Genomic DNA, 113,969 nt, shown 5'->3' with positions numbered 1-113,969 from the left:
CGCCCGAAGGCGCCGAAGGGCGCCGCGTTCGACGCGGCCCGGCGCTACTGGGAGAGCCTGCTGACCGACGAGGGCGCCCATTTCGACCGGGAAATCCGGTTGGACGCGGCGAACCTCCCTCCCCTCGTCTCCTGGGGCACCTCGCCTGAGGACGTCGTCTCCATCGCCGGCCTCGTGCCCGACCCCGCGACCATCGCCGACGAGAACAAGCGCCAGTCCAAGGAGAAGGCGCTCGAATACATGGGCCTGACGCCGGGCACCCGCATCACCGACCTGACGCTCGACCGCGTCTTCATCGGCTCCTGCACCAATGGCCGCATTGAGGACCTTCGCGCGGTCGCCAAGGTGGTCGAGGGCCGCAAGGTGCACGAGGGCGTCTCGGCCATGGTGGTACCGGGCTCGGGCCTCGTAAAGGCGCAGGCCGAAGCCGAGGGGATCGACCGCATCCTGAAGGATGCGGGCTTCGACTGGCGCGAGCCGGGCTGCTCGATGTGCCTCGGCATGAATCCGGACAAGCTGCGTCCGGGCGAGCGCTGCGCCTCGACCTCGAACCGCAACTTCGAGGGCCGCCAGGGCCCGCGCGGGCGCACCCACCTCGTCTCCCCGGCCATGGCCGCCGCGGCCGCCGTCGCCGGCCGCTTCGTCGACATCCGCGACTGGCGCGGCTGACGATGGGGCCGGTCCGGCCCCCCGCCGGACCGGCCGAGCTTTTTTCCAAGGCGGCGCGAAACAGCGATTGACGCCCGCGCCGCCGCCCCCTAAACGAACCCCATCGCCGGTCGAAACCGACCCGGCGCCCAGGTGGCGGAATTGGTAGACGCGCTGGTTTCAGGTACCAGTCTCGCAAGAGGTGAAGGTTCGAGTCCTTTCCTGGGCACCATGCGACCGCTAAGCGGTTGATTCGCCGGTAAGTTCAATCAGATCATGTGGTTAGGCTCGCCCGAGTGATGCACACGGGTGATGCACATGGTCCTTGCGATGTCCCGTCCGTCCCGTCACCCGAAGACCGGCATTTTCTGGCTGCGCAAGCGCGTGCCGAGCGACCTCGTCGCCCGAGTGGGTCGCGCCATCGAGTACTTCAGCCTGCAGACCCGCGAGCCCGGAGAGGCCAAGCAGCGTCACGCCGAGGCGGTCGCCCGCCTTGAAGCGCGCTGGGCGGAACTGCGGTGTGGCGAGCCCGCCGCGGGACCGGGCGCGACCACCGACGCCACCCCATCTCCCCGTAGCCTGAGCGAGCGCGAGGCGGGCGAGCGCGCGGGGTGGATGTACGCGCACTGGCTCGGGCTGCACCGGGAGAATCCGAGCCAGCAACGCTTCTGGCCGACCGACCTCTACCGCCACCTGTGGCGTTCGCCGGGGGGCCGTATCGAGCACAAGGAAGACGGACGCACCGCCGTGCGCGCGGTCCTCAGCTTCGCGCAGGCCGAGAAGGTTGCCGAGCTGGAGGCGTGGTGCCGGGATCAGGCCGAGACGGTGCTCGCCCTGCACGACGTCGAAGCGGACGAGGCGAGCGTACTGCGAGTGGCCAAAGCCGTCGCGGCACAGGTGCAGCGCGCCAGCCTCACGTTGGCGGCGCTGGCTCGCGGCGAACCCGGGGTCGGTCCGGCGCCCGTTGCTACCGCCGCCCCGGCGGCCAAACCCGCCAAGGCCGTGGGACTGATCGAGCTCGTAGAGGCATGGTGGCGGGAGGCTGAGCGAACAGGTAAGTCCGAGTCCACCCGGGAGTCCTACACCAACACCTTCAAGCAACTCGTCGCCTTCCTCAAGCATGACGAGGCGTACCGTGTTACTGTCGAGGACGTCCGGCGCTTCAAGGATCACCGGCTGGCGACCCGCAAGCCCAACGGGCAGCTGCTCTCGCCCACGACGGTCAAGAACAGCGATCTGGCCGCTTTGAAGTCAGTGTTCGGTTGGGGCGTCGCTAACGGGCGCCTTGGCGAGAATCCGGCAACCGACGTGACCGTGGCGCGGGTCTCGAAGGTCCGGCTGCGGGAGCGGGAGTTCACCGCCGAGGAGGCACGGAGGCTGCTGGAGGCTGCTTCTACCATGGAGCGGGGAAGGGAGCTGCCCCAGACCCATGCCGCCAAACGATGGATCCCTTGGGTGCTGGCGTTCACCGGGGCGCGGGTTGGCGAGATCGCCCAACTGCGCCGGCAAGACCTCCGGAAGGAGGCAGTGGAGGGGCATCCTAATGGCGTGTGGGTGTTGCGCATCACGCCGGAGGCGGGTCGGGTGAAGACAAAGCATGCGCGCGAGGTGCCGCTGCACGCTCAGCTCGTCGAGATGGGCTTTCCTGAGTTCGTCGCGGGAGCGACCGGGGAGCGTCTGTTTCTCGTCCCTGATGCCAAAGGGGATATCGCCGGTCCCCTCCGGGGACTGAAGAATCGTTTGAGCGAAGCTGCGCGCGAGCACGTCGATGATCCGGGGGTAAGCCCAAACCACAGCTGGCGGCACCGCTTTCGCACGGTGGCCACCGAATCTGGCGTCTCGGGCAACGTCATCGACGCGATCTGTGGCTGGTCGGCGAAGAGCGTGGGGGAACGTTACGGTAGCGTCACGCTCAAAGCTCGGGCAGATGCCATTGCGCGTTTGAACAGGATTGAGGTTTGAGACTCGAAGCCAGCTATCCTGACGTTGAGGCCGTTTTTGACCCGTTGCGGACCTTCCGCCGTGCCTATTCGGATGTCCACTCGGAAGGCGAAGCGCCTCTGAGGGCGGCGGCCATGACATCAGGAGGTTGTGGCCCTGTAGTCGGCCCCGAGGCTGTGAAGCTCGTGACGTTGGCCGGGTCGACCGATAGGCGCCCGACGACGATGCCTCCGGATGACCTCGGGCTAGGCTGGGAAGAAGCCCCTTCGGCCTCCCGAGCCCTCGCTGCCGACGAACGTCGTTACCCTGGCCGCTTCGCCAAGGTCGAAGGGCGGGGCGTCGTTCTCGATCACGACGAACTGGGCCTTATCCGCGTTGTCGAGCAGGAACCGGTAGAAGTGCGCGTTGAGGCCACTCTCGGCGACCTGCTTCTCATCCGCGCCGGGCGCGCCATGCCGCGAAAGGGAATCGCGGTAGCTGAGCAAGGGACTGTCCAGGGCGACGATGCCGGGGTGCGGCAGCTCCTTCGACCGGCAGTAAAGCATTACGCCGATCTTGAAGGCGGCGTTCATGAGAGCTCGCACGCCTTTGCCGTTCGCACGGCGGTTCTTGCCGTTAATGAGGATGTCATGGCTTGCTGGGTCAAACGCCACGGTGGGCAGGCCCGGGAAGCGCCATGCGTGCAGGACCGACTGGATGGTCGTAGCCAACTCGTGCCCCACGACGCCCCCGATGCCGGCGGTGACCGACCCCCTCGGCACCGACGTGGGTCGGAAGGCCGCTAGCCTGGCGCGCCTGGCCCGAAGCCCCTCGACGTACCGAAGGTGGGCGATGCCCCTGCGCACCTCGTGGCGGGTGCGGTCGAGTTCCTCGTAGGCCAGACGGCTGGAGGCCTCCGCGGGCTTCGCCTCGGCGATGTCGGCTTCGAGCGCCTTAACCTCTGAGACGAGGCGCTCGCCGCGACGGTGCAGACCTTCCCGCTCGGCTCCAAGCGAGGCCATGGCCTTGCGCAGGTCCGAGCGTTCGAGACGGATCTTGGCAATCTCGGCGCGGGTGGCAGCCTGCGTGACCTCGATTTCCCCGAACCCGTGCTCGTGCTGCTGGTGGGCCGGATCGGCTCCGCAGACCGGACAGATTCGTCGCGCGCCGGCCAGGAGGGCCGCCCCGCCCTCCTCAAGCGCCTCAAGCCGCGCGACGTCGCTGTCATAGACGGCGTCGAGGAGCGCGAACCTGTCGAGGGTGACCGAGATGTCCGACCGCCGCTCCATCGCCTCGTTGGCGGCTTCGACCTTAGACCGCCGCTCGCGGCGCAGCCCGTCAAGCAGCGTCTGACGCTCGGTCATGGCCTGCTGAAGACCTTCGACCGTCGTCGAGATGCGCTCCAGCTGGCCTTCGAGGTCGCCGCTGTCCGGCCAGCGCCGTTCCAGTTCCTCCTCAGCCGTCGCGATCATGTCGTCGATAAGCTCGATCTTGCCGAGGTTCGCCGTCTTCTGCGCGTCGACGCTCCGTGTCGTCTGCATCGCGCTGTCGTCGATGCCGGTGACGATGAACTTCAGGACGTTCTTGTCGAAGGTCTCGCCGCTCTGCGCCGAGATCCGGATGGGGCTCCACTCACCCATCATATTCGTCTCTTCGGTAAAGACGTAGGGCGCGAAGTGGCGGAAGGTGAAAGGGCTCTTGTCGCCGATCAGGGTGCGGGCGATCTTCCGGTCGACGATGCCGAGCTCGGCCAGGAGGAAGGAAGAGATGTTCTCGCCCTTGCTCCGGTGATCGGCGCCGAGCGTCCGGTTGGGCTCGACGACATCGGCGCCGGGCTCCTTCGTGCCCTCGTAGATGCCGTAGGCCCCGCCGCTCAGCGCCCGGACCAGCGTGACCCGCCCGCTCGCTGGCAGGTCGAGTTCGAGCCATGCCCGTTCGTAACCCTGGATCTCCTCGATGTCGGGAAGGGCTGATCCGGCGCCCGTCATGAAGTCGAGCGCCTTCATGATGAACGTCTTTCCGGCGTTCGACGCGCCCCAAACGACGTTCACGCCCGGGACGAACCCGATGTCGGCGAGGGGAACGCGCGGCCCCGTGAAGGAGAGCCGCCGCAGGACGAAGCGGGCGGGATCGGGCATGTCAGGCGGGGCTCGTGCCATCGCCGACGCCGAACGCCTCGCTCCAGTCGCCGATGTAGTCGCGGACCCGCGCCTTGAAGGCGTCCTTGTCCTGCGCGCGCACCTCGCGGGCGATCCACGACGCGCACGCCTTGAGATGCTCCGAGTACGGGGTCTCCAGCAGCTCGACGTAGGAGGCGGCCTCATCCGAGGCGCGGTAGAAGATCCCGTCCGGCCCGCTTTCCTGGCGCACCAGGTGGCAGCGGAGCATCAGTTCGAGGCTCCTCTCCACGAGGCGACGGCGGACGAGGAGCTCGCCCTTCCGCCCGGGGACGTCCGGATGGAGGCTCGGCGGACCACCGACGTCTGCGGTGTGGACGACCACGTGGTCGAGCAGCACCATCTCGGCGAGGTCGACCCTCTCCGGGCGCAGGTGTTCCAGGACGATGACCGCCCGTATCCCGGCCTCCAAGGGCGAGTTGAAGAGGCGCCCAAACGAATCGACGCTCACGGAATCCACTTCATCAGCCCTTCGTTGGCGAGGTGGTGGCACATGCCTTGGCGGACCGGGATGCGGGCAAGTTTCCCCTTGATGGCGCAGGTCATCGTCGAGGCATGGCGCATGACGGCTCCGACCCGTTCGAGGCGGGTTCCGTACGGCAGCCTGTAGACGTCGACGACACCATGGTGGACCTCGGCCTCAAATTCCACGAGCGCCTCAACCGACGTGTTGTCGCGATGGAAGAGCCTGAACGAGGTCGCGTCGAAGAACCGGTTGCGCTGCTCGCGCAGATGGTCGCCGTGCATCCCGTCGGCGAGCACATCGTCGGCGGTGGCGAACGGGGTTCCCCTCGCCTCGCCGTACACCTGGCGCAGTTGGTCGATGTACTCCATCTCCTCGGCCTGGAGCAGGTCGGGCGCCGCGCCGACAGGCGCATCACCCGGCGGCAGGCCGAGGACCTGGGTCAGCGCCTTCAGGGAGGCCGGATGCTTCGCCAGGCCGGCGGCGCTCAGGTGGCTCACCTTCCCGAACTCGTAGCCTTCGATCAGGGCCTTGAGCTCGGGGGAAAGCGGGATCTTGCGGCGCTGGGTGATGGACCCGGCGCAATAGTCGTCCCAGTTCGCGATCAGCGCAGCCTTCAGGTCCGACGGGTTGAAGATCAGGTCCTGCAGCGGGCCCGTCACGCCGCGCGGCGCGACGAACACGTACTTCTCGGGCATCGTGCGGTAGGCGCCCTGGGAATGGTAATGGAAGACCTTCCCGAGTTCGCCGAGCGCCTCCGGCGCGCCAAGGGCGCTGCCGCGCGTTTTCCGCTTGCACTGGTAGAGGTGCCAGGGGCCCTCGTGCTTGGCCTGGGTGAGGAAGCCGATGACGTCGCGGCCCTTATCGTTGGCCTTCCCGATCCGCTCTACGAACTCGTAGCCGGAGCCGACGCGTTCGCACCAGAGCTCGATGAACTCCTCAAGCTCGTCCTCCTCCAGCTCCTTCAGGCGTATGGCGACGCTGGTCACGCGACCATTCCTCTACGTGCGACGGCTGGAGGGTAGGCCGACGCGCGATGGCCCGGGCCCACCCCGGAGCATAGCCCGTCGGACCTTAACGACCAGCATCGCCGGGCTGGCTGCATCCCTTGGTGTGATGGACCGGAGCTGCCTAACACACACTTCGGAGCCTCGCGCCAATCACTTTTGCCCTCGTTTTGCGTTGGCGCGATCCCATATAAGAACATATCAGGAACAGTCACATCAAGGGCCGTGTCGAAGTCGCGCGGGGTTATCCGGGCTCGTGTCTAAGGTGCGACGCCGCCCCAACCCGCTAGCCGCGGCGCGGTTCGGCCGTCATGATCCCGTGGCACTTCAACGGCATGGGCGGTCGCGACGGCTTCCGGCAGGTGTGTGTGATCGGAACCCCGCAGCCATGCAGCTCAGGATCCTCTTCGCGGCGGCCATCTACCTGGCATCCTACCTGCCCCTTAGCCTGATCCTGCTCGCGCAGGACCTCGACGTCGAGGTCGTGAAGCGCGGCATCTGCCCGGTCGGGTCGATGGTCGCGCTCGGATGCGCGAGCCCGCTCAAGAACCCGTTCTATTCTCTGGTGGCGGTCGCCGTCTGCGCGGTCGGCATGCTGGCCACCTTTCTCGCGCTCCGCGTCTTGCGGACCTCACAGCGCGTGAAGGTGACCGAGAGCAAGCACATACCGGCGGACCTGATCAACTACGTGATCCCGTACGTCGTTTCGTTCATCAGCCTGGACTTCGAGCAGGGCACCAAGCTCATCGGGTTCGCGGTGTTCTTGGGCTGGATCTTCTGGATCACCTACAGGTCCGGCCAGATCGTCCTCAATCCCGTTCTCGCGGCATTCGGCTGGAAGCTGTTCGAGGTGAAGTACGTCCATCACGGCGCGACAGCGATTTTTGTGGGTCGCATGTTGTCCAAGGTCGATATCGAGCCTGACCGTACCTACCTTCAGGGTCACCTCCAGGACGTGATGGTCGTCCGGGATAACGAGGAAGACGCCAGTCGATGACCACGCTTCCAGACCTGAAGGGTTTCGATCTGGCGGGTGCGGACGTCACGGTATGGGTGTTTAGAACCTCGTCCGGACAGGACGGTCGGCCAAGGTTCACGGGGCGGTGGGTTGGCATCACCGAGGACCTCGCCGCCAGGCTCAGGGAGGCGGTCGGCGGCGCGCTCGCCGGCATCACGGAGACCATCGAGTACGACGTGCTGGCCCAGAACAACGAGGGCAGTGCCCTCACCATCGAGACCGACGAGACGTACGTTCACCTGATCGCAGGAGCGGTGGCGGACGACACGCCCGGGCGTAAGGCACGTAACGTCAAGGACCTGGCCAACAGCAAGTTCACCGTCATCAAGTTCGTCCGGGACGGCCTGACCTTGCTGGCCGTGAGCCGAACCGACGCAAGCTGGTCGACGCGGAAGGCCTCAGGCCTCATTCGGGCGGTCTTTTCCGACAACGAGCTGGACGTGGAGGAGGACCCGGTCTTCACCATCCGCCCCGTCTTCGACTTCTTCGTGCTCGGGGACCGGATCTTCATCAAGAGCAAGCTGAATTTCGAGTCGGTGCTGGTGTACAAGGCCGGACATCAACAGGCGTTCACCGCCTTGAAGGAAGAGGCCGAGTTCGTCGCGATCTTCTCTGAGCTCAGTCCGCTGGACGCGTTCGTGGGATCGAACAAGATCCATCTCCGTCGGGCCATCGCGATCCAGTCGAAGGGGCACTACAAGGACACCGGCTTTATGGACCGACTCAGGGCCGAGCATGGCAACATGAGGCTTGTTATTGCCTTCGACGAACAGGGGCGGATCGTACCCACCCCGGAGACCTGCCGCCACATTTTCCAGGCCCTCCTTAATCACAGGCTCGAATCCAGGTTGGACTCACAGTTCTACGACGTGCCAAGCACGGAACCCGTCTCCTGAGCTTCCTGTATCGGTGTAGGCGCGACATGATTTGGCGGCTGACGGAGCCGTTGGGCCCACGCCCGGTGAGTGGTGGACTGCTCCGTCTAGGCAATCACACACGCTCTTCGAGAGATCCTCAACCGCGAAACGCGCGGTCCCGTACTCGTCCGATTGATCCTGGATTGTCGTGCCGCGTGCCGAGCCTCCGCGCTTGCGAGAGGCTACGATAGTTTGATTTCTCTCCAGTTTGACTATCACGTAGGCCACTCTCCAAACGGCCATTCCAATGTCTTAGGTCGAAGGCCCGCTCATGGAGCAGAACAGACAGACGAAGGCGTTTCGAATAACTTGGTTTTAAGGCGCATTCCACCGACTCACGAAACGCTCGCCCTGTTTGTACTGCGCGAGCTGAGGGCCGCTGCCGTCGCACGGCAACCCCACCGCTTCGCGCACCATCCCGAACTCCGCGTCGTTCACGTAGCCGGTCACGACGCACACGTCCCGGTACTCGCCGCGGAACCGGTTGCGCATCTTAATAATCGACGTCGCCAGCGCCGTCTCCAGCGACCGCTCCTTGTACATTGCCGTGCCGTAGTCGAGGATCGTCGTCTGCGCCGACATGAACTCCCAGCGGTCCTCGCGTAAGCCAGCGTAGACCCGCGCCAGCTTCGGATACCGGTCCGAAAACGTCGATGGGCGGCCGTCTGCGAACGCTTTCGCCTCCTCGCCGAGCGCCTGCTCGAAGAAGCGGGCCCGCTCGCCCCATTGCGCCCGCAGCGCGCGCTCGACGGACTCCCGCTTGCGCGCCTCCTCCGCCGCCTTGTCGCGCTCCACCGCGTCCCGGTCCCGTAGCTCCCGCTCGCGCGCGGCCTGATCTTCTACCTTCTGCCGCTTCTCCTGCTCGATGCCGGCCTGCGTGCGCGCGACCTCCTCCGGCGTGATCCAGAGCGGTAGGAAGCGGAAGCCCAGCCCGTCACGTCCCATCGCCTCGACCAGGGGCAGCAGGTCTGCCGCCGCAGCGTAGACCGCCCCGCACTCACCGCGCTTCACACCGATGAACGCACCGTCCGCCGACGTCGGCGAGATGATCGGCTGACTCGGCAATTCATCGCTCAGGCGCTTAGCCAGCCGCGCCAGGATCGCGTCCTGCGCCTCGGCGTTCGCATCGCCGACCCTGCACACGACGCTCGACGGGTTCGCCGCTACGATCACGCCAAACCCGTCGCCCTTCTTGCCGCGCACGGTCGCTTCGACCTCGTTGGCCTTTGCGGCCTCGGCCTGCCTGGCCGCCGCGAGCGCGGACGCGTCGATGACTGTCAGGCGCGCGTACAGCCCGCCGTTGACGGCCTCAGCGAGCGCGATCACCCGCTCGACCGGTTCGCGCAGGAGCCGGTCACGCTCGGCGAAGATCAGGTCTTGCTCGGCCAGCGTGCCGGGCGCGCAGGCGGCCAGCGGAAGGTCGAGCCGGGCGCCCAGCGCCGCGCTTCGGTCGCGGAACTGCCGGTTGAGGAACACGTCGGCCAACGGCGCGTGGTAGAGGCAGGCTACGGCCCGGCCGTCCTCGAACACGAGCTCACCGCGCAGGTTGCGCACCACCGAGGGCGCCTTGCCGCTGTCGTTGTAGAGCACGACGAGGTCGCCCCGCTCGCCCTCGATGAGGAAGCGGCTCTTCGGCGTCAGCGCGCGGGCCAGCCGGGCGGCCTCGTCGATGCGCCCACGCCGCTCCGCGTAGCGGTCGCCGAGTTCCTGCAGCCGGGTGAGCGCCGTGTCCGGTCCCAAGCTCGTGACGTCGGCGATAAACCCGGTGAGGAACGCCTGGAGGTCCGGCGGCACGCCCGCCTTCAGCGCGGCCTCCGCTTCGTCCTTCGACCGGTTCAGCCGCTCGACCACCGCCTGGCGGTCCCGACGCGCCTGCTCCTCGCCCCGCTCCCGGTCACGCTCAGCCTGCGCGCGGCGGCCCTGCTGGTCCCGGTCGGCGAGCTCCTGCCGGGCCTTCTCGACGGCCTCCGGCGCGATCCACACCGGCAGGTAGCGGATTGCGACGCCGTCCCGCGCGAACGCCTTACTCAGCGCCGCCATCTCCCGGGCGCTGGCGTAGATCGCCCCGCACTGCCCGCGCTTGGCCGACAAGAAGGCACCGTCTGCGCTCGACGTCACCGCGGTGACCGGCCCGCGCAACTCGCCCCGCAGCAGCGCCTCGTAGGGCTTCAGGAGGTGCTCGTGCAGCGCGGGCTCACTGGCGGCAACCCGGCACAGCGTGCGCGAGCCGTTCGCCAGCGCGAGCACCGTGAGCCCGTCCGAGGTGCCCCGCGCCACCTCGGTCTCGGCTTCCGCCGCGCGGATACCCTCGGCTTGGCGCACGGCGTCGATGTCGGCCTTCGTCACTGTGCCGGCCAGCGCATAGACACCGGTGTCGACGGCCGAGGCCACCGTGCCGAACAGACCGGCCTGCGCCCGCAGCGCCCCGCGCTCAAACACGACGAGGTCGGCGCTCTGCTGCTGTGCAGCCGTGCAGCGGGCGAGGGCATCCTTGACCGGCGCGCCGACGGCCCGGGCCTTGGCCGCGAGCTGCTCCTGCGCGATACGATCCGTCGGCGGGTCCGTGAGCGCGCAGGCGACCGTGCGCTCGGGGTCGAACACGAGGCCGCCGTCGAGCCCGCGCGCAACCCCGGTCGCCTTGGGCGAGCTATTGTAGAGCAGGACGAGGTCGCCCGCGTCGCTCTCGACCAGGAAGCGGTTCCGGTCGGTCACCGCCCGCTGCACCGCCTCGGCCTCGCGCAAGCGTGGTTCGAGCTGCGCCATGCGAAGCTGGAACCCGTCCGCCACGATGCGCGCGTCCGTGGTGCCCCGTGCCTCAGCCTGCCGCAAGGTCTCGGTGAGCTCCGCCCGCAAATCCTCGGGCACCGGGCCGGCCAGCAGCGCCTGCGCGCGCTGGCGCTGTTCGTCGAGACGAGTCTGCGACTGCGCCCGGGCGGACCGCTCACGCTCTTCGCTCCCGAGGTCGGCGAGGTAACTCTCGTAGCGGTTCGCCACCGCGTCGATGCGGGTGACGAGGCCGGGATCGACGATGACGCCGGCGCTCGGCGCGTCGCCCGACCGTTGGCCCAGCCGATCCGCCAACGCGTTCGAGAGGAACCCGTCGGCAGCCAGCCCCTGGGCGTCGGCGAAGGACGTGATCGCTCGGCGTGTGACGCTTCCGTAGACGCCGTCGGCCGGCGCGTCACCGGCAAGCACCCCCGCAGAGCGCAGCGCCTCCTGTAAGCGCACGTGCTCGGTGATCGGACGCGCAAGTTCCTGTCGGGCTCCGGTCGGCCCCTCGCGGGCGACGCGAGCGGCCCAAGAATCCCTCTGCCGCTGGTAGGTCGCCGCGATGCAGGGAATCGCCCGGGCACGCAGCGCACCGCTGACTTTGCCCGTGTCGGGCACGCGGCAGCTCTCCAGCGTCCGCTTGACGAACTCGTTCGACTCCGCCTTCAGCGCCACCCCGTCGTCCGGGCGGAGGTGGCGCAATGCGTAGAACGGCCGGGCGAGCTCGAGGTCGAGCCGACGCAGGCCGGCGTCCTCGCAGATCATGAGCGGCAGCGGCGTCGCGGCCTTCTCGCAGTCGAAGGACGGCCCAAGTTCGCGATCCGAGATTACGGCGGCCTTCTGAACCGATAACGTGCGGGGCGGTTCGGACACGGCAGCGGTCGCTGTGCGCAGTTCGGCTAGGCGGCGCTTCAGCCCGTCCGGGATGTCGCCCTTCGTGCGCGCCTCGGCCTGGGCGCGCAGGCCGTTCAGTCGGTCGAGCGCCGCAAGGCGCCTAGCCTCCGCGTCCGACAACGCGTCGAGGGCCTGGACCTCACGCTCGATGGCCTCAGCGTCCGGCGCGGTCGGACCGGTCCGGGCGGCGAGTTGCTGCTCGATGCGGCCCTGCAGGCGGGCCACCTCGGCGCGCACCACCGGCGACGGCTGGCGCCCGTAGTTCGCCAGGGTTGAGCGCAGCACCTGCAACTGCTCGGCCCGCCCCTGCGCCTCGACGCGAGCCGCGCGCGCCTGGCGCGCCTCGTCCGTCTCGACCTCGGTCACGAACACGCGGGTGCCGGAGAAATGCAGCTCGACCGCCTCCCGGACGTCGACCGGCCGCACGCCCCCGGCGTTGTCCCGGTAGGCGAACGACTGGTCGCAGGTCGTGACGACCGACCCACTCGCCTCGTCTCGGACATTGCAACTGACGCCGCGGCGCAGTGTGGCCTCGGTGAAGCGCCGGCACTGCGTCACGTAGGGACCGAGGCGACCGTCGTCCGGCCCGATCCCGCTGCGCGCGAGGCTCTCGATGTCCGTGTTGCGGGTGGCCAACGCACGCTGGAGGCAACTCCGGTCGGCGCCCGGCAGGCGAGCCCAAGCCTCCCGCGCGGCCTGTGCCTGGGCCGCGCCCATGAGGCCGCCGAAGATGTCGAGCGGGCTGACCTGCGCGGTCGCCGAACCAACTGCGCCCGCCGCGAAAAGCGTCAGCAGCGTGAAGCGCAAACCCGCGCGGACCATGCCGCGACCTCCCCAAAACGAGCCGTTGCGATGTTGTCCATTGTTCGGCAGCGGCATTCAAGGTTGCATCGGTAACAGAGCTACCGTCGCCCACGCCTGTTGTATAGGATTATATTCTTGACAACTGCCGCCGGTTCGGTCATGGTGACGGTGTTGGTCGGTGAGTTGGCGCGACCGCGCCGCTCGCCCCGCCCGCAATCAGGAGAGCCAGATGATCCGACGACACGAAGCGAGCACCCCGCGACCGGCGGCACCGCCCCCTCACCGGACCCGCTCCAGCCACCTCTTCCGCATCTCGCAAGGCCCCCGCCCGGGGGCCTTCGTCGTTTCAGGGGGCCCTCGATGAGCGCGCGCCGCAAGACCGCACGCATCAGCCTGCCAGCCGGCGTCGCCGAGACCCCGCTCGCCCCCCAGCCGCCCGCGCTCGTGCTGCTCGGCCGGGACGGCGGCGGGCGACCCCGCGCCGCATGGTTCGACGCCGCCGATGCCGAGGCCGCCATCGCCGCGGCCACAATCATGCGACTGCGCGCCCTGCCGATCACAGAGGCCGCCGGCCGCGAACTCGCCGGGCAGCTCGCCCGGGGGCGGGTCTTGCCCAGCGGCCGCGCCCTCGTGCCGTTCGCCAAGCGCGACCTCTACGCTCGGCTGATCGCGCTCGCCGGCGAGGAGGCCGGGCTCGCCGTCGCCGCCGGCGGTCGGGCTGACCCGCCCGAGGCCAGCGACGCTCCGCCCGTGGACCCGCCGGCGGACGCCCATCTCCCCTCGGCGAAGGAAGTCGACCCGGCGGCCCCATCGGGCGAGGAACGCCCATCGGACGACGGCGAGGCCTCGTCGCCCCCCGCCGATGAGCCGGCGGGCGCATCGCCGGCGCCACGCCCGGGCGCGCACCTGTTCGTCGGCCAGCCCCGCCCGGGGGACCGCAGCGAGATCGGGCTCGGCAGCATCGTGCTCGCCCACGAGGGGCCCGACGACGGCTGGTGGGAGGCTGAGGTGATCGGCACCAACGGCCGGACCTTCTCGCTGCGCTGGCGGGATTACGACCCCGCCGCCTTCCCGACCATCCTGCGCACCGCCGACGAGCTCGCCCTCCTGCCCCCCAAGGCACGCTAGCCGCCCGCGAACCGCGCCCGGGCAGCTCGCCGCCGCCCGGGCGCCATCAGCGCAGCGCCCCGCGCGAGCGCCGCCCAGACCACACCCCCCAGCCACACTCCGAGGTTCCCATGACCGCCGTCCTCGACGCGGAGCGCGTGCGCGCGCTCAACGACATCCTCCGCCGCACGCTTAGTGGCGGCACCCTCGTGCTCACCGCCGGCATCGTCGCGCTCGGCCGTGAGCGCCAGCAGGTCATTCTCGACGCGGTCGCCGCCTACGACCGCTTCGAGCCCGACAACGATCCGCACGGGGAGCACGACTTCGGCGCCGTCGAGGCTACGGGCGAACGGGTATTCTGGAAGATCGACTGCTACGACCGCGCCGGACGCTACGCCTCCCCGGACCCGGCCGACGCCAGCGTCACGCGCCGCGTGCTCACCGTCATGCTCGCCGGGGAGTACTGACCGTGGCTGGGCGTAGGATGCCGGCTACGGCCATTCCCACCCCCGGACCGTGGCTGGTGCGCGGCGAGGCGGAGACGGAGGCCCCGCCGGCGCGGGCGATGCTCGGCGTCGAACCGGCGGGTGACGACTGCCCTGGCGGCTGGCCGTACTTCGTGCGCCGAGACATTCCTGTCGAGCCGGGCGGCTGTCCGCTGCACATCGCGACGGGCATCCAGCGGCTGGCCGACGCTCGGCTGATCGCTGCCGCCCCGGACCTCGCTGCGGCACTGCTCGCGCTGCTCGTCGCCCCGGCCATCACCGCCCACGGCCTCGACGCACACACACGCACGGCGGTCGATGCGGCGTGGGCGCTTTTAGTCCGAGTCGCCCCGCACCTGGAGATCGGATCGTGAGGTCGGAGACGCCCGGCCAGGAATCGGGACCGCCCCGGCAGCCGTGGGCTCACCCGGCCTTCGCACGCCGCCCCGCCCGCAGCGGACGGGGCCGCTCCGCCCCGGGTTCGGGCTCGAGGAACAGCTCAGCGACGGGTACGCCGAGCGCGAGGGCCATCGCCTCCAGCGTCGCGATGGTGACGTTCTCCGAGCCGCGTTCGACCCGCCCGACGTAGGCCCGGTCGATGCCGGCCGCGAAGGCCAGCCGTTCCTGCGACAGGCCGCGCTCAACGCGCAGCCTCCGCAGATTCCAGCCGACGATGCCGCGCGCGTCCATCACGCGAGCAAGCCCTGCCGGCGGCTTGACAATCGACGGACTGACAATCCCTCATTCTTCGAGCTACGGCGGCCTTCCAGTCCCGCCCACCATCCCGCAGCACTACCGATGGAGACCGTCATGCACGACACGACGGGCGCTGCCGCGCCTTCACGGCTCGAGATCACACGACCGGGCGCACCGAGGGTGTCCCTCGGCCGCCGCTGCCGTATCCTCCTGGGCCGCAAGAAATTGGGCGGAACCCTGTCCCACGTGGCCGCGCTCGCCGTGGTGGGCGCCATCCTGGATGCTCCCCATTCGGCCACCGCGCAGACGCCCCATATGGTCGCGATGACGCCGCCGAGTTGCGAAACCTACCAGCGCGAGCACCCCCGCGGCGGCCCCTTCGAGCAACTGTCGGACTTGTTCGGCCTGTCAATCTACCGTTGGGAGGAGGCGGACTTCGGTCGCTACCGAGACTTTCTGCTCGCGTGCGGGCGCAGCCTGCCGAGCGTGCGCGGTGATGTCCCCTCCGAGGCATGGGATGCAGCTGTTGCGCAAGGCGTCGCCGGTTTGAAGGAGTACGCTGGCTTCGGGCAGGGCCGGCTTCGCACGAGGCTCGATCCGGACACACCGGACTACACACCGACCTTCCGCAAGATGAACTGCGACCGCTTCACCCGGGCAAGCATTGAGGGATGGGCGGGCAGCGGAGCGCCGGGCAAAATCGAGGGTTCGCCGTTCACCGTGCCGGTAGAGTATTGGAACGACGAAGTCTGGCAGGCGCTGGAGAACCGCCTGCTCGAATGCGAGCAAAAGAGGGGCTCGCCCCAAGCGAATCGAACCATAGTGCGTCTACTGATCGACACGCAGAGGGAGCGGTATCAAGGGGAGATTGATCGCGCCCAGGAGCCTGAGCGCAACAGAAAGATGATCACTTGGGCGCAGGAGCAGCAACGGAAGGAAGCCGAGGAGTTGGTTCAATCCCGGCGAGAGGAACAGGAACGGTTGGTGACCGACCCATGCAACCAGGTCGCGATGCGGCGGCGACTGATGCAGGCAGCCAACGGAATGGACCGGGCGCGCTACGGAGGACGCCGACTGATCGATTTGATGCGAGGCAGCTCCATAGGGGTGCAAGGATCGCCGGGGGTGTCGTGCATATTCCTGGGGCAGTGGTCGTCGGGCGAGCAGGGGCTGGTGACGATCACGGTGCGCAAGAACTCCCTGGGCGACGACCTGATTGAGGTCCGGCCGTGACGGAGCGTGGTTTGAATTGAGCCCGCAGACGTTCGGGCTACGATGCCGCAACGCTATTTCGGGGGAGATCGTATGAAAGCGCCGACGGAAACGCAGATCCGCGCGATGACGCCGGAGGGGCGGATGACGGTGCGCAGCCGCGCCGCCAAGCTCGACACGGATGTCGGCCGCGCAACCGTCGCGCTGATCGACGGGCTTGGATTGCCTCTGAGCAGCGGGGGGATGTCCCTCGACGACCCGGTCTATCGCGAAATGCAGGAGATCGTCTGGTCTGCCAGGGCTCGGCAAGCCGCGCTGGAGGCTGTCGCGAACGGCCAACCCGCCCTCGCTGGTGTCGATCCGATCCTGCAGGAGGTCATGGGCAGTCGATATGGGCGCACGGCGCAGGGGACTATGAACGCGGGATCGCTGGTCGCCGAGGTAATGCGGCACGCCGGCTACGAGAAGGATGGCGAGGGCCCTCTGCCAGCGACCTGCATTGCTCGAACGGCGGCGATGTGGAAGCCGACAAAGGCTCTGCGTTGACCCCAGTAGGTAAGATGTACTGCAAGAACAGCCACATTGCCTATAAAAAGAGATGGAACTTGGATTGGAAACGCAGGCGATAGAAGCCTGTGGGGGGAGGCGACATGGATTGGTTCGAGCAGCTAACTGGGTTTCAGGAGGCTGGCTACAAGGAGACACAAGCCCGGCTGCGCGTAGTGGACGACCGCCTCGTGCACGAGGCCACGGGCGAAACCTTCGCCTTTGGGACGCTGACACTGCCGTCGCTCGCGGAACTGCGCACAGCGGCAGCCGGTGTTCATCGTCCTGGCCGGGTGCGCCTCTCCATCGTCGAGGGCGATGCGCGCGCTCTGCACCGGGCGCCGCAGAATCGCGGTGCGCTGTTCCAGGTCGCCTCGCAGTTCAACATGCTGGAGATGGTTGGGCCGGACGTTACTCCGGAGGACGGCGTGGCCGGCTACGCTCACGACCGCACGCAGGGGCCGGCCTGTGCAATGGCCGCGGGCGCAGCCACCATCTACCGCAACTACCTCGCGCCGGTGGCGGGTGAGACTGGCCAGACGGCGGAGCGCCAACTCGACGGCCTCTTCGACTTCGGAAATGCGCTGGCGCAGCGGCTTAGCACCAACCGCGGCAGTCTCTGGGTGATGCGCAATGGCTATGCGCTGCCGACGCGGGCGGGGCTCGCGGCCATCGCGGAGCACCTGAGCAGAGCCGACGAGGCAGCCCTCGACGATTTACGCGGCCGGCTCCGGCTCGGACTGCACGCGGACGTCGAGGTTACCGACGGGGCAGCGCCGCGCCCGCTCGTCAGCCAGATTTTCTGTTCGGCGCTGCCGGTAGCCTACACGCGCCTGCCGGCATCGGCCTGGGCGCCGTTCGCGCGCCTTGTGCTGGAGGCGGCCTACGAAGGTACGCTGCTGGCTGGGGTGCTGAACGCGGCGCGTGGCGCCTCGAACCGCGTGCTGCTGACGCGGCTTGGCGGCGGCGCCTTCGGCAACGCCGACGATTGGATTGACGCGGCCATGCTACGGGCCCTGCGGCTCGCCAGCGACCGCGACCTTGAGGTAGCGGTTGTGAGCTACGGGCGGCCTTCGCAAGAGTTGCGCGAGCTTGTGCGCAGGTACGACGAGGCAGCTGACCGTTCGAAGACAGCGACGTGATTGTGAATCGCTCATCGCCCAAGGACGGTCGCCGGACGGATTAGTGGGCCGCTTGAGAGTCCTGAACGGCCCGAACCCCCTCGTTAACCAGATCCATCGCTGCCCTCAGTCGAAGCACAGTCGCATCGGGGTCGAACAGACCGTCCAAGCCGAGCTGCATCCAGTCACTTTGGTCAAGCCGCGCCACGGTCATCCAAGTTCCCGGTTTGCGGTGAAGTGGCTGGATCGTCTGCCCGGTGCGCTGCGCCGCGGCGGTCAGGGTCGAGCGCCACGCATCGCGCGGGCCCACCTTGTCTGGCCCGTCCTCGACCGCGATCTTGAAGCACAGCGGCCCTTGCTCGATTTGTAGATACACGTCGTATGTGCGGCCAGTCGCCGGATTAGTCCAGGACCGTCCGTGCCACCAAGCAGCAAGAAAACCTCCGCTTGGATTTGGGGTATATTGCCAGTTGAGGTCCGCGAACACAGTTTGCAGACTGATGTACAGGCCGATCCAAGGCGACGCTCCCTCCCAGGCGGCGGGGGGCACGGACCGAAAGGCTTGTACCGCCGCATCCAGCTCCTCCAAAACAGCGAGGAAATCATGGAGGATGGGGTGGCTGCTCCCAGCACAGGCTTGGCGGAGGAACTTCAGGAGCCTGTCTCGGCCGACCCGTTTGAACCCCGCCGCTTCGACCACGTCGTACCGCGCTTGGTCGCCAGTTTTGAGGAAAACGGGCGCGATGCGCCGTCCTGGAAATGCCTCGGTGATGCGGTCCCGGTATCGCGTGAGCTGATTGCCGTGGATGCCAGCGTGAACCTTGTCCTCGATCAGCAAGATCAGATCGTCGCCGACCTCGACAAGGATATCGACGTACTTGTACTGCCGGTGGACTAGAACGTGAGTTCGGCCATCCATCGCGAGAGTGTGCTCGCAGAGCAGCATGTCCACGAAGCCGCGCCCGATCCCATGCAGTGCGGCGTCCGCGGTAGCGAATGAGCTATCGGCCCACGCAAGGAGCCAGCAGAAGAACGCATCCTGCGACAGCTCCTTGGTGGCAAATTTGAACAAGTTCGGCGCCGCAGACGCAGGCGATTTGGCTGATGCTTGCAACGACCGTCTCCATGAATGCTCGCGGGGAGGACCTCGCGCGGTCGATACCGGCCGCGCAGCCTCAGGTGCGCGTAGGCATACCCGCTTCGGCTCTCTCCCGCTCCTCGGCCGCGTACCGCCGCGTCTCTTCTTCGAGATAGCGCGCTTCTTCCCCCAAGCAGCGTGCGTAGTCCTCCGAGATGCGCTCGAAGGTACCGTCCTCGACGAACGCCTTCAGCACGGCGCGAGCCGACCCCGTCGCGGCGAGCCTTTGCTCCGCACTGGCCGCGATCTCGGGATGATTTTCGACGAGGAAGGATAGGTACGCGACCGCCTCGCCTTGATCGGAGGGGATGTAGATGCACTCGACGATTGGTAAGATCATCAAATCGCCCCAGCAAGACCAACGGACTATGGACGACAAGCCGTTGACGAGCAAAGTTTTTATTTTTCGACCAAGCTACTGAACTATCCCTGCTGAAAGGATTCTGGCGTTTTGCCGATCCTGTTGCAGCTGCCAAGAGGTGAGCAGGCTGGTCACTTTCCACCTATCGGTAATGCGGATCGCCGCGCACGACGACGTCGGCCGCGTCCAACCCGAAGGCCGTGCGCAGGGAAGCGAGCGTCGCAGGCTGCTGCAACCGCCGGTCGGCGTAGAGCACGAACCGGGCGCTCGGCACCTCGTAGACCACCCGCCCGCGCGGCCACTCGTCGTACTCGGTTACACGGATGGCATCGGGGTGACCCTGCTTGCGTAGGCCACGCACGCCGAGCCGCTGCCATGCGTCCCACCGCTCGTAGTGCCCTGGCCCGTGGGTGAGGCAGTCGCCATAGGGTTCCGCGCGCGACAGGGGCGTGCGGTCCACGACAAGCACGCCGGCGACGCGCCAGAAGATGCCTACCGCTGGCTCGGGTCTGGGCCCGGTGTTAGGCGGGGCGAGCGCGCTCACGGGATCGTCCAGGTCTCGCCGTCGGCCAGACGTCGGACCCGCTCAAAGCCGGCCGCCGCGACGTCCCAGTTCTCCCCGTGCACCGGGATTACCGCCTTCGCGTCGACCGCGGCGGCCAGCGCGCGCAGGTCGGCGGGGGCGGCGTGGCCGCTACTGTGCAGGTAGGCGATCTCCGCCCCCGCCGACCGGCACCATTCCAGCGGCTCGGCGTAGTAAGGCGTGCTCAGGTAGCCGCGCCACATCGACAGGTTGAAGGCGTCGCGCGCCGTCGGGACGAGCCCGGCGCGGGTGTAGTCGCCGATCAGCGAGCGCCGGAGCATCACGACCGCGTCGGGCGGCACCGCGCGAGCAGCTACGCCGTCGCGGGCCATCCGCGCGACGAAGTCCTCCCGACCCCGGCTCGCGTACATCCGGCGCAGGCCGCTCGTGACCACCACCTTCAGGTTGGCGAAGCCCGCCCGCGGCAGCCGCGTGCCCTCGGCGATTCGGTCGAGCACGTCGGCGGTGTACAGGTCGATCACCAGCGTCCGCCCGGACTTCTTGGCGGCCCGGTAGAGGGTCACCGTGCGGTCGATGTTCTGGCCCGACCACGCCACGAACACCCGCCCGCCGGTGCGCCCGAACAGTTCGACGAAGGCGTCCTCCAGCGTCGCCTCGGTTTGCACCGGCTTGTCGGTGCCGAGGTTCGTCCCCTCGATCACCAGCGCGTCGAGGTCGGCCGGAGGGCGGGCGAGTAGCCCGTCAACGAGGCCCCCCTTGCGCCCGTGCCGCCGGAAGTCGCCGGTGTATAGCACGCGGCGGCCGGCGCCCGCGACAAGCAGCATGTAGGCGTCGAAGGCGCTGTGGTCGGTCAGCATCGGGGTGACCGCGAAGGGACCGACGGAGAACGGCCCCAAGCGACTGTCCCATGTCTCGAAGGTGCGCTTGGCCGGGCGGCCCGCAATCTCACCGGTGAGCGCGATCAGCCGCGCGGAGGCCGCCCCCGTCCACAGCGGCCAGTCGGCGGGCAGTTCGTCTACGAGGCCGTGATGGTCTTGGTGCGGATGGCTGATGAGCACGGTCGCCGGCCGCGACAGGTCGAGGCTCGCCGGCAGCAACCCGCTCGCCCCCTCCGGCGCGTCGAGGGGGCGACCGGCGTCGAGAACAAGTCGGGCCCCGTCTGGATGAGCGATCTCGATGCAAGTGCCGCCGATCTGTTGCGTGCCGCGGTGGACGGTCAGGCGTAGGCTCACGCTCAGACCCTAATGTCCACGGGCTTGCCCTTCGCCTGGACGTCGCCGATGGCCACGCCAAGCTTCCCCAAGTGCTTCTTCCAGCGCGGCTCGTTCTTCTGAGCGTTGTCGAAGCCGAAGACGAGGAGCCCGACTTTTGGGGTAGCACCCAGCGTTAGGCGCCGATCACCGCGTCCGACCGCTTCAATCACCGGCGACAACGCGCGGGTCCAGCCCATGTCCTTGAATGCCACGAGGTTGGCGGCCACCGCCGTGTAGCTCGCCTCGATATCCGTGCGGTGCTGGACCAGCGCGAGGCGGTAGGTCTCGATCTGCTCGCAGACCGGCGCGGTGCTGTCACCAAATGCGCGCAACTCCCCATTGGCGTAAGCTTTGGCCTCCCAGAACACGAGGCGCGCATTTTCGCCGTCTGCCTCCACGCTAGCCAAGTCGATGCGCGGGGCACTTCTTTCTTCGCCATCTGCGACGGCATAGCGCCCTGGAAAGGCGATCTCGACATCGAGCACGCTCGCGTTGCCCACGGCGATCTCGTGGCAGCCGGTCTTCTCCTCACCCGAGAACAGGGCGGCGGCGCGCTTCATCTTCGACAGCGTGGTCGGCCCCTCGAAGTCCCGAATGAGCGCGCGCTCTAGACTCGCCGCGGTGTCGAAGCGTCCGCCCAGCAGCGGTACCTGCCCGGCCAGTGCGGGATCGACGAGGAACTTTTCGTGGGTCGTGACGACGAGCTGCCCGCGCGGGCAACTGACGTTGAACAGGGCCTGCCCGCGCCAGTACACATTCAGATCCGTGCGGCGCGGCGCGATGAGCAGTTTGGGGTCGGCCAGCACGTCGCGCCACCAGCCGCCCGCGGCAGCCTCCTCGGCGAGGCGTTTCACGAAAGAATCGTTCAAGGCGCGGTCGAAGATCACGGCGGGCTCCTGCAAGGCGGCACTCCCTTATTCCCGTGAGCGGCCGCTGAATTTACACCTGAGGTTACATTTCTTGCCCAATGTCACGATGAAGGCGACGTCGAACATGCTGCGAAGCCACACGGTCGGCGGGCCGATTGGTGAAATTCGCCCGCCGTTCTTCAGCTCGGAAGGCGGAAGGTGATCGAGCGTACCTTTTTGCCGCCCTTCACCCACCGCGGCCACGAGACCGCCCAGTCGTGACCGCCGCCGCCCGGGGTGCTCTCCGCGTTGGCCTTGTGCAGCGCCCCGGTTCGGTCGAGCCACGTCAGGATCGCCGTGAGCTCCCGCTTCTCGAACCACGACGCGAACGAGGTCGCGTGGATCGTGATGTGCTCGCCGGTGCTTCCGGCCCAGCGATAGCCCAGATCCACGCCGGGGCGGACGCCCTCCCGCTCCGGCAAGTCGAGGTCGAGAAGGCGGGCGTGAAGCCGCTCCTTCGCCTTCAGCAGCATCGGATCGCCGAGGCGGGCCGTCCGCTGCGCTTCCCGGAAGCAGCGCGTGATTGCCCGGCGAACGCTAACTGGCCTCCACGGCCGCGGCAGAAGGCCGACGTCCATCGCGATGCGCGCCCCCGCGTAGATCACGCCGAAGCACTTGGCGGCGTGCTCGATCTCGCTCTCGGCATCCTGAAGGTCCAGAGCGTGTACGAACGCATCGGCGTATTGCCGCGCCCGGCTCTCGACCTCGTCGCCCAAGGCGATGAGTTCCTTGAGATAGGCGTCGAATATGAAGCCGTGGTTGGCCTGGCAGCCGTTGCGCATCTTGACCATCTGTCCGAGCGCCCAGCGATGGAACTCCCCCTCGCCGACATCGTCGGGACGGCCATCGAACACCGTCCGGCGCCCGCCCTGCAGCGCCGGCACGTCGAGGCACCGCGCCCTCTCTCCACCGGGACGTTCGCGCCCGATTTGGCGGGCCAGCTCGTCGATGGATCGCTCCGAATTGAAGAAGAAGATCGTCGAAAAGTTCGACTGCTCGATGTCGCTGGCGAAGGTCGAGGCCTTGTGGCGGGTGCGGTCCCGACTCTCGCCCAGCGCGTAGATCGCCGGGCCGAGCTGCTCGTAGGCCTTTGGCCCGAGGAGCGCCATTTCGTTGAGCGGGAGGGCGCAGTCGTTGAAGATCCCGGCGAGCTGCAGAAGGCCAGCCGTGGTCGTGTTTAGGTTGGGCAGGGCGGCCTCGTTCGGCAGGCCGATGATCGAGCCCGCCACGGTGGTGATCGTAGACTTGCCGGACTTGTTCGCCCCGAACAGGTTGAAGCCGAACGACGGGAAGCGGAGGATGCGCAGCAGCGGCGCCGCGAAGGTCGCCGCGATCACGAGGATGGCCCGCGAAGAGAAGCGGGCCGGCATCGCGACCTCGTCGATCCAGCCCTGCACCGTCCCGGCCTTGCGGAAGGTGATCAGGACGGGCTCACCGTCCTTCGGCCGGGGCGGCTGTATGCAGCGCAATCCGCCGACGCGGCCGACGACGCCGGTCTGGCGGACGAAGGCCTGCCGCTGCGGCCCGTACCAGCCGTTGCGGGCGGCGTGGCGAATGTGATGTTCGGGCGGGGAGGCGATGGCTTCCTCGATCTCCGCCAAGTCGGCGGTAGCGAGGGCGGCGCCCTTCTTGCGGCCCTCGGCGAGAACCTGCTTCGCCGACTCGGAGCGTTCGTGGGGCACGTCGAATTCGACGGTCCCGCCCAGCACGGTGGGCGCGCGGAAGCGGTCGTGCGCGTTGCCGGTCGCCTCGTCTTCGACGTGGGCGACCTTGCGCACCGCTGGCGCCGGCTCGGGCTGGGTGCTCCAGTCGATGTCGAGGGGGCGTCGGCGCGGGTCCGACGGCTCGATCTTCATGATGCCGCGTCCTGGCATGGCTCTTCTCCTGGGCGTGCCGTACCGGCCGTGCCGGGCGGCGTCGCGCTGAGCTTACGGGGGGTGGCACGGCCGGCACGGCCGGCACGCTCGGCGAGCGCAATGGGGCCGTGGATTCACGGTGAAACGGACGTGCTGCAGTTCACATCGTTTTCGTGCTGATGCTCCTTCTCGCTGCGGGCGGCACGCTCCTCGAAGAGGTCACCGCCACGGCTCGGGGACGGTTGAGAACCGGCTCGCCAGTGGCCGGCCGATGGTTCCCTTTGATCGGTGTGGCACGGCGCTCGCAGAGCATCGTGCCTGGGCGGTGAGCGATGCGGTCACCGGGTCCGCGTAGGTCCTCCTCGGGGTTAGGGGTGGCGCGCTGCCGTCGAAGTCAGGGTCTAGGATCGGCGGCGGGTGGGGTGTCCCAGGCTGAGTTCTTTCCTCCGGCTGAGTGTCAGCCTCGCAGAGGCGGACCGATGGGGTTGAGTGGTTCGCGGTCTCCGTGACCGCCACGCTTCTCCTTTTCAGGGTGATCGGCACCGAGCCTCGCCGAGATCTCGTGCCGGAGGTTTCAGGCGCTTCCGGATCGGTAATGGGTCTCCTTCATGCAGTGATCAGAACGGAACCCGGGGGTGTCCTCGCCCGGGTTTGCTTGAGTGCCTCCTCTCAGGTTCGCAGGGTTCGCCGAGGCCGCGCGATGGGCACGAGCTCGAAGTGCACGCCGAGCAGCACGATCCGCCCCGTCAGCCCGGCTCGCGCGAGCGCCCGAACAGCCCGGATCTCCTGCTCGACGGTGAGGACGCGATCCCGGGTGGTACGAACCGGGCTCGCTCGCCGAGGATCATCGCGGAGGATCGTCAGGCGCCGGGTGAAGCGGGGCTTGTGGCTATAGGCGAAGGCCGCCGGGTCGCCGTTGAACCGCTTCCGCCGGATCGGACGGCAGACCATGTTGGTCGCGGGCACGAGGCGCCGTAGCTTCGGCAGCGCCGCCTCCACGTGCGCCGCTGGGGCGATGCCGTAGATGTGCACGCACGGGTGGGGGGCGAAGCGATCCGCCTCGGGCAGCGTTCGGCGATCATCCTCGTTGAAGCTCAGGTCGAGCCCGAACGCTCCGAGACGCAGCCCGGCCCGGCGCAGCACGGCGGTGTAGCGCGCCCGCTCGGCCACGAAATCGATTTCCCCTTCCGGATCGAGCGGCGGCAAGATCAGCGACAGCATCACCCAGGGCCCGAGGTGCTCGTGCGCCTCGATGAACCGGTAGAGGGCCCGCACGAACGTGCGCTGCACGGCCCGGCCGCACTGCGGACAAGCCGGATGCAGACAGCGGTGACGGCGGTCACAGCGGCCGAGCGCGTTGGCGATGTCGAGAAGGTGCGGCGAGGCGCTGCCGTGCTTGATCAGGCGCTTCTTCAGCTTACGAGCGGCGGCCTTCACGTCCCGCGGGCGCGCCGCCGGTCGCTGGCGCTTGCCCTCGCGCCAAGTCGGGCCCGCGATGCCGTAGCCGCTGCCCCGGCGCAGCATCTGGCGCAGGAGAAGAGCGGAAGCGTCATGGGACGGCTCGTCAGGGTCGTCGCAGACGAGACCGAGCTGCGACGGCGGGCGAGCAAGAGATGTGTGGCGATAGGAGGATGAGCGCATCACTGGGCAGCCGAAGGAGAAATCGGGTAAGCCCGTGATGCAACGGCTAGGGGTCACGCCAGGGCGTGCACCTGAGGTGTGCCGTTAGCTGCGGCAGAAGCCGTGCTGTCGCACGCCGACCACCATTCACGTATCCAGGCGCCAGCACTAGAGCCGGCGCAAAAGCGGATTGGTGAGAGATATGCCGGCCAAGTCAGGAGAACAAGTGGCCATCGGCATCTGGCCATTGCGCACACCGGGTCGCCTAAAGCCTTCGAGCAACGCGGCAAAAAATCGGCCGCGTGATACCGAGCATGACCTCGGTCGGCCAGAAATCTGCAACTTGATGTTAGTGGTCGAGTTTCCGCCGTCGTCCGGGAGGATGTACGCCCGGTGACGACGCCGGAAACTAAAGCCGGCAGGGGGAGGCCAGGGCTGTCCGACGTCAGCACCTGTGGGACAGATTGAGGGTCTTCACGAACGGAGGATGGCTGGTTCATCGTAGCCCCTGAGGAGCGAAGATGAAGCAGACATCCGGACCGGCCAAGAAGCTGGCAGAAGCGGTGATCAAGGACATCCGTCGGGCCACACGTCGGCAGTTCTCGTCCGAGGAGAAGATTCGCGTGGTGCTGGAAGGCTTGCGTGGCGAGGACAGCCGGCGCGCCTCAGTCATCACCTCCTTGGCCGCGCTGACACGGACGAAGCCAACTTCGGCTTCGAGTTCGGCGCTGGCCGGCCCAACGCCAGCGAGGAGGAAGACAACGGCGACGCGGCATGTGCACGCAGAGCCCAACTGTAGCTTCTTCGCGAAGTCTATCGCGCTAGTGACCAGGCTGCAGCCCGTGACTGGCGCTCGCACCGATATGCGTATCCACCTCAACATCTAGCCTGTCGGTGATCTCGAAAGCAGATCGAAAATCCGTATTGTCAAAGATAAGATCGGAACGGAAATAACGATAGGTGAAGTCCGTATGTGGGCCATGTAATTGCTGGACCAAGTGGTCGAGTCCAGAAATGTTTTTCAAATTTCTTGACGTCGCTTCTTTATACAAATTACCGAGATCGTGCCCATACGGCTTCTTGCGGAGGATATCCTCATGTATGCCCTCCCGGCAGAGCCACGACTTCAGATAGAGCTCGACCGAAAAGCCGAGCAACATGTGAATCGGCAGGTAGGTCATCTCGACCCGACTTTCACGGAGCGGGCTTAGCACGATGATTTTTGCGGCCTCTGCGTAACCCTTGGCCGGGACGTAGAAATCCAACGGCGTTCGGGCCGGCGGTGTTGCTGACGATGACATTGTCTCTCCCGAACACTTGGACGGCCTATCCATTGGTGCTTATTGCTGGCCCGGCCGCGCTCCCTCGAGCCGTTATGAAACGGACCCTTAGATTCCCTCGTAACGCAGACTGGGCTTGTGCGCATCACGGGAGTGATGCACAAAATGAGCAGCGCCGAATTGTAGGGCGACCTAACACATTGTTTTGATTGATATAAAGCTGACGCACGCCCAATCCTTTCCTGGGCACCAATGGATTCTCAGAGTTCTGAAATCCTTGGTTTGACGAGTTTCGATCCCGCACCGGGTGACCGGGGGCGGGATTTTTCTTGTCGGAGCGATCGGCCGTGCGGGGCGACATCCGGAGCCGTTTCGACGGCGGCGCACCGGCTCCTACGATGGGCCGGTGCCTTGCTTTCGGGAGGCCCGGAGCGGGGGATCAGTCGGCCTGTGCGGTCCGCACCGTGTGGCGGCGGGCGGTCCAGCGGCCGGTGCAGAGGCCGCCCGAGACACGCCACGTGCCGGCGCCGCCGCGCACTTGGAGCCGGCCCGAGGCGGTGCCGTTGGCCGCCGCTGTGGCGACGGTGAGGCCGACGCTGCCGTCCGCCCCGACCCGGCCCGAGACCGTGGTGCCGTTCGACGAGGCCGTCGTGATCGGGCGGGCCTGACCGTCCTGAACGCTCAGGGTGTAGCTGTACTGCGCCTCGCACAGCCCGCTCTCGGTCACGAGCTGGACCGACCACGTGCCGTCGAACCCGCCTGCCGAAGAACCACCTGCGACAGCCGGAGAGGCGAGCAGTGCGGCCAGGGCGGTGGTCAGGGCGAGCTTGGACATGCGTGATCCGGTGCAGCGACGAGGGTGAGGTGACCGGATGCGCCGTCGCTCGCACTCCGTACCGTCGATCCGTGAGATGTCCGCACCATACCCGAACAAGAGGCGAGAATATGACGGCAGCCCATGGCAGGGTTGCCGATATAGCGCGACTCGTCGTGGAACTTTTTACGCGCAAGTCGTGCGGAAGTTCCGCGGCGGCGCGCGTGCTGCACGATTTGTGTTGAAGCTCGGGCGTTCTGCGCGAATGCACAGCTGCTTGAACGGCGCGCGGAGGCAGCTCTGGGCCGGGTCCGGGAAGGACAGTTCAGAGGCCGGTGCGGGAGGCCGCGGCGCATCGCGGTTGCTTGCCCCAAGACGAGAGGACGCCGCCGTTAGTCGGCAGCCGGATCAGCTTTGGAGTGAGCAAGAAACGCGCCGGTCGGCCTGCAATGCCGCCGTTGCGATAACCGGGACATTTTGAACTATCGCCGGCTTGGCGTGGAGCAACGGTAGACGCCTGACCTCTTGTTAGGACGCTGCAATTTGAAAAGCGCTGGCGCCCTTTCCATTTGACCCACGCGGCGTCCACCCCGTCATCGCGAGGCGGAACTGACGCGATCCAGGGCGTGCGTTATCCGGATAAGGCAAGACCGCGCCGACAGAAGGGGGGAGGCGTGGACCTCCCCCGGACGTGTCGCGCCCTAGATTGCGTCAGTTTCGCCTCGCAATGACGCACAGCGTCCGAGGCCGCCGAGCGAGAGCCCTGTCAGGCCGAGAGCTCGGCCAGCCGCGCCCTGTGCCGGTCGAGGGCGTCGAGTAGGAGCGGCATGAAGGGCGATGAGGCGTCGAGGTCGGCCACGCCTGCCCCGAGCCGGTCGAGGGCCTGAACCTGCGCGTCGAGGCCGGGGACGGGGGCGAGATAGGCCCAGATCGCCTCGTCCGCCTCGCCGACATTGGCCGGCTGCTCGGAGGCGAGCAGGGCGGAGAAGACGTCGAGGGTGGATTCGAGGCTCGCCACGGTGTGTCGGTCCCCTGATAAGAACGCCCCCGGCCGGAAGCCGAGAGCGGAAAATCACAAAAGATTCAGCGGCGGGTGCCGCCGAGCAGGCTCGCGGCGGCGAAGCCCACGCCGGCCACCACCGCGGCGGTGGTGAGCGGGTGCAGGCTGCCGCGGGTGTAGAGGCTGCGGCGCATGACGTATCCGGGATGCCCGCCCCTCACGTTGCCGCCCTCCCGCGGGGCGTAGAGCGCGCCGTCGCGGTGGGTCGCCGGCTTGTCCTGCAATTGCTGGCCGATCATCGTGCGCCCGACCCGGTCGAACATCCGCGGCGCCATCGCCTGCGCGGCGCTCATGATCCGGCCGGCGCCGCCGACATAGATGTCCCGGCGCGGGTTCTCGGCGGCGTAGAGGATCGCCTCCGCGACCTCTTCCGTTCGGTAGACCGGCGGCGGAAGTTTTGGGGCGCGGTCGGTGTAGTTCTTGGCGTTCTCGGCGAACGGCGTGTCGATGGCCGCGGGCTTGATCAGCGTCACGGCGACCGACGCGCCCTCCTCCTCCAGCTCGATGCGAAGCGCATCGGTGAAGCCTCTGATGGCGTGCTTGCTGGCGCAGTACATCCCCTGGAGCGGGAAGGCGACGTCGGAGGCGACCGAGCCGAGATTGATCAGCGTGCCGCGGCTCGCCTTCAGATGCGGCAGCGCCGCGAGCGAGCCGTGGACGAGGCCCCAAAAGTTGGTCTCGAACAGCCGGCGGTGATCCTCCAGCGACACCTCCTCGATCCGCCCGAAGATCGACAACCCGGCATCGTTCACCCAGGTGTCGATGCGCCCGAACCGGTCGATCGCGGCCCGCGCCAGCGCTTCGACCCCGGCGCGGTCGGTGACGTCGGTCGGCACGGACAGCGCCTCGCCGCCGGAGCCCTCGATCTCCCGGCGGATCTCGGTCAGCGCCCCCTCGTTGCGGGCGGCGAGCACGACCTTCGCGCCGCGCTCGGCGGCCATGCGGGCGCTGGCCAGACCGATGCCGCTCGAAGCGCCGGTGATGACGACGACCTGCCTGTCGAGCGGCTTCTTGTGTTTGCTCGTCATGAGCGGGTTCCTTTCGGGAGGAAATTTCGCCGACACGTCAATGAATGCGTCCGGCCCGATCCCGGTACGGCATCGCGGGCAGAGTGGGACGCGGGGCGGGCTCGACACTTCCTCGACCGCAACCGCAACCAGGGAACCGGGTGGTCCGGTTTCGTCGCGATGGCGCGAGTGCATCGGACATCCGGTGCTCCATCCTCAACGCTTTCATCCGGTGAACCGCGAAGGGGAAGGCCAAGTTTCGGCCGGGTGCTGGCCGTCGAAGGTCCTATCGATCCGGCACATCCCGAGGCGCAACGCGATGGATCGGCAGCGGTGCCTGTGCTTCGTGTCCGTCGCGGCTCTCAGTCGGCCCCTCGGAACGACAGGTCTTCATCAAGCCGGAATGCAAGTCACCAAATTTGCCAGTCATACTATATATTGAATGTCAGACTTGAGTATTTTTGGATTTATTGTATTGATTTTTATAATATAATTAAGCTCTGAATGTTGCAAAATAATCACACAAATCAGATTTGCATGTGCAATTTACGCATCCGACGTCTCGCAAATATTGATAAAATAACGTACCAATCTTCGTTCCGAATGCGGCATGGGCATTGAATTATCAAAATTGATTGTTAAATCTCATTCCTCGTTAGCTGGAGATGATGGGCCTCATGTCGATTTCGTTGCAAGCCGTATGCCAAAAAGCGATGCCGCGCATAGCTCTTGCCGTTGCGCTGGGCACGATGCCGATGGTTCCAGCTCAAGCAGCAAATATCATTGAGAAGGCTATTGCCCAGGCAAATCCCTGTTCTGGAAACTCCGTCAAGGTCTCTGGCGTAACAATCGGAATCGACAGGTTCGATCGCGTTGAAATCAAAGAATTTTCTGTCTCTGGAACAGGAAGTAAGGGGCAGGCTTCCGTAACCGGATTCTTGTCTTGCAAGACGTCCGACGAAGCTCTGTTTCCCGGTGATGCAAATGCAGATTTTACGGTCAAGGCATCGTTTGATCTGAGTACCTGTGCCGTAGATTCCAAGCAGGTCGATATCCCGCGAACCGGAGGGAAGTATGGTCTTGCTGTCAATCTTCTTAAGCCTAAAATCATTCAGGCGATAGAGTCCGCTATCGTCTCTGAGGCTCCTAAGCTCTGCAAATAATCGAAGAGGTAGATTTGTGTCTGACGAGAATAAGGGCTCGAAGGTCGGTCTTGCATTAAGGGGCGAGCCGATATTGTACTTTTCGCTTTTGCTGGCGCTTGGAATGGTGCTTTGCTTCTGGATCGCACGTTCCCCAACAAGTTACACCGGGAAATTGCCGTTCATCGGCGAAAATTTCCCGGTCAAGTTGAATGCCATCTACTTCATCGTTCTCGGACCGCTGGTTGGGATGTTGTCCAGTGCTGCGTTGTGGTTCGAAGCCACACGTGTCGATTTCTCATCGCTGCCCCTGAAGGAGCGTTCTAAGAAGCGTGGATTGTCCGGAGTTTTGGGTTTTCTATTTTTCGTCATATTCGTTTCTTCTTCGCTGCTTTCATTGCAATATTTTGTCATTCTTGCCCCAGCAGATCTTTGTCCGTCTCGGCCTCATTTCGAATTTTTATGGCAAAACTTGAAGGGGCTCGAAAAAATCAACCACTGCATGAGCGGAACCAAGGAAATCAATGCCGAGGCGCCTTACTATCTCGAGCCTCAGGTCATTCAGGCGTGGGGGCATGTTATTGCACCACTGCTGACACTGTTGTTCTTGTCGATGACGTGGAAAACTTTGAGGCGGAAAACCATATAGTGTCGGCCGCCTCCCATCGAGAGGGACGCGCAAAAGCAGACCGTACATCAGTTCGGAGGATAGGTTTGATTTGAGCTTCGGTTGGCAAGCGCACCCTTCGTGGTCGATCGTCTCAGCTACCGTGCTGGCTTCGGCGGCCGCCCGGCCACGCGTCCAAGATTTCGGCGACCGGCGCCGTCTCGATCTGGGTGCCGAAGCGCGAGTGATAGAGGAACATCATCGCGTCGTAGGTCGGGTCGGCCGACGAGCAGACGCCGTCGCAGGCGACGATCACCCGGTAGCCGCGATCGACCGCGCCCATCACGGTGGCGAGCACGCAGACATCGGTCTCGCCGCCGGTGACGATCAGGGTGTCGATGTCGTCCGCCTTGAGGATCGCCTGGAGGTCGGGCTCCATCCAGGGCGAGTAGGCGCGCTTGTCGATCACCCTGGCCGGCGGGGTGAAGCGGGCCAACTCCGGCAAGAGATCGACCATCTCGGGGCCGAGCGCACCCAGCGTCATCCCCTCCCATCGCTCGTAGTAGCGCCGCCACGTGCCCTGCCCCTCCTCGGCGCGGTGGGGCGGAACGAACCGCGTGAACGCGGTGCGTTCGGGATGGGCCGCGCAGAGGCGTTCGAGGTTGGGCAGGATCTTTTCCAGCCAGGGCGTGTGCCAGTCGGTCCCTTCCGAGAACAACCGTTGCGCATCGACGCAGACATGCGCCGCCCGCCCGCCGATCGCGCCGAACTTCAGGCCGTCGTCGCCCGCCATGATCTGCCTCGGTTGCTCGCCGTCTGGGTCTGAATCCGTTCAAGGGGCGCATCCCACCCTCCCCCCTCATCCTGAGGTGGCGGCGCGAAGCGTCGCCCTCGAAGGAGGGCTCCAGGGATCACGCGCTTCGCTGGAGCCCTCCTTCGAGGCTCCGCTTCGCGGAGCACCTCAGGATGAGGGAGAGGATTAGGAAACGAAGTCAGCTCGGGTGGAACACCACCTTCACGCAGCCGTCCTTCTTGTCGCGGAACGTCTTGTAGAGGTCCGGGCCGTCGGCGAGGTCGGTCGAGCGGTGGGTGATCAGGGAGGCGGTGTCGAACTTGCCCTGCTGGATCAGCTTGGTCAGCGGATCGAGGTAGCGCTTCACGTGGGTCTGGCCGCTCTTGAGCGTCAGGCCCTTCTGCACGATCGAGCCCATGTTGACCGGGATCGGCCCGCCATAGACGCCCGGCACCGAGACGATGCCGCAGGGCCGCACCGCCTTGATCGCCTCGGTGAGCGCGTAGGGGCGCTCGGTCGAGGTCAGCTTCTCCTGCAGCGTCGAGATCACGCTGGAGAGGCCGTGGCCGGCGGAGGCCTCCATGCCGACACAGTCGATCACGGCGTCGGCGCCCTCCCCCCGACTGATCTCCTTGATGCGCTCGAACACGTCGTCCTGCGCGTAGTCGATGATGTCGGTCGCGCCGTACTTGCGGGCGAGCGCGAGGCGCTCCGGCACGGTGTCGATGGCGATGATGCGCTCGGCGCCCATGATCTTGGCCGACTGGATCGCGAACAGGCCGACCGGCCCCGCGCCCCACACGGCGATGATCTCGCCGCCCTGGATTTCGCAATGCTCGGCGCCCTGCCAGCCGGTCGGCAGGATGTCGGTGAGGAACAGGACCGACTCGTCGTCCATGCCGTCCGGCACCTTCATCGGCGCCACGTCGGCCATCGGCACGCGGACGTACTCGGCCTGTCCGCCCCAGTAGCCGCCGGTGATGTGCGAGTAGCCGAACAGCCCGGCGGTGGTGAAGCCGAACTGCGCCGCCGCCATCTCGGCGTTGCGGTTCGAGCGCTGGCAGACCGACCAGTTGCCGAGGCGGCACTGGCGGCACTCGCCGCAATTGATGTTGAAGGGCACGACGATGCGATCACCCTTCCTGAATTTCGTGAAGCCCGGCGCGGTCTCGACCACCTCGCCCATGAATTCGTGGCCGAGCACGTCGCCCGACTTCATGGTCGGCATCTGCCCGTCCATCAGATGGAGGTCCGAGCCGCAGATCGCGCAGGAAGTCACCTTGATGATGACGTCGCGCGAATCCTCGATGGTCGGGTCCGGCACCGTGTCGCACCGGATGTCGCCCTTGCCGTGCCAGCACAACGCCTTCATGGACCGTCTCTTCCCGGATCGAGCCGCTGCCTCGCAGGGCAATCGCGGCGGGAACCCGGCGGAGCTACGGCCAAGTTCCTCGACGGACGGTCAGGCCGGCTTTTCGGGCGAGAGGCACCGGTTCACCCGCGTCACGATCCAGACCGTGGTGATCGCCACGCACACGCCCCAGCCGACTTCCACCACCCGCGAGGCGGCCATGCGCTCGACCGGGCCGACATGCGGCACGAGCAGGATGATGGTGGCGGTGATGCCGGCCAGCCGACAGGCGCTCGCGACGTTGACGAGCCAGCAACTGAGCGTGGCGAGCACCACCGCGGCGGCGTAGGCCCAGAGCGAGGGCCCCAGCCCGAGGAAGGCCGAGAGCCCGACGATCCCGCCGATCGCCGCCCCGGTGAACTGGTCGCGCGCCGTCGAGCGGGTCGCGCCGAACTCGGTCTGGGCCACCGCGACCGCGGTGATCGCGGCCCAGAACCCCTCGCGCAGGCCGAACACCTGCGTCGGCACGTAGGCCGCGACCGCGGCGAAGGCCGACATCAGCCCGTGGGCGAGGCCGCGGGAGAGGCGGCGGCGCAAGGGGAGACGCTTGGAGAGCCGCACCACCTGCCCGCGCAGCCAGCCGATGCGGCCGACGTCACTGTCCGCCCGGCGCGTTCGTTCCGCCGCCTGCTCCGCCTCGGCCTCCGCCCTCCCCTCCTTCGCCGCCTGCGCGTCCATCGATCCTCCGCTCGCCCTCGCCAAAACGTCTCACCGAGCCCGAACGCCCCTCGCCCGCCGCGGTTGCGGTGCGAAACCGGGCAGAACTTGGCCGGTCGCGGCGGGGTTGCCCGAGCAAGACCCTGCCCCGAGCCGGAGCCCCGCCCGATGGAATCCTTCCCCAAGCCCCCCTTCCCCGACCAGCCGCAGGCGATGCCCGGCGAGACCCGCGCGATGAACCCGCGGCCGGACCACGGCGAGACGAGCTACAAGGGTTCGGGCCGCCTCGCGGGCAAGAAGGCGATCGTGACCGGGGGCGATTCCGGCATCGGCCGGGCCGTGGCGCTCGCCTTCGCCCGCGAGGGCGCCGACGTGCTGATCTCCTATCTCGACGAGGAGGGGGACGCCGCCGAGACCCGCCGGCTGATCGAGGAGGCCGGGCGCAAGGCGGTGCTGGTGCCGGGCGATATCGGCGAGGCCGCCCATTGCAAACGGATCGTCGAGCGGGCGGTCGAGGCGTTCGGGCGGGTCGATGTCCTCGTCAACAACGCCGCCCATCAGGCGACGTTCTCGGACCCGGAAGAGATCTCGGACGAGGAATGGGAGAAGACGTTCCGGGTGAACATCCACGCGATGTTCTACCTGACGAAGGCCGTGCTGCCGCACATGGGCGAGGGCGCGGCCATCATCAACACCACCTCGGTCAATGCCGACACGCCGAGCCCGCAGTTGCTTGCCTACGCCACCACCAAGGGGGCGATCCAGAACTACACGGGCGGCCTCGCGCAGATGCTCGCCGAGCGCGGCATCCGGGTGAACTGCGTCGCGCCGGGCCCGATCTGGACCCCGCTGATCCCCTCGACCATGCCGGCCGAGAAGGTGACGCAGTTCGGCTCGCAGGTGCCGATGAAGCGCCCCGGCCAGCCGAAGGAGCTGGCGCCGATCTACGTGATGCTGGCCTCCGACGAATCGAGCTACGTCTCGGGCGCCACCGTCGCGGTCACCGGCGGCAAGCCGATCCTGTGACGGAACCGTTCGATCCGGCTCGGAACGGGCCGGATCGACGTGCGGACAATCATCGTGCGGTGTTCTGCGCGCGCGGCGATTCCGGCCTCACGACCTGCACGATGCGGCGATTGCGGAATTCTTCCGATTCCAAATAACTCTTGACGACGTCGGCGAGATCATTGCCGACATGCGCCTTCGTGTGCACCTGAATCTCTTCCAGGGACGGCTCGCGGCCGAGAAGGATTCTGAAGCACGCCGCGATGTCCGATAAGGTCGCCTTCACGTCCGCCCCCTCCGAGCAAGGCGGAATGAGAAAGCAGATTTCGCGCGTCCGGGGAATGACCGGGCGTTCCAAAAACTGCGACGATCGGTATTCGTGCCACGGTATGCTCCGTGCCATGGGCACGCCGGCCAAAGGAAAGCCCCGCGACGGCCGAGCCGTGCGGGGCGCTTCCCGAGATGGTTCGCGGGCTATCCAGTCAGTTGTTGCCGCCGCTGGCACCGCCGCCGCTGCCCTGCGGGACCGAGCGGGCCGGCTGGTTGGCGTTGCCGCCGACGGCCGAGTCGGTCTGGAACGTGTCGGCGCCGGTCGAGCCGAACGGGATCACGAGGTTCGGGTCGCCGCCGGTGTTGTTCTGGCCGCGGGTGATGGTGCCGGTGGTCACCGGCTCGTCGAGGGGCAGCGGGTAGGCCGTCTGCGCCAGGGCGGGCGCGGCGGAGGCGAGCGTTGCCGCGAAGACGCCGGCGAGGGCGAGGTTGAGCTTGGTCATCGTCGATCCTGAGACAGTTCTTGTCCCCATCAACGATGGGCAGCCGGCAAATATCCCCTCCGTAGCGGCACATGATGCCGCAGTGCAGCATGGGGGCGTTCAGCCGAACAGCTGGCGCATCATGCCGTCGTACCACGCGCGGCCTAGCGCCGCCTCCCGCGCCCGCACCTCCGGCGGCGCGTCGTCGGGGCTGAGGCCGTCCGAGCCCGGCACGGTGACGAGCCGATCCCATTCGGCCCCATAGACCCCGGCGATGGAGAAGCCGTAATCCGGCGCGGCGAGGCTGTAGCAGACGTTGATCAGCTTCGGCTCCGGCGGGATGCGCCCGGCGAGCAGGCTCGCGACCGCCCCGGCGCAGACCTGCGCCTGGCTGTAGGCGGCAAAGGCCGATTTTGGCATGGCGCCCGCGATGGCCGCGTCGCCGATGACGTGGATGCCCGGATGCAGGCTTGATTCGAAGCTCACCGGATCGACTGGGCACCAGCGGCTCGCATTCGTCAGCCCGGCGGCGCGGCAGAGCGTCGGCGCGGTCTGCGGCGGGATCACGTTGAGCACCGCCGGGCGGAACAGGCCGGCTCCCGCCCGCACGGTCCGGGCGGCGGCATCGACCGCCTCGACCTGCCCTCCCTGCCCCAGCGGCACCCATTCGAGATGGTCGGGATAGAGCGCCCTCCAGGCGGCCTGGAACAGCGGCTGCTTGGAAAAGCTGTCCTTGGCATCCAGGATGACGACCTTGGAGCGCGGCTTTCGCGTCTTCAGATAGTGCGCGATCAGGCTCGCCCGCTCGTAGGGGCCGGGCGGGCAGCGATAGGGCAGAGCCGGCACCGTGAGGACGACGAGGCCGCCGTTCTCCATGGCCTCGATCTGGCGGGCGAGCAGTGCGGTCTGGGCGCCGGCCTTCCAGGCATGGGGGATCGTGGCGGCCGCCGCCGCGTCGTAGCCGGGGATCGTGTCGAAGCTTAAGCCGATCCCCGCTGCGACCACGAGCCGGTCGTAGGCGAGGCTGTCCCCGCCCGCCAACCTGACCCGGCGCCCCACTGGGTCGATGCCCGCGACGCTGTCGTGGACGAGCGTGACGCCGGCCCGGCGCACGCCGTCGTAGCCGAAGGTGATGGCCGAGAGCGGCATCAGCCCGGCGATCACCGCGTTGCTCGACGGGCAGGTGGCGTATTCGGTTGCGGGCTCGACCAGCGTCACGGCGATCCCGTTGCGGACGAGCGCACGGGCCACAGTGACGCCGCCGAAGCCGCCGCCGACCACGACCACGCGCGGGGCGGCGCGCGCCATAGCAGGAGCGGCGAGGCTCGCGGCGGTGAGGCCCGTCAGCAGCCCGCGGCGGGTGGGGCCGGCGCTCACCGGGCCGCCCCGGTCCGGCCGAGGGATTCGGCGATGGCGCGGGATTCCTCCGCCGAAAACCCTTTGGCGAGGCGCGGCATCACCGTGCCGGCGCGGGTGCCGTCGCGGTAGCCCGCAAGCGCCGCCTCGATCTCGTCCGGCGACAGGGTGGCGAGATCGGGCAGGCCGCCGCCCTCCCCGTGGCAGGCGAGGCAGGAGGCGGCGCCGGGGGCGAGCGGATCGGCCCCGGCCGCGGGGACGAGCGGGACGGCGATGGCTGCCATCGCCGACGCGGCGCGGATCACGCTTCTCAACCGGGCCCCCCTCACCTCCTCGGGCGATACGAGTTTGCTCGCCCGTGCCGCGGCGGGACGCAAGGGGCGGTTCGCCGCGTCGGGGTCGGTCGTGCCGACAAAAAAGCCCCGCCGTCCCGTGACGCACACGGATCGGCGAGGCTGCTCATTGTTTATTAACCGTATCGCCCCCATCTTCGGAGCATGCCGATCGCGACCCAAATCGCCTGATCGGACACGGCCACGATGCCGGGATTTTGGGTGACGCCGGATGTACGCGCACCTCGGGTCCCGGTGTCCGTGGCCGTTCCCTTTTTCAGCTCCTTAGAACGCCGCGGCCTGCTTGACGCGCTCGTCGAGGGCCGGGACCTTCCACTGGACGGCGCCGGGCAGGGCGTAGCCGCCCTGGCGGTGCACCGAGCCGGTATCGGTGGCGAGCCCCTGCGTCTCCAGGGCGAGCGCGCCGACGGTCTTGGTGTTGTGGATCGTCGCCGTCTCCCCCGCGAAGGCGGTGCCGGTCAGAAGGGTGAGCGCGAGGCCGGTGACGGTGCGCGCGATGAACTGCTTGGACATCTTTTCGATCTCTTTCGGGTTTTCGCGGCGGGCCCCCCGTCGCTTCGTGAGACCGAATGTGCTGATGTCGGGTCCATGAATCAAATGGGCTGATTTCATAATGCGCATCGATCACGTGCATCTTGCCCGGCTCGACCTCAACCTGCTCGTCGCCCTCGACGCGCTGCTGACCGAGCGGAGCGTGACGCGGGCGGCGGTCCGCATCGGCCTCAGCCAGTCGGCGATGAGCCACGCCCTGGCACGCCTGCGCACCACCTTCGCGGACGAGCTGCTGACGCGGGGCCCCGACGGCATGCGCCCGACGCCGCGGGCGCTCGCCCTGATCGAGCCGATGCGGGCGGCGCTGGCGCAAATCCAACAGATCACCGCGGCGCCGGCCGCCTTCGATCCGGCCACCGCGGACATCACCTTCACCCTCGGCATCCCGGATTCGACCGAGGTGCTGCTGATGCCGAGCCTCATCGCCCATCTCCAGGCGCAGGCGCCGGGGGTGAAGCTCCTGCTGCACACGGTCGATCGCCACCGCATCCTCGACGACCTCGACAGCGGTCGCGTCGATGTCGGCATCGGCGTGTTCGAGCAGGGGCAGACGCACCACAAGCGGCGCATCCTCAACAAGGAGAGCTATCTCTGCCTGTTCAACGCCGACCTCGTCGGGCTCGAACCGCCGATCTCGCTGGACGATTACCTGCGCTTCCCCCACCTGCTCACCAGCCTCGTGGAGAGCGCCCACGGCGTCGTCGACGACGCGCTCGCCCGGATCGGCCGCAGCCGGGTCATCGCGCTGACCTCGCCGCGCTTCGCGGTGATGCCGTTCGTGGTGCGCCAAGCCCCGGTCATCGCCACGATGCATTCGCGGCTGGCCCGCTTCTTCGCCGACAGCATGGGCCTGACCGTGAGCCCGGCCCCGGTCGATCTGCCGGACGTGTCGATCTCGATGATCTGGCACGCCTCCAACGACGACGTGCCGAGCCAGCGCTGGCTGCGCGAGACCATCGTGGCGCTGCGCCGCGCCGAGCGCCGCCCGCAGGGCTGAGCCCGCCTCGCTCCTCATGGCCGGCCGACCGGTCCTGCCCGGGATCGTCGCTGGCCCTGCCGCAGCCTCGATAGGCCTATCGGGATCGTCCCTTAAACGCGTGCTTTATGGCATTCGTGCATGGGTCCGCACCCCTTTGTCTGAGACGGTGTGGACGATGCAACTGAAAGAAGCCGGAGAAGCCTTCCTTCAACATTGCAGATTGGAGCGATATCTCTCATCGAACACGCTCGCCGCCTACCGCCAGGACATCGGTGAGCTGATCGGTTACTTCGGGGCGGTGGGAGCCCCGAGCGTGAGCGGCTCGGCCCTCGTCGCCTACGCGTCGCACCTGTCGGGCGTCCGCAACCTGGCACCCGCCACCGTGAAGCGGCGGCTGGCCTGCGCACGCAGCCTGTTCCGGTGGTTGCTGCGCACCGGAATCGTCCCGTCCGATCCCTTCGCGGGGACGGAGATTCGCGTTCGCGTGCCCGACCGGTTGCCGCGGTGCCTGACCACCACCGAAATGGCGCGGCTTTCGCGGGCCTGCGAGGATGCGACGCCGCTGACGCGTCTGGCGACGCTGCTCCTGTTCGCCACCGGCATGCGCGTCGGCGAACTCGTCTCGGTGCGCCTCGCCGACCTCGATCTCGACCGCGGCGCCATCCGGATCGTCGGCAAGGGGGATCGCCAACGTCAGGTCGTGATCCCGAGCGAGGGCATGACGCGGCTCGTGCGCGGTTACGTCCGCACGCATCACGCTGGCTCGCTGCCGACGGACCGCCTGCTGCAGGACGCCGACGGCCAAGCCCTCACCACGGCCGGAATCCGAGCGCGTCTCAGGCATCTGGCCCGCGCAGCCGGCCTCTCCCGCCGCGTCACTCCGCACATGCTGCGCCACACGGCGGCGACCGAACTGCTCGAAGCCGGGGTCGACATCCGCTTCGTCCAACGCCTGCTCGGCCATCGCAGCATCCTGACGACGCAGATCTACACCCATGTCAGCGACCACGCGCTGATCGCGGCCATTCGCGGTGCCGACCTGTTCGGGCGTTTGGATCGAGTGGGGCGGGGCTGAGGGGATGCCGATAACTAGGAATTATTTGTCTTGAAAGTGCAATTCGAACTTCTGGATTTGGACGGGCCATTGGCAAAAAAAGGAGATTTCGAGAGCGCTTTGGCGTGTTACGTTCGTATGACCGCAGCCTCTGAGCGCACCGATACGAGAGAAATCACGCATTGGCACGAAATACCTATCGAAAGTCGGCAGGGAATAAAATATTTCGCATTAAAAATCAATAAGCGCATCTCCGATACGCCCAATATAGATACGTTTCTAGTGCTCAGGTTGCCATAATAGACTATCTTTGCATCGAATCTCACCAAGAAAGTAATGCGTCTTACTTTTCTTTCATTGAATTGCTTTGCAGTAATATAGAAAAACTGCATCCTGTTTCATACATAGTTACGGAAATAAACTTTAATCTGGACGGCAACACAAAGGATGAAGCAAATAGGTACTGGATTCGAGTTCTGGAACTGGCAGGCTTCAAGATTGCTCAAACCGCGTACACGATTCCATCGTTGATTATCGACACGCTGACCGAAAATAGAGCAGGCGTGCTACTGATTAGATCAAATGAAAAGAGCTCACAAATGTCAAATAAAACATACATAAATTTGGTACAATGTATTTACTTTGATCATTACGTGGCATGGTACAGGCCATTTGAATCTTATACGAACAAATACCACGCACTTCTCAAGGGCGAGCTTGATCGTATATCTGCGTCTCTAAAGAAGGAAAGCTTCGTCAAGCTAAACGGTTCGCTCAAACACGCCGGGCTTGTATCGCCCGAGCAAGCAGAGCCAAACTTTAAAGATAGAACTATTTATCTTCTTCTATCGTTTGGCTTGATTTTTATCTTAATCGTTTCTGCTGCAATATCAATCTTATCCATTTATGCAGGCCTCAGTCCCTATACTGCAATCGCAATATTATTAATTTTGTTGCTAATCTTTTGTGGCCTGATCTCGGTTTTCATGCCGATTCGTCTGGCTATATTAAAAACACTGATCAAGCCCCTTTCGAAGATTTTTTCTGGGCTATAACGAAGACACTTGACGAAAGTCGCCTGAAGAAAGGCAGCGAGCATGACAGAAAATCAACCTTACATGCTGCAGTCGCCATCTTATTATTTCTTGTCAAGCGCCAAACAAGCGACGAAATCGAATGGATATGTTTAATTTTTATTATATTAAATTCGGAATATGTCAATAGGTTTTTGATATATTCCAGTTTAAATACCCAAATCGTTTCATCATATCCATTGAAATCAGTTTGGAATATATGGGCTTTTTTGCCAAAGATATCATTCCCATAATGCTCAAAAGCCTCAGACTGCTCGAAGTCAAACAGGAAATAATCGTCGTTTCGTAATACCCGAGATATTTCTGAAAAAAACTCAGCAGGCGCACAGTAATTTAATACAGAACCGATTGCAATTGCAGAATCAAAGCAATTATTTTTGAGTGGTATATTCTGCACATCGCCGCAGATCGCCAATTCTCCGATAGGAAGCGATTTCTCTGCGACATCCAGATATATCATTGCTGCGCATTGGATTCCGTAATTTTCGCTTGAACTTCCGACATTTAACACTGTGCTACCAGCAAAAATGCTCTTTGTGTATTTTAGAATCCTTCTGTACGACTGATGAAGGTGAAAATGCCAGTAGTCCTCTTTTGTCCACACATCAGGCGTAGCGTTGAATTTTCTTCTTACGTCGCCCAGGGGTATTTTGTCGCCCATAATTCCTAGTTATCCCCTCGAACGAGCAGAGCCCTCGCGTACCGAGTCGCGTACGTTCAACCAATGCCGGATAATCACACGTTTGGGTAGGGCTTCGGATAGGGCTTGGCTGCGCGCAATCTTCTGCGGCCGTTGAATAAAGCGTCACTCTGGCCGGCCCTGTAAACCTGTTCGTCGAGAGAACACGCCTTCCCCGATAACCGGTCGCAACCCAACGCGCCGCGGCGCCCGTTCGTACGCTGCCTACCCGTTGACGGCGAAGCCCGAAACTGCAACCTCGAATTTAACAAGCGCGTCGCAATGCGACTCGGGACGGCCTGTGCCAGGCTCGGATGCGTCTCCCGCCGCCATCGGGCCGGTCGGGGAAGGCGTCGGGCCGGACCGCCGGGGTGGGCCGTGGCGGGCGCCGCGAGCCGGAACGCCGCCGATCCGAAGGCGGACGACAACGGGGGAGGACGATCGTGAGCGAGCCGAAGGAAAGCCCTTATCCGCCGTGCCTGGATTGCGCCGGACAATCGACCGAGCGTCTCATCGAGATGTTCGTCGAGATGGGTCAGGCCAAGCGCATCCGCCTCGGCCAGCGGCCGGCGGAGCGGCCTGTGTTCCGCAAATTGCACGGCGTCGCCCATGCCCGGCTGGAGCCGCGGGCGGACCTCCCCGCGGACCGGCGCGTCGGCTTTCTGGCGCAGGGCCCGCTCGCCGCCTGGATCCGCTTCTCCAGCGACACCGCGCCGACCTCGCCCGATCTCGAATCGACCACGGGCGTCGGCATCAAGCTGTTCGGCGTGCCCGGCCCCAACGCGCTGGGCGAGGACGGCGCCACCGCCGACCTCATCATGCAGAACTACCCCGTCTTCTTCGTCGACGACGCGAAGGCGATGTGCGAGTTCACCTATGCCGGCACGGTGCTCGGCGACTATCCGGGCTACCTCGCCCAGCATCACCGGACCCGCGACATCCTCGACCGGATGCAGAAGGTCGAGGGCAGCGTCCTCACGGCGACCTACTGGGGCATCCTGCCGTTCCGGCTCGGCGACGAGATCGTCAAGTACCGGCTCGACCCCATGACCAAGGCGCAGAACGTCCCGAACGAGGCGCCCGACTATCTGGCGACCGACCTCGCCAACCGGCTGGCCGCGGGCGAGTACCGCTTCCGGCTGATGATCCAGCGGCGCACGGATCCGGCGACCATGCCGCTCGATCAGGCCACGGTCGAATGGCCCCACGAGAAGGACTCCTTCGTCGAGGTCGCCACGCTGATCGTGCCGCGCCAGGACGTGAACGCCCGCGGCCAGCCCGAATACGGCCAGAGCCTCGCCTTCAACATCTGGCGCGTGCCCGAGGCCAACGCGCCGGTGCCGGAATCCTCGATCGCCACCGTGCGCAAGGCGGTCTACGCGGCGAGCGCCGATCTGCGCCACAGCGCCAACGGCCAGTCGCTGTCCGACCCGTCGCAGCCCCGCCCCGCCGTGCCCCCTCCGGTCGATTCGGACGATTGCATCGTGCGCGCGGTGATCCATCCGGCCATCGGCGTCGCCCGCGTCGGCAACAGCCCGGACGGCTGGTTCGTCGGCCCCGAGGTGCCCGATCCCGAGCCCCTGCCGCCGGGCGCCTATCGCGACGCGAACCACGCCCTGAAGCGGCAGGCGGCGCGCTTTCGCATCTACGGCGTCAACATGAAGGGCCGGGTCATCCGCGAACTCACCGGCGCGCAGGCCGGCGCCGAGATCGAGTGGACGGTGCGGCTCGCCAACACCAAGGCGGCTTGGTACGGCTTCCAGCTCGCCCTCGACATCCCCGAGGCGGCGGCCGCCCCGCCGACGACCCTGCGCAATCCCGGCATCGCCCGGCGAAAGAACCTCGCGATCACGCCGAAGCCGCGCTCGATCTCGGGGCGGGATCAGGGACCGCACGCCTTCGACGACGGCGTCTTCATGGACCGGCAGGTCTATCTCGGCGAGATCCGCACCGACGCGGCCGGCCGCCTGATCGTGCTCGGCGGCCACGGCAAGTCCGCCTCCTACGACAAGAGCTGGGCCGTCACCTTCGCCAACAACGACGGCTGGCACGACGACGTCTCCGACGGGCCGGTGACCGCCACGGTGAAGATCGATGGACGCCCGCTCCCGGTCACCCCGGCCTGGATCGTCGTGGCGCCGCCCAATTACGGCCCGCAGCGCAAATCGGTGCGCACGATGTGGGACCTGATGCGGGACGTGGCGATCACGGCCGGCACGCTGGCGCGCCCGGCGCGGCCCTCCTTCACCCGCGACATCCTGCCGATCTTCCGGCGGTTGAGCGGGCTGCAATGGGTCAATGCCGGCTTCGCGGCGGGCTTCGGCTGGAACGGCATCTACGATTTCGACAGCCGGAAGGGCATCGAACGGCTCGCCGACAACGGGCCGGCGGGGAACGAGTATCGCCGGGTGCTGGCCAACCAGTTCCGCCGCTTCGAGGTGGATTCGTGGTCGCCGGTGCCCTGGCCCTGGGTCTACGGCGACGCCATGAACGTCCCGCCCGCCAAGACGCCGCGCCAGCACGCCGTGCTGAGCGACACGCAGCTCTGGTGCCTCGACGAGTGGGCGGCGGGCCGCTTCGAGGCCGACTACGATCCCGCGTACCGGCCGCCGACATCGATCGACGAGGTGCCGCTCGCCGAGCAGGGCGACGTGCTGACCCGCGCGGCGCTCGAATTCTGCCTCGCCGACGCCTTCCATCCGGGCTGCGAGATGACGTGGCCGGTGCGGGCGGCGAGCCTCTACATGGAGCCGTTCCGCATCGCCCACGCGCATGACGGCTGGGTGCCGCCTTCGTCCGGCGAGGTGCTCACCGCCGATGCGATCTCGATCCCGGACGGACCGCTGGCCGGCCAGTATCCCGGCGGGCTGACGCAGTGGATGGCGGTGCCGTGGCAGACCGACACGGCGAGCTGCCGTTCGGGCTACACCAAGACCTACGATCCCTACGTGCCGACCTTCTGGCCCGCGCGGGTGCCGAACCAAGTGCTGTCGAAGGAGAACTACGACATCGTCGTGGACGAGAAGCAACCGATGAGCGAGCGGCTGGCGGCGTTCGCCAACCGCGCGGCCTGGATCGCGCCGCTGGGCACCACGAGCTACACCGACCAGATCAACAACATGATCGCGCATTTCGACCATCTCGGCGTGGTCGAGGTGCGCGACGGGCCCAACGACGGCGCCTTCCCGGACAAGATCGAGGTCGAGGACCGGCACGCGGCGATCCAAGACGTCATCCCGGAACCGCATCCGGCCGAAGCGCATGCGAGTGGGCAGCGTCTCGCCACCGTCGTCAACGGGGCGCCGTTGCACGCGGCGCGGACGGTCGATCTCTCGACCATCGAGAAGGTGCGCCGCTTCCCCGCCGGCCTCGGCCCCATCAAGGCGTGAGCGGCGGCGCCCCGGGCGCGATCGAGGCCGACGTCGTGGTGCTGGGGGCGGGGCCGGCCGGGTCGGTCGCCGCCCTCAACCTCGCGCCGTTCCGGCGCGTGCTCGTGATCGAGCGCCGGGGTCTGCCCCCGGCGCGCACCGGCGAGAGCCTGCCCGGCGCCGCCCGCCGGCTCTTGGCCGACATGGGCCTGTGGGAGGGCTTCCTCGCCGACGAACCGCTCCCCTGCGGGCTCCGCCGCAGCCGGTGGGGCGGGGCGCAAGCCGTGGAGGCCGACGCGCTGAGCGATCCCGACGGGCCGGGCTGGCATCTCGACCGTGCCCGCTTCGACGCGCGGCTGCGGGCGACCGCGGTCGCGCGGGGTGCCGCGCTGCTCTGCCCGGCCGAGCCGCGGACGATCGCGCGACGCGACGCGCTCTGGTGTCTCGACGTGGCGCATGCCGGCCGGCGCCTGCCGATCCGGGCCGCGTTCCTGATCGACGCCCGCGGGCGCGCGGCCCGGCCGCATCCTGCCCTCGCCGCGCGTCGCCCCGTGGACGACCGGCTGGTCTGCGGCTGGATCGAGGCGCCTGCCGCGGCCGCCGGGGGCGGGTCCGCACCGTCGCTGATCGAAGCCGAGGCGGAGGGCTGGTGGTACGGCGCGCATCTTCCGGGGGGGCGCCGTCTCCTCGCCTTCTACACCGATGCGGACCTGCCGGCCGCCGTCAGCCTCCGATCCGCCGACGCGCTCCTGGAGCGGGCCCGAAGCCGGCCGGCGCTGGCGCCGCTCGCGGCGGAGATGGTCGTCGGCGCGGCCACCGGCATCTGCGCCGCCCACACCGCGCGGTCCGAGCGCTCTTCCGGGCCGGGCTGGATTGCCGCCGGGGATGCCGCCTTCGCCATGGACCCGCTCTCGTCGCAGGGGCTGTTCAACGCCCTGTATTCGGGCCTCGCCGCCGCGGAGGCCGCCGAGCGGACGTTTCAAGGCGACGCTTCCGCCCACGCGACCTACGCGCGGGCGCTGCACGACGTCTGGCAGGCTTACCGCGCGAACCGCTCGGCCTGGTACGGCCTGGAGCGCCGCTGGGCGCAGGCGCCGTTCTGGCAGCGCCGTCATGGATCGGAGAATGCGTGAGGCGGCAATCGGATCGGGATGGATAACGATTCCGGAGGGAGACGATTCCCGCCTTGGCTGGATCGAAGCTCAGGCGACGGCCACGGCGGCGGGCGACCACCACAGGTCGTCGATCGGTTTCGGGAGCGTGACCTGGATGATCGGCGGAACCCACTTCCGGCCGATATACATCTGGCAGTACAGGTTGTTGTACGTCCCCTGCGTGAGAAGATAGATTTTGTCGCCGTATACGCACGCCCCAGGGCCGTTATAGATGATGTAGTTGTCGAGCTGCTGCTCGGTCCAAGTCAAATTTTGGTCGTTGATCGCGCAAAACAGATCGTTTCCGCCGTTGGAGCGGTGGAAAACAAAGATGTCGTTTCCCAACAGGCAGGCCGCCGGCGTGCTGTGAAGGCCGATGGTCTTGCCGTTCGGGAGCGGCACCGGCGGCGAGAGATCGTTGACCGCGTCCGACCCGTCGAGCCAGACGCATTTGAGCCGGTTCGAGCCGCTCTCACAATAGACGACGTTGATTCCGGTGCCGCGCAAGACGGCGGCCGGACCGTAACTGATGCCGGGCGATCCGGACTTGACGTCGCGATGCGTGTTCCAGATGCCGCCGGGGGCTTGACTGACATGCTTCAGCGACCCGTCGCTCCGCTGGCGATAGAAGTAGTGGATGCTGCCGTCCCGGACCACCGTCGCGCACTCGTCCTGCGTGTCGACCCCGGCCAGCCGGCCCATGTATCGGAACGATGCCGAATTCGAGTTCTCGTCCCACGTCATCATGACTTGGTGAATGCCGTTGTCCACGCATGTGCAGTAGATCCACACATGGTTTTCCCACACGACCGCGGATGCGCCGCGATCGAGGTCCGGCAGACCATCCGGGTGGGCCGGCTGGGTCATCGAGAAGCTTCGGCCGTTGCTGTAGAGCCACTGGAGCTTGCGGCTGCTGTTGCCGTAAAACACGTGTATACCTGAGAGCAAAGACATATTTCTCTCTTTGTTCGGATTGATTGGTCGTCTTTGGACTGAGGTGCTTCGGGTGGGTGCGAAAGTCTTGAACGCGTTCAACGCAAGAATGAAGCTTGCACGCAGCCACGCGTTCGTCAATCATCAGTTGTGAGTCGAACCCGGGAGCGTCGTTCGTGGCCCCAGACAGCAAGCCCCTCTTCGCCGACCAGCCGTTGGCGATCAGCGTCTCGCCGCAATTGATCCACGACCACCTCTACACGAAGGAACCGCCGCGACCCGCGCTCGGCGGGGCGGGAACCTTCGTCGCCACCGAGCACGGCGTGATCGCCGTCGATGGCGAGCGGATCGTCTGCTTCGAGCCGGACCCGGCCTCCCAATCGGGCTGGAACGTCTCGACCCACCGGCCGCGCAAGCCGTCGGCGGCCGCGAGCGACGCCTACGCCATCGTCGAGATCCGGGCCTTCACCGTTCACGGCGGAAAGGACGGGGGATCGGCGGGCGCCACCGTCCTCAACGTGCTGTGCCTGTACCGTGCGCGGGGCTGGACCGAGGCCGATGGCGGCGGCTTCGCCGTGGCCTGGATCGCACGCCAGGAGGGCGGCGACTGGTACGACGTCTCGCTGACCGCGGCGGCGGCGAGCCTCACGTCTCAGGTCGGGCAGATCGAGGTGGTCGATGCGGGGGCCGGCAACGGCGTGTTCGTCTACGGGACGACCCCGAACCTGCTCGGGGCCGACAACGCGCAGTTCTTCCTGATCAATCTGGTCGATTGGGAGAACGTGCCGACCAGTGCCTGGGACCAGCTGGTGCAGACCGATGCCGCCACCCTCGGCGTGCCCGCGGGGCAGGTCGCGAACTACGCCTTCATGACGATCGGCAGCCGCAACGCGCCGCGGCGGATGGCCCTGTCGTGGTGGACCGCGGAGGCCGCCGCGATCAGGCTCGCGGCCGACCTCGACACCGCCTCCCTCGACCGGACGGCGGCGAGCATCGCGGGATTGACCGCATCAGACTTCGCCGTGATCGGTTTCCCGGCGGGCATCGATACGGTGACGCCGATCCAGGGCGACCCCATCCGCTTCCACGCCCTCCTCGGCGACATGGCGGGCGGCCTGTGGCGCTTCGGCCTGGAGCCGAACGGCGGGGGCATGATGCTCTACCAGCTCAACGTCGTCCCCGCCGCCTCGAGCGCGGCGGCGGTCGCGTCGGGCGGCGTTCCGGCCTCCGTCTCCGACGTCAGCGTGACGCGCGCGAACGGCCGGACCGCGCTGTTCGCCCGGAGCGGGGAGACGCTGTGGCTGCTGCGGGATATCGACGCCACGGTGTCCGAGCCGTTCGTGCCCTGGCGCAGCCTCGGCAACCGGATCGTGGCCGCGGCGGCGCCGGCCCGGGAGACGCAGACGCTCGAAGTCTTCTACGCCGACGCCAATGCGAGCCTGAAGAATCAGGTCTTCCACCTATCGCGCGACGGCGCCAACTCAGCGTGGAGCACGAAGCGGCTCGCCACGATCAAGCCCTACGACCCCGCGACCGAGACGCACGACCCGCCGCCCGAGGTCTCCTGCATCGCGATCGACGTGTCGGTGACGCACGCGAACCGCGCGGTCGCGGCGGGGTCGATCCTGACGGTCGAGTCCGACCAATGGGTCGCGCTGATCATCGGCGGCCTCAGCTACTGGGTCGGGCCCGGCCGTCCCTCCGCGCCGATTCCGACGGACGAGGGCGGCAGGGCCTGTATCCGTCACGAGGCGACCAGCCTGCAGTTTCCGCGCCTGACGATCACGGCCGTCAAGGACGGGCACGCCCCGGTCCGGTGCGTCTGCCAGGGCGACGTCACCGATACCGGAGACCAGAGCGCGTCCTCCGTCGCCAACCGCCTGTCGGGCAGCGATCCGAAGCACCCGACCGACGCCCACGCCCTCCGGACGGGGGGCGCCAACAAATCGAAGGCGCTCGTTCCCGACGACGCCTCCGGGGGCGAGCACGTCGCGCACATGCTCAACCACACCGGCGCGTGGCTGCGGAAGCATCCGCCGGGCGCGACGCTGGGGGCCACGCCTCTGCCGACGCGCTGCTGGCACATCCGTGTCGAGCCCGACCGGCCGGTCGCGTGCCGGGAGATCGATCCGGCCGAGGCCGATACGACCGGACTCGGATCGGTCCTCGGCGATCTCGGCGACGCGCTGCAATGGGCCAAGCACGCCGCTCTGGAGGTCAAGGACTGGACGGTGACGGTGACGGACGACGTCATCCACGTCGTGCTCAACGACATCCGCTACGTCGCCAGGACGATCCGCGAGGCCGGCGACATCGTCGATACCATCCTGTGCTCGATCCAGAAGGCGGTCGCCGACGTCGAGGCCTTCATCAAGGAGGTCGTCGCCTTCCTCAGGATGCTGTTCGGGTGGGAAGACATCGTCAAGACGCACAAGGCGCTCAAGCATATGTTCCGCTGGGGGATGCAATATCCGCTCGCGCGAATCGACGAGATCAAGGATTTTTCCAGAAACGAGCTCGGCAAACTAGGAAAAGAGGTGGCCGGGCACATCGAGAAGGCGAAATCGCATTTCGGACAGGAGCAGCACCGATCGACGACGCCCAACGGCCACGTCAACGCCCTGGCGTCGAAATCGAAGGTTCCGTTCAAGGGGCAGTACCTCGCCGGGACGGACTATCACCGGCACCTGCAACACCACCGTGCCCGCTGCACCTACACGCGTCACCTGACGAACGGGCATATGGGGCAGACCGGCCTGATGGGCACGGCGGGCTTGGGCCGGATCGATCCGTCGAACCTCGAAAGCGCGGTGCGGACGCATTGGGCGGGCGCCCGCGGGCGGCATCCCTCCTCGACGGAGACCGGCACGTCCGTGCCGCCCCATGTCGAGGCCCTGAAGAAGAGTTTCGAAGAGATCGGCATCGACAACATCTTCGATACGGCGATCGTCAAGCTTCTGGACATCGTCGAAGCGCTGATCGTCGATTCGTTCAAGGGCGCGGTCCATGTCGCCGATGCCCTCCTCGATCTGATCTCCGATGCCATCGAAAGCGTGATGAAGCTGATCGATCCTGGCCCCGGCCAGTTCAATCCGATCCACATTCCCGTCATTTCCTATGTATACAAGAAGTATACCGGCGATGACATGACGATACTCGATGTTCTCTGCCTGATTCTGGCGGTTCCGGTCACGATCCTGTACAAGATCGTGCGCGAGATCAAGGTCGTCGCCGCTGCGCCCGAGGGCGTGGAGAGGCCACAGAATATGACGGAGGTTTGGGATTTATTCCTGAGGATGTTCGCCTTGTTGATGAAGGACGGCATTCCGACCCCGGAGCTGGACTTCGCCGCCTGGAACAAGGAGGAGGCCGCCTTCTTCCTCAACGAGGGCATGCCGATGATCGCCGGCGTTCTCGGTCTGATCGGCGGTGTGATCGGCATCGAGGCCGATACGGGGGCGATCGTCACCAACTTCCTGGCGGCCTATAAGATTCCGACGGTGCAGAGCGCCATGACCGGCTGGCTGACGTGGCTCTTCTCGGGGCTTTCCGGCCTTTATACGATGCCGCTCTCGACCTGGATGGATTTCGACCGGAAGGGAGCCGGCGACATCACGCAGACGATCTACTGGTGCGTCCAGTTCCTGCCGCTCATGAGTGATTTCATTGCCATGTTGCCGGTCGAATGCAAGCTGATGCGGGAGGCTTATTTATGGGGACCGGTTCTCGAGGGGGGCTTTGGTGAGATCATCCTCGGGGCCGCCATCGCTTACGTCGTCACCAATTGCCTGGACGACGAGACCGGCTCGACCGCGTGGGACTACGTCAACGCCATCCTCTCCAGCGTCCCGCGTCCCTTCCGCAGCATGATGCTTCTGGTCCAGAACGGTGATGTGATCGCGCTGGCCGCCGTCACGCCGATCATCCTCGGCGGAGACGCGCTCGCGCTCCTCGGCGGTACGGCGACGCAGATCGGCTCGGCCATCGAGGGGTAGGCCGCGCCGCCTCATCGGTCCCGGACCCGGCCGCACGGCCGGGTCGGGTGCCTCACGCGGCGCGCACGCTCGCGAGGAAGCGGGCCACCTCGCCGGTGAGGTGCTCGGACTGGCGCGACAGTTCGGAAGCCGAGGCCAGCACCTGGGCCGAGGCCGCGCCGGTCTCTTCGGCGGCGCCCGCCACGCCGGTGATGTTGGACGTCACCTCCTCGGTGCCGGCCGCCGCCTGGGCGACGTTGCGCACGATCTCCTGGGTCGCCGCCCCCTGCTCCTCGACCGCCGCGGCGATGGATGCGGCCACATCCGAGATCTCGCGGATGCGCGCGCCGATGCCGTCGATCGCCGCCACCGCCTCGGCCGTCGAGCCCTGGATCTGGCCGATCTGGCGACCGATCTCGTCGGTGGCCCGCGCGGTCTGGTTGGCGAGTTCCTTCACTTCCGCCGCCACGACCGCGAAGCCGCGGCCCGCTTCGCCCGCGCGCGCCGCCTCGATGGTGGCGTTCAGCGCCAGCAGGTTGGTCTGGCCGGCGATCTGCGAGATCAGGGCCACCACGTCGCCGATGCGACTCGCGGCCTGCGCCAGCTCCTGAACCAGCCCGGCCGTCCCCTTCGCCTCGGCGACCGCGGCCTGCGCCAGGGCGGCCGAGCCCGAGACCTGCCGGCCGATCTCATCGACGGAGGAACCGAGTTCCTCGGCCGCGGCAGCGACGGTGGTGACGTTGCTCGCCGCCTCCTCGGCTGCGGCCGCGACGCTGACGGAACGCACGGCGGTCTGGCCGGCGGTGGCGCTCATGCTTTGGGCGGTGGCCTGCAACTCGCTCGCCGCGGACGAGACCATGCCGACGATGCCGCCGACGGCGTGCTCGAAGCCGTCGGCCATCTGCCGCATCCCGGCCTTGCGCTGCGCCTCGGCCGAGGCGCGGGCGAGCGCCGTCTCGGCTTCGAGCTGGCGCGTGCGGATCAGGTTGTCGCGAAACACCTGCACGGTGGCGGACATGGCGCCGACCTCGTCCCGGCGTCCGCCGCCCGGAATCTCGATCCCGGCATCGCCGTCGGCCAGACGTCGCATGGCGCCGGTCATGCGCTCGATCGGGCGGGCGATGCCGAGGAAGCCGAAGGCCATCGCGCCCACCGCGATCAGGGCGGAGATGCACAGCATGACGAGCGTCGCGCGAAGGGCGGAGGTCTGCTCGTCGCGGATCAGGCTGCCGGCCGCCTTGCTCGCCGCAACGTTGAGTTCGACCAGCGCCCGGGTCGCGGCGGAGGCCGCGAGGTAGCTCGCGTTCATCGGCCCGCGGAAGAAGGCCATGGCCTCGTCGTGACGCTCGGCGGGGAAGCCCCGCAGCCGGTCCCATTCGGGGTTCAGCCGCTCCAGCTTGGCCCGGAGGTCGTCGTAGACCCGCTGCTCCTCGGGCGAGGCGACGAGCGCGCGATACGCCTGAAGCTTGGCGTCCCGGTCGCGGCTGAACTCCACCACCTTGGCCGCGCTCTCGGCCTTCGCGGCCTCGCTCTGGTCCGTCATGTAGCGGAACTGCCAGAGCCGGGTGCGGATGACGAGGGTGTTGATGACGTTCGCCTCGTTCATCGAGGGGATGGCGTTGTCGAGCAGGTCGGTCGTCCGCTGTCCCGTGCTGTCGAGCTTCACCAGCGTCAGCGCGCCCTGGCCGAGGCACAGCAGCAGCATGAGCGAGAACAGGCCCGTCAGGATTCGCTTGATCGTCATCCGGCAGTTCTCAGGCTCGCACCGCGCACGACATCGTGTATTTGGGTATGGGATCGGATGCATAACAAACGATTAAGTTTGTCTCCCCATCGCCCTCTCCGGCACCGTGGAAAGATGCTGCCGCAGCGCTGCGGACATCCCGTCCCCACCGCGATATGTCGGCCCGGCACAACTGATCTACTCCCGAATTATGGAAAGATCGCCTCACATCGGTCCAGGAGAACGACGATGAAGATCCTGATGGTGCTCACCTCCCACGACCAGCTCGGCGACACCGGCCGCAAGACCGGCTTCTGGCTGGAGGAACTCGCCGCGCCCTACTACGCGTTCAAGGATGCCGGCGCCGAACTGGTCCTGGCCTCGCCGAAAGGCGGGCAGCCGCCGCTCGATCCGAAGAGCAACGAGCCGGACTTCCAGACCGACCTGACCCGCCGCTTCGAGGCGGATGCCGAGGCCAAGGCGGTCCTGGCGGACACGGTCCGGCTCGACGGCGTGAGCCATGACGGCTTCGACGCGGTGTTCTACCCCGGCGGCCACGGCCCGCTCTGGGATCTCGCCGAGGACCCCGCCTCGATCACGCTCATCGAGACGACGCTGCAGGCCGGCAAGCCCGTCGCCCTCGTCTGCCACGCCCCCGGCGTGCTGCGCCACGCCAAGACGCCCGACGGCAAGCCGCTGGTCGAGGGCAAGGACGTCACCGGCTTCACCAACACCGAGGAGGAGGCGGTGGGCCTGACCGAGGTGGTGCCGTTCCTCGTCGAGGACGAGCTGAAGCGCAACGGCGGCCGGTTCTCCAAGGCGGGCGATTGGGAGCCCTACGTGCTGGCCGACGGCCTGCTGATCACCGGCCAGAACCCGGCCTCGTCCGGACCGACGGCCGAGCGCCTCCTGGCGCATCTCCGCCAGGGCTGACCGCCCGGAGCACGAAACGACCCGAGGCGCGTTCGGCCCACCCGAGGCCGGGCGCGCCTTCCCGTTTCACGCCGGCAGCAGCCCCGAGGTCGTGACGGGGCTGCCGGGGCTGTCGATGCGGTTCGGGACGAGCCGCGAGGGCCTGCCGATCAACGTGCAGTTGGTGGGAAGCTGGCAGGCGGAGACGACCCTCCTGCACGCCGCCGCGGTGCTGGAGGGCATGAGCCCGGTCCGCGGGCTGCACCCGAGCCTGTGACGGGAACCGGCCGGGGACGCGGGCCCCGGCGCGCCGCGCCGAGGGAAGCCGACCACCGCCTGCCGCGCGAGCGCTACGGGTTCCCGGTCACGGCATGCGTCCAGGCGCCCTCGGGCTTGCGGGTGATGACGGGTTGATCGGTTCCGCCCGCGAGCAGGATGGCGACCGTGCGCTCGTAATCGGCCGGGGCGAGCTTGCCCCCCGACCGGTCGAGCAGCTTGGCGATCTCGGTCATCATGCGCTTCTGATGCTTTTCGGTCTGGGCGCCGCTGGCATCGTTCTCCAAGACGATCCCGGCGGCCTCGTCCGGGTGCTCGGCGGCGTAGGCCCAGCCCTTCTCTGAGGCCGCCACGAACTTGGCGAGCCGGGCCACGAACGCCTTGTCCTTGAGCTTCGATTCCAGCGCGTAGAGGCCGTCCTCCAGGGTGGCGACGCCCTGGTCCTCGTAGCGGAACACCACCAGCTGCTCCGGCTTGAAGCCGGCGTCGATCACCTGCCAGTACTCGTTGTAGCTCATGGTCGAGACGCAGTCGGCCTGACGCTGGATCAGCGGATCGACGTTGAAGCCCTGCTTGAGCACGGTGACGCCGCCGGGCGAGCCGTCGGTCTTGAGCCCGAGCTTGGCCATCCAGGCCAGGAAGGGATACTCGTTGCCCGAGTACCAGACGCCCAGCGTCCGGCCCTTCAGGTCGGCCGGCACCTTGATGCCGGTCTCGGCCCGGCAGGTCAGCATCAGGCCCGACTTCTTGAACGGCTGGGCGATGTTGACGAGCGGCACGCCCTTCTCGCGCGAGGCCAGCGCCGAGGGCATCCAATCGACGACGACATCGGCGCCCCCGCCCGCGATGACCTGCGGCGGGGCGACGTCCGGCCCGCCCGGCTTGATCGTCACGTCGAGGCCGGCTTGCTTGTAGAAGCCCTTGGCCTGCGCGACGTAGTAGCCCGCGAACTGCGCCTGCGGCACCCATTTGAGCTGGAGCGTCACCTTTTCCGCCGCACGCGCGCCCCCCGCGGCCAAGCCCAGCAGCGTCGCCCCCGCGCAGACCAGCGCCCGGATCCGCCCGTCGATTCCCGCCATCCCCGTCTCCTCTCGTGTGCCTTTGGTCTCGGCTCAGCGCCCCCGCATCGCCGGATGCCAGCCGGTCGCGGCGCGCTCGATCAGCGCGACGAGCCCGTAGAAGGCCGAGCCCGCCAGCGCGGCGAGCGCGATCTCGGCCCAGACCATGTCGAGCGAGAGCCGGGCCGCCTCGATCGAGATGCGGAAGCCCATGCCGACGATCGGCGTACCGAAGAACTCGGCGACGATCGCCCCGATCAGCGCGAGCGTCGCGTTGATCTTGAGGGCGGTGAAGAGGAAGGGCAGCGCGGTGGGCAGGCGCAGCGCCAGCAGCGTGCGCCCGTAGCCCGCCGCGTAGGTGCGCATCAGGTCGCGCTCGATCCGGCCCGTGGCGGCCAGCCCCGCGCCCGCCTGCACCAGCATCGGGAAGAAGGTCATCACGGCGACCACCGCGGCCTTCGACGGCCAGTCGAAGCCGAACCACATCACCATGATCGGCGCGATGCCGACGATGGGGAGCGCCGAGGCGACGTCGGCCACCGGCAGGAGGCCGCGCCGCAGGAACGCCACCCGGTCGGCGAGGATCGCGACAGTAAGGCCCGCCACGTTGCCGATGACGTAGCCCGGTAGGGCCGATTTCAGGCAGGTCTGGACGAAGTCGGCGGCCAGCGTCGGGCCGGCGGCGGCAAAGCGCATCGCGACGGCGGAGGGCGGCGGCATCAGCACGGCCGGCACGCCGGCGCCCACGACGACCGTCTCCCACGTCACGAGGACGAGGAGGCCGAACAGCAGCGGCAGGGCGAGGCCGACGGCCCGGCGGGCCGCGCGGTCGCGCGGCGTCAGCGCGGCGAGATCGCGCGCGGCGAAGGTGGCGGCGAGCCAGACGAGGGCCAAGCCGAGCCAGATGCCGGCCCCCGCCTGCCCGGCGAGGTCGGGGCCATGGACGCCGAGCGCCAGGGCGAGCCCGCCGACGAGCGCCGCGGGGCCGAGCAGGGCGAGGCGGGCGGCGCGGTGCGTCATCGGCGGCCCCCCGTGGCAAGCGGGCCCCCGCTTGCCCGCAGGGTCGCGGTCTCGGCGAGGCCGACCGCGCGAACGAGCAGCGCCGAGAGCACGGCCGCCGCGACCAGCGCGGCCCAGATCTGGATCGTCTGCCCGTAATAGGAGCCGGCCAGGAGCCGCGCCCCGAGCCCGGCCTGCGCGCCCGTCGGCAGTTCGGCCACGATGGTGCCGACGAGGTTCGCCGCCACGGCGATCTTCAAGCTGGCGAACAGGTAGGGCAGCGACGCGGGCCAGCGCAGGCGGGCGAGGATCTGCGGCTTCGAGGCCGAGTAGGTCCGCATCAGGTCGCGATGGATCGCGTCGGGCGCGCTCAAGCCCTTCACCATGCCGACCGTGACCGGGAAGAAGCAGAGATAGGCGGCGATCACCGCCTTCGGCAGCAGCCCGGTGAAGCCCGCCGCCCCCAAGGCCACGATGACGATCGGGGCGACGGCCAGGATCGGGACCGTCTGCGAGGCGACGATCCAGGGCATCAGGCTCGCCTCGACGCTGCGCAGGTGGACGATCGCGACCGCGAGCGCGATCCCGAGCACGGAGCCGATGGCGAAGCCGAGCATCGTCGCCGAGAGCGTGACCCAGGCGTGGTAGACGAGGCTGCGCTTCGAGGTGATGGGGAAGCCGAACACGCCGCGCCATACTTCCGCGATCACTTGATGCGGGGCCGGGACGACGGGCCGCTCCAGCGCCATCGTCGCCGCGGCGATCCGGCCCGCCTCCGGCGCCTCGCCGGCCCGGACCAGCGCGTCGGCGGCGCCGGACCAGTTCGCGAGGAGCGCGGCCAGCGTCCACGCGACGAGGATCGCCAGCACGACGCTCGCCACCGGCAGCAGCCAGCCGGGCTCCGCGGGCCGCCGCCTCGGCACCGACGGCAGGGGCGCCGCCTCAGGCGTCATAGGCGTGACCGGCGCGCAGACCCTCGCGCACCCGCTGGCACAGGCGCAGGAACTCGGGCGATTCGCGGATCTCCAGCGGGCGCTCCGGCCCGAGGCCGGCGCAATCGACGATGTCCACGATCCGGCCGGGGCGCGGCGACATCACGACGACGCGGGTCGAGAGGTAGACCGCCTCGGGAATCGAGTGGGTGACGAACAGGACCGTCTTGGCGGTCGCGCGCCACAGGGCGAGCAGCTGCGCGTTGAGATGGTCGCGCACGATCTCGTCCAGCGCCCCGAAGGGCTCGTCCATGAGCAGGAGCTTCGGGTCGAAGCAGAGTGCGCGGGCGATGGAGGCGCGGCTCTGCATGCCCCCGGAGAGCTGCCAGGGAAACTTTTTCGCGAAGCCCGAGAGCTGGACCAGATCGAGGTAGCGGGCGACCCGCTCGCGGCGCTCGGCGCGCGGGACGCCGAAGATTTCCAGCGGCAGCGCCACGTTCCGCTCGATCGTCCGCCACGGATAGAGTGCGGGCGCCTGGAACACGAAGCCGTAGTCGCGCCGCAGCCGCGCCGCCTCGGCGCTCACCCCGTTGACGGTCAGTTGCCCGCCGGTCGGCCGTTCGAGGTCGGCGACGCAGCGCAGCAGGGTGGTCTTGCCGCAGCCGGACGGCCCGATGAACGAGACGAACTCCCCCGGCGCCACGGCGAGATCGACGTCGGCGAGCGCGTGGACCGGCGCGTCGGCGGCCTCGTAGGTCAGGCACAGGCCGCGCGCGGAGACGACCGGCCGGGGCGCCACGGCGGGCAGCGCCGGCCGATCCGGTTCGGGCGGCGGCTTCAGGGCGAGGGCGGCGGCACGCGACATGGCAGGTTGGTCGTTTCCCAAGAGGTCGCGGGGTGTGCCGATGCGGCGGCGAGCGAGCATTTTCCGTGCCGCCGGTCGCGGTTCAGGCGCGCGCGAAGGCCGGGGCCTCGGCGGGGCGCGGGATGCGGGCCAGCCTGCGGTAGCGCCGCTCGCCGTAGAGGAGCGCGTCGGCCTCCCCGGCCGTGGCGACGGCCTCGACCGCGCAGTACAGCACGTCGTGCGTGCCGACCGCGTGGCGCGCGACGATGCGGCCGTCGAAGGCGACGAGCGCGTCGGCGAGCGCGGGCGCGCCGGTGCGCAGGGTCCGCCACGTGCCGGCGGCGAACCGCTCGGCCATGTCGGTGCGCCCGCCGAACAGCGTCGCCAGCCCCTCGTGGTCCGCGCCGAGCGTGCTGACGCAGAGGCTGTCGTTGCGGCTGAAGGCGCCGTGCGCCGACGATCCGCGGTTGATGCAGACGAGCAGCGTCGGCGGCGCGTCGCTGACGCTGCACACGGCCGAGGCGGTGAAGCCGGCCCGGCCGCCGGGCCCGTCGGTGGTGATCAGGTGGACCGCTCCGGCGAGCCGGGACATCGCCTCGCGATAGGCGGGGCCGGCAAGCGGCGCGGCGTCACGGGAACGCTCGGCAACGGTCATGGCGGCGACCTTCTCATGCGGGGCGTCCTCAGGGGCGCCCGAGGAAGTCGAGGAGCGCGGCGTTGAACGCCTCGGCGCGGGTGACGCTGTGGGCGTGGCCGCCGTCCTCGGCGAGGACGAGCCGGGCGTTCGGCAGCCCGTCCGCCAGCGCCTGCGAAGCGGTGAAGGGCACGAGCACGTCGTCGCGCGCGGCCATCAGCAGGGTCTCGTGCGGGATGCGGGCCAGCGCCTCGGTCGCGTCGAACGCTTCCAGCGCGGCGATGCGGGTCAGCACCGTCGCCGTGTCGGGGAAATGGGCCAGCGCGTGCGCCTCGTCGGCGGCGACGCGCTCGGCGTTCTGCGAGAGCCACGGAGCCGGGTAGAGGAAGATGCCTTGCGCCCGGACATAGGCCTCCGGGCCGGCCCGCGTCAGCAGCGCCTTGCGCGCGGCAAAGCAGCGGCGCGTCGCCGAATCCATCGCGGCCCAGCCGTTGACGACGACGAGGCGCCCGACCCGCTCCGGATGCGTCAGGGCGAGTTGCAGGCCGATCAGCCCGCCGAGCGCGTGGCCGACGATGTCGACTTGCGCGATGTCGAGACCGTCGATGAGATCGAGCGCATCGCGGGCCATCGCCGCGATGTCGTGGTCCGGCGCGACGGGACCGCCCGAGCGCCCGGTGCCGCGATGATCGTAGGTGACGACGCGCATACGCTCGGCCAGCGCCGGAACCTGGGGCGCGAAATACGCGGCCGAACCGCCGAGTCCGGGTGAGAGCAGCACGGTGCGCCCCCCGGCCCGGCCGTGCACCGTATTATGGACGCGAGCGCCCATGGCTCAGGCGGGCCGGCCGAGATGGGCGATCGAGGCGATCTCGACCAGCGCGTCGGGCTTCACGAGGCCGCACTGGATGCAGTAGCGCGCCGGCTTCTCGCCGGGGAAGTACTCGGCGTAGACGCCGTTGATCGCGCCGTAATCGGCCCAGTCCTTGAGGAAGACGTGATTGAAGACGACATCGTCCATGGTGCCGCCCGCGGCCTCGACCACGCCCTTGATCGTCTCCAGCACGTGGCGGGTTTGGGCCGCGGCGTCGCCCACATGGACGACGTTGTTGTCCCGGTCGAACGCGAGCGTGCCCGAGACGTAGAGCACCCCGTCGGCGAGCGTGCCGGGCACGTAGGGGGCGAGCGGCTTGCCCGTGCCGGGCGGGATCACGACGGATTTGGGCATGTCTTTCCGACTCCGGGCGGCGGTTCGGGTGAGGGCGGGCGTCCTACTCGGCCGCTGTGCGGGCCGCAGGCGCTTGGCGGGCGGCCGGCGCCGCGAGCGCCGCCTCGAAGCTCGCCACGTCCGAGACCCAGCCGAAGAAGGTCTCGATGTTGAGAAGGGCGCCCGCCTGAAGGCTCGGCGGGCCGGCCTGATGGGTCGCGTCGGCGAGCACGATCCCGAAATATTCGAGGAAGAAGCCGTCGCGCAGGGTCGATTCCACGCAGACGTTCGTGGCGATGCCGGTGAAGACCAGCGTGCGGATGCCGCGCGCCCGCAGCATGCTGTCGAGGGGCGTGTTGAAGAAGCCGCTGTAGCGCGGCTTGCCCAGCACGATCTCGCCGGGCTCCGGCGTCAGCGCGTCGATCAGCGCGTAGTCCCAGGTGCCCTTGGCCAGGAGTTGCCCGTTCATCTCGGGGCGGCGGCGCATGGTCTTCAGGGCGTTGGACTTGTGCCAGTTCGGCGAGCCGGGGCCGCCGGCCTCGACGTAGTTTGGGTCCCAGCCGTTCTGGAACCAGACCACGCGGAGACCCGCCGCGCGGGCCGCCGCGACGGCGCGTGCGATCTGCGCGACGACCGGCCCCGTCTGCGAGACGTCGAAGCCGGCGAGATCGAGATAGCCGCCCTTCGTCGTGTAGGCGTTCTGCATGTCGACGACGATGAGCGCGGTGGCGTCGGCATCGAACGCGATCGGCTCGGGGCGCGCCGGCAGCGTCAGCCCGCCGTGGCGGCCGGACGGGTCGCGGTAGCCCGCGGGCGGCTCCATCACGCGACCTCCGCGAGCGCGGCGGCGCTGCCGGTGACGTGCCGGCGGGTGCGCATCAGGGGTTGGATGCGCGTGCCGAAATCGTCCATCCCCTTGAGGAAGTCGTCGAAGGTCAGCAGCACGCCGCCGGTGCCCGGCACCGTCACGACCTCGTCGAGCAGGCTCGCGACGGTGGCGTAGGAGCCGACCAGCGTGCCCATGTTGATGTTCACCGCCGAGGTCGGGTCGGCCATCTGGCGGATGTTGGTGTCGGCGCCCGACTTGGTGTCGGCGGCCCCCTGCAGGCCGAGCCAGGCGATGGCCTCCTCGTCGGCCCCGGCCTTGTAGTGCTCCCACTTGGCGCGGGCCGCCTCGTCGGTCTCGTCGGCGATGATCATGAACAGGACGTAGGAGGACACGTCCCGGCCGGTCCTGGCGCGGGCCTCCTCCAGCCGCGCCACGGTCGGGGCGAAGGCGGTCGGCGTGTTGATCCCCTTGCCGAAGCAGAAATTGTAGTCGGCGTAGGTCGCCGTGAAGGCCATGCCGGCCGCGCTCTGCCCGGCGCAGATGATCTTCATCTCGGCTTGCGGACGCGGGCTGAGACGGCAATCGTCCATCTGGAAGAACTCGCCCTTGAGGTCGCTGCGGCCCGTCTCCCACAGATCGCGCAGGACTTGCGCGTATTCGGACAGGTACTCGTAGCGCCGACCGAAATATTCGTCGCCGGGCCAAAGGCCCATCTGCGAATATTCCGGCCGCTGCCAGCCCGTCACGAGGTTGATGCCGAAGCGCCCGTTCGAGATCGAATCGATGGTCGAGGCCATGCGGGCGACGATGGCGGGCGGCAGGCACAGGGTCGGCGCCGTGGCGTAGAGCTTGATCCGGCTCGTGACGGCGGCCAATCCCGCCATCAGGGTGAAGGATTCGAGGTTGTGGTCCCAGAACTCGGTCTTGCCGCCGAAGCCGCGCAGCTTGATCATCGACAGCGCGAAGTCGAGCCCGTAATGCTCGGCCTTCAGCGTGACCTCGCGATTGAGTTCGAAGCTCGGCTTGTATTGCGGCGCGTTCTCCGACAGCAGCCAGCCGTTGTTGCCGATCGGAATGAAGACGCCGATATTCATGCGCTCGGTCATGCAAATCTCGCCCGCTGCGTCCGATCGCGACGACGAAACCTTGCGATCGACGGTAACGGTACCGGCTCGGACCGTTTGGTCAAACTAAGAGTCGCGAAATTTGACCGTTTGCACAAACTCTCCGCGGCCTGCCCGCGCCTTGCGCCGTCCCTGCCCAAGCGCCGCGCTGTTTTCCGCCTGCAGGCGGCGAATCACGACAGTCCGAGATGGCCCAGGATCAGGCTCTGGGTGCTCGCCACCGTCTCCTCGAAGAACGCCGCGTCGGTGAGGTCGCGCCCGGTGATCGCGGCGACCTGCACGGCGAAGTCGGCGTAGTGCTGCGTGATCGCCCAGATCGCGAAGACGAGATGGTGCGGGTCGTGCGCGCGGACCCGGCCCTCGGTGATCCAGCCGCGCAGGACCGCGGCCTTGGCCTCGACGAGCGCCCGCAACGGGCCTTCGAGTTCGGGGCGCAGGAGATGCGCGCCCTGCACGATCTCCAGGCAGAACAGCCGCGAGGCCTGCGGCGCGTCGCGCGACAGCGCCACCTTCGCGCGGATGTAGCGCTTGAGCGCCTCGGCCGGCTCGCTGCCGGCGTCGAGCGCCTGGAGCGGGTCGAGCCAGACATCGAGCACGCGCCGCAGCACGGCGACGTACAGCTCCTCTTTTGACGGAAAGTAGTAGAGCAGGTTCGTCTTCGAGAGGCCGGCGCGCTCGGCGATCTGGTCGAGGCTCGCGCCGTGCAGGCCGACCGTCGAGAATACCGCGAGCCCCGCGTCGAGCACCGCCGCGCGCCGCAACGCCCCGTCCCGCCGCTGCCGCCGCGCCGGTGCCGTCCCCCCCTTCCCGGTCACGCCGCCCCCTCTCGCTGCTTCGCTGCCGAACTGGCGCAAGCGCCGAATGCATGGGCCGCATCGGCTTTTTCCAAAAGCCGGCCACCACCTTTTGGGCCGATGCTCAAGCAAAAAAATCAAGGCTTGATGCCGTGGGCCTTGATGCGGGAGGCGAGCGTCGTCGGGCGCAGGCCGAGCCGTTCGGCGGCGCCGCCCGGCCCGAACACCTTGCCGCCGCACAGCGCCAGCGCCTCGACGATCTCGGCCCGGTCGCGGGCGCGCCGCTCGGCCTCGGTGCGCGGGCGGTGTGCGGGGGCGGCGCTTGCAGAGATGTCGGCGGCGGTCTCGTTCGGGCCGGCCTCGTCGAGGTCCGGCAGATCGAGGCGCAGGCGCCCGCGCTGGGCCAGGATGACGCCGCGCTCGATCACGTTCTCCAACTCCCGCACGTTGCCCGGCCAGCCGTAGCGGATGAGGCGGCGGACATCGCCCTCGGTCAGGCGCGGCTCGGGCACGCCGAGGCGGAGCGCGGCGCCGCTGAGCATGTGCTGGGCGATGAGGGGGATATCCTCCGGCCGGTCGCGCAGGGGGGTCGCGCCGATAGGGAAGACGTTGAGGCGGAAATAGAGGTCGCCGCGGAAACGGCCGCGGCGCACCTCCTCCTTGAGGTCGCGGTTCGTCGCCGCCACGAGGCGGACATCGACCGCGCGGGTGCGCTCCTCGCCAACGCGCTCGAACGAGCGTTCCTGCAGCACGCGCAGGAGCTTGCCCTGGAGGTCGAGGGGGATTTCGCCGACCTCGTCGAGGAACAGCGTCCCGCCGTCGGCGAGCTCGAAACGCCCGACCCGGTCGCGCAGCGCGCCGGTGAAGGCGCCCCGCGCATGGCCGAAGAACTCGCTCTCGAACAATTCGCGGGGCACGGCGGCGCAGTTCACCCGGATCAGCGGCCGGTCGCGGCGGCGGCTCGCCTCGTGGATCGCGCGGGCGATCAACTCCTTGCCGGTGCCGGACTCGCCCGTGACCAGCACGGTCGCGTCGGTGCCGGCCACGAGATCGATCTGGCGGCGGATCGCCTCGATGGCCGGGCTGCGGCCGATGATGCCCTGATGGTGGCTGCCGGCGCGAATCTCCTCCTTCAGGTAGGCGTTCTCCAGCTCCAAGCGCTCGCGCAGCGAGACGACTTCGGCCAGCGCCTGGCGCAGCCGCTCGTCCGCCTCGCGGCGCTGGCTGATGTCGCGGAACACGATGACGGCGCCGACGAGCGCGCCGCGGTCGCGGATCGGCGTCGAGGTGTACTCGACCGGAAACGACGTGCCGTCGCGGCGCCAGAACACCTCGTCATCGACCTGATGCACCGCCCCGTCGCGGAAGGCCGCGTAGATCGGGCAGTCCCGGTGCGGGTAGTGGCAGCCGTCCGGGTGGGTGTGGTGCACCGAGGCGTGCATGTCGCGGCCGACGAGATCGGCGGCGGACCAGCCCAGCATGCGCTCGGCGGCCGGGTTGACGAAGGTCGTCACCCCCTCCGCGTTGACCCCGTAGATGCCCTCGCCCGCCGCGCGCAGGATCAACTGGTTCTCGCGTTCGATGTCGCGGAAGATCCGCTCCATGCGCTGCCATTCCGAGAGGCCGGCGCGCATGTGGCGGTCGGCCTCGCGATCCACTTGGCGCTGGCGGCGCTCGTCGAGATCGAACAGGGTGAGGAGGACGAGCCCATCGGGCAGCAGCGTGCCCACCGTCTCGACGCTCAGCGCACGACCGGCCCCGTGCCGCGGCGTGAGCGTGTGGGTCCACCAGCGCCCCTTGGCTTGCACCGCTTGCGTGAACACGATCAGCGCCGGGACCTGCCCCGGATGCAGGGCGCTCGCCGCCATGTCCCGCAATGCGGCGCGCTCGTAACCGAGCAGGCGCGCGGCGGCGTCGTTAGCATCGACGATCCGGTCCCGGGCCGGATCGAGCACCAGCATGGCCTCGGCGCCCGCCTCGAAGACGGGCCCGAAACCGGCCCCTGCTCCCGTGTCGCGCGCCGCCTCCAGCATTACGAAATCTCGTCGTTGGGCTACGAAATCTCATGTTACACGAGATTTCGTAGTTTCGCGCGATCATGACAAACTATTGATGTAAAACGGTTTCCGCGAATTTCCGCGCTTGGCACACCCCTTGCCAATTGTCCGGCGTCCCGCACCGACCGAGGCGCCCATGGCTCTGTTCGACAACCCCTTCGACGCCAAACGCCGCCTCGCCCGCGGCGGCTGCTCCTGCGGCGCCCATGCGAGCCAAGCCGAGCACGATGCTGCGCCGACCGGCGAGGCCGCGCTGGAGCGGGCGGTCGAGGGTGCGGTGATGCGCGCCCTGTTCCCGCAAGACGCCGAGCGCCGCGCCTTCCTGCGCAGCGTCGGCGCCGCCACCGCGCTCGCGGCGGTGAGCCAGTTCTTCCCCACCAAGTTCGCGGCGGAAGCCTTCGCGCAAGCCGGCAAGCCCGAGAAGAGCGACCTGAAGGTCGGCTTCATCCCGATCACCTGCGCCACGCCGATCATCATGGCCAAGCCCATGGGCTTCTACGAGAAGCAGGGCCTGAACGTGGAGGTGGTGAAGACCGCGGGCTGGGCGGTGATCCGCGACAAGACCCTGAACAAGGAATACGACGCCGCCCACATGCTGGCGCCGATGCCGATCGCGATCTCGCTCGGCCTCGGCTCGAACCCGCAAGCCTACACGATGCCGGCGGTGGAGAACGTCAACGGCCAGGCCATCACCCTGGCGATGAAGCACAAGGAGCGGCGCGACCCGAAGGACTGGAAGGGCTTCAAGCTCGCGGTGCCGTTCGACTACTCGATGCACAACTACCTGCTGCGCTACTACCTCGCGGAAGCCGGCATCGATCCCGACACCGACGTGCAGATCCGCGCGGTGCCGCCGCCCGAGATGGTCGCGAACCTGCGCGCCGACAACATCGACGGCTTCCTCGCCCCCGATCCGGTGAATCAGCGCGCGGTCTACGACGGCGTCGGCTTCATCCACATCCTGTCGAAGGAGATCTGGGACCGGCATCCGTGCTGCGCCTTCGCGGCCTCGGAAACCTTCATCAAGGAGACGCCGAACACCTACGCGGCGCTGCTGCGCTCGATCATCCAGGCCACGGCCTACGCCTCGAAGGCGGAGAACCGCAAGGAGATCGCCGCCGCCATCGCGCCCGCGAACTACCTCAACCAGCCGCTCACCGTGGTCGAGCAGGTGCTCACCGGCACCTTCGCGGACGGCTTGGGCCAAGTGCGCAAGGTGCCCGACCGCGTCGATTTCGACGCCTTCCCCTGGCAGTCCTTCGCGGTCTGGATCCTGACCCAGATGAAGCGCTGGGGCCAGCTCAAGGGCGAGGTCGACTACGCCGCGGTCGCCCGACAGGTCTATCTCGCGACGGACGCCGCCAAGCTGATGAAGCAGGACGGCTTCACGCCGCCGGATGCCACCAGCAAGACTTTTGCCGTGATGGGCAAGACCTTCGATCCGGCCAAGCCGAAGGAATACCTCGAGTCCTTCAAGATCAAGCGGGCGGGCTGAGCCATGACCCGCTCGATCAACCTCCGCGCCGGCGTGCTGTCGCTGGCGCTGCTCGCCGCAATCCTGCTGATCTGGCAGGTCGCGGTGAGCGGCACCGGCAAGACCGAGGCGATGGACCCGGAATACGCCGCCCTGATGGGGCAGACCGCCACCACCGGCAAATCGGCGATGCCGGGGCCGCTCGATGTTGCCGAGACAATGTGGAAGCATCTCAAGGACCCGTTCTACGACCGGGGCCCCAACGACAAGGGCATCGGCATCCAGCTCGCATACTCGGTCGGCCGCGTCGCGCTCGGCTACGGCCTCGCGGTGATCGTGGCGATCCCGGTCGGCTTCCTCATCGGCATGTCGCCGTTGATGAGCCGCGCGCTCGACCCGTACATCCAGATCCTGAAACCGGTCTCGCCGCTCGCCTGGATGCCGCTCGCGCTCTACACGATCAAGGATTCGAGCCTGTCGGCGATCTTCGTGATCTTCATCTGCTCGGTCTGGCCGATGCTGATCAACACCGTGTTCGGCGTCGCCTCGACCCGCAAGGAATGGCTCAACGTCGCCCGCACGCTGGAGGTCGGGCCGATCCGGCGCGCCTTCACGGTGATCCTGCCGGCGGCCGCCCCCACCATCCTCACCGGCATGCGCATCTCGATCGGCATCGCGTGGCTCGTCATCGTGGCGGCCGAGATGCTCGTGGGCGGTACCGGCATCGGCTACTTCGTCTGGAACGAGTGGAACAACCTCTCGATCACCAACGTGATCACCTCGATCCTCGTGATCGGTCTCGTCGGCATGGTCCTCGACCAGTTGCTCGCCCGCGCCCAGCGCCTCGTCACCTTCCCCGAGTGAGGCGCTGAGATGAGCACGCTCCTCCCCTTCGTGCGGCGCGCCCAGGCCGCCCCCGACCCAGCCGCCGGGACCCACCGCATGTCGAATTCGGAAAAATTCATCTCGATCGAGGGCATCGCCCGGCGCTATCCGGCGCCCGGGGCTAAGACCACCACGATCTTCGAGAACCTGTGGCTGCCGATGCGGCGCGGCGAGTTCGTCTGCATGATCGGCCATTCGGGCTGCGGCAAGACCACGGTCCTCAACATCCTGGCCGGGCTGGAGGCGCCCTCCGAGGGCGCGGTGATCGTCGACGGGCAGGCCATCGCCGGCACCAGCCTCGACCGGGCGGTGATCTTCCAGGGCCACGCCCTGCTGCCGTGGCGCACCGTGCTCGGCAACGTCGCCTACGCGGTCTCGTCGCGCTGGCGCAAGGCGCCGAAGGCCGAGATCGAGGCACGCGCCAAGAAGGCCATCGCCACGGTCGGGCTCGCCGGCTCCGAGCACAAGCGGCCGTCCGAATTGTCGGGCGGCATGAAGCAGCGCGTCGGCATCGCCCGCGCGCTCTCGATCGATCCCAAGATTCTGCTCATGGACGAGCCGTTCTCGGCGCTCGACGCGCTGACCCGCGGGACGCTGCAGGACGAGGTGCGCCGGATCTGCGTCGAGACCGGGCAGACCGTGTTCATGATCACCCACGATGTCGACGAGGCGATCTACCTCGCCGACCGGATCGTGCTGATGACCAACGGACCGGAGGCGAAGGTCGCCGAGATCGTCGAGAACCCGCTGCCGAAGGACCGCGACCGCACGCAGCTCCACCACGCGCCGGGCTACTACGCGTTGCGCAACCACCTGATCGACTTCCTCGTGTCGCGCTCCCGCACGATGCGGGACGCGATGCCGGCCGATTACGACCCGCGCCATCCGCCGGTGGTCCGCCCCTCGCTCAGCGAGGCCGACGCCGAGGCGATCGCGGCCACCACCGAGCCGGCCCCGCGCCGCGCCTGACGGCCGCCCTCCCCCACCCCCTCAACCCACAGGAGCCAAGCATGAAGCGCGAAGACCTCACCGAGAAGCTGCTCGACATCAAGCGCGAGAAGGGCTGGACCTGGAAGTACATCCAGGACGAGATCGGCGGCATCTCGCCGATCCTGATCACCGCCGCCTGCATGGGCCAGATGAAGCTCCCAAAGGCCCAGGCCGCCAAGGCCGCCGAGCTGTTCGGCCTGTCGAAGGCCGAGGAGCGGATGCTCAACGAGGCCCCCTACCGCGGCTCGATCCCGCAGATGCCGCCGACCGACCCGCTGATCTACCGCTTCTACGAGCTGGTGATGGTCTACGGCACGACGTGGAAGGAGTTGATTCAGGAGGAGTTCGGCGACGGCATCATGTCGGCGATCGACTTCAACATGACCATGGAGCGCGAGCCCAACAACAAGGGCGACCGGGTGAAGATGAACCTTTCCGGAAAATTCCTGCCGTACAAGTACTACGGCAACGACGAGGGCGTGCCGGAATACGGCTTCAAGGAAGGCTGAGCGCACCGGCCTGAGCGGCGGGAGCCGGCTTTCGAGAAAGCCGGTGCGCAACAGGAGAAGGCTTCGCACCGGCCGGTGGATCGCAACCGGCCGGTGCCACTCGAGGCTCGGGCAACCGCACCGCCGGCCAAAGCCGTTGCCGTATGCGTTCCGTTACGGAGCATGCCCACGGCCGGCCGATCCTCGGCGCGGACCGAGTCATTGCCGTGGCTCGTTTCTTTCCGCGCATCAGTCTGCCGGGAAACAGGCGGCGGCAGACGGCGTTCCGGTGGGGCGAAACGTCGGAGGCCCACCATGATCGATCTGAACACCGCGACGGCCGAGGAACTGGACGGTGTGCCGGCCCTCGAAGGCCACGGTCACGAGATCGTCCGTTACCGGGAGGAGCGGGGCCGCTTCACCAGCCTGCGGCAGTTGGACGAGGTCCCCGGCCTCAGCGGCAAGACCGACGGAGTCGGCGACCACGTCGAGGTCGCGGCCCCCTGAGCTGGCCGGCCGAGGCGCGGACGCTCGGCCGCCGACCTGAGCCGTGAAGTTCCCGCAATTTTGCAGTTTATCCCGGATTAATTTTCGGACCCCGTTGCCCGACGCTCGGTTTCTTCGCTGCAGGCTGCCGGCGAGATCATCCCTGTAGCCTCACCCGTTCAACAAGCAAGAGATCGATCGCGATGGCTGCCAAGCAGAAGACCTTGCATGACGCCTTCTATGAGACGTTGAAGGATGTCTATTACGCTGAGCGGCAATCGGTCAAAGCTCTGAAGAAGTCCGCCAAATCGGCCGAGAACGAGGAGCTGCGCCAAGCGTTCGAGACCCACGCCGAGGAAAGCGCCGAGCAGGTGGAGCGCCTGCAGCAGGTGTTCGAGATCATCGGCAAGCCGGCCCGCGGCAAGACCTGCGAGGCCATGCAGGGCCTGACCTCCGAGATGGAGGAGGATTTGGAGGATTTCGAGGACAGCCCGGCCGCCGACGCCGTGCTGGCGGCCTGCGCCCAGGCGATCGAGCATTACGAGATCGCCCGCTACGGCACCCTCAAGACCTGGGCGACCCAGCTCGGCTACGCGGACGCCGCCAAGCTCCTCGACGCGACGCTGCAGGAGGAAAAGAAGACCGATCAGCTCCTCACCGAGATCGCCGACCGCATCAACGCGGAGGGCACGGATACGGATACGGACGAAGGGGCCGCCCCGAAGAAGGGCAGCAAGGCCAAGGCCGGTTGAGGGGCATGTCCATGATCGATGCAGGTCTCATCCAGGAGCACATGCCGGTCGTCGGCTCCGACGGCCACCGGGTCGGCACGGTCGATCATCTCGACGGGCAGCGCATCAAGCTGACCAGGACGGACCCGGCGGCACACGGCGTCCACCACTTCATCCATGTCGATTCGATCGACGCCGTCGAGAACGGCGAGGTCCGCCTGAACCGCACGGCGGCCCAAGCTCAGGACGAGTGGGGCACCGCGGAATAGGATTTTCGATTTTCAGAACACCGAGCGAGGGGCTGCCGGAAGGCAGCCCTTCCGCATATCGTCAGTTCGCGCGGGGTCGAACCGCGGCGCGCAGCGTGATGCGCGTCAGCTCGGAGGGCGGGCCGAGCCGCAGGGCGAAGCCCGGCCACAGGGCGGTGCCGTTGTTGACGTAGAGCGTCATGCCCCCGACCGCGTAGGCGCCCGAGACGAAGCCGGCATTCGCCCGCGCGACCAGCCGGTCGAGACCGGCGACCATCCCGCCATGGGTGTGACCGGAGAGTTGCAGGGCCACGCCCTTCGCCGCCGCCCGGGCCGCCGCCCGCGGCTGATGGTCGAGCAGGATGACCGGGGCACCGGCCGGGGCGCCGGCCAAGGCGGCATCGAGGTCGTGGGCCGGCTGGCCCGCATGCGCGGCCGAGAGGTCGTTCACGCCGGCCAGCACCAGGGCGTCGTCGCCGCGCTTCAGAACGGTGTGGCGGTTGGCGAGCACGTTCAGGCCGAGATCGGCATAGTGATCCATCCATGCCGTATATTCGAAGAAGTATTCGTGGTTGCCGGGGATCAGCCAGACCCCGTCGGGGGCGCGCAGATCGCGCAGGGGCTCGACGTCGGCGCGGCGGGCGGCGAGCGACCCGTCGATCAGGTCGCCGGTGATCACGACGAGATCGACGCCGAGGGCGTTGGAGCGGGCCACGACCTCGCGCGCCCAGGGCGCCGGGAACAGCCGGCTGAGATGCAGGTCGCTGAGTTGGAGGAGCCTGTAGCCGTCGAAGGCAGGCGGAAGGTTCGCGATCTCGACCGTGACGTCCTTGAGCGGCGGCACGCGCAGGGCCTGCTGCACGCCGAACGCCGACAGGAGCATGGCGAGGGCGGCGGCAGCGTAGCGCCAGCCCGCGGGGACGATCCAACCGCCTCCGGGCACGAGCCGGCCGGCCAGCGCCACGAGGTCGAGCGCGATCACCATCGTGGCCAGCAGGACGAGGGTGCCGAAGGCCCAGTTGAACAGGACGACCAGCGCGCGCGGAAACTCCGGCGCGAACACCGAGCCGGACGAGAGGCGGCTCCACAGGTGGTACTGGGAGGCGACCAGCACGAGCACCGCGAGACCGGCCTTCACGGCGAACGGCCAGGGCAGCGGCCACACCACCCGGGCGACGACGTAGAGGCCGGGCAGTCCGAAGATCATGTGGAACATGGCAGGTGGAACTTGGACCGTCCGAGCGGGGCGGGGGATGGGGCGACCGCGACGCGCGGGGACGATCTCGCCGACGACGGCCCCTTCGTGGGCCTCGGCGACAGCGAGCCCGTTCGCGGCTACGGCATCGGCAGTCCTACCCGCGGTGACGCCGCGCACATGACGTCGGGCTTGCACTGCGGCGGTCCCGATCCGGGTCGCCCGCGCCGAACGGGGTCATCCGAGGAAGTGCAGCAACGCCGCGGCGACCTCGTCCGGGCGCTCTTCCTGAAGCGTGTGGCCGCATTCCAGCGCATGGCCGCGCACGTCCCGCGCCTTCTCCCGCCACGTCGCCAGCACGTCGTAGGTCCGCCCGACCGTCCCCTTCGCGCCCCAGAGCGCCAGCACCGGAACCTCGATGCGCCGGTCGGCGTCGGCGGCGTCGTGCTCCAGATCGATCGTCGCCGCCGCCCGGTAGTCCTCGCAGATCGCGTGGCGCGTGGCCGGATCGCGGTAGACGCGCAGATACTCCGCCAACAGCTCCGGGCTCGGCGAGCCGGGCGTCTTCGATTGCCCCTCGACATGGGTGCGCAGGAAGAAGTCCGGGTCGGCGCCGATCAGCCGCTCCGGCAGCGGCGCGGGCTGGATCAGGAAGAACCACCAGAAGTACCGGGTGGCGAAATCCTTGTCGGTGCGGGCGTACATCGTCGCGGTCGGGGCGATGTCGAACAGCGCGAGCCGCGTCACGGCGTCCGGATGATCGAGGGCGAGGCGGTGGCCGACCCGTCCGCCGCGGTCGTGGCCGACCACGGCGAAGCGCGCGTGGCCGAGCCGGGCCATCACCGCGACGGCGTCAGCGGCCATGCTGCGCTTGGCGTAGGCGACGTGGCGCGCGCCGCCCTCCGGCTTGTCGGAATCGCCGTAGCCGCGCAGGTCCATCGCCACGACGGTGAAGCGCTCGGCCAGACGCGGCGCGACCTGCCCCCAGGTGGCGTGGGTCTGGGGATGGCCATGCATCAGCAGGACGGGCGGCCCCGACCCGCCGACCGAGGCCCGGATCCGCACGGGGCCGGCCTCGATGTCGTGCAGGGCGAAGCCGGGGAGGAAGGGGTCGGGGCCGAGCATGGCGTCACACTCTCAGAAGGCGGGCATCCGTTACGGCGTGCGCGGCCGGGCCGCCTCGATCATGCGGTCGCCGTCCTCGCGCAGGAGCAACCGGTCGGCGACGAGCGCATCGACCGACTTCGTGACGGCGGCGACGTAGTCCTCCGCATCCGGGTAACGCTCCTCGATCGAGGGCCGGGGATCGCCCTTGGCGATCCGCTCTGCTCGCGTCGGCGCGAAGGGGAGCTGGCTGCCCTCCCGGTCGCACAGGGCGCCGGCTGGGAACGGATCGGCGTAGAGGTTCCAGCCGGTATAGGTCGCGCGTGGCGCGGCCACGGCCGGCAGGCGGATGCCCGCCACGTCGTTGCCGTCGGCATCGACCCGCGGCACCAGCGGGCGGTACTGCGGCCCGGCCTCGGGGCGGGGATCGACGTAGCTGCCGAACCGGGCGATGGCGTTCGGTGCCGTGGGGACGGGCACGCCGACCATGAACGGGAAGCCGATCTCGGCCGCCTCGACCAGGGTCCCGTCCGCGAGGCGCGGCACCCGGCTCTCCGGCGGCGCCTTGCCGTCCCTCACCCACTCTTCGAGCGCGACGAGCAGCGCCCGGATCGCGGGCGCGGGGTTCAGCGTGCTGCGCTCGTTCGCGCAGGGGCCCCTGGTCGATGTCATGCCGGCGCGCCCGTAATGGAAGCCGCTCGACACGAGGTAGGCGCGGGCGGTGTCCGGCAGCACCACGTCGCGGCGGCCGAGCGGATCGGTCGTCAGGAGCGAGGCGCCCTTCTGCCAGTACTCGGTGGCGGTGTTCATCTCGATCAGCAACGGATCGAAGCCGTCGCCGCGCAGGATCGTGCCCGTCCGCCCCGTGACCGGATCGTGCTGCGAAGCGGCCGAGAACGGAAACGCGTTCTCCGGGTAGAGATGGTCCTCGTGCTGCGTGTTCGTCCGTGAGGGCTGGCCGAACCGGGCGTTGAGGAACACCCCGCCCACCCCGGCGATGTGCGACAGGACGCCATCGAACACGCGCCGCCCGGCCTCGTCGCGATTGAAGCCCTGCTGGATGAAGTCGCGCAGGTAGCGCCCGCTCTGCGAGATGCCGAGCGCGAGGGTTTGCCTGATGCCGCTGGCGGCCGGATTGGAGGCCTCGCTTCGCAGATGCGCCACCACGTCCCGCGTGGCCGCGAAACCGATGCCGAGCACCTTCGGCTCGGTGGCCCGATAGGTGAACTCGTAGAGCGAACCGGGGAGCGGCTTGGTCCCCTTGGGCAGAAGCTCGATCTGGCGCGGCGTGGCGTAGTGCCAGGCTTGCGCCGGCACCGGGCGCGGCGGGTCGGATTCCCGGCGTCGCACGGTGAGATGGGCTTGCTCCCTGTCCGGGCTCGCTACCTTGAAGGTGAGGAAGAACGGCGCCTCGGGCGGGCCGCGCGTGGCGCTGACGAGTTGGTCGCGCACGGTCTCGACGATCGGTTGGCCGTAGCGGGTCGCCACCGGCACGTCGATCGCCATGCCGCCCTGCTGGCGCAGCGCGTCCGCCTCCCAGCCCGACCAGACCAACGTGTAGCCGCGGCGCAGGACGAGGCCGGTCCCGGCGTCGGCCGCGGATTTCGGATCGTTGACGGCCTGGACCGCCTGGGCGGGGGCGTCGAGCACCCAGTTGAACAGGAACTTGCGGCCCCGGTTCAGCACCTCGAACAGCAGCGTGCCGTTCCCGCGCGCGGCATCCTTCGGGCGCAGGATGAACAGGTCCGTCCGGTACTCGACCATGCCGCGGGCGTTGCGGGGCGCCAGCGCGATGTCGACGATGCCGGCATTCGCGGGGTCGGCCGGATCGAGTTCGCCGCGGGCCGTGCCGATCACCCGCTCGTAGGCGCCGGCGGCGCCGAACTCGGCACCGTCCGCGAACGGCTCGACCGAGGTGATGTCGATGCCGGTGATGCGCGCCTGGGCCGGCGTGACGCACAGCGCGCAGCCGAGCACGCCGGCAAGGGCCATATGGGTCCGCATTGTATTCCTCCCTTCGTTTGGTTTTTCTCGGTTTTTGCTTGTTTTTGGTCCTCGCCGGAGCGCGAATGCTCACGATCCGGCAGAGCTTCAAGTCGAACGCCGCTCGGATGGATGGCGTCCATCACGGCGGCGCCACGACGCTCAAATCATCCGCAGTCGCCGCGGTGGTCGGGCAGCGTCAGGCCGAAATGCGCCACGAGGTCGGCGACCTGGGCCGGCGAGAGCGCGCGGGGATTGAGGTTGCGCAGGAGCAGGTAGAGCCGGGCCGTCTCCTCCAACTCCTCGGTGGCGAACACCGCGCCTTCCAGGCTCTCGCCCGCCACCACCGGTCCGTGATTGGCCAGCAGCACCGCGCTGTAGCGCCCGGCGAGCCCCCGGATCGCGTCCGCGACGGCCGGGTCGCCCGGCCGGAAATACGGGACCAGGGCGGTGCCGCCGGTCCGCATCAGGTAGTAGGGCGTCAGCGGCGGCAGCACCGCCCGCGGATCGATCTCCGGCAGCATCGACACCGCCACCGCGTGGGTCGAGTGCAGGTGCACGATCGCGCGTGCCTCGCTCCGGCTCTCGTAGAGGGCGGTGTGGAGGGGAATCTCCTTCGTCGGCCTGTCGCCGGACACGAGGCGGCCCGCCGCGTCGAGCCGGGCGATCCGGGCCGGATCGAGGAAGCCGAGCGAGGCGTTCGTCGGCGTGACCAGCCAGCCCCCGTCGTCGAGGCGGACCGAGATGTTGCCCGACGAGCCCGGCGTCAGGCCCCGCTCGAACAGCGAGCGGCCGTAGCGGCAGATCTCCTCGCGCAGCTTGCTGTCCGAATGGCTCACGCGGTCGCCCCCTGGCAGAGTTCGAAGCCGAGATCGATCGTCCCCGCGGGTGCGCCGTCGGTGAGGCTCCGGGCCGCCGCCCGGCCGATCTCCAGGCGCGGCGTGCGCATCGTGGAGAGGGGCTGGGGCATCGCCGCGGTGATGTCGAGGGCGTGGCAGCCGAACAGGGCGACGCGCCCGGGCACGGCCCAGCCGCGGCCGAGGCAGCCGAAATAGCCGCCGAGCGCCATGTCGTCGTTCGAGAAGTAGACCGCGTCCGTGTCGGGCGCCCGCGCCATCAGGGCTTCGAGGCCGGCGCGGCCCGCGGCGGCCGAGGAGCGGTCGGCGACGAGTTCCCGGTCGTGCAGGCCGAGGCCCGCCTCGGACAGCGCGGCCTCGAAGCCGGCGAACCGCTTGGCGGCCCGCAGATCGCGACTCAGGTCGTGCCCGACATAGCCGATGCGCCGGTAGCCGCGCTCGATCAGGTGGCGGGCGCTGGCATGCCCCACGGCGCGGTTCGAGAAGCCGACGACGATGTCGAGGCCCGGCCCGTCGGTGTCGATCATCTCGACGATCCGGATGCCCGCGGCCCGCAGGCGCGTCACCGTCAGGTCCGTGTGCTCCAGCCCGGTCAGCACGAGGGCGGCCGGACGCCAGGACAGCAGGCCCGCCACCAGCGTCTCCTCGCGGGCGGGATCGTAGTCGCTCACCCCGATGACGCTCTGGAAGCCGGTGGCGTCCAGCTCGCCGGTGAGCCCGCGCAGCAGATCGGGGAAGACGATGTTGGCGAGCGACGGGATCACGACCCCGACGAGTTGCGCGCCGGCCGAGTCGGCGTTGCCCGCCAGCGCGCCGGCCAGCCGGTTCGGCACGTAGCCGAGCCGGGCGGCTGCCTCCAGCACGCGCTCGCCCGCCCGCTTCGAGTAGGAACCCCGGCCGCGCAGGACGCGCGAGACCGTGCTCTCGCCGACCTTCGCCTCGCGGGCGACGTCGGCGATCGTCACGAGACGACCCGGCATCTGGTGAAGGGTCATGCCTGCTCCCCCGGCTCGAGCCTTCCATAGCAACCGGGCGGAACCGTCTCAACCAAATTTGGCAGCGCTGCCAAAAATGGATTGGCAGCGCTGCCAAAACCGCATATCGTTCGATTCGAGCATCGCCGCCACGAGCGGTGCCGACAGGCCGCCCGCAACGACGGGCCGCCGGGAGAACGCCCATGACCACGCACGCCGCCGCGGTATCGGGGGTCTCCGCGCCGCCGGACGCCTTCGTCGAGCAGACCTACACGAAGGTGTTCTGGCGCCTCGTGCCGTTCCTGATGCTCTGCTACGTGATCGCCTATCTGGACCGGGTGAACGTCGGCTTCGCCAAGCTTCAGATGTCGCAGGAGCTGCAGTTCAGCGACACGGTGTACGGCCTCGGCGCGGGCCTGTTCTTCATCGGCTACTTCCTGTTCGAGGTGCCCTCGAACGTGATCCTCGACCGGGTCGGCGCCCGGGTCTGGATCGCCCGGATCATGATCACCTGGGGGCTCATCTCCGGGGCGTTCATGTTCGTGAACTCGGCGACCTCGTTCTACGTCATGCGCTTCCTGCTGGGGCTGGCCGAGGCGGGCTTCTATCCGGGCGTGATCCTCTACGTGACGGCGTGGTTCCCCTCGCATCGCCGCGCGCGGGTGATCGCGGTGTTCATGTCGGCGATTCCGGTCTCCGGCATCTTCGGCAACCCGCTCTCGGGCTGGATCATGGACGCCTTCCACGGCGCCTACGGCCTGTCGGGCTGGCAGTGGATGTTCCTGATCGAGGCGATTCCCGCCGTCCTCGTCGGCGCGGCGGTGTTCCTCTACCTCGACAACCGCCCGGCCGACGCGGCGTGGCTCTCGGCGCCCGAGAAGGCGGTGATCGAGCGCGACATCGCGGCCGAGCGCGCGGGCAAGGTCGAGAGCCCGCACTCGATCGCGAGCGTGTTCCGCAACGGCCGGATCTGGTTCATGAGCCTGATCTACTTCGCCTTCGTCACCGGGCAGTACGGCCTGACCTTCTGGATGCCGACCATCGTCAAGGCGTCCGGGATCCAGGGCAACCTCAACATCGGCCTCGTCAGCGCGATCCCGTTCCTGTTCGCGGTCCTCGTGATGATCCTGCTCGGCCGCAGCGCCGATCGGATGCGCGAGCGCCGCTGGCACCTGATCGTGCCGGCGCTCCTCGGCGCGGTCGGCTTCGTCGTCGCGGCGAGCAGCGGCAGCACCGTCGTCGCGGTCGCGGCGCTCTCGGTCGCGGCGGGCGGCGTGCTGACCTGCGCGCCGCTGTTCTGGTCGCTCCCGACCGCGTTCCTGACCGGCACCGGCGCGGCGGCCGGCATCGCGCTGATCAACTCGGTCGGCAACCTCGCGGGCTTCGCCAGCCCCTACGTGATCGGGACGCTGCGGGACTCCACCGGCAGCACGGCGGCCGGCATGTACGCGCTCGCCGGGATGCTGGTGGTCGGCGCGGTCTGCGTGTTCCTGACCCCCAAGCGGCTCGTGAACCGCTAGAGCATCGGCCCGAAAGGTGGGTACCGGCTTTCGGAAAAAAGCCGATGCGGCACAGCAACCTAATGCAGCAGCCCGCCGTCCCCTCCCCTTTCGATCTCACGGAATGGAGCCCACACGATGAGTCTCACCCCCCAGGCAGGCCGGGCCGCCGTGATCGGCCTCGGGTCGATGGGCGCCGGCATGGCGGGCTCGCTCCTGCGGGCGGGCTTCCCGGTCGCCGCCTGCGACGTGAACCCGGAGGCGGTGGCCCGCTTCGCGGCGGCGGGCGGGCGCGGCGTCGCGACCCCGGCCGAGGCTGCGCGGGACGCCGACGTGGTGGTCTGCGTCGTGGTGAATGCGGCGCAGACCGAGGCCGTCCTGTTCGGCCCCGCGGGGGCCGCCGAGACGATGGCGCCGGGCGCCGTGTTCGTCTCCTCGGCGACCATGGACCCGGCCATCGCCCGTCGCCTCGCGTCGCGCCTTGAGGCGACGGGGCGCCACTACCTCGACGCGCCGATGAGCGGCGGGGCCGCCAAGGCGGCGGCGGGCGAACTCACCTTCCTGGCCTCGGGCACCGGGGCCGCCTTTGCCGCGGCCCGGCCGGCGCTCCAGGCCATGGCGGGCAAGCTCTACGAACTCGGCGACGCCGCCGGACAGGGTGCCGCCTTCAAGATGATCAACCAGCTGCTCGCCGGCGTGCACATCGCCGCCGCCAGCGAGGCGATGAGCTTTGCCGCCAAGCAGGGCCTCGACCTCTCCAAGGTCTACGAGGTGATCACGGCCTCGGCCGGCAATTCGTGGATGTTCGAGAACCGGATGCCGCACGTACTGGCGGGCGATTACAGCCCCAAGAGCGCCGTCGACATCTTCGTCAAGGATCTCGGCATCGTGCAGGACATGGCGCGGGCCGAGAGATACCCCGTGCCGGTGGCCGCCGCCGCTTTGCAGATGTTCCTGATGGCCTCGGGCTCCGGCATGGGCCGGGACGACGACGCCTCGGTGGCCCGCCTCTACGCGCAGGTGGCCGGCGTCACCCTGCCCGCGTCCAAGCTGCCCGCGTCCAAGGCCTGAAGGGAGACCGCGCCATGCCGCGCTTTGCCGCCAACCTCACGCTGATGTTCACCGAGCGGCCGTTCCTCGACCGCTTCGCCGCCGCCGCCGAGGCGGGCTTCACCGCCGTCGAGTTCCTGTTCCCCTACGACCATCCGCCCGAGGCGATCGCCGAGCGCTTGGCCCGGTTCGGGCTGACCCAGGCCCTGTTCAACCTGCCGCCGGGCGACTGGGCGGCGGGCGAGCGCGGCCTCGCCGCCCTGCCGGACCGCTTCGCCGAGTTGCAGGCGGGCGTCGAGACCGGGCTGACCTACGCGCGGGCCACCGGCGTCGCCCGGCTCCACCTCATGGCCGGCATGGCCGACGCCGCCGATCCCGCGGCGCGGGACGCCTATCGCCGGGCCGTGGCCTGGACGGCCGAGCGCGTCGGGCGCGAAGGCCTCGATCTGGTCTTGGAGCCGATCAACGCCCGCAACATGCCGGGCTATTTCCTCAATGATTTCGGGACTGCGGCCCGCCTCATCACGGAGCTTGCGCTACCGAACCTGAAGCTCCAGTTCGATCTCTACCACTGCCAGATCCTGCACGGCGACGTGACCACCCGCCTGCGCGCGCTGATGCCGATCGTCGGCCACGTGCAGACCGCGAGCGTGCCGGCCCGCAACGAGCCCGGCACCGGCGAGATGAACGACGCCTTCCTGTTCGCCGAACTCGACCGCCTCGGCTACACGGGCTTCGTCGGCTGCGAGTACAACCCGGCCGCCGGCACGGAGGCGGGCCTCGCTTGGTTCGCACCCTACCGCGCCGCGCAAGGCGGGGAGGCCGGCCGATGAGCCTCGTCCTCGGATCGGTGGCCGACGACTATACCGGCGCCTCGGACCTCGCCAATACGCTGACCAAGGGCGGCCTGCGCACGGTGCAGACCATCGGCATCCCCGCCGACGACGTCGATCTGGCCGGCGTCGATGCCGTGGTGGTGGCCCTCAAGACCCGCTCCATCCCGGCGGCGGAGGCCGTGTTGCGCTCCCGCGCGGCGGAGGCGTGGCTGCGCGGATGCGGCGCCGCCCACGTCCTGTTCAAGATCTGCTCGACCTTCGACTCCACCGACGCGGGCAATATCGGCCCCGTCACGGACGCCCTGCGAGCTGAGGCCGGCGCGCCCATCGCCCTCGTCACCCCCGCCTTCCCCGAGACGGGGCGCACCGTATACCAGGGCCACCTCTTCGTCGGCGCGGTGCCGCTGAACGAGAGCCCGCTCAAGGACCATCCCCTCAACCCGATGCGCGACGCCAACCTCGTGCGGGTGCTGGCCCGCCAGAGCGCCTCGCCCGTGGGGCTCGTTGATTTCGCCACCGTGGCCCGGGGCCCCGAGGCGGTGGCCGCGCGCCTCGACGCGCTCGCCGCCGACGGCGTGGGCGCGGCCATCGCCGATGCCGTGGTGGACGCCGACCTCGAAACCCTGGGGACCGCGGCCCTCGCCCACCGGGTGTCGGTCGGTGCCTCGGGCCTCGGCCTCGGCCTCGCCCGCGCCCTGGTCGCGGCCGGGCGCGCCTCTGCACCGGACGACGCCGCCGATGTCGGCGCCCCGGTGGGCGGGCTCGCCGCGTGTCTGGCCGGCAGCTGCTCGCAGGCGACGCTGGGCCAGATCGCGGCGGCCGAGGCCGTGATGCCGGTGCGCCGCCTCGACCCCGAGCGGGTGCTCGCGGGGGACGCCGAGATCGAGGCCACCCTGGCCTGGGCCGGCGAGCACGTGGGGCGCGGCCCCGTCCTCATCGCGAGCAGCGCCGAGCCCGAGACCGTGCGGGCGCTCCAGGCCCGCCACGGCGGCGACCGGGTCGGCCATGCCCTGGAGGACGCGCTGGCCCGCATCGCCGAAGGCCTCGCGGCGCGCGGCGTGCGCCGCCTCGTGGTGGCGGGCGGCGAGACCTCGGGGGCCGTCGTCGACCGGCTCGGGCTGCGGGCTTTCCGGCTCGGACCCGAGATCGCCGCAGGCGTGCCGGTGCTGCGGAGCCTGGGGCAAGGGTCGGCCGGCCTTGGCGATCCCATGCTGCTCGCCCTCAAGTCGGGCAATTTCGGCGGTCGCGACTTCTTCGCCCGCGCTCTCGACCTGATGCACTAGCTTGTTGTGCCGCATCGTCTTTTTCCGAAAGCCGGAAACCACCTTTCGGGACGATGCTCTAAAATCCCCTTCCCGGAGGCCGACGACCCATGCATGCACTGATCCTCGGCGCCGCCGGCATGATCGGCCGGCGCCTCGCCGATGCCCTCGCGGCGCAGGGCGAGGCCCGCGCCCTCACCCTCGTCGACGTGGTGGAGCCGACGGCGCCCGCGGGATTCACCGGCCCCGTCGTCACCGCCGCCGCCGACCTGTCGAGCCCGGGGGCGGCGGAGGCCGCGCTGAGCGGCCGGCCGGACGTGATCTTCCACCTCGCCGCGATCGTCTCGGGCGAGGCCGAGGCCGACCTGGAGAAGGGCTACCGGGTCAACCTCGACGCGACCCGCCTCCTCCTCGACGCGATCCGCCGCGCCCACGCCGCCGAGGGCTATCGCCCGCGGGTGGTGTTCACCTCGTCGCTGGCGGTGTTCGGGCCGCCGCTGCCGGGCGTCATTCCCGACGACATGATCCTGACGCCGGCGACCTCCTACGGCACCCAGAAGGCCATGGGCGAACTGCTGCTCGCCGACTACACGCGGCGCGGCTTCCTCGACGGCATCGCCCTGCGCCTGCCCACAATCTGCGTCAGGCCGGGCAAGCCGAACAAGGCGGCCTCCGGGTTCTTCTCAGGCATCATCCGCGAGCCGCTGGCCGGCCAGGAGGCCGTCCTTCCGGTCCCCGACACCGTGCGCCACTGGTTCGCCAGCCCGCGCTCGGCCACTGAATACCTGCTGCACGCCGCCCGCATCGATCTGAGCGCCCTGGGCCTGCGCCGCAGCCTGACCATGCCGGGCCTCTCGGCCACCGTGGCCGACGAGATCGAGGCCCTGCGCCGGGTGGGCGGCGACGCGGCGGTGGCGCTGATCCGGCGCGAGCCGGACCCGGCGATCCAGGCGATCGTCGAGACGTGGCCGGAGGCCTTCGACACGCGCCGCGCGCTCGATCTGGGCTTCAAGGGCGATGCGAGCTTCGATGCCTTGATCGAACTGCATCTCGCCGAGACGCGGTAGACCCTCCGACTCCGTGTCGGGGCCGGCGACCGCCGCCGGCCCCGCCGTGCCCTCGCCTGTTGTCCGCTTCCTTCCCGGTTCGTCACCGAATTCTTCGCGTCGAAATCCCGAACGACAGGCTACGCCGCGAGCGTCGGACGCCGACGACCCCCGGCGGTCGCTCCACCGCCGGGGTGAACCGTGCGCTTCGTTCAGTTCGGAATCAGCGCCCGGGCGGGCCCGCCCGTCTCCTGTCCCCGGCCGCGGGCGTAGGGCGGCAGGGCCGGGTTGTCGGCGTTGGCGGAGTCCGTGTCGGTCTCGAAGTCGTCGCGGCGCGGCGCCGTGCCGGCCGTCCAGGCGGAGGCGAGCGCGGATGGGCAGAGGCCCGGACAGGCCCGCTCCGGCGCGACGGCTTTTGCATTAGCGGCGCTGGTCGCGGCGATGGCACCGAATACGGCGAACAGGACGAGAGCTTTGTGCTTGATGCCGTGCATGTCCAGGCTCCTCGATCGATCTGCCGAACACTTCGCTCGGTTCGGCGATGACCTGACAGACGCCGCTTTCTGCGGGTTATTCCAGACGCATTTCGAAAAATCGCGGCCTCGCTGTTCAGCGCCGGGCATGCGGTGCGACGAGGAAAAAATCGTGAGGGGTTCGGAATAAACGTCGCGAAACGGCGTCTCTGCTCCCATGCCGTCGCCGGGCGCTCCTGCCGCGGGCGGCTCGGCATCGGAAAACTCCGCGCATGTCGGGAGACTGGCCGTGAGCGATATGGTCCGCCTCATCGAGCCGCTCATCCCGGCGCTACGCCGCTATGCCCGCGCGCTCCTGCGCAACCCGACCGATGCCGACGACCTCGTGCAGGACTGCTTGGAGCGCGCGATCGGCCGCTGGCATCAGCGCCGGGCGGACGGCGACGTGCGCACGTGGCTCTACGCCATCCTCCACAATCTCGCCGTGAGCCAGATGCGCCAGCGCGCCCGCCGCGGCACGTCGATGCCCGTCGAGGATGCGCCGGAGGCGGTCCTCGCGGTGGCCCCGAACCAGCACGAGGGCCTGCTCCAGCGCGACCTGACCGCGGCGCTCGATGCGCTGCCGGACGAACAGCGCGGCGTGCTGCTGCTCGTGAGCGTCGAGGGGCTGTCCTACGCCGAGGCGGCGCAGGTGCTCGCGATCCCGATCGGGACGGTGATGTCGCGTCTGGCCCGCGCCCGCGACCGCATGATTCAGCTCATGGACGGGGAGCGCGCCGCCGCCCCCGCCGGGCGTCCGCTGCTCAGGAGGGTGAAGTGACCGTGCGCCCGATCACCGAGGACGACATCCAGGCCCTCATCGACGACCGCCTGGAGGCGGCGCGCCGGGCCGAGGTCGAGGCCTATCTCGCCCGCCATCCCGATCTGAGCCAACGTGTGGAGCGCATGCGCGGGCTCGGCGACGCCTTGCGCGACGCCTTCGCGCCGGTGGCCGCCGAGCCGGTCCCGGCCCGGCTCACCCTCGCCCACCTCGTCGAGGCGCGACGGCGCCCGCGTCTGCCGGCCTGGCAGGCGGCGGCCGCGGCCGTGCTGCTGGCGCTCGGCGGGATCGGTGGCTGGGGCCTTCGCGGCACGCTGTCGGCGCCGATGACCGGCGTCGATGCCCTGGCCCAGGAGGCGAGCGCGAACTACGCCGTCTATGCCCCCGACCGCCTGCGCCCGGTCGAACTCGCGGCGAGCAGCAGTGACGAACTCGCCCGCTGGTTCTCCGCCCGGCTCGACCGCCGCGTCGGCGTGCCGGATCTGAGCGGCTCCGGCTACCGGCTGATGGGCGGGCGCCTCGTCGCCACGCCGCACGGCCCGGCGGGCCTGCTGATGTACGACGACGCGCGCGGCACGCGGCTCGTCATGCTGATGCGGCCCATGGCCCAGCCGGGCGACGCGCCGATGCGCGAGCACCGGACGGGATCGGCCACCGGCTACGCCTGGGCCCAGGACGGGCTCGGCTACGGCCTCGTCGGCGCGAGCGATCCCGCCGTCCTGCACCCCCTCGCCAACGAAATCCGCCGCACGACCGCGACGAACACCTGAGGCTTCCATGACCCTGCTGCATCGCCTGACCGGGGCTCCGCCCGGTATGACCCCGCGCGCCCTGATACTGCGCGTCTGCGCCATCGGGGCGCTGCTCGCCGGCACGGCCGGCGCCTTCGCCGCTGCCGGCGGCTGGCTGTCGCCGACGGCGCTGACCCCGGCCCGCGTCGTCGATCGCTTCGAGCAGGTGAACGGCCCGCATCCGGGCTTCCGGCGCAACCACGCCAAGGGGCTGTGCGTCGCGGGTGAGTTCGCCGGCAACGGGGCGGGCGCCGCCCTCTCGAAGGCGGGCGTGTTCGCGGCAGGCCGTGTGACGCCGGTCGAGGGGCGGTTCGCGCTCGCGGGCGGGCAGCCCTACGCGGCCGATGCCGCGGCGACCGTGCGCAGCCTCGCCCTGCGGTTCCGGCTGCCGGACCGGGAGGAATGGCGCACGGGCATGAATGCCCTCCCGGTCTTTCCCGTGCGCACGCCCGAGGCGTTCTACGAGCAATTGCTTGCGGGCAAGCTCGACCCGGCCACCGGCAAGCCCGACCCGGAGCGCATGAAGGCGTTCTTCGCCGTCCATCCGGAGAGCGCGAAGGCCGCCGGCCTGATCAAGGCGCGCCCGATCACCGCGGGATTCGCCGACAGCACCTTCCGCAGCCTGAACGCCTTCCGGTTCGTGGCCGCCGACGGCCGTGCCACGCCGGTGCGCTGGGCCCTCGTGCCCGAGCGGCCGGCGGTGCCGGAGACCGCCGCGCAAACCGCGCGGACGGACAAGAACTACCTGTTCGACGACCTTGCGGCGCAGCTTCGGCAGGCGCCGCTGCGCTGGCGCCTCGTCGTCACGGTCGGTGGGGCGGGCGATGCCACCGCCGACGCGACGCTGCCCTGGCCCGCCGACCGCGAGAGCCTGGACGTGGGCACCCTGACCCTCACCGGGGCGACGCCCGAGGAGGCCGGCAATTGCCGGGACGTCAACTTCGATCCGCTCGTCCTGCCGGACGGCATCGCCCCGTCCGACGATCCGCTGCTGAGCGCCCGCTCGGCCGCCTATGCCCGCTCCTTCACCCGCCGGGCGGGCGAGGCGACGCGCCCCAGCGCCGTGACCGCGACGGCCGGCCAAGGAGACACCCCGTGACGCAATCCACCCGCTTCAACGGGCCGGCCCGCCTGCTGCACTGGAGCATGGCGGCGCTGATCCTGGCCATGCTGTTCATCGGCGTCGCCATGGTGGCCTCGCTCGCCGATTACGGTACGCTGGTCGCGCTGCATCGCCCGCTCGGCCTGCTGATCCTGATCCTGGCGGTCCTGCGGCTCGCCAACCGCTGGCGTCGTCCGCCGCCGCCCCTGCCCGCGGACCTGCCGCCGTGGCAGCGGCGGGCCGCGCACGCCTCGCACATCGCCCTCTACGGGTTGATGCTGGCCATGCCGCTCGTCGGCTGGGCGATGCTGTCGGCCGGCCGCATCCCCGTCGCGGTGGCCGGGCCGCTGGTGCTGCCGCCGATCCTGCCGCAGAGCCCGATGCTCTATGCGTGGCTGCGCGAACTCCACACCGTCCTGGCCTACGGGCTGTTCGGCCTCGTCCTGGCGCATCTCGGGGCGGCCCTGCTGCACGGGCTGATCCGCCGGGACGGCGTGTTCGCCAGCATGGCGCCCTGGCGTGTGCGGCGCCCGGCCGGGAACCTGTAGGGCATCGGCCCGGGGCGGCGTCGCTCCGGCTCGCCTGCAGGGACCGGGAGTGCGACCCGGTCCCCATTCCCGCCCCTATGACGCGCACAAACCTGCAATATGATGCACATATCATATGCAACTGTCGCCAACTGCGATTTTTGCATATGACTTGGCGTCGTCCCGGAGAATTCGAACTTCGGAGCGCCTGGAGCGTATTGCCGCCCTGGCTTCGACGGTTGACGGAAGCAGAGGCTGCGCCGTAAATCGAAGCGGACCTTACAGTATCGCGTGTCACGACCATCGTGCGGCCGGCTGCTCGCGCTCGATCGATTGTGCACCCGCGCGTTCATCCGGCCATTTCAACGTTGTGTGATCCCGTGCCGGAAACAGACGCGACCGATATGTTCTCCGCCGTGCGTATCGTCAGCGCTTCGCTCATCGACGGCGGGCGGACGATGGCTATTCGCATCAAGAAGTCCGATGCGAACGAGGCGTTGATTCTTCTTTCTCCGAAAGATGCCGAAGATTTGCAGCTGCGCATCTCCGAGGCACTCGACGACCCCAATCCGCCGTAACGCGAATTCGGCCGGCCGCGCGATCGGGAAATGTCGCGCGCGAGTCCGTAAAATACGAGACGATCCGCAGGCGATGAGCGCCAATTGTTCGGCGCTGCCGCGAAGCTATGCCGAATATCGCTCTGTCTGTAGCCGACGATACATGCGGTCGGCCGTATAAGCGCGCGCAACGGACAGGCGCGTGGATGCGCGAAACGCTGGCGGGGTATGCCCCGGATGCAGTTTGAAATGATCCCAGTTCGGCATACACATGCATTATATCGCAGAATGGCGTGATGCCGGCATGGACGAGTTCGAGATGCGTCGCTTCCTCCCCCAGGTCTCCCGGTAGGCATGTCCATGGATGCCAGCCGACTGGCGAGCGCGGCCGCGCAAGCTTACGCCGCCGAAACCAAGCCGCCGCTCACGGAGGAATTGGCCGCCCGGGTGCGGGACGCCCTGCAGGCCGCCCTCGAGGAAACGGGCACCGCTGGGGAAGCGGACCGGATCGATCGGCTGAACGCGGCGCTCGACGCGTTCGAGACGGATCTCGACGCGGTGGTCGGGCCGCGGATCGCCTCGCTCGACGCGGCCTCCGCCGCGGTCACGACCCGGCATCGCTCGGAAGCCGGGCAGCCCCTGCGGGCCTTCGGCGGCCAGTAGGCCGCTCGCCGCATCACGCTCCTTCGCCCCATCAGGTTTGAAAACAGGTCGCGCCATGAGTGAGGATACGGGGACTGTCCGGCGCTTCGCGCATCCGGGCCGTGGCCGCAACGTCGCCCGCGGGGTGCCGAAGGGCCGTCAGGTCGATCCGCAGGCCAAGGTCGAGATCGAGGGGCTGCTCGGCACCCGCTCGCGCCAGCGCGACCTGCTGATCGAGCATCTGCATCTGGTGCAGGACACCTACGGCCAGATCAGCGCCGACCATCTCGCCGCGCTCGCCGACGAGATGAGCCTCGCCTTCGCCGAGGTGTTCGAGACCGCGACCTTCTACGCCCATTTCGACGTGGTGAAGGAGGGCGAGGCCGACATCCCGCGCCTGACCGTCCGGGTCTGCGACAGCATCACCTGCGCGATGTTCGGCGCCGATGAGCTGGTCGAGACGCTGCAGCGCGAACTCGCCTCCGACGCGGTGCGCGTGGTGCGCGCCCCCTGCGTCGGCCTGTGCGACCACGCGCCCGCGGTCGAGGTCGGCCACAACTTCCTGCACAAGGCGGACCTCGCCTCCGTCCGCGCGGCGGTCGAGGCCGAGGACACCCACGCCCACATCCCCACTTACGTCGATTACGACGCCTACCGGGCGGGCGGCGGCTACGCGACCCTGGACAAGCTGCGCAGCGGCAATCTCCCGGTCGAGGACGTCCTGAAGGTGCTCGACGACGGCGGCCTGCGGGGCCTCGGCGGCGCCGGCTTCCCCACGGGCCGCAAGTGGCGCTCCGTGCGCGGCGAGCCTGGGCCCCGCCTCATGGCGGTCAACGGCGACGAGGGCGAGCCTGGCACGTTCAAGGACCAGCTCTACCTCAACACCGATCCGCACCGCTTCCTCGAAGGCATGCTGATCGGCGCCCACGTGGTCGAGGCGAGCGACGTCTACATCTACCTGCGCGACGAGTACCCGATCTCCCGCGAGATCCTGACCCGCGAGATCGCCAAGCTGCCCGAGGGCGGCACCCGCATCCACCTGCGCCGGGGCGCGGGCGCCTATATCTGCGGCGAGGAATCCTCGCTGATCGAATCGCTCGAGGGCAAGCGCGGCCTGCCGCGGCACAAGCCGCCCTTCCCGTTCCAGGTCGGCCTGTTCAACCGCCCGACGCTGATCAACAACATCGAGACCCTGTTCTGGGTGCGCGACCTGATCGAGCGCGGCGCGGAGTGGTGGAAGAGCCACGGCCGCAACGGCCGGGTGGGCCTGCGCTCCTACTCGGTCTCGGGCCGGGTCAGGCAACCGGGCGTGAAGCTGGCGCCGGCCGGCCTCACGATCCAGGAGCTGATCGACGAGTATTGCGGCGGCATGTCCGAGGGGCACACCTTCGCGGCCTACCTGCCGGGCGGCGCGTCGGGCGGCATCCTGCCGGCCTCCATGAACGACATCCCGCTCGATTTCGGCACGCTGGAGAAATACGGCTGCTTCATCGGCTCGGCCGCGGTGGTGGTCCTGTCCGACCACGACGACGTGCGCGGCGCCGCGCTGAACCTGATGCGGTTCTTCGAGGACGAGTCGTGCGGCCAGTGCACGCCCTGCCGCTCGGGCACCCAGAAGGCCCGCATGCTGATGGAGAACGGCGTGTGGGACACCGAACTTCTCGGCGACCTCGCGCAGTGCATGCGCGACGCCTCGATCTGCGGTCTCGGACAGGCGGCCTCGAACCCCGTCAGCTCCGTGATCAAGTATTTCCCGGACCTCTTCCCGGCACCGCGGGCCGTGGCGGCCGAGTGACGCCCGACCCGACGCTTCTAATCCCGAAATCGACGCCCCCGACGAAGTCAGAGCCTGGAGCGGACGCATGAGCAACGGCCCCGAAGTGCGCGGCGAAAAGACCGAGCGGCCCGAGATTCGCGCCAACGGACGCCAGGATGCCGGTGGTTCGGCCAACGGTGCGCAGGCGAATGCCGGCGGCGCCTACTCGCAGGGCGCCAAGTCCGGCGGCCAGGCCGCGCCCGAGCCCTCGGGCACCTTCGGCCTCAAGGACGCCCCGGTCGCGCCCGCCACGATCACCTTCGAACTCGACGGTCAGCAGGTCGAAGCGCAGCCCGGCGAGACCATCTGGGCGGTGTCGAAGCGGCTCGGCACGCATATCCCGCATCTCTGCCACAAGCCCGAGCCCGGCTACCGCCCGGACGGCAATTGCCGCGCCTGCATGGTCGAGATCGAGGGCGAGCGCGTGCTCGCCGCCTCGTGCAAGCGCACGCCCGCCATCGGCATGAAGGTGAAGACCGCGACCGAGCGCGCCACCAAGGCCCGCGCCATGGTGCTGGAACTGCTCGTCGCCGACCAGCCCGAGCGCGCGACCTCGCACGACCCGTCGTCCCATTTCTGGGTCCAGGCCGACTATCTCGACGTGTCGGAGAGTCGCTTCCCGGCCGCCGAGCGCTGGGCGAGCGACGTCAGCCACCCGGCCATGAGCGTCAACCTCGACGCCTGCATCCAGTGCAACCTCTGCGTCCGCGCCTGCCGCGAGGTGCAGGTCAACGACGTGATCGGCATGGCCTACCGCTCGGCGGACGCCAAGGTCGTGTTCGACTTCGACGACCCGATGGGCGCCTCGACCTGCGTCGCCTGCGGCGAGTGCGTACAGGCCTGCCCGACCGGCGCGCTGATGCCGTCCGCCTATCTCGACGCCAACCAGACCCGCACGGTCTATCCCGACCGCGAGGTGAAGTCGCTCTGCCCCTATTGCGGCGTCGGCTGCCAGGTCTCCTACAAGGTCAAGGACGAGCGGATCGTCTACGCCGAGGGCGTCAACGGCCCGGCCAACCACAACCGGCTGTGCGTCAAGGGCCGCTTCGGCTTCGACTACGTCCACCACCCCCACCGCCTGACGACGCCGCTGATCCGCCTCGACAACGTGGCCAAGGACGCCAACGATCAGGTCGATCCGGCCAACCCCTGGACGCATTTCCGCGAGGCGACCTGGGAAGAGGCGCTCGACCGCGCCGCGGGCGGCCTGAAAAAGATCCGTGATACCAACGGGCGCAAGGCGCTCGCGGGCTTCGGCTCGGCCAAGGGCTCGAACGAGGAGGCCTACCTCTTCCAGAAGCTCGTGCGCCTGGGCTTCGGCACCAACAACGTCGATCACTGCACCCGGCTGTGCCACGCCTCGTCGGTGGCGGCCCTGATGGAGGGTTTGAACTCCGGTGCCGTGAGCGCCCCCTTCTCGGCCGCGCTCGATGCCGAAGTCATCGTCGTCATCGGCGCCAACCCGACCGTGAACCACCCGGTCGCCGCGACCTTCCTCAAGAACGCGGTCAAGCAGCGCGGCGCCAAGCTGATCATCATGGACCCGCGGCGCCAGACCCTGTCGCGCCACGCCCACAAGCACCTCGCCTTCCGCAACGGCACCGACGTGGCGATGCTGAACGCGATGCTGAACGTCATCGTGGAAGAGAAGCTCTACGACGAGCAGTACATCGCCGGCTACACCGAGAACTTCGAGGCCTTGAGGGAGAAGATCGTCGACTTCACGCCGGAGAAGATGGCGCCGGTCTGCGGCATCGACGCCGAGACCCTGCGCGAGGTGGCCCGCCTCTACGCCCGGGCCAAGTCCTCGATCATCTTCTGGGGCATGGGCGTCAGCCAGCACGTCCACGGCACCGACAACTCGCGCTGCCTGATCGCGCTCGCGCTCATCACCGGCCAGATCGGCCGTCCCGGCACCGGCCTGCACCCGCTGCGCGGCCAGAACAACGTCCAGGGCGCGTCCGACGCCGGCCTGATCCCGATGGTCTATCCGGACTATCAGTCGGTCGAGAAGGCGGCGGTGCGCGAGCTGTTCGAGGAGTTCTGGGGCCAGTCCCTCGATCCGCAGCGGGGCCTCACCGTCGTCGAGATCATGCGCGCGATCCACGCGGGCGAGATCAAGGGCATGTTCGTCGAGGGCGAGAACCCGGCGATGTCGGACCCCGACCTCAACCACGCCCGCCACGCGCTGGCGATGCTCGACCATCTCGTGGTGCAGGACCTGTTCCTGACCGAGACCGCCTTCCACGCCGACGTGGTGCTGCCGGCCTCGGCGTTTGCCGAGAAGGCCGGCAGCTTCACCAACACCGACCGGCGCGTGCAGATCGCCCAGCCGGTGGTCGCGCCCCCCGGCGACGCGCGCCAGGATTGGTGGATCATCCAAGAGCTGGCCAAGCGGATGGGCCTCGACTGGAACTATGCCGGCCCGGCCGAGATCTTCGCCGAGATGGCGCAGGTGATGCCGTCCTTGAACAACATCACCTGGGAGCGGCTGGAGCGCGAGGGCGCGGTGACCTATCCGGTCGATGCGCCCGACCAGCCCGGCAACGAGATCATCTTCTACGCCGGCTTCCCCACCGAGAGCGGGCGCGCCAAGATCGTCCCGGCGGCGATCGTGCCGCCGGACGAGGTGCCGGACGCCGAGTTCCCGATGGTGCTCTCCACGGGCCGCGTGCTGGAGCACTGGCACACCGGCTCGATGACCCGGCGCGCGGGCGTGCTCGACGCGCTGGAGCCCGAGGCGGTGGCCTTCATGGCGCCCAAGGAACTCTATCGCCTCGGCCTGCGCCCCGGCGGCGCGATGCGGCTGGAGACGCGCCGCGGCGCCGTCGAACTCAAGGTGCGCTCCGACCGCGACGTGCCGGCCGGCATGATCTTCATGCCGTTCTGCTACGCCGAGGCCGCCGCCAACCTCCTGACCAACCCGGCGCTCGACCCGCTCGGCAAGATCCCCGAGTTCAAGTTCTGCGCCGCCCGCGTCGCCCCCGTGGAGGCCGCGACCATGGCGGCGGAGTGATCGGGCTCTGATACCAACCCTCATCGAGGGCGACTCACGGGGTAGCGTCGGCGGTTGAGGGATGATTCTGTTCTCGGGCTTTGAGCCTGAGGAGGATGGGATGGCTGCTCCGGCGCCGCTGCGGCCGGACTTCAACGCCGAGAGCCTGCGCGCCTTGGCCAAGAGTTCGCGCGATCCCGCCCAGACACGGCGCCTGCTGGCGCTGTCGGCGATCTACGCGGGCGGCTCGCGCTCGGCCGCTGCCGCGCTCGGCGGGGTCGGGCTCCAGACGGTGCGGGACTGGGTGGTGGCGTTCAACCCGCACGGTCCCGAGGGGCTGATCGACGGCAAGGCCCCCGGCGCCCGCCCGCGCCTGGACGCCGAGCGGCGGAGGCGCTGCGGGTCCTGGTCGAGCAGGGCCCGATGCCGGCCGCGCACGGGGTGGTCCGCTGGCGGCTGGTCGATCTGGCCCAGATCCTGTTCGAAGACCACGGCGTGTCGGTGTCCGAGCAGACCTTGAACCGGGTTCTGCGGGGCATGGGCTATCGCAAGCTCTCCGCCCGCCCGCGCCACCATGCCCAGGATCCGGACGCAATCCCCGCTTTCAAAAAGCCTTCCCCGCCCGCTTGGCGGAGATCGCGCAGGGTGTCGGCGGCAAGCCGATAGAGGTCTGGTTCGCCGACGAGGCCCGCGTCGGACAGAAGAACACGATCTCCCGTCGTTGGGCCCGCCGCGGCACGCGCCCCTCGGCGCCGAAAGACCAGCGCACCGCCTCCGCCGACATCTTCGGCGCGATCTGCCCAGCACGGGGAACGGGCGCGGGCCTCGTCATGCCCCGCTGCACCACCCAGGTGATGAGCCTGCACCTGGCCGAGATCGCGCAAGCCGTCGCGCCCGGCGCGCACGCCGTGCTGCTCCTCGATCAGGCCGGCTGGCACACGACCCGGAAGCTCGCCGTGCCCTCCAACATCACGCTGCTGCCGCTGCCGGCCCGCTCCCCCGAACTCAACCCGGTCGAGAACCTGGGGCAGTTCCTGCGCGACAACTGGCTCGGCAACCGCATCTTTCGATCCTACGACGATGTCCTCGACCACTGCTGCGCCGCTTGGCGCCGCCTCATCGATCAGCCCTGGCGCATCATGTCCATCGGGCTGCGCCAATGGGCCCATAGATGCCGTTCAATGAGGATTGGTATCACCGGTATGTTTGTGGCGCTGGCGGCCAGCTTCGCCACCATGGGCCTCATCGACAGCTTCGCCTTCATCACCGGACGGATGTTCCTGACAAAACTCACGGTGTGCGTGGCACCCGCGCCGGCGGCGTTGGCATCGTGATTCACGAACGGACGCAGGCCTCGAGCTCTTCCCGCAGATACGGTGCCGTGCGGCTCGCCCGCGCCTGCGCCACGGTCTCGGGACGGCCGGCGGCGACGATCGTGCCGCCGAGGTTTCCCGCGCCCGGTCCCACGTCGATGACGTGATCGGCGCCGGCGACGACGCGCATGTCGTGCTCCACCATGACGACCGTGTTGCCGGCCTCGACGAGGCCGTCGAGCTGGAGCATCAGGCGGTCCACGTCGGTCGGGTGCAACCCCGTCGTCGGCTCGTCGAGGACGTAGAGCGTGCCGCCGCGCTGGCCCCGCTGCAACTCGGTCGCGAGCTTGATGCGCTGGGCCTCGCCGCCGGAGAGTTCGGTCGCGGGCTGGCCCAGGCGCAGGTAGCCGAGACCGAGATCGCGCAGCACGGCGAGCGGGCGCAGCACGGAGGGCTCGTTCGCGAAGGCCGCGCAGGCGCGCTCGACGGTGAGCCCGAGCACGTCGGCGATGGAGAGCCCGTTCCACGTGACTTCCAGCGTCTGCGGCGCGTAGCGGCTCCCGTGGCAGGTCAGACAGGGAGCGTAGACGCTCGGCATGAACAGGAGTTCGACGCTGACGAACCCCTCGCCCTCGCAGGCCGGGCAGCGGCCCTTGGCGACGTTGAACGAGAAGCGCCCCGCATCGTAGCGGCGCCGCCGCGCCTCGGGCGTGCCGGCGAACAGCTTGCGGACGGCGTCGAACAGGCCGGTATAGGTCGCGAGGTTCGAGCGCGGCGTGCGCCCGATCGGTTTCTGATCGACCTGCACGAGGCGCCGGACGCCCTCCATGCCGTCGACGATGCGCCCTTCCGTCGGGCCCGGCGCCGCGTCGAGCGGATCGTCCGGCTCGTCGTCGGTCTCGACCGGCCGCCCGAGGCGGTCGCCGACGAGTTCGAGCAGGGCCTGGGAGACGAGGCTCGACTTGCCCGAGCCCGAGATGCCGGTCACGGCGGTGAGGCAGCCGAGCGGGAACGCGGCCGAAACCCCGTTCAGGTTGTTACGCACGATCCCCTCCAGGCGCAGCCAACCCGTCGGCGCGCGCCGCGCCCGCCGGGGCGGGGCGGCGAGCCCGAACAGGTGCAGCCGCGTGCGCGACGCCTCGATCTCGCGCAGCCCCTCCGGCGGGCCGCTGTAGAGCACGGTGCCGCCGTGCTCGCCCGCGTCCGGGCCGACATCGACGAGCCAGTCGGCCCGGCGCATCGTGCCGATGTCGTGCTCGACGACGAACAGAGAATTGCCCGCGGCCAGCAGCCCGGCCAGCGCCTCGTGCATCGCGTCGCCGTCGGCGGGATGCAGCCCGGCGGTCGGCTCGTCGAGCACGTAGGCCACGCCGAAGAGCTGCGAACGCAACTGGGTGGCCAGCCGCAGGCGCTGCAGTTCGCCCGAGGACAGGGTCGTGGTGACCCGGTCGAGCGAGAGGTAGCCGAGGCCGAGCTCGGTCAGCGTCCCGATCCGCTCGATCAGGTCGGCGGCGAGCCGCTGGGCGGCCAGCCGCTTCTCGATGGAGAGGTTCGGGGTCGCGCGCACGTCGGGCGCGCTCGGGTGGGCCGATCCTCCGGCGGCGGCGCGCCGGGCGCGATCCTGCCGGCCCGCCTCGCGGTCGAGCGTTTCCGGGGTGGCGTCCTCGTCGGGCAGCCGGTCCTCGGCCGCGGGCCGCATCGCCTCCGCCAGGTCGGACAGCGTCATGCGCGCGAGTTCGCCGATGTCGTACCCGGCGAAGGTGACCGAGAGCGCTTCGGGCTTCAGCCGCTTGCCGTGGCAGGCCGGGCAATCCTCGCTCACGAGGTAGCGCGCGGCGCGGCGGCGCATGAGCGCGCTCTGCGAGTTGGTGAAGGTGCCGAGCACGTGGCGGCGGGCGCTCGTGAAGGTGCCCATGTAGCTCGGCTCCAGCCGGCGCCGACGCGCGGCCTGCGTCTGCGCCGGGGTGAGCCCGGCATAGACCGGCTCCTGCGGCTGCTCGTCGGTGAACAGGATCCAGTCCCGCAGCGCCCGCGGCAGGTCCTTCCAGGGCGTGTCGACATCGACGCCGCGGCTGACCAGGATGTCGCGCAGGTTCTGCCCGCCCCAGGCCTGCGGCCAAGCCGCGACCGCCCGCTCGCGGATCGTCAGCGAGGGGTCGGGCACCATCGAGGCTTCGGTCGCCCGGTAGATCCGCCCGAGCCCGCCGCAGGACGGGCAGGCGCCCTGCGGCGTGTTGGGCGAGAAATCCTCCGCGTAGAGCATCGGCTGGCCCGGCGGATAGGTGCCGGCGCGCGAGTACATCATCCGCACGAGGCTCGACAGGGTGGTGACGCTGCCCACCGAGGAGCGGGCGCTTGGCGTGCCGCGCTGCTGCTGCAGGGCGACCGCCGGGGGCAGCCCCTCGATGGCATCGACATCGGGCACGCCGACCTGATCGATCATCCGCCGCGCGTAGGGCGCGACCGATTCGAAGTAGCGGCGCTGGGCCTCCGCGTAGAGCGTGCCGAAGGCCAGCGACGACTTGCCGGAGCCGGACACGCCGGTGAACACCACGAGGGCGTCGCGCGGCAGTTCCACGTCGACATCGCGCAGATTGTGCTCCCGGGCACCCTTCACCGTGACGTAGCCCGGCCGTCCCGCGCCGGCCCGAGCCATCCCGACCCGTTCCCTGTCTCTCGGCTGATCCATGGGCCTTCCTCTCGACGCGTCATGTCTCGCGGGACACCGAACGTTCCCGCGGCGACGCGAGCGTCGGGCGTGCGGGAGCGACCCCGTGCGGGAAACCCGTCGTCCGTCCGTCGGCGCAGGCTGGTCGCAGGGGCGAACGCCGGCCTCGTCTCGGGTGCCGACCCGGTCGGGGGCATGACGCTCCACGTCGATAACGGCAAGGCCGTATGGCCGGGCTTCGCCTGCCATCCGAGCTGACGCGCATCGCGCTTCGCCCCGCGGTTCGGCCCCGCGCGACCGACGAAAGATCGGGGCGGGCCCGACCGGCGGGCCGTGGATCGCCCCGACAGGCCGGAAAAGGGGCCTCGAAGCCGCCTTTTCGGCGGTCGCCATCGAGTAGGATCGGGCAGCGTTGGTGAGTAGCCCCGAACGGGACGCGGCCATTCCCGATCCATATGGGAACTTAGTTTTCCTCCAAAGAAAAAATCGGCCCGATCATCGACGCCGTGCGGGGCCTTCGCGCGAGGGATTTGTGGGGATTGTGGCATAAGCTTTGCTGGGTCGAGGGGGCATGGACGCGACCGGCCGTGCCCCCTCGACACGCGAGACCCCGATGCTTCAGACCGCGCGACAGGCGACCCTCGATCCGACCGAAACCGGTGCGGCGGAGGATCTCGCGGCCCGCCTCGTCGAGATGACGGTGGCCGATGTCCGGCAGGCGCTCGACGGCGGCACGGTGACGGCGGAGGCGCTGACCCGCGCCTTCCTGGCGCGGATCGGCCGCTACAACCCGCGCTACAATGCGCTGATCGTGATGAACCCCCGCGCCGTCGAGGACGCCCGCGCCATCGACGCCCGGCGCGCGGCCGGCGAGGCGCTGGGGCCGCTCGCGGGCGTGCCCGTGGTCATCAAGGACACGATGGACATGGCCGGCCTGCCGAGCACCGGCGGCTGGCACTTCCTCTCGTCGGCCGCGGGCGGCGTCGATCTGATTCCGGCGACCGACGCCCCGGTGACGGCGCGGATGCGCGCGGCCGGCTGCGTCATCCTCGGCAAGACCAACGTGCCGGTGCTGAGCCATACCGGCAGCCACGCCAACGACAGCTGGGCCGGGCCGACCCTCAACCCCGCCGCCCCCGACCGCATCCCCGGCGGGTCCAGCGCCGGCACCGCCACGGCGGTGGCCGCGAGCCTCGCGGTGCTCGGCCTCGCCGAGGAGACCGGCGGCTCGATCCAGAACCCAGCCTCCGCCCAAGGGCTGGTCGGCATCAAGCCGAGCTTCGGCCTCGTGCCGAATGCCGGGGTGATGCCGCTCGCGGGCTCGACCCGCGACGTGGTCGGCCCGATCACCCGCTGCGTGCGCGACGCCGCCCTCACCCTCGACGCGCTCGCGGGCTACAGCGCCGCCGACCCCAAGACCGTCGCGGGCATCGGCCGACGCCCGGCGGGCGGCTACGCCGCCGGGCTCGCGCCCGACGCGCTCGCGGGCAAGCGCCTCGGCCTGTTCGGCCCGGGCTGGCGCGACCTGCCGCTCTCGCCCGAGGCCGCCGCCCTCTACGAGCGGGCGCAAGGTGAGCTGACGGCCGCCGGCGCGACCCTGGTCGCCGATCCCTTCGCCGGAACGGGCTTTTCGGCGCTCGCCGAGCCGACGCCGGGGCTGGTCTATTTCGACGCCCGCGGCTTCGAATCCGCCCCGTTCGACCTCCAGCTCTATCTGGAGCGGATGGGCTCGGACGTGGCCCTGAGGAGCTTCACCGCCTTCGCCGAGGCGACCCGGGCCGAGGACGCCTTCGCGCCGGGCGGCGTGCTGCATCCGATCAACAACCTGCGCCAGCTCGCCCCCTGCCTTGCCGACCCGGCCAGCCCGCCGGACCTCTCCGACTTCCTCGCCGCCCGCGAAGCCTATCTCGCGCTGTTCGATCGGGTGATGGCAGCGCACGGCCTCGACGCCCTGGTCTTCCCGCAGATGCGGGCCGAGCTGCCGCCGCTGCACGGGCCGGGCACGCTGTTGGAGACCACGGTCTGCGAGATCAACATCGCCGGGCTTCCCGGCGTGACGCTGCCCGCGGGCGCCTACGCCTCGGGCGCACCGTTCAACCTGATCTTCGTCGGGCGGATGTGGAGCGAGGGCGACCTCCTGGCCTTCGCCTACGCCTACGAGCAGGCGACGGGCCACCGCCGCGCCCCCGCCCTCGATGCCTGAGCCGATGCGCGCGCCCCGCCGGGTTCCGTCGCCGCTCCGCTTAGAGCGCTTTCCGACGAAGTGGACACCGGTTCGTCGAAAGAAAGCGCGGCACAACAAAAGCTCAGAGATGCATCCCGACCCAACGTGGTCGGGCGCAGCTCTAGCGGCATCCTGCCTTGTGAATGCGCGAAGATCGCCCGCGACCGGACGGCGACCGCGCCGCTATCCTGCCCCCGAACGCGCAAGGGGCCGGGATGCTGACCGATCATCGCCACGAGGAGATCCTCTCGCAACTCGCTCAGACCGGGCGGGTCGGGGTGACCAGCATCGCGGCGGCGCTCGCGGTGTCCGACGAGACGATCCGGCGCGACCTCAAATTGCTGGAGGAGCGCGGCCTGCTGCGGCGCATCCACGGCGGCGCCGTGCTGCCGCGGCTCGATCAGGAGCGCCCGCTGGTGGAGCGCAGCCAGCTCAACAGCCGCGAGAAGGGGCGCGTCGCGGCCCTCGCCGAGGGGCTGGTGGAGGACGGCATGTCGATCTTCATCGACACCGGCACCACGACGCTCGCCTTCGCCCGGCGCCTGACCACCCGCAAGCTCACGGTGACGACGAACTCCATCGACATCGCCCTGCTGCTCGCCGACAGCCCGGCGCGGATCAACCTGACGCCCGGCACCCTGCGGCCGAAGGACAACGCGCTCGTCGGCTACGACACGCTCGATTACGCCCGGCGCCACTTCTTCGATCTCGCCGTGATGGGCATCGCCGCCTGCGACCTTGCGCAGGGGTGGATGGACTACGAGGAGCACGAATCCGTCCTGCGCCGGGCCCTGCGCGGCCAGAGCCGGCGCCCCGTGCTGCTGGCCGATTCCCGCAAGTTCGGGCGCCAGGCCAACCTTCAGACCTTCGAACTCGCCACGCCGCTCACCGTCGTGACCGACCGGCCGCCGCCCGAGCCCTTCGCGGATCGGTTCGCGCGCCATGACATCGACGTCATCGCGACCTGACGCGGACATCCACGCGCTTCTGTCCGCCTTCTCGGCCTGCGGCGCGACCGCGGGCGGCGGCATCACCCGGCTCGCCGCGAGCCCCGAGGACGGGCAGGCCCGCGACCTGATGCGGGACTGCCTGGAGCGGCTCGGTGCCGAGATCCGGATCGACCGCGTCGGCAACCTGTTCGGGCTCGTGCCGCTGGCGCGGAATCCGCATGCGCCGCTGGTGATGCTGGGCTCCCATCTCGACAGCCAGACCCGCGCCGGCCGCCTCGACGGCACCTACGGCGTCGCCGCCGCGATCCTCGCCGCCGCGGCGCTGGTGCGGGAAGCCGGCGCCGGACGCCCGTTCTCGGCCAACCTCTGCGTCGTGAACTGGACCGGCGAGGAGGGCGCGCGCTTCCGCCCGAGCCTGCTCGGGAGCGGCGTCTATGCCGGGCGCAGCAGCGCGGACGCCGCCCTGGCCCTGCGCGACGAGGCCGGCATCTCCCTCGGCGAGGCGCTCGCCGCCATCGGCTATGCCGGCACCGACGCCCCGCCGCCGATGCCCGCCTGCTACCTCGAACTCCATGTCGAGCAGGGCACCGTGCTGGAAGCCTCCGGCGCGGTGATCGGCGCGGTCACCCGCAACTGGGGCGCGGCCAAGCTCGACGCGGTGTTTTCCGGCGCGCAGGCCCATACCGGCCCGACCCCGATGGAGCGCCGCCGCGACGCCCTGCTCGGGGCGGCCTACGCCATCGCTGAGCTACGCGCGCTCGCCGACCGGTTTCCGGGGCGGCTGCACACCTCGGTCGGGCGCATACGGGTCGCGCCGAACTCCGCCAACGTCGTGCCCGAGCGGGTCGAGATCGCCGCCGAACTGCGCTCGGCCGACGACGCGCTGCTGGCCGAGGCGACGGCGCTTGCCGAAGCCGCGTTTGAGGCCGCCGCCGCGCGGGCCGGCGTGACGGTGTCGGTCCCGACCCGCGCATTGCGCGGCATCCGCGCGTTGCCCGCCACTGTCAGCGACCTCGTCGCGGCCTGCGCCGAGGCGGAAGGGCTGGCCTGCCGCAGGCTCGATACGGTCGCGGGCCACGACGCCCTGAGCCTGCTCGATCGCTGCCCGACCGGGCTGATCTTCGTGCCGAGCCTCGGCGGCATCGCCCACAACGAGGCCGAGGCGACGGCGCCGCGCGATCTCGAAGCCGGGCTCGCGGTGCTGACCCGCGCCGCCCGCCGCCTGTGCCGCGCTGCCGGCGCGCCGGAGATCGCGCTGCGGGGGGAGAGCGCATGATCGCCCTCGGCTCCGCCTCGGACCCGTTCGAGCGCCGCGTCGAGGCGGCGCTCGAACGCATCAGTTGGGGCGGGCGCCCCGGCCGCTTCGCGCTGGCCGCCGCGCCGGTCGCCTCGCCGACCCACCGCGCCGTCGCCTCCGACTGCGTGCGGGTCGAGATCGAGGGGCAGGCCCCGGTCTTCCTGAAGATCCGCCACGACGACATGGCCGGCGACGTGCTGCCCTGGGCCGACGCCGCCGCGGAACGCGCCGCCGCTTGCGGGGTCGGCCCCGCGGTGATCGCCGTGGGCGCGGGCGTGCTGGCGCTCGAATGGCTGCCCGCCCCTTGGGCCTACGCCCGCCTCGGCGATCTCCAGTCGCCGACGCTCGCCGCCGCCGTGCTCGACGCCAAGGCGCGGCTGCACGCCTCGGGGCCGCTCGGCCACGCCTTCTCGCCGTTCGAGCGGGTGACGGCGCTGGCCCGCGAGGCGCGGGCCGCGGGCGCGCCGCTGCCGCCCGACCTCGACCGGCTGCTCGCCGCCGCCGAGCTGGCCCGCGCGGCGATCGCGGCGGCGGGGATCGACGCCACCTTCTGCCACAACGACGGCATCGCCTCGAACGTGATGCTCGACCGTGCCGGCGGCGTCCGTCTCGTCGATTTCGACCTCGCCGGCGATACCGACCCGTGGTTCGACGTCGGCGCCTTCCTCAACGAGGCCTGCGCATTCGACGCCGATCGCCGCGCCCTCATCGAGCACCACGCCGGCACCTGCCGCGAGCCCCTGTTCGCCCGCGCCCGGCTCTACGGTTTCCTCGACGACCTGATGTGGGGTTTGTGGGGAATCACCCGTGCGGTCACATCGCCCCGCCCCACCATCGAATTCTTAAAATACGCCCAATGGCGCCACCTCCGCGCCCGCACCACCCTCGCACAGCGGGATTTCGAGACATGGCTGCGAATCCTGTGATTTTGCAATGAGTTGGATCGAGCTGGGCGCGGGCTGCAGCCCGTCGGAACGCGCCGTCGAAGCGGTGCTCGCGCGCTTTCGCGAGTGGCGGGAACTGCCATTGCGCTACCGCCCAGTGACCGGGGGCATCAGCAACACCAACTGGCGCGTCTCGACCGGTGAAGCACAGGACTTCTTCGTCAAGGTGCCGGGCCGCGGCACCGAGATGTTCATCTGTCGCGACCACGCCAACGAGGCCAGTCGCCGGGCGCAAGCCTGCGGCTTCGGCCCGGCCGTGCACGGATACCTGGCGGAGGAGGGCGTCGAGATCTTCGCCTTCGTCGAGGGATACCGCGCCTCGACCAATCTCGATTTCCTCGATCCCGCGATCCGCTGCAACGCGGTGACGGCCTTGCGCGCCTTCAACGACGCCGCGCCCTTAAGCCTGACCAAGACCGTGTTCGACATGATCGAGGAACACGTCGCGCAGGTGACGCAAGTCGGCGGGCGGGTGCCGCCGGACTTCGCCTTCCTGATGCGGGGCTTCGCAGAGGCCAAGGCGGCGCTGACGGCCTCGGGCCTCGACCTCGTGCCCTGCATGAACGACACGCTGGCCGGCAACTTCATGATCGGGCCGGACCATCGCATCATGCTGGTCGATTTCGAGTACGCCTCGAACAACGAGCGCGCCTACGAGATCGCCCTGTGGTTCACCGAGATGGCGTTCCCCGAGGCGGTCGAGCGCGAGATGATCGAAGCCTATTTCGGCCGGCTCGACCCGGCGATGGAGGCGCGCATCAACGTGCTGAAGGCGCTCGCCGACCTGAAATGGGCCACCTGGGCGATGATCCAGGAGGCGGTTTCGACGCTCGATTTCGATTTCTACAAGTACGGCACGTGGAAGCACATGCGCGCCCGCACCCAGTTCCACCACTCGGACTGGGCGCGCTGGCTGCGGCGGCTGTGAGCGCGCGGCCTCCCGCCGATCCAGCCCTCCTCACGACCGGCTCGCGGGCCGAGCCTCACCCGGCCCGCCGAAACAGGAAGACGTGGCGGCCCTCGCCCGGAAGCGCCGCCGCGCCCTGGCGGCCGCAGATCCAGTCGCGCACCATCGCGGCTGCTTGGGCCGAGACCGCGGGCTTCCACAGCCAGATGTCGCGGGTCCGGTCGATGCCGTGCTCGCCGAACAGGGCGGCGGGCGCGTCGTCACAGACGCCGACCGACCAATCCGAAAAATCGGCGCCGAACTCCTTCACGTAGCTGATGAACTCGAACTTGATCTGCTGGACGCTATAGGCGGTCATCGCGAGAGCCCCGCTCAGGCCGGGATCGGCGCGAGGCGGCCGGGCTCGGTGCGCCGGGCCTGTGCGCGGGCGGCGCCCTGGCGCTTCTCGTCCGCCGACATCTCGGCGATGACCGCTTCCAGCGCGGTCAGCGCCGTGCCGACGCCGTGGCCGGCGGCGAGCGAGAGCCACGCGAAGGCCTCGACCCGGTCGCGCGCGACGCCGATGCCGTGGGCGTAGAGATGGCCGAGCCGAGCCTGGGACGGGTAGTGCCCGGCCTCCGCCGCGCTCCGGTAGAGGGCGGCGGCGCGCGCCGGGTCGGCGGGAAGGCCCTCGCCCTTAGCGAGCAGCGTGGCGAGGTTGTAGGCCGCCATGGCGTCGCCGCCCGCCGCCGCGCGCTCCAGCCAGCGCGCGCCCTCGGCCCGGTCCTGCGCCACGCCCTGGCCCATCGCCAGCATGGCGCCGACATTGGTCGCGGCCGGGCCGTGGCCCTGCTCGGCTGCCCGGCGATACCACGCGAAGGCCTGCGGCAGGGAGGCCGGCACGCCGGTCCCGCCCGCATGGAGGGCGCCGAGCCACGCCTGCGCCTCGGGGTCGCCCGCCTCCGCGAGCGGCCGGAACACCGCCAGCGCCCGGTCGTAGGCGCGGGCCTGGAACGCCGCGACGCCCTCCGCGAGGGTGGGTACGGGCGCGATGGTCTGGGCAAGGGGCATGGCAACGCTCATGGGGGTCTCCCGCACAATCAGCAGTCGCGGCCCTGGGCCGTGGCGTAGAGGGGTTGGGTCTGCGTCGGCACCGGGCGCGCGCCGACGCGCTCGGCGATGCGCTGCTGGAGCCAGAGGCCGGCGGCGTCGGCGGCGGGCGGGGAGGCAAGGACGCCGAGCGCGGCCTGCACCGCGACGGCCGGGGCGAGCCGGGCAGCGATCTCGGCCCGCCACGCCGCCCAGGACACTTCGAGGTCGGACGCTTCGAGGTTGGACGTTGCCGCGCCCTCCGGTCCGAGCAGGCCGATGCGCAGCAGCGTCTGCCCGAGGGCGGTCGGCTGGAGCATGATCGCGCAGGTCTCGGAGCCCGACGCGATCAGGACGAGGTTGGGGAAGTGCAGGGTGATGGCCGCAGCCTCGCCCGTGGCGAGCCGCCCGGTCAGGTCCAGGCTGTGCGGGCCCTCCGCGCGGGGCGTGCCCTCGGCCAGGGCCTGGGCGGCGAGCTTCCAGTTCGCGGCGAACTCCGCTCGCCGGGTCTCGTTGGCGAGCGCGGCGAGCCCGCGCGGTGCGGCCTCGGGCGGCTCCGCCTCGGAATCGAGGTTGATCCGGACGAGCGGACCCCAGGCGCGGACCGCCACCGGCAGCAGCCGCTCCGGGCGCAGGCCGAGATACTGGTGCATCGCCGGGCTCAGGCCGTCGCGCCCTGCCGGCAGTACGGTTCCGTCGCGGCTGTAGCCGCAGGCGGTGAAGGAGCAGCGGGTCTTCGTGCCGGTGCGGCATTGCAGTGGCACCGCCCGGCAGCCGCCGTGCTGAGCCTTGTTGAAGCGCCCGATGAGCCCCCCCGCCTCGTCCCGCTGGACATGCAGGCCGTGATGGCCGGCGGTGAAGGGCAGGAGGTCGCCGGGCGACGGAATCTCGGCGGCGAGCCCGATCGCGAGCCACGCGCGGGTCCAGACCGCGTCGTCCTCGAGTTCGGCAAACGCCAGCGCGCGATAGGCGGCGGGCGGCAGCAGGCGCGGGGCCGTCGGGTCGAGGCTGCTTTCGAAGAAAGCCGGATCGGCGAGGTCCCGTCCCTCGGCGCGGTGGCCGAGATCGGGGCGGTCCGGCACGAAGCCGGAAGAAGCGGCAAGGGGGGCTGCAAGCGCCATCGGCTCATCCTGGCGAGCGAGGGGACGGTGGCAGCGCCTCGGGGGGCGTCGGCACTGCCACCGCGGCTCCGCCCGAGGAACGAGAGGGCGAAGCGTCCGGGCGGCCCCCGCCGGAGCGGGGGCGAGCGGTCAGGCGGGCAGCGGCTCGTCGCGCTCCCGGCGGCTGCGGTGCTCCATCGGGCTCGGATCGTAATCGGCCCGGCCGCGATGCTTGATTGCGCTCTGGGGAGCCGCCGGCAGTGGGCCGTCCATGGCGAAGCGGTCGAGCACGTTCTTGGTCAGCCGCGAGATGTTGTTGTCGCCGTTGTTCCAGGGGAGCGAGCCGCAATAGGCGATCGACGAGAAGGCGAAGCAGGCGCCGCCGTTCGGCGTCTCGTGATAGGCGATGTCGCCGCGCACCCGCGGATGGGTGGTGCCGTCGAGCCCCTGCTGGTTGAAGCCGAAATCCTCCATGACGAGGAGATAGGCCTCCGTGTGCCGCCCGGCCGAGGTCGCCACCGTCAGGGTGTGCGGGGGCGAGCCCAGCATGGTGTCGACGATGTCGAGTTCGAGCCCCGCCGCGCCGCCGCCGACGAGGCCGAAATTGCCGAGCTTCTCGTCGTAGGTGATGCCCTCGAACGCCCACGAGACGCGGGTGTCGAGACTGTCCGGCGTACGGGAGAAGTAGCTCGATACGTCGAAGCCTTCCGACGACATGCCGACGCCGGCCACCGAATGCAGGTAGCGCCCGCGGAAGCGCCACATGCCGCCGAGTTCGCCCGTGCCCTGATGGTAGTACTCGCCCGGATCGGCCCGCCACGTGCGGATGCCGGATTCGCAGCGGCGCATCTCGGTGACGACGCCGCGCCCCTTGTCCTCGTAGCCCGGATGGTACGAGTGGACCCAGTACCACGCGTCGGCGCCCATATACATCAGCCGGCCGCCGCGCTGGGTGTAGTTGTGGAGCGCGTCGAGCTGGGTGCCGGAATTGTGCTCCGGGTGCGAGCCGGTGATGACGACGTTGTAATTCTCGATGCGCGCGAGCCCGTCGTAGGTGATGTCCTCGTCGGTGAAGACGTCGTACTCGTAGCCCATCGTCTCCAGCCAGTAGATCAGGTGCAGGTCGGCCGGGTATTGCCACGGCGCCTGGGCGAGGAAGTGGTCGTATTTCGGCCGGATCGACAGGATCGGCCGCAGGCGCGACGAGATCGAGATGCCGGTACCGTCGGTGTGGGTGTCGTAGATCGAGCCGCCGTATTCGCGATGCTCGGACAGGAACATGTTCTGCTGCTGCATGATCGGCACGCGGTAGATGAACAGTTCCGCCCCGCCCGCGTTGCAGGCCACGTGCTCGTTGGCGTAGGCCATGTAACTGATCGTCGGCACCATCACGGCGATCTTGGCGGTCTCCTGGCCGATGCGCGGCACCACCCAGAACGGGATGAACTCCTCGTCGCCGTCCGCCGTCGTCAGCTTGGCGGCGTAGAAGCGGCTCTTCACGCCGGTCTCCGGCACGCTCCACGCGAAATCGGAGACCCAGCGGGCATCGTCCACGTCGTCGTCGTGGAAGCTGATGGCGCCGTATTCCCCCGGCGCGTGCTTCCAGTCGAAGTTCTGGCCCGACCAGTTATGGCCGGTCATGCCGCGGTTGGGGCAGTTCACCAGCGTGGCGTCGAAGCGGTACGGGCCCTCGTCCTTACAAGTCAGCGTGTCGATGCCGACGGAGAAATTCCAGGCGGCGACGATGCACTCGGAGAGCTTGCCGGTCGGGCCGGCATTGCGCCGCTCGGTCAGGCCGGGCTGGGCGCCGGCCTTCATCGTTTCGATCTCGGCGCGCGAGAGCGCCCGGTTACAGATGCGCGGGCTGTCGATCTTGCCATTATACTTGCCGGCAAAGACCATTCCGGCCGGCTTCGAGGAGGCGGCCAGCGGATCGTCGGGGGCCACCCGCTCGACATAGGCACCGAGCGCCACGGGCACGGGGGCGTGGGCGATGGCGAGGTTCAGCCGCGCCTCGACCGGGGCGATCTCGGGATCGAGGGCGTAGACCACCTGCGGCTCGTGGTAGAGCGTGACGAGGCCGGTCGCCGCGTCGAAGGTCGCGGCGCAGAAATGCCAGGCATGGTCGCGCAGCGGCACGCCAGTGGTGATCCGGTGCTCGTTGATGCGCAGTTCGAGGCAGCCGTCCTCGCCGATGAAGAGGCCGTAGCCGCACTCGTTCGACCATTTGGTCACGAGCCCCTGCGCCCCGTGCTTCCAGTAGCGCGGATGGGTCTTGGGCGCCGTCGGCCAGATCCAGCACTGGAGCGTGAAGCTCTCGACGTGGAAGGGCTTGGCGTCCGGCACGTAGGCGTAGGAGCCGCCGTGGATGATCTGCTTCCGGCCCGTGTAGGTGCCGTTGACCGCGGCCTCGACCGGCTTGTCGATGTAGCCCGGCCCGCGCGGGTTGGTGTCGCCGTTGATCATCTGGACGATCTCGACCTCGTACTCGGCCGGGCCGTCGCAATTGACGTAGAACTGGATCGTATCGCCGGGATGCACGCCGAACTTGTCGGCGTAGCCGGTCAGCCTCATGGTGGTCATCGGGTCAATCCTTCGGGGAACGTCTCTGGTCCGCGCCCGCTCTCGCGCGTCGTTGCGCGGGGGCGCCGGGCGGCCTGATGAGCCGCCCGCTGATCGACTTCAGCCTGGCCGCCTCAGGTGATCGGCCAGTTGTCGTCCTTGCGCTTCCAGCCCTCGTGGTAGTCTTCCGGGAAGCCGTAATTCTCGGAGAGTTCGTCGAGGCGCATGAGGAAGATCGCGTGCTGGATCTCCTGCTCGTCGGTGTAGACCGTGTCGTCGACGAAGACCGGCGGCACGCCGCGGATGCCGGACAGCCGGGCGATCCGCCACTCGGCGTCGACCCGCGTGCAGATCACGATCAGCTTGCCCTTCGGGCTCTCGCCGCGCATGCGCAGCAGCACCCGCTTGAGCACCGGGTCGGCATGGACGCCGCCGGTCACCACCGTGGTGTCGCCCGGCGTCTCGCACAGCAGCACCGAGTTGCCGGCGACCCCCTTCATCGAATCCATGCAGGCCTTGTGCGCCGCGATCAGGCGCTCGCGCTCGGGCGTGCCCTTCCTCGGGATCGGTTCCATCGTCGTCGCTCCTCGTGATCGCGGGCCGCCTCATTGCGGCCGGGCAGGGTTGCGGGCGCGCGCAGACCGCCGGGATTTTCTCGGCGGGCGACCCGTTCCGGCGGAGCAACGCCGCTCCGCTGAGAAGTTTAGGAAAGTCTCTTAAGGTCCGTTCCATTCGAAATAGTCGGCCATAATTCGGATCTCTCGCTCAATGATTGACTTTATGTCCGATCCGGATCGCCGGTCAAGTCTGTTATTCTTCTCAAGAAACGTTTTTTACGCTGGGGCTGATCGTGCACGGCCCGTTCAGATCGTCATGTGCCGTTCGATCAGCTCGTCGGTCATCTCGCCGATGGGGCCGCGGGCGACGATGCGGCCGTTCTCCATCATCAGGAAGGCGTCGCCGAGCTTGCGGGCGACCTTGATGTGCTGCTCGGTGAGGATCAGCGTGATGCCGAATTCCTTGTTGAGCCGCCCCAGCGTCTGGCCGATCTCGGCGACGATGTTGGGCTGGATGCCCTCGGTCGGCTCGTCGAGGAGCAGGATGCGCGGGTTGGTGGCGAGTGCGCGCGCGATGGCGAGCTGCTGCTGCTGGCCGCCGGACAGCAGCCCGGCCTTCCGGTGGAGGTTCTGCGCGAGGTAGGGGAACAGGGAGAGGCACAGCTCCGGCACGTCCCGGCGCCCGTCGGTGCGGGCGAAGGTGCCGAGCAGGATGTTCTCCTTCACCGTGAAGTGCGGCAGGATCTGGCGCCCCTGCGGGATGTAGCCGAGGCCGTACTTGGCCCGCGCATGGGTCGGCGCCGTCCCGATGGGGTCGCCGCCGATGCGGATCTCGCCGGAGGTGCGGTCGGTCAGGCCCATGATGGTGCGCAAGAGCGTGGTCTTGCCCACGCCGTTGCGCCCGAGCACGCACAGGCACTGCCCCTCGGGCAGGCCGAAGCCGAGATCCTTCAGGATCGGGGTCTTGCCGTAATAGGAGGTCACGCGGTCGAGGGCGAGCAGCATCGTCAGACCTCCGGCTCGCCGAGATAGACCTCGCGCACCCGCGGGTCGGCCTCGATCTCGCTGAGTTTTCCATGCGCCAGGAAGGCGCCCATGTGCATGACGGTGACGACGTCGGCGATCTGCCGGACGAAGCCCATGTCGTGCTCGACCACGATGAGGGTGTTGGTGCGCTTGAGCCGGTTGAGGAAGACGATGGTCTTCTCGATCTCGGCCTCGGTCATGCCGGCCACCGGCTCGTCGAGCAGCAGGATCGCCGGGTTCTGCATCAGCACCATGCCGATTTCGAGCCACTGCGTCTCGCCGTGGGAGAGGAAGCCGGCCTCGACATCGAGGCGGTCCTTGAGGCCGGTCAGGCTCACCACCTCGTCAAGCTTGGCCGAGAAGCCGGGCGGGCGCCGCCGCAGCATGTTGCGGAACGGGTTGACCTCGCGGGAATAGGCCACCTCGAAGTTCTGGCGCACGCTGAGTTCGCGGAACACGGCCGGAACCTGGAACTTCCGGCCGATTCCGCGCTGGGCGATCTCGTGCTCGGAGAGCGCGGTGATGTTGTCGCCGCGCAGCGTGATGGTGCCGGAGGTGGGCTTCTGGCGCCCGGTGATCAGGTCCATCGTCGTGGTCTTGCCGGCGCCGTTGGGGCCGACGAGGCAGCACAGGGTCAGTTCGGTCACCTCCAGGCTGAAGCCGTTGATGACCTTGGTGCCGCCGAAGCTCTTGTGCAGGTCGCGGATTTCGAGAACGCCCATAGGTCCCTCCCTCACTCGCCCGCCGCCGGCAGCCCGGCGGGCTCGGGCCGGGCGTGCTTGGCGGGCTGGCGCGCGATGCTGCCCAGGATCATCTCGAGGAGGCCGGCGAGCCCCTTCGGCAGGAAGCGCACGACGACGATGAAGAAGGCGCCGAGCATGAGCAGCCAGGTCGCCAGGAACTGGTCGCCGAGATAGCTCTGGCCGCCCTGGATCAGGAAGGCGCCGAGGATCGCGCCGAGCAGCGACAGCCGCCCGCCGATCCCGGCCCAGATCACCATGCCGATGCTGAAGGTGGTGTCGAGCTGCGCCGGCGAGACGTACTGGATCAGCATCACCCACAGGCAGCCCGCGAGCGCGGCGATGAAGCCGGAGATCGCGTAGATGCAGGTCTCGTAGAGGGCGACGTTGTAGCCGAGGAAGCGCACCCGCTCGGGGTCGCCGCGCAGCGCCTGCACCACGAGGCCGAACTTGCTCTGCGTCAGGAGCTTCGCCCCGACCGTGACGGCGACGAGCCCGCCGCAGACGATCCAGTAGGCGGTCGTCCCGTAAGGGTCGAGGTCGGTGCCGAACAGGCTCAAGGGCGCGGGCGGCGAGATTCCGTTGGCCCCGTTGGTGTAGGGCTGCATGTCGAGGATCAGCGTGGCGAAGGCCGAGAGCATCGCCAGCGACATGATCGCAAAGAACGGCCCCGAGACCCGGGCGCGGAACATCAGCGTGCCGAACACGACGTAGAACAGCGTCGGCACGACGAGCGCCAGGAGAATGCCGCCGCCCGTGCTCCAGAACGGCTGCCAGAACCAGGGCAGGTGCTCGAGGCTGTTGTTGAGCATGAACGGCGGGATCGGGTTCGAGTCCGGATCCTGCGACTGCATCTGCATGGTCATCGCCATGCCGTAGGCAGCGAGCCCGAAGGCGATGCCCTGGCCGAGATTGAGGATGCCCCCAAAACCCCAGCACAGGCTGATCGAGAGCGCCAGCATGCCGTAGATGCCGTAGACGGCGAACTGGTTGAGCAGGAAGCCGTCGGTGACGAAGACCGGGATCAGGGCGATGGCGGCAAAGAACAGGCCGTAGACCGCCCATTGCGCCGGCTTGCTGTGGTAGAGGTTCTGCTTCGTCGTCATCGGACAAGACACTCTTCGGACGGCGAGGACGGGTGGGAGCCGGGGCGCGGCTCAGCTGGGTGCGATTGCCTCATCGGCGGGCTTTGGCGACCGCGAACAGGCCGCGCGGGCGGAAGCGCAGGAACACGACGATCAGCACGTAGAGGAGGAAGCGGGCGAAGGTGTCGTTGGTCAGGAAGGCGAAGACCGACTGGAGTTCGCCCGTCAGCCCCGCCGCTGCGACGCTGCCGAGCAGCGTACCGCCGCCGACCACCACGACGAGGAAGGCCTGCACCACGTAGGCCGTGCCCATGGTCGGCAGGACGATGGCGAGCACCCCGAACAGGGAGCCGGCGAGCCCCGCGAGCCCGGCGCCGATGGCGAAGGTCGTCATGTAGACCCGGTCGGCGTTGATGCCGAAGGAGGCGGCCATCTCCTTGTTCTGCATGACGGCGCGCACCTGCATGCCGAAGCGGGTGCGGTAGAACAGCCACGCGGTCGCCGCGACGACCAGCGCGGTGACACCGATGACGACGAGGCGGAACACCGACAGGCTGGCGAAGCCCACCTCGACGTTGCTCTGGAAGATTTCCGGCACGGCGATGTATTTCGGGTCCGAGCCGAAGATCAGCCGCACGCCCTGCATCAGCACCAGCGAAACGCCCCAGGTGGCGAGCAAGGTGTCGAGCGGGCGGTTGTAGAGATACCGGATCAGCCCGCGCTCGATGGCGAGCCCCACCAGCGCCACCACCGCGAACGAGGCGGGCAGGCACAGCAGGAACGGCAGGCCGAGGAAGGATTGCAGGGCGTAGGAGGTGTAGGCGCCCAGCATGATGAACTCGCCATGGGCCATGTTGATGACCCCGACGGTGCCGTAGATGATCGTCAGACCGATCGCGGCGATGAGCCAGATGCTGGCGATGCTGGCGCCGAGCACCAGCGCGTTGGCGAATGGGGCGATGTCGAGAGACGTCACGGGGCCTCCGTCGGATGCGGCCCGGTCGCGGATCGCCCGCGGCCGGTTGAGGGCGCGGAAGGGCGTCAGATGACGTTCTTGCGGTTCTTGCCGTCCGGGGCGACGAGGCCGGCGGCGGTGCATTTCCCGGCATTCGGGTAGATCGAGTACGGGTCGGGCGCGACGTGCTCCGCGGCCTGCGAGACGACCTTGAAGCTGCCGTCGGCTTGGCACTGGCCGATCTTGGGCTTCAGCCACGTGTTGAAGTTGTCGCCGTCGATCCAGATCAGGCCCTCGGGCGAGACCGCGTCCTCGACCCGCACGCCGCCGCTGACGTCGCGGATCATGCGCGAGGTGACCTCCTCGACGTTGCCGGTCTTCTTGATCGCGGCTTCGAGCCCGGCCTTGAACACGTAGGCCGAGAGGTAGGTCTCCTCCATGTTGTAATGGGTGGAGCCGTTCTTGCCGTACTTGCTCTTGAGGAAGTTTTCGACGAACTTCTGATTGGTCGGGTTGTCGAGCGTCTGGAAATACGGTGCCGAGAGGAAGTGGCCGGCGCCGAATTCGGGGCCCATCGCCTTGGTCTCGATCTCGCCGGTGGTCAACGATGCGATCGGCATCGAATCGACCTTGAAGCCCTCCTGCTTGAACTGCTTGTGGAACGCGATGTCGGAAGCACCGACCACGGTCGAGAAGATGAAGTTCGGCTTGGCGTCGCGGATCTTGCCGAGCACGGGCCCGAACTCGGAGCTGCCGAGCGGGATGTATTCCTCGCCGAGCAGTTCGCCGCCGGCCTCCTGCAACCAGATCTTGGCGTTCTTGTTCGACTCCTTCGGCCAGACGTAGTTCGAGCCGACGAAGAAGACCTTCTTGCCGAAGTTCTTGACCATGTACGGGATCAGGTCCTTCGAGTGCTGGTTCGCCAGCGGACCGGTGCAGATCGTGTTCTGGGTGCATTCCGCACCCTCGTAGCAGGTCGGATAGTAGAGCAGGCTGTTCTGCGACATCACCACCGGCAGGATCGCCTTGCGGCTCGCCGAGGTGTAGCAGCCGAACAGGGCGATCACCTTCTCGCGGATGATGAGTTCCTTTGCCTTTTCCGAGTAGACGTTGAAGTCGGACTTGGCATCGACGATCACCGGCTGGATCGGATGGCCGGCGATGCCGCCGTTCTTGTTGATCTCGTCGATCGCGTACTGCATCACCAGGGTGGAATCTTCCTCCGGGACCGCGAGCTGGCCCGTGAGCGAGAACAGCAGCCCGACCTTGATCGGCTCACCCTTCTTCAGCGTCGCGCCCCAGGCCTCGCGAGCGGTCGGCAGCCACAAATGCGGCGCGGCGATCGCCGCCGCCGCGAGCGAAGACCGCTTCAAGAGATTGCGACGCGTGAGGTCCATGTCCGTCACCTCGATTTTGGGGCAAATGCCTGGAATTTCATCGCGCTGCCGATGAATGCTGCAAGAGATCGAAACTCATCTTGCCTCCGAACGCTACGTCCTGATTTTGCACTGCGTCAAGAGCAATTTTCTCTAAGGGACAGATTTTTTCTCCAAAGGCAACGAGACGCTCACGGTAGGGCGGCTCGGTAACCCTGTGGCATCGCTGCAAGGAGGATGCCTCAAAAGCCAAAAATCCCAACTACGGTGTTGACCGCATATCCGAATCGATGCCAGCCTAGTAATTACGGAAGCTTTTGGTCAAAAATTACGCAGCAGCGTAGTGTTTCATCAACATGCATCCAAAATGGACTTCGCATCCGGCAAGCCCAGGCTGTGGTGTCCTCAGGCTATAACCAGAAATACAACATCAATCGATATACCGCTCACGGTTGGCCTCGCGCCGAACGGAGGATCGCGGCGAGCCCGGCTTGTGCATCGCACAGGACGGCGTCGCCCAAGATCTTCCAAGTCTTGCGCGAGGCCGGCGCAACAAGGGGACGACGATGCGACGCGACGGGCAGGGGACGGAACGGATGGTTTCGCGATCGGTAAGGAGGGGCGGAGCGACCGGGTTGCTGCTGGCCGCGGGGCTTGCGCTGAGCGGGACGGCGGCGCAGGCGCAGCAGCCCTCGCCGGTCGGCCAGTTCAACGACCAGACCCAGCCGCGCACCGATCCCGCCATCGCCGCCAAGCCCGGCGACCCCGTCCGCGTCGGACCGCTCGCCCCCTGGGCCACCGACATGGCCGCGCGCGGGCTCACCTTCGACATCAACATCTACGACTTCTACCAAGCCAACCCGACCGCGGGCCTGCGCCGCGGCGAGCAGTCGAACTCGGCCTATTTCGTCCTTTCGATGAACGCCGACATGCAGCGGCTCGCCAACATCGCCGGCGGCACGATCAAGTTCACCCAGACCTTCTTCGGGCTGGTGCGCAACACCAACCACGCCGCCGACATCGGTGACACCACGGTCGGCTACCAGCCGCCCTACACGCCCAACAACAACCGCCTGTCGCTGCTCACCTACGAGCAGAAGCTGTTCGACGACCGCCTCGTGGTCGAACTCGGCCGCACCCACCCGGATCGGTATTACGGCCTGCCGCCGTGCAACTCGATCAACTCCTGCTTCCAGGACCTGTTCTACTTCAACGCCGGCTTCACCTCGCCGCTCTTCGCGGTCTGGGGCGCCAACGTCGCCTACCAGCTCTCGCCGACGAGCTACATCCAGGCCGGCGCCTTCACGGTGAACCCCAACACCAACGTGCTGTCCGGCTACGACTGGGGCTACGAGCGCATCTCGGGTGCGCTGGTGATGACCGAGATCGGCACCAAGACCACCTACGCCACCACCGCCTATCCCGGCCGCGTCTCGCTCACCGGCTTCGTCAACACCGCCGACCACGACGACAACTTCAAGACCGTGTT

101 protein-coding genes, 1 tRNA gene and 2 pseudogenes (1 of these 104 running past the window's edge) are annotated in these 113,969 nt (G+C 68.7%); 49 read left to right on the top strand and 55 right to left on the bottom strand.

Going from position 1 to position 113,969, the window contains the following annotated elements:
• The 3 genes from leuC to AAHG03_RS00515 form a co-directional block, all read left to right on the top strand.
• Positions 1–669: the final stretch of a 3-isopropylmalate dehydratase large subunit gene (leuC, locus tag AAHG03_RS00525; protein WP_342148015.1), read on the top strand. The gene continues 741 nt to the left of window position 1, outside the view; 669 of the gene's 1,410 nt are visible here — the last part of the coding sequence; its start codon lies beyond the left edge, outside the window; the stop codon is at positions 667–669.
• A 126-nt stretch (positions 670–795) separates the two neighbouring features.
• Positions 796–880, top strand: a tRNA-Leu gene (locus AAHG03_RS00520).
• Positions 881–966: 86 nt separating this feature from the next.
• Positions 967–2,610: a DUF6538 domain-containing protein gene (locus tag AAHG03_RS00515; RefSeq protein WP_342148014.1), complete on the top strand. Its 1,644-nt coding sequence runs from the start codon at positions 967–969 to the stop codon at positions 2,608–2,610.
• Positions 2,611–2,834: 224 nt separating this feature from the next.
• Here the strand turns inward: AAHG03_RS00515 and AAHG03_RS00510 are convergent, their stop codons facing one another.
• The 3 genes from AAHG03_RS00510 to AAHG03_RS00500 are packed head-to-tail and all read right to left on the bottom strand — an operon-like array spanning position 2,835 to position 6,197.
• Positions 2,835–4,706, bottom strand: coding sequence for a hypothetical protein (locus AAHG03_RS00510; RefSeq protein ID WP_342148013.1), 1,872 nt, complete (start codon positions 4,704–4,706; stop codon positions 2,835–2,837).
• Between the two features lies 1 nt (position 4,707).
• Positions 4,708–5,196: an ABC-three component system middle component 2 gene (locus AAHG03_RS00505; protein WP_342148012.1), complete on the bottom strand. Its 489-nt coding sequence runs from the start codon at positions 5,194–5,196 to the stop codon at positions 4,708–4,710.
• The gene (locus AAHG03_RS00500) at positions 5,193–6,197 is read right to left on the bottom strand and encodes an ABC-three component system protein (RefSeq protein ID WP_342148011.1); all 1,005 of its coding nucleotides are present in this window, start codon (positions 6,195–6,197) and stop codon (positions 5,193–5,195) included. The genes AAHG03_RS00505 and AAHG03_RS00500 overlap by 4 nt, the downstream gene beginning before the upstream one ends.
• A gap of 406 nt (positions 6,198–6,603) precedes the next feature.
• On the opposite strand from AAHG03_RS00500, the gene AAHG03_RS00495 reads away from it, so the two are divergent.
• Both AAHG03_RS00495 and AAHG03_RS00490 read left to right on the top strand, forming a co-directional pair.
• Complete coding sequence (locus AAHG03_RS00495) at positions 6,604–7,212, top strand: hypothetical protein (RefSeq protein ID WP_342148010.1); 609 nt, start codon at positions 6,604–6,606, stop codon at positions 7,210–7,212.
• Positions 7,209–8,129: a Kiwa anti-phage protein KwaB-like domain-containing protein gene (locus AAHG03_RS00490; RefSeq protein WP_342148009.1), complete on the top strand. Its 921-nt coding sequence runs from the start codon at positions 7,209–7,211 to the stop codon at positions 8,127–8,129. Before AAHG03_RS00495 ends, AAHG03_RS00490 begins: the two co-directional genes overlap by 4 nt.
• A 336-nt stretch (positions 8,130–8,465) precedes the next feature.
• On the opposite strand, the gene AAHG03_RS00485 is transcribed toward AAHG03_RS00490, so the two are convergent.
• Positions 8,466–12,692: a peptidoglycan-binding protein gene (locus AAHG03_RS00485; RefSeq protein ID WP_342148008.1), complete on the bottom strand. Its 4,227-nt coding sequence runs from the start codon at positions 12,690–12,692 to the stop codon at positions 8,466–8,468.
• Positions 12,693–12,977: 285 nt separating this feature from the next.
• Between AAHG03_RS00485 and AAHG03_RS00480 the strand changes: the two genes are divergently transcribed.
• The 3 genes from AAHG03_RS00480 to AAHG03_RS00470 all read left to right on the top strand — a co-directional run bounded on the left by AAHG03_RS00480 (position 12,978) and on the right by AAHG03_RS00470 (position 14,583).
• Positions 12,978–13,745, top strand: a complete 768-nt coding sequence (locus tag AAHG03_RS00480; protein WP_342148007.1) for a hypothetical protein — start codon at positions 12,978–12,980, stop codon at positions 13,743–13,745.
• Between the two features lie 110 nt (positions 13,746–13,855).
• Positions 13,856–14,191: a DUF3768 domain-containing protein gene (locus AAHG03_RS00475; RefSeq protein WP_342148006.1), complete on the top strand. Its 336-nt coding sequence runs from the start codon at positions 13,856–13,858 to the stop codon at positions 14,189–14,191.
• Between the two features lie 56 nt (positions 14,192–14,247).
• Complete coding sequence (locus AAHG03_RS00470; RefSeq protein WP_342148005.1) at positions 14,248–14,583, top strand: hypothetical protein; 336 nt, start codon at positions 14,248–14,250, stop codon at positions 14,581–14,583.
• Between the two features lie 49 nt (positions 14,584–14,632).
• Here the strand turns inward: AAHG03_RS00470 and AAHG03_RS00465 are convergent, their stop codons facing one another.
• Positions 14,633–14,899: a helix-turn-helix domain-containing protein gene (locus tag AAHG03_RS00465; RefSeq protein ID WP_342148004.1), complete on the bottom strand. Its 267-nt coding sequence runs from the start codon at positions 14,897–14,899 to the stop codon at positions 14,633–14,635.
• A gap of 120 nt (positions 14,900–15,019) precedes the next feature.
• On the opposite strand from AAHG03_RS00465, the gene AAHG03_RS00460 reads away from it, so the two are divergent.
• The 3 genes from AAHG03_RS00460 to AAHG03_RS00450 all read left to right on the top strand — a co-directional run bounded on the left by AAHG03_RS00460 (position 15,020) and on the right by AAHG03_RS00450 (position 17,805).
• Positions 15,020–16,138, top strand: coding sequence for a hypothetical protein (locus AAHG03_RS00460; protein ID WP_342148003.1), 1,119 nt, complete (start codon positions 15,020–15,022; stop codon positions 16,136–16,138).
• 72 nt (positions 16,139–16,210) lie between these two features.
• Positions 16,211–16,663, top strand: coding sequence for a hypothetical protein (locus tag AAHG03_RS00455; RefSeq protein WP_342148002.1), 453 nt, complete (start codon positions 16,211–16,213; stop codon positions 16,661–16,663).
• 104 nt (positions 16,664–16,767) lie between these two features.
• Positions 16,768–17,805, top strand: a complete 1,038-nt coding sequence (locus AAHG03_RS00450; RefSeq protein ID WP_342148001.1) for a hypothetical protein — start codon at positions 16,768–16,770, stop codon at positions 17,803–17,805.
• A 40-nt stretch (positions 17,806–17,845) separates the two neighbouring features.
• Here the strand turns inward: AAHG03_RS00450 and AAHG03_RS00445 are convergent, their stop codons facing one another.
• The 7 genes from AAHG03_RS00445 to AAHG03_RS00415 form a co-directional block, all read right to left on the bottom strand.
• The gene (locus AAHG03_RS00445) at positions 17,846–18,898 is read right to left on the bottom strand and encodes a PD-(D/E)XK nuclease family protein (protein WP_342148000.1); all 1,053 of its coding nucleotides are present in this window, start codon (positions 18,896–18,898) and stop codon (positions 17,846–17,848) included.
• 61 nt (positions 18,899–18,959) lie between these two features.
• Positions 18,960–19,262 (bottom strand): hypothetical protein, encoded by a 303-nt coding sequence (locus tag AAHG03_RS00440; protein WP_342147999.1) that lies wholly within the window; start codon positions 19,260–19,262, stop codon positions 18,960–18,962.
• 163 nt (positions 19,263–19,425) lie between these two features.
• The gene (locus tag AAHG03_RS00435) at positions 19,426–19,827 is read right to left on the bottom strand and encodes a hypothetical protein (RefSeq protein ID WP_342147998.1); all 402 of its coding nucleotides are present in this window, start codon (positions 19,825–19,827) and stop codon (positions 19,426–19,428) included.
• Positions 19,824–21,059 carry an MBL fold metallo-hydrolase gene (locus AAHG03_RS00430; protein ID WP_342147997.1) on the bottom strand — a complete coding sequence of 412 codons (1,236 nt, stop codon included), beginning with the start codon at positions 21,057–21,059 and terminating at the stop codon, positions 19,824–19,826. Before AAHG03_RS00430 ends, AAHG03_RS00435 begins: the two co-directional genes overlap by 4 nt.
• Positions 21,060–21,061: 2 nt before the next feature.
• Positions 21,062–21,967: a hypothetical protein gene (locus AAHG03_RS00425; protein WP_342147996.1), complete on the bottom strand. Its 906-nt coding sequence runs from the start codon at positions 21,965–21,967 to the stop codon at positions 21,062–21,064.
• Positions 21,968–22,128: 161 nt separating this feature from the next.
• The gene (locus AAHG03_RS00420; protein ID WP_342147995.1) at positions 22,129–23,862 is read right to left on the bottom strand and encodes a DUF927 domain-containing protein; all 1,734 of its coding nucleotides are present in this window, start codon (positions 23,860–23,862) and stop codon (positions 22,129–22,131) included.
• Between the two features lie 651 nt (positions 23,863–24,513).
• Complete coding sequence (locus AAHG03_RS00415; RefSeq protein WP_342147994.1) at positions 24,514–25,368, bottom strand: hypothetical protein; 855 nt, start codon at positions 25,366–25,368, stop codon at positions 24,514–24,516.
• Between the two features lie 617 nt (positions 25,369–25,985).
• Here AAHG03_RS00415 and AAHG03_RS00410 point away from each other — a divergent pair.
• Positions 25,986–26,120, top strand: a pseudogene (locus AAHG03_RS00410) (IS3 family transposase); the annotation flags it as partial.
• A 165-nt stretch (positions 26,121–26,285) separates the two neighbouring features.
• Here the strand turns inward: AAHG03_RS00410 and AAHG03_RS00405 are convergent.
• The 4 genes from AAHG03_RS00405 to AAHG03_RS00390 all read right to left on the bottom strand — a co-directional run bounded on the left by AAHG03_RS00405 (position 26,286) and on the right by AAHG03_RS00390 (position 29,646).
• The gene (locus AAHG03_RS00405) at positions 26,286–26,729 is read right to left on the bottom strand and encodes a hypothetical protein (RefSeq protein ID WP_342147993.1); all 444 of its coding nucleotides are present in this window, start codon (positions 26,727–26,729) and stop codon (positions 26,286–26,288) included.
• A gap of 454 nt (positions 26,730–27,183) precedes the next feature.
• Complete coding sequence (locus AAHG03_RS00400) at positions 27,184–27,579, bottom strand: hypothetical protein (protein ID WP_342147992.1); 396 nt, start codon at positions 27,577–27,579, stop codon at positions 27,184–27,186.
• 745 nt (positions 27,580–28,324) lie between these two features.
• A complete protein-coding gene (locus AAHG03_RS00395) occupies positions 28,325–28,576 on the bottom strand; it encodes a hypothetical protein (RefSeq protein ID WP_342147991.1) in 252 nt (83 codons plus the stop codon).
• 65 nt (positions 28,577–28,641) lie between these two features.
• On the bottom strand, positions 28,642–29,646 hold the full coding sequence (locus AAHG03_RS00390; protein WP_342147990.1) for an SDR family oxidoreductase: 1,005 nt from the start codon (positions 29,644–29,646) through the stop codon (positions 28,642–28,644).
• A 656-nt stretch (positions 29,647–30,302) separates the two neighbouring features.
• Here AAHG03_RS00390 and AAHG03_RS00385 point away from each other — a divergent pair.
• Positions 30,303–30,788, top strand: a complete 486-nt coding sequence (locus AAHG03_RS00385) for a hypothetical protein (protein WP_342147988.1) — start codon at positions 30,303–30,305, stop codon at positions 30,786–30,788.
• 16 nt (positions 30,789–30,804) lie between these two features.
• Positions 30,805–31,416, top strand: coding sequence for a hypothetical protein (locus AAHG03_RS00380; protein WP_342147987.1), 612 nt, complete (start codon positions 30,805–30,807; stop codon positions 31,414–31,416).
• Between the two features lie 112 nt (positions 31,417–31,528).
• On the opposite strand, the gene AAHG03_RS00375 is transcribed toward AAHG03_RS00380, so the two are convergent.
• The 3 genes from AAHG03_RS00375 to AAHG03_RS00365 form a co-directional block, all read right to left on the bottom strand.
• Positions 31,529–32,167 carry a cysteine hydrolase family protein gene (locus tag AAHG03_RS00375; RefSeq protein WP_342147986.1) on the bottom strand — a complete coding sequence of 213 codons (639 nt, stop codon included), beginning with the start codon at positions 32,165–32,167 and terminating at the stop codon, positions 31,529–31,531.
• 199 nt (positions 32,168–32,366) lie between these two features.
• Positions 32,367–33,539 carry a zinc-dependent alcohol dehydrogenase gene (locus AAHG03_RS00370; RefSeq protein ID WP_342147985.1) on the bottom strand — a complete coding sequence of 391 codons (1,173 nt, stop codon included), beginning with the start codon at positions 33,537–33,539 and terminating at the stop codon, positions 32,367–32,369.
• Between the two features lie 90 nt (positions 33,540–33,629).
• Positions 33,630–34,256 (bottom strand): FUSC family protein, encoded by a 627-nt coding sequence (locus AAHG03_RS00365; protein WP_342147984.1) that lies wholly within the window; start codon positions 34,254–34,256, stop codon positions 33,630–33,632.
• A gap of 147 nt (positions 34,257–34,403) precedes the next feature.
• Here AAHG03_RS00365 and AAHG03_RS00360 point away from each other — a divergent pair, with 147 nt between their 5' ends.
• Complete coding sequence (locus tag AAHG03_RS00360; RefSeq protein WP_342147983.1) at positions 34,404–35,261, top strand: SDR family oxidoreductase; 858 nt, start codon at positions 34,404–34,406, stop codon at positions 35,259–35,261.
• A 49-nt stretch (positions 35,262–35,310) separates the two neighbouring features.
• Here the strand turns inward: AAHG03_RS00360 and AAHG03_RS00355 are convergent, their stop codons facing one another.
• The 5 genes from AAHG03_RS00355 to AAHG03_RS00335 all read right to left on the bottom strand — a co-directional run bounded on the left by AAHG03_RS00355 (position 35,311) and on the right by AAHG03_RS00335 (position 38,214).
• Complete coding sequence (locus tag AAHG03_RS00355) at positions 35,311–35,526, bottom strand: hypothetical protein (RefSeq protein WP_342147982.1); 216 nt, start codon at positions 35,524–35,526, stop codon at positions 35,311–35,313.
• Positions 35,527–35,722: 196 nt separating this feature from the next.
• Positions 35,723–36,013, bottom strand: a complete 291-nt coding sequence (locus tag AAHG03_RS00350) for a hypothetical protein (RefSeq protein ID WP_342147981.1) — start codon at positions 36,011–36,013, stop codon at positions 35,723–35,725.
• 99 nt (positions 36,014–36,112) lie between these two features.
• The gene (locus AAHG03_RS00345; RefSeq protein WP_412759708.1) at positions 36,113–37,300 is read right to left on the bottom strand and encodes an FCSD flavin-binding domain-containing protein; all 1,188 of its coding nucleotides are present in this window, start codon (positions 37,298–37,300) and stop codon (positions 36,113–36,115) included.
• A gap of 65 nt (positions 37,301–37,365) precedes the next feature.
• Positions 37,366–37,653, bottom strand: a complete 288-nt coding sequence (locus tag AAHG03_RS00340; protein WP_342147979.1) for a c-type cytochrome — start codon at positions 37,651–37,653, stop codon at positions 37,366–37,368.
• A 312-nt stretch (positions 37,654–37,965) separates the two neighbouring features.
• Positions 37,966–38,214 carry a hypothetical protein gene (locus tag AAHG03_RS00335; RefSeq protein WP_342147978.1) on the bottom strand — a complete coding sequence of 83 codons (249 nt, stop codon included), beginning with the start codon at positions 38,212–38,214 and terminating at the stop codon, positions 37,966–37,968.
• A gap of 100 nt (positions 38,215–38,314) precedes the next feature.
• Between AAHG03_RS00335 and AAHG03_RS00330 the strand changes: the two genes are divergently transcribed.
• Together AAHG03_RS00330 and AAHG03_RS00325 are read left to right on the top strand one after the other, a co-directional pair.
• Entirely contained in the window at positions 38,315–39,250 is a 936-nt protein-coding gene (locus AAHG03_RS00330) for a LysR family transcriptional regulator (RefSeq protein WP_342147977.1), read from the top strand.
• A 100-nt stretch (positions 39,251–39,350) separates the two neighbouring features.
• The gene (locus AAHG03_RS00325; protein WP_342147976.1) at positions 39,351–40,307 is read left to right on the top strand and encodes a tyrosine-type recombinase/integrase; all 957 of its coding nucleotides are present in this window, start codon (positions 39,351–39,353) and stop codon (positions 40,305–40,307) included.
• A 999-nt stretch (positions 40,308–41,306) separates the two neighbouring features.
• On the opposite strand, the gene AAHG03_RS00320 is transcribed toward AAHG03_RS00325, so the two are convergent.
• Positions 41,307–42,041, bottom strand: a complete 735-nt coding sequence (locus AAHG03_RS00320) for a methyltransferase domain-containing protein (RefSeq protein WP_342147975.1) — start codon at positions 42,039–42,041, stop codon at positions 41,307–41,309.
• Positions 42,042–42,502: 461 nt separating this feature from the next.
• Between AAHG03_RS00320 and AAHG03_RS00315 the strand changes: the two genes are divergently transcribed.
• A complete protein-coding gene (locus tag AAHG03_RS00315; protein ID WP_342147974.1) occupies positions 42,503–45,448 on the top strand; it encodes a LodA/GoxA family CTQ-dependent oxidase in 2,946 nt (981 codons plus the stop codon).
• Positions 45,445–46,560, top strand: coding sequence for an NAD(P)/FAD-dependent oxidoreductase (locus tag AAHG03_RS00310; RefSeq protein WP_342147973.1), 1,116 nt, complete (start codon positions 45,445–45,447; stop codon positions 46,558–46,560). The genes AAHG03_RS00315 and AAHG03_RS00310 overlap by 4 nt, the downstream gene beginning before the upstream one ends.
• A gap of 69 nt (positions 46,561–46,629) precedes the next feature.
• On the opposite strand, the gene AAHG03_RS00305 is transcribed toward AAHG03_RS00310, so the two are convergent.
• Positions 46,630–47,448 carry a hypothetical protein gene (locus AAHG03_RS00305; protein WP_342147972.1) on the bottom strand — a complete coding sequence of 273 codons (819 nt, stop codon included), beginning with the start codon at positions 47,446–47,448 and terminating at the stop codon, positions 46,630–46,632.
• 242 nt (positions 47,449–47,690) lie between these two features.
• Between AAHG03_RS00305 and AAHG03_RS00300 the strand changes: the two genes are divergently transcribed.
• A complete protein-coding gene (locus AAHG03_RS00300) occupies positions 47,691–51,509 on the top strand; it encodes a hypothetical protein (protein WP_342147971.1) in 3,819 nt (1,272 codons plus the stop codon).
• A gap of 52 nt (positions 51,510–51,561) precedes the next feature.
• Here AAHG03_RS00300 and AAHG03_RS00295 read toward each other — a convergent pair whose 3' ends face one another.
• Positions 51,562–53,232 carry a methyl-accepting chemotaxis protein gene (locus AAHG03_RS00295; RefSeq protein WP_342147970.1) on the bottom strand — a complete coding sequence of 557 codons (1,671 nt, stop codon included), beginning with the start codon at positions 53,230–53,232 and terminating at the stop codon, positions 51,562–51,564.
• Positions 53,233–53,460: 228 nt separating this feature from the next.
• Between AAHG03_RS00295 and AAHG03_RS00290 the strand changes: the two genes are divergently transcribed.
• Positions 53,461–54,144: a type 1 glutamine amidotransferase domain-containing protein gene (locus AAHG03_RS00290; RefSeq protein WP_342147968.1), complete on the top strand. Its 684-nt coding sequence runs from the start codon at positions 53,461–53,463 to the stop codon at positions 54,142–54,144.
• 91 nt (positions 54,145–54,235) lie between these two features.
• Entirely contained in the window at positions 54,236–54,400 is a 165-nt protein-coding gene (locus AAHG03_RS00285; protein ID WP_342147967.1) for a glutamyl-tRNA(Gln) amidotransferase, read from the top strand.
• A gap of 73 nt (positions 54,401–54,473) precedes the next feature.
• Here the strand turns inward: AAHG03_RS00285 and AAHG03_RS00280 are convergent, their stop codons facing one another.
• The 11 genes from AAHG03_RS00280 to AAHG03_RS00230 form a co-directional block, all read right to left on the bottom strand.
• On the bottom strand, positions 54,474–55,478 hold the full coding sequence (locus tag AAHG03_RS00280) for an ABC transporter substrate-binding protein (protein ID WP_342147966.1): 1,005 nt from the start codon (positions 55,476–55,478) through the stop codon (positions 54,474–54,476).
• Positions 55,479–55,511: 33 nt separating this feature from the next.
• Positions 55,512–56,477: an ABC transporter permease gene (locus tag AAHG03_RS00275; RefSeq protein ID WP_342147965.1), complete on the bottom strand. Its 966-nt coding sequence runs from the start codon at positions 56,475–56,477 to the stop codon at positions 55,512–55,514.
• Positions 56,474–57,409 carry an ABC transporter permease gene (locus AAHG03_RS00270; protein ID WP_342147964.1) on the bottom strand — a complete coding sequence of 312 codons (936 nt, stop codon included), beginning with the start codon at positions 57,407–57,409 and terminating at the stop codon, positions 56,474–56,476. The genes AAHG03_RS00275 and AAHG03_RS00270 overlap by 4 nt, the downstream gene beginning before the upstream one ends.
• On the bottom strand, positions 57,399–58,253 hold the full coding sequence (locus AAHG03_RS00265) for an ABC transporter ATP-binding protein (protein WP_342147963.1): 855 nt from the start codon (positions 58,251–58,253) through the stop codon (positions 57,399–57,401). The genes AAHG03_RS00270 and AAHG03_RS00265 overlap by 11 nt, the downstream gene beginning before the upstream one ends.
• A gap of 82 nt (positions 58,254–58,335) precedes the next feature.
• Positions 58,336–58,887, bottom strand: a complete 552-nt coding sequence (locus tag AAHG03_RS00260) for a flavin reductase (RefSeq protein WP_342147962.1) — start codon at positions 58,885–58,887, stop codon at positions 58,336–58,338.
• Between the two features lie 28 nt (positions 58,888–58,915).
• The gene (gene rutD, locus AAHG03_RS00255; protein ID WP_342147961.1) at positions 58,916–59,698 is read right to left on the bottom strand and encodes a pyrimidine utilization protein D; all 783 of its coding nucleotides are present in this window, start codon (positions 59,696–59,698) and stop codon (positions 58,916–58,918) included.
• Positions 59,699–59,701: 3 nt separating this feature from the next.
• Positions 59,702–60,094, bottom strand: a complete 393-nt coding sequence (gene rutC / locus AAHG03_RS00250) for a pyrimidine utilization protein C (protein ID WP_342147960.1) — start codon at positions 60,092–60,094, stop codon at positions 59,702–59,704.
• A gap of 43 nt (positions 60,095–60,137) precedes the next feature.
• Complete coding sequence (gene rutB / locus AAHG03_RS00245) at positions 60,138–60,896, bottom strand: pyrimidine utilization protein B (protein ID WP_342147959.1); 759 nt, start codon at positions 60,894–60,896, stop codon at positions 60,138–60,140.
• Positions 60,896–61,996, bottom strand: coding sequence for a pyrimidine utilization protein A (rutA, locus tag AAHG03_RS00240; protein ID WP_342148555.1), 1,101 nt, complete (start codon positions 61,994–61,996; stop codon positions 60,896–60,898). Before rutA ends, rutB begins: the two co-directional genes overlap by 1 nt.
• Positions 61,997–62,199: 203 nt before the next feature.
• Positions 62,200–62,841: an HTH-type transcriptional regulator RutR gene (rutR, locus tag AAHG03_RS00235; protein ID WP_342147958.1), complete on the bottom strand. Its 642-nt coding sequence runs from the start codon at positions 62,839–62,841 to the stop codon at positions 62,200–62,202.
• A 116-nt stretch (positions 62,842–62,957) separates the two neighbouring features.
• Positions 62,958–64,781, bottom strand: coding sequence for a sigma 54-interacting transcriptional regulator (locus AAHG03_RS00230; protein ID WP_412759707.1), 1,824 nt, complete (start codon positions 64,779–64,781; stop codon positions 62,958–62,960).
• Between the two features lie 232 nt (positions 64,782–65,013).
• On the opposite strand from AAHG03_RS00230, the gene AAHG03_RS00225 reads away from it, so the two are divergent.
• The 7 genes from AAHG03_RS00225 to AAHG03_RS00195 all read left to right on the top strand — a co-directional run bounded on the left by AAHG03_RS00225 (position 65,014) and on the right by AAHG03_RS00195 (position 70,200).
• Positions 65,014–66,372 (top strand): CmpA/NrtA family ABC transporter substrate-binding protein, encoded by a 1,359-nt coding sequence (locus AAHG03_RS00225; protein WP_342147956.1) that lies wholly within the window; start codon positions 65,014–65,016, stop codon positions 66,370–66,372.
• Positions 66,373–66,375: 3 nt separating this feature from the next.
• Positions 66,376–67,215, top strand: coding sequence for a nitrate ABC transporter permease (ntrB, locus tag AAHG03_RS00220; RefSeq protein WP_342147955.1), 840 nt, complete (start codon positions 66,376–66,378; stop codon positions 67,213–67,215).
• A gap of 9 nt (positions 67,216–67,224) precedes the next feature.
• Positions 67,225–68,205 (top strand): ABC transporter ATP-binding protein, encoded by a 981-nt coding sequence (locus AAHG03_RS00215; RefSeq protein ID WP_342147953.1) that lies wholly within the window; start codon positions 67,225–67,227, stop codon positions 68,203–68,205.
• Positions 68,206–68,246: 41 nt separating this feature from the next.
• On the top strand, positions 68,247–68,735 hold the full coding sequence (gene cynS, locus AAHG03_RS00210; protein ID WP_342147952.1) for a cyanase: 489 nt from the start codon (positions 68,247–68,249) through the stop codon (positions 68,733–68,735).
• A 294-nt stretch (positions 68,736–69,029) separates the two neighbouring features.
• Complete coding sequence (locus AAHG03_RS00205) at positions 69,030–69,221, top strand: helix-hairpin-helix domain-containing protein (RefSeq protein WP_342147951.1); 192 nt, start codon at positions 69,030–69,032, stop codon at positions 69,219–69,221.
• 182 nt (positions 69,222–69,403) lie between these two features.
• Positions 69,404–69,952, top strand: a complete 549-nt coding sequence (locus tag AAHG03_RS00200) for a YciE/YciF ferroxidase family protein (protein WP_342147950.1) — start codon at positions 69,404–69,406, stop codon at positions 69,950–69,952.
• 11 nt (positions 69,953–69,963) lie between these two features.
• Positions 69,964–70,200, top strand: coding sequence for a DUF2171 domain-containing protein (locus tag AAHG03_RS00195; protein ID WP_342147949.1), 237 nt, complete (start codon positions 69,964–69,966; stop codon positions 70,198–70,200).
• 61 nt (positions 70,201–70,261) lie between these two features.
• Here AAHG03_RS00195 and AAHG03_RS00190 read toward each other — a convergent pair whose 3' ends face one another.
• The 5 genes from AAHG03_RS00190 to AAHG03_RS00170 all read right to left on the bottom strand — a co-directional run bounded on the left by AAHG03_RS00190 (position 70,262) and on the right by AAHG03_RS00170 (position 76,313).
• Positions 70,262–71,395 (bottom strand): metallophosphoesterase, encoded by a 1,134-nt coding sequence (locus AAHG03_RS00190; RefSeq protein ID WP_342147948.1) that lies wholly within the window; start codon positions 71,393–71,395, stop codon positions 70,262–70,264.
• A gap of 216 nt (positions 71,396–71,611) precedes the next feature.
• Positions 71,612–72,499: an alpha/beta fold hydrolase gene (locus AAHG03_RS00185; protein WP_342147947.1), complete on the bottom strand. Its 888-nt coding sequence runs from the start codon at positions 72,497–72,499 to the stop codon at positions 71,612–71,614.
• Positions 72,500–72,529: 30 nt separating this feature from the next.
• A complete protein-coding gene (locus tag AAHG03_RS00180) occupies positions 72,530–74,482 on the bottom strand; it encodes an alpha/beta hydrolase domain-containing protein (protein ID WP_342147946.1) in 1,953 nt (650 codons plus the stop codon).
• Positions 74,483–74,628: 146 nt separating this feature from the next.
• Complete coding sequence (gene otnC / locus AAHG03_RS00175) at positions 74,629–75,300, bottom strand: 3-oxo-tetronate 4-phosphate decarboxylase (RefSeq protein WP_342147945.1); 672 nt, start codon at positions 75,298–75,300, stop codon at positions 74,629–74,631.
• The gene (locus tag AAHG03_RS00170; protein ID WP_342147944.1) at positions 75,297–76,313 is read right to left on the bottom strand and encodes a LacI family DNA-binding transcriptional regulator; all 1,017 of its coding nucleotides are present in this window, start codon (positions 76,311–76,313) and stop codon (positions 75,297–75,299) included. Before AAHG03_RS00170 ends, otnC begins: the two co-directional genes overlap by 4 nt.
• A gap of 182 nt (positions 76,314–76,495) precedes the next feature.
• On the opposite strand from AAHG03_RS00170, the gene AAHG03_RS00165 reads away from it, so the two are divergent.
• From AAHG03_RS00165 to denD, 5 genes are all read left to right on the top strand, one after another.
• Positions 76,496–77,812 carry an MFS transporter gene (locus AAHG03_RS00165; protein ID WP_342147943.1) on the top strand — a complete coding sequence of 439 codons (1,317 nt, stop codon included), beginning with the start codon at positions 76,496–76,498 and terminating at the stop codon, positions 77,810–77,812.
• A 117-nt stretch (positions 77,813–77,929) separates the two neighbouring features.
• Positions 77,930–78,862, top strand: a complete 933-nt coding sequence (gene ltnD, locus AAHG03_RS00160; protein WP_342147942.1) for an L-threonate dehydrogenase — start codon at positions 77,930–77,932, stop codon at positions 78,860–78,862.
• A gap of 14 nt (positions 78,863–78,876) precedes the next feature.
• Positions 78,877–79,674, top strand: coding sequence for a 2-oxo-tetronate isomerase (otnI, locus tag AAHG03_RS00155; RefSeq protein WP_342147941.1), 798 nt, complete (start codon positions 78,877–78,879; stop codon positions 79,672–79,674).
• Positions 79,671–80,960, top strand: coding sequence for a 3-oxo-tetronate kinase (gene otnK / locus AAHG03_RS00150; protein ID WP_342147940.1), 1,290 nt, complete (start codon positions 79,671–79,673; stop codon positions 80,958–80,960). Before otnI ends, otnK begins: the two co-directional genes overlap by 4 nt.
• An 89-nt stretch (positions 80,961–81,049) precedes the next feature.
• The gene (denD, locus tag AAHG03_RS00145) at positions 81,050–82,006 is read left to right on the top strand and encodes a D-erythronate dehydrogenase (protein WP_342147939.1); all 957 of its coding nucleotides are present in this window, start codon (positions 81,050–81,052) and stop codon (positions 82,004–82,006) included.
• Between the two features lie 191 nt (positions 82,007–82,197).
• On the opposite strand, the gene AAHG03_RS00140 is transcribed toward denD, so the two are convergent.
• A complete protein-coding gene (locus AAHG03_RS00140) occupies positions 82,198–82,479 on the bottom strand; it encodes a hypothetical protein (protein WP_342147938.1) in 282 nt (93 codons plus the stop codon).
• A 268-nt stretch (positions 82,480–82,747) separates the two neighbouring features.
• Here AAHG03_RS00140 and AAHG03_RS00135 point away from each other — a divergent pair, with 268 nt between their 5' ends.
• The 9 genes and pseudogenes from AAHG03_RS00135 to AAHG03_RS00095 form a co-directional block, all read left to right on the top strand.
• Positions 82,748–83,278, top strand: a complete 531-nt coding sequence (locus tag AAHG03_RS00135; RefSeq protein ID WP_342147937.1) for an RNA polymerase sigma factor — start codon at positions 82,748–82,750, stop codon at positions 83,276–83,278.
• Positions 83,279–83,280: 2 nt separating this feature from the next.
• Positions 83,281–84,048 (top strand): anti-sigma factor family protein, encoded by a 768-nt coding sequence (locus AAHG03_RS00130; RefSeq protein WP_342148554.1) that lies wholly within the window; start codon positions 83,281–83,283, stop codon positions 84,046–84,048.
• 7 nt (positions 84,049–84,055) lie between these two features.
• The gene (locus tag AAHG03_RS00125) at positions 84,056–85,168 is read left to right on the top strand and encodes a catalase family peroxidase (RefSeq protein WP_342147935.1); all 1,113 of its coding nucleotides are present in this window, start codon (positions 84,056–84,058) and stop codon (positions 85,166–85,168) included.
• On the top strand, positions 85,165–85,719 hold the full coding sequence (locus tag AAHG03_RS00120; protein WP_342147934.1) for a cytochrome b: 555 nt from the start codon (positions 85,165–85,167) through the stop codon (positions 85,717–85,719). Before AAHG03_RS00125 ends, AAHG03_RS00120 begins: the two co-directional genes overlap by 4 nt.
• Positions 85,720–86,033: 314 nt before the next feature.
• Entirely contained in the window at positions 86,034–86,276 is a 243-nt protein-coding gene (locus tag AAHG03_RS00115) for a hypothetical protein (protein WP_342147933.1), read from the top strand.
• 333 nt (positions 86,277–86,609) lie between these two features.
• A complete protein-coding gene (locus AAHG03_RS00110) occupies positions 86,610–86,918 on the top strand; it encodes a hypothetical protein (protein WP_342147932.1) in 309 nt (102 codons plus the stop codon).
• A gap of 55 nt (positions 86,919–86,973) precedes the next feature.
• Positions 86,974–88,692, top strand: coding sequence for an NAD(P)H-dependent oxidoreductase subunit E (locus AAHG03_RS00105; protein WP_342147931.1), 1,719 nt, complete (start codon positions 86,974–86,976; stop codon positions 88,690–88,692).
• Positions 88,693–88,759: 67 nt separating this feature from the next.
• Complete coding sequence (fdhF, locus tag AAHG03_RS00100) at positions 88,760–91,729, top strand: formate dehydrogenase subunit alpha (protein ID WP_342147930.1); 2,970 nt, start codon at positions 88,760–88,762, stop codon at positions 91,727–91,729.
• Positions 91,730–91,790: 61 nt separating this feature from the next.
• Positions 91,791–92,877: pseudogene (locus AAHG03_RS00095) on the top strand (IS630 family transposase); the annotation flags it as partial.
• Between the two features lie 166 nt (positions 92,878–93,043).
• On the opposite strand, the gene AAHG03_RS00090 reads toward AAHG03_RS00095, so the two are convergent.
• Positions 93,044–95,710: an excinuclease ABC subunit UvrA gene (locus AAHG03_RS00090; RefSeq protein ID WP_412759698.1), complete on the bottom strand. Its 2,667-nt coding sequence runs from the start codon at positions 95,708–95,710 to the stop codon at positions 93,044–93,046.
• A 592-nt stretch (positions 95,711–96,302) separates the two neighbouring features.
• Between AAHG03_RS00090 and AAHG03_RS00080 the strand changes: the two genes are divergently transcribed.
• The 5 genes from AAHG03_RS00080 (at position 96,303) to AAHG03_RS00060 (ending at position 102,032) form a co-directional block, all read left to right on the top strand.
• Entirely contained in the window at positions 96,303–97,892 is a 1,590-nt protein-coding gene (locus AAHG03_RS00080; RefSeq protein ID WP_342147928.1) for an amidase, read from the top strand.
• A gap of 236 nt (positions 97,893–98,128) precedes the next feature.
• A complete protein-coding gene (locus AAHG03_RS00075) occupies positions 98,129–98,881 on the top strand; it encodes a DeoR/GlpR family DNA-binding transcription regulator (protein WP_342147927.1) in 753 nt (250 codons plus the stop codon).
• Positions 98,856–100,139 carry a Zn-dependent hydrolase gene (locus AAHG03_RS00070; protein WP_342147926.1) on the top strand — a complete coding sequence of 428 codons (1,284 nt, stop codon included), beginning with the start codon at positions 98,856–98,858 and terminating at the stop codon, positions 100,137–100,139. Before AAHG03_RS00075 ends, AAHG03_RS00070 begins: the two co-directional genes overlap by 26 nt.
• Entirely contained in the window at positions 100,136–101,086 is a 951-nt protein-coding gene (locus AAHG03_RS00065; protein WP_342147925.1) for a phosphotransferase family protein, read from the top strand. Before AAHG03_RS00070 ends, AAHG03_RS00065 begins: the two co-directional genes overlap by 4 nt.
• A gap of 7 nt (positions 101,087–101,093) precedes the next feature.
• Positions 101,094–102,032 carry a phosphotransferase gene (locus AAHG03_RS00060; RefSeq protein ID WP_342147924.1) on the top strand — a complete coding sequence of 313 codons (939 nt, stop codon included), beginning with the start codon at positions 101,094–101,096 and terminating at the stop codon, positions 102,030–102,032.
• Between the two features lie 55 nt (positions 102,033–102,087).
• Here AAHG03_RS00060 and AAHG03_RS00055 read toward each other — a convergent pair whose 3' ends face one another.
• The 10 genes from AAHG03_RS00055 to AAHG03_RS00010 form a co-directional block, all read right to left on the bottom strand.
• A complete protein-coding gene (locus AAHG03_RS00055; protein WP_342147923.1) occupies positions 102,088–102,369 on the bottom strand; it encodes a hypothetical protein in 282 nt (93 codons plus the stop codon).
• Positions 102,370–102,383: 14 nt separating this feature from the next.
• Positions 102,384–103,073 carry a tetratricopeptide repeat protein gene (locus tag AAHG03_RS00050; protein ID WP_342147922.1) on the bottom strand — a complete coding sequence of 230 codons (690 nt, stop codon included), beginning with the start codon at positions 103,071–103,073 and terminating at the stop codon, positions 102,384–102,386.
• A 17-nt stretch (positions 103,074–103,090) separates the two neighbouring features.
• Complete coding sequence (locus AAHG03_RS00045; RefSeq protein ID WP_342147920.1) at positions 103,091–104,200, bottom strand: hypothetical protein; 1,110 nt, start codon at positions 104,198–104,200, stop codon at positions 103,091–103,093.
• A 129-nt stretch (positions 104,201–104,329) separates the two neighbouring features.
• Positions 104,330–106,762: a N,N-dimethylformamidase beta subunit family domain-containing protein gene (locus tag AAHG03_RS00040; protein ID WP_342147919.1), complete on the bottom strand. Its 2,433-nt coding sequence runs from the start codon at positions 106,760–106,762 to the stop codon at positions 104,330–104,332.
• Positions 106,763–106,875: 113 nt separating this feature from the next.
• A complete protein-coding gene (locus AAHG03_RS00035) occupies positions 106,876–107,316 on the bottom strand; it encodes a N,N-dimethylformamidase, small subunit (protein ID WP_342147918.1) in 441 nt (146 codons plus the stop codon).
• Between the two features lie 288 nt (positions 107,317–107,604).
• Positions 107,605–108,303, bottom strand: a complete 699-nt coding sequence (urtE, locus tag AAHG03_RS00030) for an urea ABC transporter ATP-binding subunit UrtE (protein WP_342147917.1) — start codon at positions 108,301–108,303, stop codon at positions 107,605–107,607.
• A 2-nt stretch (positions 108,304–108,305) separates the two neighbouring features.
• Complete coding sequence (gene urtD / locus AAHG03_RS00025; protein ID WP_342147916.1) at positions 108,306–109,046, bottom strand: urea ABC transporter ATP-binding protein UrtD; 741 nt, start codon at positions 109,044–109,046, stop codon at positions 108,306–108,308.
• Between the two features lie 11 nt (positions 109,047–109,057).
• Complete coding sequence (urtC, locus tag AAHG03_RS00020) at positions 109,058–110,170, bottom strand: urea ABC transporter permease subunit UrtC (RefSeq protein WP_342147915.1); 1,113 nt, start codon at positions 110,168–110,170, stop codon at positions 109,058–109,060.
• Positions 110,171–110,240: 70 nt separating this feature from the next.
• On the bottom strand, positions 110,241–111,125 hold the full coding sequence (gene urtB, locus AAHG03_RS00015; RefSeq protein ID WP_342147914.1) for an urea ABC transporter permease subunit UrtB: 885 nt from the start codon (positions 111,123–111,125) through the stop codon (positions 110,241–110,243).
• 65 nt (positions 111,126–111,190) lie between these two features.
• The gene (locus tag AAHG03_RS00010) at positions 111,191–112,501 is read right to left on the bottom strand and encodes a transporter substrate-binding domain-containing protein (protein ID WP_342147913.1); all 1,311 of its coding nucleotides are present in this window, start codon (positions 112,499–112,501) and stop codon (positions 111,191–111,193) included.
• Between the two features lie 575 nt (positions 112,502–113,076).
• On the opposite strand from AAHG03_RS00010, the gene AAHG03_RS00005 reads away from it, so the two are divergent.
• On the top strand, positions 113,077–113,969 hold an 893-nt coding region (locus tag AAHG03_RS00005), incomplete at its 3' end, for a carbohydrate porin (protein ID WP_342147912.1).

This window comes from Methylorubrum subtropicum (assembly GCF_038442325.1).
Taxonomy (GTDB): Bacteria; Pseudomonadota; Alphaproteobacteria; order Rhizobiales; family Beijerinckiaceae; genus Methylobacterium; species Methylobacterium subtropicum.
This window is presented reverse-complemented; position numbering and strand designations above follow the sequence as displayed.

Bases quoted from the DNA above. Each gene is read 5' to 3' on its own strand.
- AAHG03_RS00090 (WP_412759698.1), bottom strand. From the start codon at position 95,710: ATGGATCAGCCGAGAGACAGGGAACGGGTCGGGATGGCTCGGGCCGGC.
- AAHG03_RS00040 (WP_342147919.1), bottom strand. From the start codon at position 106,762: ATGACCACCATGAGGCTGACCGGCTACGCCGACAAGTTCGGCGTGCAT.
- AAHG03_RS00125 (WP_342147935.1), top strand. From the start codon at position 84,056: ATGACCCTGCTGCATCGCCTGACCGGGGCTCCGCCCGGTATGACCCCG.
- AAHG03_RS00230 (WP_412759707.1), bottom strand. From the start codon at position 64,781: ATGCTGGTGCTCGATCCGGCCCGGGACCGGATCGTCGATGCTAACGAC.
- AAHG03_RS00370 (WP_342147985.1), bottom strand. From the start codon at position 33,539: ATGAAGGCGTTGTGCTGGCACGGCAAGGGCGACATCCGGTGCGACACG.
- AAHG03_RS00460 (WP_342148003.1), top strand. From the start codon at position 15,020: ATGCACGACACGACGGGCGCTGCCGCGCCTTCACGGCTCGAGATCACA.
- fdhF (WP_342147930.1), top strand. From the start codon at position 88,760: ATGAGCAACGGCCCCGAAGTGCGCGGCGAAAAGACCGAGCGGCCCGAG.
- AAHG03_RS00335 (WP_342147978.1), bottom strand. From the start codon at position 38,214: ATGTCCAAGCAGTTCATCGCGCGCACCGTCACCGGCCTCGCGCTCACC.
- AAHG03_RS00420 (WP_342147995.1), bottom strand. From the start codon at position 23,862: ATGCCAGGACGCGGCATCATGAAGATCGAGCCGTCGGACCCGCGCCGA.
- AAHG03_RS00375 (WP_342147986.1), bottom strand. From the start codon at position 32,167: ATGGCGGGCGACGACGGCCTGAAGTTCGGCGCGATCGGCGGGCGGGCG.
- AAHG03_RS00280 (WP_342147966.1), bottom strand. From the start codon at position 55,478: ATGGCGGGAATCGACGGGCGGATCCGGGCGCTGGTCTGCGCGGGGGCG.
- AAHG03_RS00195 (WP_342147949.1), top strand. From the start codon at position 69,964: ATGATCGATGCAGGTCTCATCCAGGAGCACATGCCGGTCGTCGGCTCC.
- urtC (WP_342147915.1), bottom strand. From the start codon at position 110,170: ATGACGACGAAGCAGAACCTCTACCACAGCAAGCCGGCGCAATGGGCG.
- denD (WP_342147939.1), top strand. From the start codon at position 81,050: ATGCATGCACTGATCCTCGGCGCCGCCGGCATGATCGGCCGGCGCCTC.
- AAHG03_RS00045 (WP_342147920.1), bottom strand. From the start codon at position 104,200: ATGGCGCTTGCAGCCCCCCTTGCCGCTTCTTCCGGCTTCGTGCCGGAC.
- urtD (WP_342147916.1), bottom strand. From the start codon at position 109,046: ATGGGCGTTCTCGAAATCCGCGACCTGCACAAGAGCTTCGGCGGCACC.
- AAHG03_RS00365 (WP_342147984.1), bottom strand. From the start codon at position 34,256: ATGGACGCGCAGGCGGCGAAGGAGGGGAGGGCGGAGGCCGAGGCGGAG.
- AAHG03_RS00510 (WP_342148013.1), bottom strand. From the start codon at position 4,706: ATGCCCGATCCCGCCCGCTTCGTCCTGCGGCGGCTCTCCTTCACGGGG.
- AAHG03_RS00110 (WP_342147932.1), top strand. From the start codon at position 86,610: ATGTCCATGGATGCCAGCCGACTGGCGAGCGCGGCCGCGCAAGCTTAC.
- AAHG03_RS00035 (WP_342147918.1), bottom strand. From the start codon at position 107,316: ATGGAACCGATCCCGAGGAAGGGCACGCCCGAGCGCGAGCGCCTGATC.
- rutD (WP_342147961.1), bottom strand. From the start codon at position 59,698: ATGGGCGCTCGCGTCCATAATACGGTGCACGGCCGGGCCGGGGGGCGC.
- AAHG03_RS00295 (WP_342147970.1), bottom strand. From the start codon at position 53,232: ATGACGATCAAGCGAATCCTGACGGGCCTGTTCTCGCTCATGCTGCTG.
- AAHG03_RS00465 (WP_342148004.1), bottom strand. From the start codon at position 14,899: ATGGACGCGCGCGGCATCGTCGGCTGGAATCTGCGGAGGCTGCGCGTT.
- AAHG03_RS00070 (WP_342147926.1), top strand. From the start codon at position 98,856: ATGACATCGACGTCATCGCGACCTGACGCGGACATCCACGCGCTTCTG.
- AAHG03_RS00270 (WP_342147964.1), bottom strand. From the start codon at position 57,409: ATGACGCCTGAGGCGGCGCCCCTGCCGTCGGTGCCGAGGCGGCGGCCC.
- AAHG03_RS00320 (WP_342147975.1), bottom strand. From the start codon at position 42,041: ATGGGCGACAAAATACCCCTGGGCGACGTAAGAAGAAAATTCAACGCT.
- otnK (WP_342147940.1), top strand. From the start codon at position 79,671: ATGAGCCTCGTCCTCGGATCGGTGGCCGACGACTATACCGGCGCCTCG.
- AAHG03_RS00475 (WP_342148006.1), top strand. From the start codon at position 13,856: ATGACCGCCGTCCTCGACGCGGAGCGCGTGCGCGCGCTCAACGACATC.
- AAHG03_RS00345 (WP_412759708.1), bottom strand. From the start codon at position 37,300: ATGGCGCGCGCCGCCCCGCGCGTGGTCGTGGTCGGCGGCGGCTTCGGC.
- AAHG03_RS00200 (WP_342147950.1), top strand. From the start codon at position 69,404: ATGGCTGCCAAGCAGAAGACCTTGCATGACGCCTTCTATGAGACGTTG.
- AAHG03_RS00055 (WP_342147923.1), bottom strand. From the start codon at position 102,369: ATGACCGCCTATAGCGTCCAGCAGATCAAGTTCGAGTTCATCAGCTAC.
- AAHG03_RS00400 (WP_342147992.1), bottom strand. From the start codon at position 27,579: ATGTCCAAGCTCGCCCTGACCACCGCCCTGGCCGCACTGCTCGCCTCT.
- AAHG03_RS00450 (WP_342148001.1), top strand. From the start codon at position 16,768: ATGGATTGGTTCGAGCAGCTAACTGGGTTTCAGGAGGCTGGCTACAAG.
- AAHG03_RS00330 (WP_342147977.1), top strand. From the start codon at position 38,315: ATGCGCATCGATCACGTGCATCTTGCCCGGCTCGACCTCAACCTGCTC.
- AAHG03_RS00205 (WP_342147951.1), top strand. From the start codon at position 69,030: ATGATCGATCTGAACACCGCGACGGCCGAGGAACTGGACGGTGTGCCG.
- AAHG03_RS00260 (WP_342147962.1), bottom strand. From the start codon at position 58,887: ATGACCGTTGCCGAGCGTTCCCGTGACGCCGCGCCGCTTGCCGGCCCC.
- ntrB (WP_342147955.1), top strand. From the start codon at position 66,376: ATGACCCGCTCGATCAACCTCCGCGCCGGCGTGCTGTCGCTGGCGCTG.
- AAHG03_RS00225 (WP_342147956.1), top strand. From the start codon at position 65,014: ATGGCTCTGTTCGACAACCCCTTCGACGCCAAACGCCGCCTCGCCCGC.
- urtE (WP_342147917.1), bottom strand. From the start codon at position 108,303: ATGCTGCTCGCCCTCGACCGCGTGACCTCCTATTACGGCAAGACCCCG.
- AAHG03_RS00075 (WP_342147927.1), top strand. From the start codon at position 98,129: ATGCTGACCGATCATCGCCACGAGGAGATCCTCTCGCAACTCGCTCAG.
- rutC (WP_342147960.1), bottom strand. From the start codon at position 60,094: ATGCCCAAATCCGTCGTGATCCCGCCCGGCACGGGCAAGCCGCTCGCC.
- rutA (WP_342148555.1), bottom strand. From the start codon at position 61,996: ATGAATATCGGCGTCTTCATTCCGATCGGCAACAACGGCTGGCTGCTG.
- AAHG03_RS00485 (WP_342148008.1), bottom strand. From the start codon at position 12,692: ATGCCGCTGCCGAACAATGGACAACATCGCAACGGCTCGTTTTGGGGA.
- AAHG03_RS00275 (WP_342147965.1), bottom strand. From the start codon at position 56,477: ATGACGCACCGCGCCGCCCGCCTCGCCCTGCTCGGCCCCGCGGCGCTC.
- AAHG03_RS00360 (WP_342147983.1), top strand. From the start codon at position 34,404: ATGGAATCCTTCCCCAAGCCCCCCTTCCCCGACCAGCCGCAGGCGATG.
- AAHG03_RS00480 (WP_342148007.1), top strand. From the start codon at position 12,978: ATGAGCGCGCGCCGCAAGACCGCACGCATCAGCCTGCCAGCCGGCGTC.
- AAHG03_RS00215 (WP_342147953.1), top strand. From the start codon at position 67,225: ATGAGCACGCTCCTCCCCTTCGTGCGGCGCGCCCAGGCCGCCCCCGAC.
- AAHG03_RS00305 (WP_342147972.1), bottom strand. From the start codon at position 47,448: ATGACCCAGCCGGCCCACCCGGATGGTCTGCCGGACCTCGATCGCGGC.
- AAHG03_RS00455 (WP_342148002.1), top strand. From the start codon at position 16,211: ATGAAAGCGCCGACGGAAACGCAGATCCGCGCGATGACGCCGGAGGGG.
- AAHG03_RS00290 (WP_342147968.1), top strand. From the start codon at position 53,461: ATGAAGATCCTGATGGTGCTCACCTCCCACGACCAGCTCGGCGACACC.
- AAHG03_RS00165 (WP_342147943.1), top strand. From the start codon at position 76,496: ATGACCACGCACGCCGCCGCGGTATCGGGGGTCTCCGCGCCGCCGGAC.
- AAHG03_RS00440 (WP_342147999.1), bottom strand. From the start codon at position 19,262: ATGATCTTACCAATCGTCGAGTGCATCTACATCCCCTCCGATCAAGGC.
- ltnD (WP_342147942.1), top strand. From the start codon at position 77,930: ATGAGTCTCACCCCCCAGGCAGGCCGGGCCGCCGTGATCGGCCTCGGG.
- AAHG03_RS00080 (WP_342147928.1), top strand. From the start codon at position 96,303: ATGCTTCAGACCGCGCGACAGGCGACCCTCGATCCGACCGAAACCGGT.
- AAHG03_RS00415 (WP_342147994.1), bottom strand. From the start codon at position 25,368: ATGCTGCGCCGGGGCAGCGGCTACGGCATCGCGGGCCCGACTTGGCGC.
- AAHG03_RS00170 (WP_342147944.1), bottom strand. From the start codon at position 76,313: ATGACCCTTCACCAGATGCCGGGTCGTCTCGTGACGATCGCCGACGTC.
- AAHG03_RS00140 (WP_342147938.1), bottom strand. From the start codon at position 82,479: ATGCACGGCATCAAGCACAAAGCTCTCGTCCTGTTCGCCGTATTCGGT.
- AAHG03_RS00265 (WP_342147963.1), bottom strand. From the start codon at position 58,253: ATGTCGCGTGCCGCCGCCCTCGCCCTGAAGCCGCCGCCCGAACCGGAT.
- otnI (WP_342147941.1), top strand. From the start codon at position 78,877: ATGCCGCGCTTTGCCGCCAACCTCACGCTGATGTTCACCGAGCGGCCG.
- rutB (WP_342147959.1), bottom strand. From the start codon at position 60,896: ATGGAGCCGCCCGCGGGCTACCGCGACCCGTCCGGCCGCCACGGCGGG.
- AAHG03_RS00050 (WP_342147922.1), bottom strand. From the start codon at position 103,073: ATGAGCGTTGCCATGCCCCTTGCCCAGACCATCGCGCCCGTACCCACC.
- AAHG03_RS00350 (WP_342147981.1), bottom strand. From the start codon at position 36,013: ATGACCAAGCTCAACCTCGCCCTCGCCGGCGTCTTCGCGGCAACGCTC.
- AAHG03_RS00390 (WP_342147990.1), bottom strand. From the start codon at position 29,646: ATGACGAGCAAACACAAGAAGCCGCTCGACAGGCAGGTCGTCGTCATC.
- AAHG03_RS00385 (WP_342147988.1), top strand. From the start codon at position 30,303: ATGTCGATTTCGTTGCAAGCCGTATGCCAAAAAGCGATGCCGCGCATA.
- AAHG03_RS00105 (WP_342147931.1), top strand. From the start codon at position 86,974: ATGAGTGAGGATACGGGGACTGTCCGGCGCTTCGCGCATCCGGGCCGT.
- AAHG03_RS00490 (WP_342148009.1), top strand. From the start codon at position 7,209: ATGACCACGCTTCCAGACCTGAAGGGTTTCGATCTGGCGGGTGCGGAC.
- cynS (WP_342147952.1), top strand. From the start codon at position 68,247: ATGAAGCGCGAAGACCTCACCGAGAAGCTGCTCGACATCAAGCGCGAG.
- AAHG03_RS00190 (WP_342147948.1), bottom strand. From the start codon at position 71,395: ATGTTCCACATGATCTTCGGACTGCCCGGCCTCTACGTCGTCGCCCGG.
- AAHG03_RS00180 (WP_342147946.1), bottom strand. From the start codon at position 74,482: ATGCGGACCCATATGGCCCTTGCCGGCGTGCTCGGCTGCGCGCTGTGC.
- AAHG03_RS00065 (WP_342147925.1), top strand. From the start codon at position 100,136: ATGATCGCCCTCGGCTCCGCCTCGGACCCGTTCGAGCGCCGCGTCGAG.
- AAHG03_RS00515 (WP_342148014.1), top strand. From the start codon at position 967: ATGGTCCTTGCGATGTCCCGTCCGTCCCGTCACCCGAAGACCGGCATT.
- AAHG03_RS00060 (WP_342147924.1), top strand. From the start codon at position 101,094: ATGAGTTGGATCGAGCTGGGCGCGGGCTGCAGCCCGTCGGAACGCGCC.
- AAHG03_RS00185 (WP_342147947.1), bottom strand. From the start codon at position 72,499: ATGCTCGGCCCCGACCCCTTCCTCCCCGGCTTCGCCCTGCACGACATC.
- AAHG03_RS00010 (WP_342147913.1), bottom strand. From the start codon at position 112,501: ATGGACCTCACGCGTCGCAATCTCTTGAAGCGGTCTTCGCTCGCGGCG.
- AAHG03_RS00495 (WP_342148010.1), top strand. From the start codon at position 6,604: ATGCAGCTCAGGATCCTCTTCGCGGCGGCCATCTACCTGGCATCCTAC.